The 114,184-nt window shown below is 63.9% G+C and carries 102 protein-coding genes, 1 tRNA gene and 1 other RNA gene (2 of these 104 running past the window's edge); 61 read left to right on the top strand and 43 right to left on the bottom strand.

The genetic code is table 11. From position 1 onward, the window contains the following. The 4 genes in view from LB516_RS01810 to LB516_RS01825 are tightly spaced (at most 48 nt apart) and all read right to left on the bottom strand, a layout consistent with a single transcriptional unit that may run on beyond the window. Nucleotides 1-1,454: the 5' portion of a di-heme oxidoredictase family protein gene (locus tag LB516_RS01810; RefSeq protein WP_224718807.1), read on the bottom strand. The gene continues 148 nt to the left of window position 1, outside the view; the window shows 1,454 of its 1,602 coding nt (coding positions 1-1,454); the start codon lies at nt 1,452-1,454; its stop codon lies beyond the left edge, outside the window. A gap of 12 nt (nt 1,455-1,466) precedes the next feature. Beyond that, a complete protein-coding gene (gene bfr, locus LB516_RS01815; RefSeq protein ID WP_224718808.1) occupies nt 1,467-1,952 on the bottom strand; it encodes a bacterioferritin in 486 nt (161 codons plus the stop codon). Next, on the bottom strand, nt 1,918-2,229 hold the full coding sequence (locus LB516_RS01820; protein ID WP_140614790.1) for a (2Fe-2S)-binding protein: 312 nt from the start codon (nt 2,227-2,229) through the stop codon (nt 1,918-1,920). Before LB516_RS01820 ends, bfr begins: the two co-directional genes overlap by 35 nt. 48 nt (nt 2,230-2,277) lie before the next feature. After that, entirely contained in the window at nt 2,278-3,567 is a 1,290-nt protein-coding gene (locus LB516_RS01825) for an imelysin family protein (RefSeq protein ID WP_224718809.1), read from the bottom strand. A 432-nt stretch (nt 3,568-3,999) separates the two neighbouring features. Here LB516_RS01825 and LB516_RS01830 point away from each other — a divergent pair, with 432 nt between their 5' ends. From LB516_RS01830 to LB516_RS01840, 3 genes are all read left to right on the top strand, one after another. Further along, the gene (locus LB516_RS01830; RefSeq protein ID WP_224718810.1) at nt 4,000-5,253 is read left to right on the top strand and encodes an NAD(P)/FAD-dependent oxidoreductase; all 1,254 of its coding nucleotides are present in this window, start codon (nt 4,000-4,002) and stop codon (nt 5,251-5,253) included. A 79-nt stretch (nt 5,254-5,332) separates the two neighbouring features. Next, a complete protein-coding gene (locus LB516_RS01835; protein ID WP_140787113.1) occupies nt 5,333-5,590 on the top strand; it encodes a type II toxin-antitoxin system ParD family antitoxin in 258 nt (85 codons plus the stop codon). Nucleotides 5,591-5,711: 121 nt separating this feature from the next. Continuing rightward, nucleotides 5,712-5,900: a type II toxin-antitoxin system RelE/ParE family toxin gene (locus LB516_RS01840; RefSeq protein ID WP_318011805.1), complete on the top strand. Its 189-nt coding sequence runs from the start codon at nt 5,712-5,714 to the stop codon at nt 5,898-5,900. A 23-nt stretch (nt 5,901-5,923) separates the two neighbouring features. Here LB516_RS01840 and LB516_RS01845 read toward each other — a convergent pair whose 3' ends face one another. Together LB516_RS01845 and LB516_RS01850 are read right to left on the bottom strand one after the other, a co-directional pair. After that, on the bottom strand, nt 5,924-7,201 hold the full coding sequence (locus tag LB516_RS01845) for a 4-aminobutyrate--2-oxoglutarate transaminase (protein ID WP_224718928.1): 1,278 nt from the start codon (nt 7,199-7,201) through the stop codon (nt 5,924-5,926). Between the two features lie 59 nt (nt 7,202-7,260). After that, nucleotides 7,261-7,584, bottom strand: coding sequence for a hypothetical protein (locus LB516_RS01850; protein WP_224718811.1), 324 nt, complete (start codon nt 7,582-7,584; stop codon nt 7,261-7,263). Here LB516_RS01850 and LB516_RS01855 point away from each other — a divergent pair. The 3 genes from LB516_RS01855 to LB516_RS01865 are packed head-to-tail and all read left to right on the top strand — an operon-like array spanning nt 7,487 to nt 12,719. After that, a complete protein-coding gene (locus LB516_RS01855; protein ID WP_411969377.1) occupies nt 7,487-8,566 on the top strand; it encodes an efflux RND transporter periplasmic adaptor subunit in 1,080 nt (359 codons plus the stop codon). The genes LB516_RS01850 and LB516_RS01855 overlap by 98 nt on opposite strands. After that, a complete protein-coding gene (locus LB516_RS01860) occupies nt 8,563-9,633 on the top strand; it encodes an efflux RND transporter periplasmic adaptor subunit (protein ID WP_140660632.1) in 1,071 nt (356 codons plus the stop codon). The genes LB516_RS01855 and LB516_RS01860 overlap by 4 nt, the downstream gene beginning before the upstream one ends. Further along, complete coding sequence (locus LB516_RS01865) at nt 9,630-12,719, top strand: efflux RND transporter permease subunit (protein WP_224718813.1); 3,090 nt, start codon at nt 9,630-9,632, stop codon at nt 12,717-12,719. Before LB516_RS01860 ends, LB516_RS01865 begins: the two co-directional genes overlap by 4 nt. A gap of 40 nt (nt 12,720-12,759) precedes the next feature. Here the strand turns inward: LB516_RS01865 and LB516_RS01870 are convergent, their stop codons facing one another. The 12 genes from LB516_RS01870 to ffs all read right to left on the bottom strand — a co-directional run bounded on the left by LB516_RS01870 (nt 12,760) and on the right by ffs (nt 24,772). Beyond that, on the bottom strand, nt 12,760-13,521 hold the full coding sequence (locus LB516_RS01870) for an ABC transporter ATP-binding protein (RefSeq protein WP_140787105.1): 762 nt from the start codon (nt 13,519-13,521) through the stop codon (nt 12,760-12,762). Beyond that, nucleotides 13,518-14,381: an ABC transporter ATP-binding protein gene (locus LB516_RS01875; protein ID WP_140614795.1), complete on the bottom strand. Its 864-nt coding sequence runs from the start codon at nt 14,379-14,381 to the stop codon at nt 13,518-13,520. Before LB516_RS01875 ends, LB516_RS01870 begins: the two co-directional genes overlap by 4 nt. Beyond that, nucleotides 14,378-15,304 (bottom strand): nickel transporter permease, encoded by a 927-nt coding sequence (gene nikC / locus LB516_RS01880; RefSeq protein WP_015314038.1) that lies wholly within the window; start codon nt 15,302-15,304, stop codon nt 14,378-14,380. The genes LB516_RS01875 and nikC overlap by 4 nt, the downstream gene beginning before the upstream one ends. 196 nt (nt 15,305-15,500) lie before the next feature. Beyond that, on the bottom strand, nt 15,501-16,562 hold the full coding sequence (locus LB516_RS01885) for an ABC transporter permease (RefSeq protein WP_224718814.1): 1,062 nt from the start codon (nt 16,560-16,562) through the stop codon (nt 15,501-15,503). Between the two features lie 19 nt (nt 16,563-16,581). Continuing rightward, a complete protein-coding gene (locus LB516_RS01890) occupies nt 16,582-18,225 on the bottom strand; it encodes an ABC transporter substrate-binding protein (RefSeq protein ID WP_224718815.1) in 1,644 nt (547 codons plus the stop codon). A gap of 260 nt (nt 18,226-18,485) precedes the next feature. After that, a complete protein-coding gene (locus LB516_RS01895; RefSeq protein ID WP_224718816.1) occupies nt 18,486-19,763 on the bottom strand; it encodes a lytic murein transglycosylase in 1,278 nt (425 codons plus the stop codon). Nucleotides 19,764-19,951: 188 nt separating this feature from the next. Then, nucleotides 19,952-20,557, bottom strand: a complete 606-nt coding sequence (gene recR / locus LB516_RS01900; RefSeq protein WP_015314042.1) for a recombination mediator RecR — start codon at nt 20,555-20,557, stop codon at nt 19,952-19,954. Nucleotides 20,558-20,635: 78 nt separating this feature from the next. After that, on the bottom strand, nt 20,636-21,640 hold the full coding sequence (locus LB516_RS01905; protein WP_224718817.1) for a cell wall hydrolase: 1,005 nt from the start codon (nt 21,638-21,640) through the stop codon (nt 20,636-20,638). Between the two features lie 251 nt (nt 21,641-21,891). Beyond that, nucleotides 21,892-22,299, bottom strand: coding sequence for a hypothetical protein (locus LB516_RS01910; RefSeq protein WP_140614800.1), 408 nt, complete (start codon nt 22,297-22,299; stop codon nt 21,892-21,894). Nucleotides 22,300-22,380: 81 nt separating this feature from the next. Beyond that, the gene (locus tag LB516_RS01915; protein ID WP_015314045.1) at nt 22,381-22,704 is read right to left on the bottom strand and encodes a YbaB/EbfC family nucleoid-associated protein; all 324 of its coding nucleotides are present in this window, start codon (nt 22,702-22,704) and stop codon (nt 22,381-22,383) included. 31 nt (nt 22,705-22,735) lie between these two features. Then, nucleotides 22,736-24,571 carry a DNA polymerase III subunit gamma/tau gene (locus LB516_RS01920; protein WP_224718818.1) on the bottom strand — a complete coding sequence of 612 codons (1,836 nt, stop codon included), beginning with the start codon at nt 24,569-24,571 and terminating at the stop codon, nt 22,736-22,738. A 104-nt stretch (nt 24,572-24,675) separates the two neighbouring features. Beyond that, nucleotides 24,676-24,772: signal recognition particle sRNA small type (gene ffs, locus LB516_RS01925), an RNA gene on the bottom strand. 144 nt (nt 24,773-24,916) lie between these two features. Between ffs and LB516_RS01930 the strand changes: the two genes are divergently transcribed. From LB516_RS01930 to LB516_RS01940, 3 genes are read left to right on the top strand one after another with little or no spacing between them, the layout of a single operon-like run. Further along, complete coding sequence (locus LB516_RS01930) at nt 24,917-25,336, top strand: HIT domain-containing protein (RefSeq protein ID WP_015314047.1); 420 nt, start codon at nt 24,917-24,919, stop codon at nt 25,334-25,336. Nucleotides 25,337-25,387: 51 nt separating this feature from the next. Continuing rightward, nucleotides 25,388-26,332 (top strand): NAD(+) diphosphatase, encoded by a 945-nt coding sequence (nudC, locus tag LB516_RS01935; protein ID WP_140878322.1) that lies wholly within the window; start codon nt 25,388-25,390, stop codon nt 26,330-26,332. Between the two features lie 29 nt (nt 26,333-26,361). After that, nucleotides 26,362-26,661, top strand: a complete 300-nt coding sequence (locus LB516_RS01940; RefSeq protein ID WP_140878324.1) for a Dabb family protein — start codon at nt 26,362-26,364, stop codon at nt 26,659-26,661. 1 nt (nt 26,662) lies between these two features. Here LB516_RS01940 and LB516_RS01945 read toward each other — a convergent pair whose 3' ends face one another. Both LB516_RS01945 and LB516_RS01950 read right to left on the bottom strand, forming a co-directional pair. Beyond that, the gene (locus LB516_RS01945; RefSeq protein WP_015314050.1) at nt 26,663-27,526 is read right to left on the bottom strand and encodes a prephenate dehydratase; all 864 of its coding nucleotides are present in this window, start codon (nt 27,524-27,526) and stop codon (nt 26,663-26,665) included. 9 nt (nt 27,527-27,535) lie between these two features. Next, nucleotides 27,536-28,264: a 3-deoxy-manno-octulosonate cytidylyltransferase gene (locus LB516_RS01950; RefSeq protein WP_015314051.1), complete on the bottom strand. Its 729-nt coding sequence runs from the start codon at nt 28,262-28,264 to the stop codon at nt 27,536-27,538. Between the two features lie 193 nt (nt 28,265-28,457). Here LB516_RS01950 and LB516_RS01955 point away from each other — a divergent pair, with 193 nt between their 5' ends. From LB516_RS01955 to LB516_RS01985, 7 genes are all read left to right on the top strand, one after another. Beyond that, nucleotides 28,458-29,153, top strand: a complete 696-nt coding sequence (locus LB516_RS01955; protein ID WP_015314052.1) for a c-type cytochrome — start codon at nt 28,458-28,460, stop codon at nt 29,151-29,153. Nucleotides 29,154-29,319: 166 nt separating this feature from the next. After that, complete coding sequence (locus tag LB516_RS01960; protein ID WP_224718819.1) at nt 29,320-31,197, top strand: extracellular solute-binding protein; 1,878 nt, start codon at nt 29,320-29,322, stop codon at nt 31,195-31,197. 14 nt (nt 31,198-31,211) lie between these two features. Next, nucleotides 31,212-33,080 (top strand): extracellular solute-binding protein, encoded by a 1,869-nt coding sequence (locus LB516_RS01965; RefSeq protein ID WP_224718820.1) that lies wholly within the window; start codon nt 31,212-31,214, stop codon nt 33,078-33,080. A gap of 279 nt (nt 33,081-33,359) precedes the next feature. Continuing rightward, nucleotides 33,360-34,454: a microcin C ABC transporter permease YejB gene (locus tag LB516_RS01970; protein ID WP_015314055.1), complete on the top strand. Its 1,095-nt coding sequence runs from the start codon at nt 33,360-33,362 to the stop codon at nt 34,452-34,454. Further along, nucleotides 34,454-35,599 (top strand): ABC transporter permease, encoded by a 1,146-nt coding sequence (locus LB516_RS01975; RefSeq protein WP_015314056.1) that lies wholly within the window; start codon nt 34,454-34,456, stop codon nt 35,597-35,599. Before LB516_RS01970 ends, LB516_RS01975 begins: the two co-directional genes overlap by 1 nt. After that, nucleotides 35,596-37,227, top strand: coding sequence for an ABC transporter ATP-binding protein (locus LB516_RS01980; RefSeq protein WP_015314057.1), 1,632 nt, complete (start codon nt 35,596-35,598; stop codon nt 37,225-37,227). The genes LB516_RS01975 and LB516_RS01980 overlap by 4 nt, the downstream gene beginning before the upstream one ends. Nucleotides 37,228-37,257: 30 nt before the next feature. Beyond that, entirely contained in the window at nt 37,258-38,199 is a 942-nt protein-coding gene (locus LB516_RS01985; RefSeq protein ID WP_015314058.1) for a 2-hydroxyacid dehydrogenase, read from the top strand. A 115-nt stretch (nt 38,200-38,314) separates the two neighbouring features. Here LB516_RS01985 and LB516_RS01990 read toward each other — a convergent pair whose 3' ends face one another. The 3 genes from LB516_RS01990 to LB516_RS02000 form a co-directional block, all read right to left on the bottom strand. Then, nucleotides 38,315-38,842 carry an AAA family ATPase gene (locus tag LB516_RS01990; protein ID WP_140660614.1) on the bottom strand — a complete coding sequence of 176 codons (528 nt, stop codon included), beginning with the start codon at nt 38,840-38,842 and terminating at the stop codon, nt 38,315-38,317. A 14-nt stretch (nt 38,843-38,856) separates the two neighbouring features. Continuing rightward, the gene (locus tag LB516_RS01995; RefSeq protein ID WP_015314060.1) at nt 38,857-39,216 is read right to left on the bottom strand and encodes a hypothetical protein; all 360 of its coding nucleotides are present in this window, start codon (nt 39,214-39,216) and stop codon (nt 38,857-38,859) included. 100 nt (nt 39,217-39,316) lie between these two features. Further along, nucleotides 39,317-40,237 (bottom strand): methyltransferase domain-containing protein, encoded by a 921-nt coding sequence (locus tag LB516_RS02000; RefSeq protein ID WP_015314061.1) that lies wholly within the window; start codon nt 40,235-40,237, stop codon nt 39,317-39,319. Nucleotides 40,238-40,387: 150 nt separating this feature from the next. On the opposite strand from LB516_RS02000, the gene LB516_RS02005 reads away from it, so the two are divergent. Together LB516_RS02005 and LB516_RS02010 are read left to right on the top strand one after the other, a co-directional pair. Further along, nucleotides 40,388-41,398 carry a ligase-associated DNA damage response exonuclease gene (locus tag LB516_RS02005; RefSeq protein WP_015314062.1) on the top strand — a complete coding sequence of 337 codons (1,011 nt, stop codon included), beginning with the start codon at nt 40,388-40,390 and terminating at the stop codon, nt 41,396-41,398. Between the two features lie 4 nt (nt 41,399-41,402). Next, a complete protein-coding gene (locus LB516_RS02010) occupies nt 41,403-43,004 on the top strand; it encodes a cisplatin damage response ATP-dependent DNA ligase (protein WP_224718929.1) in 1,602 nt (533 codons plus the stop codon). 34 nt (nt 43,005-43,038) lie between these two features. Here LB516_RS02010 and LB516_RS02015 read toward each other — a convergent pair whose 3' ends face one another. Beyond that, nucleotides 43,039-44,184: a hypothetical protein gene (locus LB516_RS02015; RefSeq protein ID WP_140714097.1), complete on the bottom strand. Its 1,146-nt coding sequence runs from the start codon at nt 44,182-44,184 to the stop codon at nt 43,039-43,041. Nucleotides 44,185-44,473: 289 nt separating this feature from the next. On the opposite strand from LB516_RS02015, the gene LB516_RS02020 reads away from it, so the two are divergent. From LB516_RS02020 to LB516_RS02065, 10 genes are all read left to right on the top strand, one after another. Next, a tRNA-Thr gene (locus LB516_RS02020) sits at nt 44,474-44,549 on the top strand. 288 nt (nt 44,550-44,837) lie between these two features. Then, nucleotides 44,838-45,065, top strand: a complete 228-nt coding sequence (locus tag LB516_RS02025) for a hypothetical protein (protein ID WP_083883127.1) — start codon at nt 44,838-44,840, stop codon at nt 45,063-45,065. Between the two features lie 148 nt (nt 45,066-45,213). Further along, nucleotides 45,214-45,402, top strand: a complete 189-nt coding sequence (locus tag LB516_RS02030; protein ID WP_015314066.1) for a YodC family protein — start codon at nt 45,214-45,216, stop codon at nt 45,400-45,402. A gap of 209 nt (nt 45,403-45,611) precedes the next feature. After that, nucleotides 45,612-46,034 (top strand): EF-hand domain-containing protein, encoded by a 423-nt coding sequence (locus tag LB516_RS02035; RefSeq protein ID WP_015314067.1) that lies wholly within the window; start codon nt 45,612-45,614, stop codon nt 46,032-46,034. A gap of 45 nt (nt 46,035-46,079) precedes the next feature. Beyond that, nucleotides 46,080-46,622, top strand: coding sequence for an RNA polymerase sigma factor (locus LB516_RS02040; protein ID WP_015314068.1), 543 nt, complete (start codon nt 46,080-46,082; stop codon nt 46,620-46,622). A 26-nt stretch (nt 46,623-46,648) separates the two neighbouring features. Next, the gene (locus LB516_RS02045; RefSeq protein WP_015314069.1) at nt 46,649-47,101 is read left to right on the top strand and encodes a hypothetical protein; all 453 of its coding nucleotides are present in this window, start codon (nt 46,649-46,651) and stop codon (nt 47,099-47,101) included. Continuing rightward, nucleotides 47,098-47,553, top strand: a complete 456-nt coding sequence (locus LB516_RS02050; RefSeq protein WP_015314070.1) for a periplasmic heavy metal sensor — start codon at nt 47,098-47,100, stop codon at nt 47,551-47,553. Before LB516_RS02045 ends, LB516_RS02050 begins: the two co-directional genes overlap by 4 nt. A 108-nt stretch (nt 47,554-47,661) precedes the next feature. Beyond that, nucleotides 47,662-47,943: a GCG_CRPN prefix-to-repeats domain-containing protein gene (locus LB516_RS02055; RefSeq protein WP_140787061.1), complete on the top strand. Its 282-nt coding sequence runs from the start codon at nt 47,662-47,664 to the stop codon at nt 47,941-47,943. Nucleotides 47,944-48,061: 118 nt separating this feature from the next. Next, nucleotides 48,062-49,591 (top strand): DUF1800 family protein, encoded by a 1,530-nt coding sequence (locus LB516_RS02060; RefSeq protein ID WP_224718821.1) that lies wholly within the window; start codon nt 48,062-48,064, stop codon nt 49,589-49,591. Nucleotides 49,592-49,637: 46 nt separating this feature from the next. Then, on the top strand, nt 49,638-50,876 hold the full coding sequence (locus LB516_RS02065; RefSeq protein ID WP_224718822.1) for a DUF1501 domain-containing protein: 1,239 nt from the start codon (nt 49,638-49,640) through the stop codon (nt 50,874-50,876). A 53-nt stretch (nt 50,877-50,929) separates the two neighbouring features. On the opposite strand, the gene LB516_RS02070 is transcribed toward LB516_RS02065, so the two are convergent. The 6 genes from LB516_RS02070 to LB516_RS02095 all read right to left on the bottom strand — a co-directional run bounded on the left by LB516_RS02070 (nt 50,930) and on the right by LB516_RS02095 (nt 61,452). Then, nucleotides 50,930-54,340 (bottom strand): acyl-[ACP]--phospholipid O-acyltransferase, encoded by a 3,411-nt coding sequence (locus tag LB516_RS02070; RefSeq protein ID WP_224718823.1) that lies wholly within the window; start codon nt 54,338-54,340, stop codon nt 50,930-50,932. A gap of 346 nt (nt 54,341-54,686) precedes the next feature. Further along, entirely contained in the window at nt 54,687-56,264 is a 1,578-nt protein-coding gene (locus tag LB516_RS02075) for an indolepyruvate oxidoreductase subunit beta family protein (RefSeq protein ID WP_224718824.1), read from the bottom strand. Then, on the bottom strand, nt 56,257-58,410 hold the full coding sequence (locus LB516_RS02080; protein ID WP_224718825.1) for an indolepyruvate ferredoxin oxidoreductase subunit alpha: 2,154 nt from the start codon (nt 58,408-58,410) through the stop codon (nt 56,257-56,259). Before LB516_RS02080 ends, LB516_RS02075 begins: the two co-directional genes overlap by 8 nt. 44 nt (nt 58,411-58,454) lie before the next feature. Then, the gene (locus tag LB516_RS02085; protein WP_140723061.1) at nt 58,455-58,937 is read right to left on the bottom strand and encodes a MarR family winged helix-turn-helix transcriptional regulator; all 483 of its coding nucleotides are present in this window, start codon (nt 58,935-58,937) and stop codon (nt 58,455-58,457) included. Next, complete coding sequence (locus tag LB516_RS02090; RefSeq protein ID WP_140723064.1) at nt 58,937-60,508, bottom strand: phytoene desaturase family protein; 1,572 nt, start codon at nt 60,506-60,508, stop codon at nt 58,937-58,939. The genes LB516_RS02085 and LB516_RS02090 overlap by 1 nt, the downstream gene beginning before the upstream one ends. A 152-nt stretch (nt 60,509-60,660) precedes the next feature. Then, nucleotides 60,661-61,452, bottom strand: a complete 792-nt coding sequence (locus LB516_RS02095) for a cyclase family protein (RefSeq protein ID WP_140723067.1) — start codon at nt 61,450-61,452, stop codon at nt 60,661-60,663. 118 nt (nt 61,453-61,570) lie between these two features. Here LB516_RS02095 and LB516_RS02100 point away from each other — a divergent pair, with 118 nt between their 5' ends. The 13 genes from LB516_RS02100 (at nt 61,571) to LB516_RS02160 (ending at nt 75,772) form a co-directional block, all read left to right on the top strand. Further along, a complete protein-coding gene (locus tag LB516_RS02100; protein ID WP_224718826.1) occupies nt 61,571-63,145 on the top strand; it encodes a phytoene desaturase family protein in 1,575 nt (524 codons plus the stop codon). Between the two features lie 112 nt (nt 63,146-63,257). Continuing rightward, a complete protein-coding gene (locus LB516_RS02105; RefSeq protein WP_224718827.1) occupies nt 63,258-64,787 on the top strand; it encodes an ABC transporter substrate-binding protein in 1,530 nt (509 codons plus the stop codon). 88 nt (nt 64,788-64,875) lie between these two features. Then, complete coding sequence (locus tag LB516_RS02110; RefSeq protein WP_224718828.1) at nt 64,876-65,883, top strand: ABC transporter permease; 1,008 nt, start codon at nt 64,876-64,878, stop codon at nt 65,881-65,883. Next, the gene (locus LB516_RS02115; protein WP_140614831.1) at nt 65,876-66,724 is read left to right on the top strand and encodes an ABC transporter permease; all 849 of its coding nucleotides are present in this window, start codon (nt 65,876-65,878) and stop codon (nt 66,722-66,724) included. Before LB516_RS02110 ends, LB516_RS02115 begins: the two co-directional genes overlap by 8 nt. Next, on the top strand, nt 66,721-67,599 hold the full coding sequence (locus LB516_RS02120) for an ABC transporter ATP-binding protein (RefSeq protein WP_224718829.1): 879 nt from the start codon (nt 66,721-66,723) through the stop codon (nt 67,597-67,599). The genes LB516_RS02115 and LB516_RS02120 overlap by 4 nt, the downstream gene beginning before the upstream one ends. Then, nucleotides 67,592-68,425: an ATP-binding cassette domain-containing protein gene (locus tag LB516_RS02125; protein WP_224718830.1), complete on the top strand. Its 834-nt coding sequence runs from the start codon at nt 67,592-67,594 to the stop codon at nt 68,423-68,425. The genes LB516_RS02120 and LB516_RS02125 overlap by 8 nt, the downstream gene beginning before the upstream one ends. Nucleotides 68,426-68,505: 80 nt before the next feature. Next, nucleotides 68,506-69,105, top strand: a complete 600-nt coding sequence (locus LB516_RS02130) for a VOC family protein (RefSeq protein ID WP_140723083.1) — start codon at nt 68,506-68,508, stop codon at nt 69,103-69,105. A 142-nt stretch (nt 69,106-69,247) separates the two neighbouring features. Then, complete coding sequence (locus LB516_RS02135; protein WP_224718831.1) at nt 69,248-71,542, top strand: bifunctional salicylyl-CoA 5-hydroxylase/oxidoreductase; 2,295 nt, start codon at nt 69,248-69,250, stop codon at nt 71,540-71,542. 370 nt (nt 71,543-71,912) lie between these two features. Then, complete coding sequence (locus LB516_RS02140) at nt 71,913-72,671, top strand: SDR family NAD(P)-dependent oxidoreductase (RefSeq protein WP_224718832.1); 759 nt, start codon at nt 71,913-71,915, stop codon at nt 72,669-72,671. Further along, nucleotides 72,665-73,135, top strand: a complete 471-nt coding sequence (locus LB516_RS02145) for a MarR family winged helix-turn-helix transcriptional regulator (RefSeq protein WP_015314089.1) — start codon at nt 72,665-72,667, stop codon at nt 73,133-73,135. Before LB516_RS02140 ends, LB516_RS02145 begins: the two co-directional genes overlap by 7 nt. Then, nucleotides 73,132-73,944, top strand: coding sequence for an enoyl-CoA hydratase family protein (locus LB516_RS02150; RefSeq protein WP_224718833.1), 813 nt, complete (start codon nt 73,132-73,134; stop codon nt 73,942-73,944). Before LB516_RS02145 ends, LB516_RS02150 begins: the two co-directional genes overlap by 4 nt. Before the next feature lie 207 nt (nt 73,945-74,151). Next, nucleotides 74,152-75,300, top strand: coding sequence for an acyl-CoA dehydrogenase family protein (locus LB516_RS02155; protein WP_224718834.1), 1,149 nt, complete (start codon nt 74,152-74,154; stop codon nt 75,298-75,300). A gap of 76 nt (nt 75,301-75,376) precedes the next feature. After that, nucleotides 75,377-75,772, top strand: coding sequence for a RidA family protein (locus LB516_RS02160; protein ID WP_135916832.1), 396 nt, complete (start codon nt 75,377-75,379; stop codon nt 75,770-75,772). Between the two features lie 242 nt (nt 75,773-76,014). Here LB516_RS02160 and LB516_RS02165 read toward each other — a convergent pair whose 3' ends face one another. Beyond that, nucleotides 76,015-77,106 carry an LLM class flavin-dependent oxidoreductase gene (locus LB516_RS02165; RefSeq protein WP_224718835.1) on the bottom strand — a complete coding sequence of 364 codons (1,092 nt, stop codon included), beginning with the start codon at nt 77,104-77,106 and terminating at the stop codon, nt 76,015-76,017. A gap of 121 nt (nt 77,107-77,227) precedes the next feature. On the opposite strand from LB516_RS02165, the gene LB516_RS02170 reads away from it, so the two are divergent. The 4 genes from LB516_RS02170 to LB516_RS02185 all read left to right on the top strand — a co-directional run bounded on the left by LB516_RS02170 (nt 77,228) and on the right by LB516_RS02185 (nt 81,366). Next, nucleotides 77,228-78,004: an HpcH/HpaI aldolase family protein gene (locus tag LB516_RS02170; RefSeq protein WP_224718836.1), complete on the top strand. Its 777-nt coding sequence runs from the start codon at nt 77,228-77,230 to the stop codon at nt 78,002-78,004. A 428-nt stretch (nt 78,005-78,432) separates the two neighbouring features. After that, nucleotides 78,433-79,230: an ABC transporter substrate-binding protein gene (locus LB516_RS02175; RefSeq protein ID WP_015314095.1), complete on the top strand. Its 798-nt coding sequence runs from the start codon at nt 78,433-78,435 to the stop codon at nt 79,228-79,230. A 160-nt stretch (nt 79,231-79,390) separates the two neighbouring features. Then, on the top strand, nt 79,391-80,065 hold the full coding sequence (locus LB516_RS02180; protein ID WP_140614842.1) for an amino acid ABC transporter permease: 675 nt from the start codon (nt 79,391-79,393) through the stop codon (nt 80,063-80,065). Between the two features lie 38 nt (nt 80,066-80,103). Beyond that, on the top strand, nt 80,104-81,366 hold the full coding sequence (locus LB516_RS02185) for a cysteine desulfurase-like protein (RefSeq protein WP_181166265.1): 1,263 nt from the start codon (nt 80,104-80,106) through the stop codon (nt 81,364-81,366). A gap of 252 nt (nt 81,367-81,618) precedes the next feature. Here LB516_RS02185 and LB516_RS02190 read toward each other — a convergent pair whose 3' ends face one another. From LB516_RS02190 to LB516_RS02210, 5 genes are all read right to left on the bottom strand, one after another. Then, entirely contained in the window at nt 81,619-82,449 is an 831-nt protein-coding gene (locus LB516_RS02190; protein WP_140714153.1) for a dipeptide ABC transporter ATP-binding protein, read from the bottom strand. After that, the gene (locus LB516_RS02195) at nt 82,446-83,303 is read right to left on the bottom strand and encodes an ABC transporter ATP-binding protein (RefSeq protein ID WP_015314099.1); all 858 of its coding nucleotides are present in this window, start codon (nt 83,301-83,303) and stop codon (nt 82,446-82,448) included. The genes LB516_RS02190 and LB516_RS02195 overlap by 4 nt, the downstream gene beginning before the upstream one ends. 2 nt (nt 83,304-83,305) lie before the next feature. After that, entirely contained in the window at nt 83,306-84,160 is an 855-nt protein-coding gene (locus LB516_RS02200) for an ABC transporter permease subunit (RefSeq protein WP_224718930.1), read from the bottom strand. 70 nt (nt 84,161-84,230) lie between these two features. Then, entirely contained in the window at nt 84,231-85,238 is a 1,008-nt protein-coding gene (locus LB516_RS02205) for an ABC transporter permease subunit (RefSeq protein WP_015314101.1), read from the bottom strand. A 50-nt stretch (nt 85,239-85,288) separates the two neighbouring features. After that, nucleotides 85,289-86,881 carry an ABC transporter substrate-binding protein gene (locus LB516_RS02210; RefSeq protein WP_015314102.1) on the bottom strand — a complete coding sequence of 531 codons (1,593 nt, stop codon included), beginning with the start codon at nt 86,879-86,881 and terminating at the stop codon, nt 85,289-85,291. Between the two features lie 466 nt (nt 86,882-87,347). Between LB516_RS02210 and LB516_RS02215 the strand changes: the two genes are divergently transcribed. Further along, nucleotides 87,348-89,372, top strand: a complete 2,025-nt coding sequence (locus LB516_RS02215; protein WP_140660585.1) for a long-chain fatty acid--CoA ligase — start codon at nt 87,348-87,350, stop codon at nt 89,370-89,372. Then, nucleotides 89,372-90,097: a class I SAM-dependent methyltransferase gene (locus tag LB516_RS02220; RefSeq protein ID WP_224718837.1), complete on the top strand. Its 726-nt coding sequence runs from the start codon at nt 89,372-89,374 to the stop codon at nt 90,095-90,097. The genes LB516_RS02215 and LB516_RS02220 overlap by 1 nt, the downstream gene beginning before the upstream one ends. On the opposite strand, the gene LB516_RS02225 is transcribed toward LB516_RS02220, so the two are convergent. Further along, entirely contained in the window at nt 90,081-90,803 is a 723-nt protein-coding gene (locus tag LB516_RS02225) for an HAD family hydrolase (protein WP_015314105.1), read from the bottom strand. The two genes, LB516_RS02220 and LB516_RS02225, sit on opposite strands and share 17 nt — an antisense overlap. A gap of 5 nt (nt 90,804-90,808) precedes the next feature. After that, nucleotides 90,809-92,452: a glucose-6-phosphate isomerase gene (gene pgi / locus LB516_RS02230; RefSeq protein WP_411969375.1), complete on the bottom strand. Its 1,644-nt coding sequence runs from the start codon at nt 92,450-92,452 to the stop codon at nt 90,809-90,811. Nucleotides 92,453-92,788: 336 nt separating this feature from the next. On the opposite strand from pgi, the gene LB516_RS02235 reads away from it, so the two are divergent. The 3 genes from LB516_RS02235 (at nt 92,789) to LB516_RS02245 (ending at nt 97,345) form a co-directional block, all read left to right on the top strand. Beyond that, nucleotides 92,789-94,282, top strand: a complete 1,494-nt coding sequence (locus LB516_RS02235) for a PLP-dependent aminotransferase family protein (RefSeq protein ID WP_015314107.1) — start codon at nt 92,789-92,791, stop codon at nt 94,280-94,282. 191 nt (nt 94,283-94,473) lie between these two features. Further along, nucleotides 94,474-96,057, top strand: coding sequence for a trimethylamine methyltransferase family protein (locus LB516_RS02240; protein WP_224718839.1), 1,584 nt, complete (start codon nt 94,474-94,476; stop codon nt 96,055-96,057). 58 nt (nt 96,058-96,115) lie between these two features. Next, nucleotides 96,116-97,345, top strand: a complete 1,230-nt coding sequence (locus LB516_RS02245) for an aromatic ring-hydroxylating oxygenase subunit alpha (protein ID WP_224718840.1) — start codon at nt 96,116-96,118, stop codon at nt 97,343-97,345. Between the two features lie 27 nt (nt 97,346-97,372). On the opposite strand, the gene LB516_RS02250 is transcribed toward LB516_RS02245, so the two are convergent. From LB516_RS02250 to LB516_RS02265, 4 genes are all read right to left on the bottom strand, one after another. Further along, nucleotides 97,373-97,771 carry a hypothetical protein gene (locus LB516_RS02250; RefSeq protein WP_015314110.1) on the bottom strand — a complete coding sequence of 133 codons (399 nt, stop codon included), beginning with the start codon at nt 97,769-97,771 and terminating at the stop codon, nt 97,373-97,375. 168 nt (nt 97,772-97,939) lie between these two features. Next, on the bottom strand, nt 97,940-99,331 hold the full coding sequence (gene chrA / locus LB516_RS02255; RefSeq protein WP_015314111.1) for a chromate efflux transporter: 1,392 nt from the start codon (nt 99,329-99,331) through the stop codon (nt 97,940-97,942). Then, nucleotides 99,328-100,146 (bottom strand): chromate resistance protein ChrB domain-containing protein, encoded by an 819-nt coding sequence (locus tag LB516_RS02260; protein ID WP_224718841.1) that lies wholly within the window; start codon nt 100,144-100,146, stop codon nt 99,328-99,330. Before LB516_RS02260 ends, chrA begins: the two co-directional genes overlap by 4 nt. Nucleotides 100,147-100,374: 228 nt before the next feature. Further along, complete coding sequence (locus LB516_RS02265; RefSeq protein ID WP_224718842.1) at nt 100,375-102,180, bottom strand: IlvD/Edd family dehydratase; 1,806 nt, start codon at nt 102,178-102,180, stop codon at nt 100,375-100,377. Between the two features lie 151 nt (nt 102,181-102,331). Here LB516_RS02265 and LB516_RS02270 point away from each other — a divergent pair, with 151 nt between their 5' ends. Next, nucleotides 102,332-102,781 (top strand): SRPBCC family protein, encoded by a 450-nt coding sequence (locus LB516_RS02270; RefSeq protein WP_140614856.1) that lies wholly within the window; start codon nt 102,332-102,334, stop codon nt 102,779-102,781. Nucleotides 102,782-102,799: 18 nt separating this feature from the next. Here LB516_RS02270 and LB516_RS02275 read toward each other — a convergent pair whose 3' ends face one another. Beyond that, on the bottom strand, nt 102,800-103,978 hold the full coding sequence (locus LB516_RS02275) for an Mrp/NBP35 family ATP-binding protein (RefSeq protein WP_140723125.1): 1,179 nt from the start codon (nt 103,976-103,978) through the stop codon (nt 102,800-102,802). Nucleotides 103,979-104,124: 146 nt separating this feature from the next. Between LB516_RS02275 and LB516_RS02280 the strand changes: the two genes are divergently transcribed. The 10 genes from LB516_RS02280 to LB516_RS02325 all read left to right on the top strand — a co-directional run. Beyond that, the gene (locus tag LB516_RS02280) at nt 104,125-104,502 is read left to right on the top strand and encodes a VOC family protein (RefSeq protein ID WP_224718843.1); all 378 of its coding nucleotides are present in this window, start codon (nt 104,125-104,127) and stop codon (nt 104,500-104,502) included. 146 nt (nt 104,503-104,648) lie between these two features. Then, on the top strand, nt 104,649-105,548 hold the full coding sequence (locus LB516_RS02285) for a LysR family transcriptional regulator (RefSeq protein ID WP_015314117.1): 900 nt from the start codon (nt 104,649-104,651) through the stop codon (nt 105,546-105,548). Nucleotides 105,549-105,682: 134 nt separating this feature from the next. Then, nucleotides 105,683-106,162, top strand: coding sequence for a formate dehydrogenase subunit gamma (locus LB516_RS02290; protein WP_224682923.1), 480 nt, complete (start codon nt 105,683-105,685; stop codon nt 106,160-106,162). Continuing rightward, on the top strand, nt 106,159-107,715 hold the full coding sequence (locus tag LB516_RS02295; RefSeq protein ID WP_224718844.1) for a formate dehydrogenase beta subunit: 1,557 nt from the start codon (nt 106,159-106,161) through the stop codon (nt 107,713-107,715). Before LB516_RS02290 ends, LB516_RS02295 begins: the two co-directional genes overlap by 4 nt. Before the next feature lie 10 nt (nt 107,716-107,725). Continuing rightward, nucleotides 107,726-110,638 (top strand): formate dehydrogenase subunit alpha, encoded by a 2,913-nt coding sequence (gene fdhF, locus LB516_RS02300; RefSeq protein WP_015314120.1) that lies wholly within the window; start codon nt 107,726-107,728, stop codon nt 110,636-110,638. 2 nt (nt 110,639-110,640) lie between these two features. After that, a complete protein-coding gene (fdhD, locus tag LB516_RS02305; protein ID WP_140875599.1) occupies nt 110,641-111,471 on the top strand; it encodes a formate dehydrogenase accessory sulfurtransferase FdhD in 831 nt (276 codons plus the stop codon). Then, nucleotides 111,461-111,772, top strand: coding sequence for a formate dehydrogenase subunit delta (locus LB516_RS02310; protein WP_015314122.1), 312 nt, complete (start codon nt 111,461-111,463; stop codon nt 111,770-111,772). The genes fdhD and LB516_RS02310 overlap by 11 nt, the downstream gene beginning before the upstream one ends. 110 nt (nt 111,773-111,882) lie before the next feature. Further along, nucleotides 111,883-113,436, top strand: a complete 1,554-nt coding sequence (locus LB516_RS02315; protein ID WP_140875601.1) for an alpha/beta fold hydrolase — start codon at nt 111,883-111,885, stop codon at nt 113,434-113,436. Nucleotides 113,437-113,545: 109 nt separating this feature from the next. Next, nucleotides 113,546-114,025 (top strand): carboxymuconolactone decarboxylase family protein, encoded by a 480-nt coding sequence (locus LB516_RS02320; RefSeq protein ID WP_224718845.1) that lies wholly within the window; start codon nt 113,546-113,548, stop codon nt 114,023-114,025. A gap of 82 nt (nt 114,026-114,107) precedes the next feature. Then, a protein-coding gene (locus tag LB516_RS02325; protein ID WP_224718846.1) for a nuclear transport factor 2 family protein crosses the window boundary here: on the top strand, nt 114,108-114,184 show its beginning. The gene runs 286 nt beyond the window's last position; the window shows 77 of its 363 coding nt (coding positions 1-77); the start codon lies at nt 114,108-114,110; its stop codon lies off the right edge, out of view.

A 114,184-nucleotide genomic window follows, 5' to 3' on the forward strand; every position in this document is an offset into this window, starting at 1 on the left:
TTGCCGTTGACCATTTCGGTGAGGCCGATGCCCCATAGCGGCGGCGTGCGCCACTCATTGCCGGTCGCATCGCCCACGGCCTGGCCGTCGGCAAGATCCGGCCCCATGTCGTGCAGCAGGAAATCGGAATAAGGCCAGATCAACTGGAACGCCTGCGGCTTGTCAGGTGCATCGCGACGGGTAACGAATTTCGACGTGTGACAGGCAACGCAGCCGATTTCATAAAAGACCTTCTTGCCGGCGAGCACCTCAGGCGAGGCGAGGTCGCGTCGCGCCGGCACCGCCAGGTTGCGCGAATAGAAGGTGACGAGATCCATCACCGGCGCCGGCGCCTCGACCGGGCCGAGGCGCGCCTGCACGCCGTTGGGCATGGCGAGGCACTTTTCCTGCGCGGCGGTGCAATCGCCCCAGTGTTTCGGCGCCTCCGGCGTCGAGATGCCGATATCGCCGGCAAAGGCATCCGCCGCTTGCTGGCGGATCGAGGCCGTCTGCGCCTTCCAGCCGAAACGGCCAAGCGTCAGCTCGCCGCTCAGGCCGTCACGCACGATGTTGGGCTTGCCGAAAATACCATCGCCATCCCTGTCGCCGGCGTCGGCATGGGCCAGAATGTCGGCCGGCGCGATCTGTTCGATCAGGCCGAGGCCGATCATCGGCGGCGTCAGGCGCGGCGACAGCGTGGTGCGCGGATCGAGCGGCCCGTAGCCGAGATCATCGATCGTATAGGCGGGTTCGCGCAGAAAAACCACGGCACCGTCCGGCAGTTCCACCTTCCGTTCCCGATAGTCGACACGCATCCTGCCCTCACCCTTGAGACCAGGCACGGCCAGTTCCTGCAACTGCGTGCCATAGACCGGGTCTGGAAGGTTGAGCAGCCTATGGTCGGCGAGCGCCGCCTTCTCTTCCGCGCTGCTGGCATCGCGCGCCAACCGCAGGAACATCGAGGTGGTGCCAACATCGGCTTGCGGCGGCCGTCCACGGCCATCCTTCAGATGGCAGTTCTGGCAGGCGCGTTCGTTGAACAAGGGTCCGAGCCCATCCGATGCCTGCGTCGAGGACGGCGACGAGACCCAGTTCTTGCGGAAAAGCGCATTGCCGAGCTTGAAGGTGCCTTCTTCCTCGAAGCTGATGTTGGCCGAAGATTGCGAGAAGGAATCACGGCTGACCTCCTTCCGCGAGGTGCCGGCGCCACCTTGCATCAGTTCGAAAGGCTCGGGCTTGGAGAAATCCGTGGTCGGCCTGGTAATGGCGGTGACGCGCGCCTGATCCTTGGCATTGAGGTCGGTGCGCGTGGTGGCGAGACCGGCAGGTAGAAGGTCGCCGGCGATGGCAGAAGTGGTCAGCGCCAGCATCAGAATAATGCCGTGCCTTCCAGCCGATATGGCTGGCGTTTTCCGGAGGCGCGGCGGACCCTTGGCCTGCCGCAAGCGGCGCAGGAAGTCTAAGAGGCGCCGCATTCCCGCATATCCTTAGTCCACCTCGTCCGCCGGTGCAGCGTTGAGCTGGCCGTACTTTTCCTCACCGATCGAGGCCAGCAGGTCGAGCTGCGTCTCGAGGAAGTCGATATGGCTTTCCTCGTCGGCGAGCAGTTCCTCGAACAGTTTCATCGTCACGTAGTCGCCCGCTTCCTCGCAGATTTCGCGCGAGCGCTTATAGGCAGTGCGCGCGTCATATTCACCGGCCAAGTCGGATTCGAGCACTTCCTTGACGTTCTGGCCGATGCGCAGCGGCGCCACGGACTGCAGGTTGGGATGGCCTTCAAGGAAGATGATGCGGGCGACGAGCTTGTCGGCGTGGTGCATCTCCTCGATCGATTCCGCCCGCTCCTTCTTGGCCAGCTTGGCGTATCCCCAATCCTCGAGCAGGCGGAAATGCACCCAATACTGGTTGACGGCGCCGAGCTCCAGAAAAAGAGCCTCGTTAAGCCGCTCGATGATCTGTGGTTCGCCTTTCATGGGTCCTGCTCCCGTATTGGACGCGCAGGCCTCTGACGCGATCCAGATGTGAAACGATGTCCACGCCGCTTGCCTGCGAGCGGGCGTGGTAGTTCTCGGTGACCCGAATGATCGTTTCGACCACATTTGGGAAGCAGCCGCAACAGCGACCCCGTTTGTGCATGGCGTGATAGACCTTTGCCGGCACGATGAGCTGCCAGGGATCCTGATCCAGCAGGCCGATGATCGTCTGCTCGATCTCCTTCTCGGTGATGATGTTGCAATGGCAGATCAGCATTTCGTCGCTCTGGCTGACGGCGCTCCGATGCGCCGTTTGGCTGGGGGCTTACTTGAACACCTTGTCGGGCGCGTCGAGACTGTCGGAGCCTTCGAAGGCGATGTTGTTCAGCTTCAAGGCGCCGACGGCGCGTTCGATCGACTTGGTCTGGTCGATCAATGCGTCGATTGCCGCCTGCACGGTGGCATTGCCCGCCGTATTGCCCTCGGCGATCTGCTGGTCATAGGCCTCGCCGGCCAATGCCCGTGCCTTGATGGCTTCCATCTTGGCGACCGAAACATCGAGCTTGTCGGACAGTTCCTTGTCGATTGCCGGATCCGCTGCCTTGACCATGTCGTGCACCGAGGGACCCGAAACGACGGTACCATCCAGCCTTGTGTAGCTGGCGTGATAGGCGGCGCGAATGCCGACTGCATCATAGAGATGAGAATTGTAGGTGTTGTCGGAGAAGCAGTCATGCTCCTCTTCGGGATCGTGCAGCAGCAGGCCGAGCTTCATGCGCTCGCCGGCCAGTTCGCCGTAGGAGAGCGAGCCCATGCCGGTGAAGATGATCGAGATCGCGGTGTTCGGCTCGCCATCGACGAGGTTCTTGCGCGCGGCGCCGTCTTCCTTCCAGTCGTTGACCATCTTCTGCAGGTCGGAGACCAGAAGGTCAGTTGCCGATTTCAGGTACTGTGCGCGGCGGTCGCAATTGCCGCCGGTGCAGTTCTTGAGGTCGTAATCCGTATAGGGACGCTCGCCGGCGCCTGGACCGGTGCCATGCAGATCCTGGCCCCAGAGCAGGAACTCGATGGCGTGATAGCCGGTAGCGACGTTGGCCTCGATACCGCCGGCTTGCTGCAGCGTACCGGAGAGGAATTCCGGCGAAAGCTTCGCGGCGTCGATCTTCTTGCCGTTGATCTCGATCTCCTTGTTGGCGATCACATTGGCGGTGTAGAGCGAATTCGCGTCCGATTCCGTGCCGTAGCTCTTGGCGACATAGTCGATCAGGCCTTCGTCCAGCGGCCAGGAATTCACCTCGCCCTCCCAGTCGTCGACGACCTTGTTGCCGAAGCGATAGACCTCGGTCTGCTGGTAGGGCACGCGCGCCGCCTTCCAGGCGTCGCGGGCGGCATTGAGCGTTTCCGCCGACGGGTTGGCCAGCAGCGCGTCGACCGCCTTGTCCAGCGCCCGCGCCGTGGTCAGCGAATCCTCGTACTTGGCAAGCGCGATGTCGGAATAGGTCTCGATCACCGCCTTCGCATCGGTTTGCGCCTTTGCGGGCAGCACGAACACCGCCGCCGTCAGCAGCGCCGTGGCGCCGATCGCCACAAGCCTGCCGCCATATCGTGCCGTCATCATCGCTCTCCAGTTTCTCGGGAATTCCGCAAACGGCGCGCGCGGCAACCGGCACCAGGCCGTGTGCATGCCACCGGCCGCAAGATATGCCGCGCTGCCGCGCGGCTCAGGGAAGAAAGACACCAAAATGCCTCCAATCGAACGGGTTCAAGGCCCAGACATCAAAGGGATGCGCCAATGCGCAAGCTTCCTTAAAACTTCGAGTTCGATGGAGTCAACGGAAATTGCTGAAAAACCCAATCGGAACAATAGTTTAGAATTATTCTAAACTACAACTGTCAACTTTACGCGTTTCGCTGCACCGGCTTTGCGGCCGAACTGTACGATTGACAGTCGCCATCCCGGGTGCGACCCGCAGACATTCTCTTGCGGCGGTGCCAGACACTTGCCGCTTGGCGAGACGTCCTAGGATCGAATCGGGATCGGAATGCGATGAAGAACGGCGTGGTCATTGTCGGTGCGGGTCATGCGGGCGTGCAGGCGGCCGCCAGTCTGCGCGAGGATGGCTATGATGGGCCGGTGATTCTGGTGGGCGACGAGAATGAACTGCCCTATCACAAGCCGCCGCTGTCGAAGACCTTCATCAAGGATGCCACGGCCAAACCGCAGCCCTTGCGCGGCGAAGCCTTCTACACCGGCAGCGCCATCGATTACCGGCCGGGCATCCGGATCGAGCGCATCGATGCCGGCCGCGGCAGTCTCGACATTGCTGGCGGTGGCGCACTTGCCTTCGACCATCTGATCCTGGCGACCGGATCGCGCCCGCGTGCCTTGCCATTACCCGGCGCGGAGCTGTTCGGCGTGGTGTCGCTGCGCTCGCTGGCCGATGCCCGGCTGATCCGGGACTTGAGCGCGCACAGCGAAGATGTCGTTATTCTCGGCGGCGGCTTCATCGGACTGGAAATCGCCGCGACGCTTCGGGCGGCGGGCCGCACCGTCACCGTTGTCGAGGCGGTCGACCGGCTGCTTGGCCGCGCCGTGGCGCCGGTGGTGGCCAGCCATGTCCGGCAAAGGCTGGAAGCGACAGGCGTGCGCATCCTGACCGGCACCTCGATTGCAAGGCTCGAAGGCGAAGACGGCCATGTCACCGCCGCGATCACCACCTCAGGCGAAAGGCTGCCGGCGCGCATGGTCGTGGTGGGCATCGGTGCCGTGCCGAATGTCGAACTGGCGCAGGAAGCCGGCCTCACCATCGCCAACGGCATCCGCGTCGATCACCAGATGCGCAGCTCGGTACCGGATATCCTCGCCATCGGCGACGCCGCCTCGTACAGGCACTGGTTCACCGGCGGCGACGTGCGGCTGGAATCGGTGCAAAACGCCACCGACCAGGCGCGGCTCGCCGCGCGCACCATAACAGGCCACGCCGACGCCTATTCGGCGGTGCCATGGTTCTGGTCCGACATCGGCGACATGAAATTGCAGATGGTCGGGCTGACATCAGGCGGCGACAGCCATGTCGTGCTCGGTGACCTGCCCGACAACAAATTCTCGATCTACCACTATGCGGGAGACCGGCTGCTCGGCATCGAATCCGTCAACCGCCCCGGCGACCACATGCTTGGCCGCAAGATGCTCGGCGCCGGCTTCTCGCCGACACCGCAGACGGTCGCCACGGGCCCCGAAGGGCTGAAGGCGGCATTGGCACAATTTCACCAGGACGAGCCTGCCCGGGTTACGGGCTAAAGCAGGCCGGGATCTTGCCAAAAAAATCAATGAGCTTATCATAAATTGATAATCTCGGATAAAATGGAAGGCCGTCCCCGTGCCTGCGAGCTACAGCATCGGACCTCGCTACGAAACGTTCGTGCGCGAACTGGTTGAAAGCGGCCGCTATGCCAGCGCCAGCGAAGTTGTGCGTGATAGCCTGCGCCTCTTGGAGGAACGCGAGGAGCAGCGACAAACGAAACTTGCGGCACTGCGTGAGGACATCCGCAAGGGTGTAGAAAGCGGACCGGGCATTCAGGCCAACAGCGTTTTTGACCGGCTGGAGAAAAAATACAGCGGTGGAACCCACAAGTAATGGCCCTCAGTTTTGCGCCTGCCGCGGTGCAGGACATCGAGGAGATCGGCGATTACATCCATGCTGAAATCCGCCCGCCGCTCACCGTTTTATAGCGGCGCTTCGCGGACGATGTGGCCGCATAGAGAATGCGCCACGCGGAGGCGCACCTCGTTCCGAGCTTTGGCCTGATCTGCGGTCCGTCGCGTTCCAAAAATATATAATTTTCTACACCGCCCAGGGCAACGACGTGCGCGTCGAGCGCATTTTGCACGGCGCGCGCGATATTGAGGGCATCTTCGAGGAAGAAAAGATGCCCAAAGACATGTGAATCGGAACGCTCGTCCTTGTCGATCAGGCGGCGCAGACTTCGCGGATCGAGCTTTCCAGAATGTCGAGCGCTTCGTTCATGACCTCGTCCTGGATGGTGATCGGCGCCAGGAAGCGGATGACGTTGCCGTAGACGCCGCAGGTCAACAGGATCAGACCCTTGTCGAGCGCCTTCAGCCGGATCGCGTTGGCGATCTCGGCCGACGGCAGGCCTTTTTTGACGTCGTTGAACTCGACCGCGTTCATGAAGCCCAGACCCCTGATGTCGACGATCTCGGGCAAGTCGTCACGGATCGACTGCAGACGCTGCTTCAGCCGCGCACCCAGCGTGTTGGCGCGGTCGCAGAGCTTTTCGTCCTCGATGACATCCAGGACGGCGTGTGCCGCGGCGACGCCGATCGGGCTGCCGCCATAGGTGCCGCCGAGCCCGCCGGGGCTGGGCGCATCCATGATCTCGGCGCGGCCGGTGACCGCCGACAGCGGAAAGCCGCCGGCCAGGCTCTTGGCCATGGTGGTGATGTCGGCCGCCACCTCGTGATGGTCCATGGCGAACATCCTGCCGGTGCGGGCAAAGCCGGTCTGCACTTCGTCCGCGATGAGCAGCATGCCGTGCTGGTCGCAGAGCTTGCGCAGCGCTGTCAGGAGTTCACGCGGCGCGTCGTAGAAGCCGCCCTCGCCCTGAACCGGCTCGATGATGATCGCTGCGACGCGGGCCGGATCGACATCCGCCTTGAACAGCTTGTCGAGTGCCGCCAGCGAATCGGCGACCGAGACGCCATGCAGTTGCACGGGGAACGGCACGTGGTAGACGTCGCCCGGCATGGCACCGAAGCCAACCTTGTAGGGCACGACCTTGCCGGTCAGTGCCATGCCCATGAAGGTGCGGCCGTGGAAGCCGCCGCCGAAGGCGATGACGGCTTGGCGGCCGGTGGCGTTGCGAGCGATCTTGATGGCATTCTCCACCGCCTCGGCGCCGGTGGTGACGAAGATCGTCTTCTTCTCGAACCTGCCGGGCAGCATGGCGTTCAGCCGTTCGGCCAGCCGCACATAGCTCTCATACGGCACGACCTGGTGGCAGGTGTGGGTGAAGCGGTCGAGTTGCGCCTTGACCGCCTCGATTACCCTGGGATGGCGATGGCCGGTGTTGACGACGGCTATGCCCGAGGAGAAGTCGATATAGCGGCGGCCCTCGACATCCCAGATCTCCGAATTCTCGGCCCGGTCGGCGTAGATTTGCGTGGTCATGCCGACGCCGCGCGAGATCGACTGGTTCTTGCGTTCGGAAATGGCGGAGTTCTTCATCATATCCCTCACCGGGCCGGCGCCCGTTCTGTTTGATGCCGTTGAGTTCCCTTCTGGGCTTATTTCAGGTTTTCCTCAAGCCGGCACCATCGCCGGGTCGATTGGGCCTGACTTAACCAGTCCGGCGATACGCCTACGAGACCGGTTTCCTTTTTTCCGGGATCGACTATCCTCCTGAGTTTCCGCGAGGGACCGCGATCAGCGACCCGCGCGCGGCCGAGGGGAGCCATGAGCAGGAACGTGACATCGTCCGTCTCGCCGCCATCCGCCAAAACTCCCAGCCTTTTGTCTTTTCCAGCCGCTTCAATTCTCGCCTGCACGGCCCTGGCGCTGCTCGCTGCTTGCCAAAAGCAAGCGGCGGCGGAAAAGAAGCTGCCGGTCATGGTGCGCACCGAAACGGTGGCGATGGCCGACTATGCGCCGAGAACCTCGCTGACCGGGGTGATCGCGGCGCGCACGCTGAACAATCTTTCGTTCCGGGTTGGCGGACGCGTCGCCGAGCGACTTGTCGATGTCGGCCAGCATGTCGATCAGGGGACAGTGCTTGCCCGCATCGATCCGCAGGAGCAGGAATTCGATCTGCGCTCGGCGCAGGCCGATCTCGATGCCGCGCAGGCGCAACTGACCCAGGCCGCGGCCACTTTCGAGCGGCAAAAGACGCTGCTTGCCCAGGGTTTCACCACCAGGCGCGATTATGACGCGGCCGACCAGGCACTGAAGGTGGCGCAAGGCAGCGTCGATGCTGCGCAGAGCGCGCTCGCCAACGCCCGGCAGAACATGTCTTTCACCGAACTCAAGGCCGGCGCCGCCGGCGTGATCACCGCCCGCCAGGTCGAAGCCGGCCAGGTTGTGCAGGCGGCGCAGACCGTCTTCACCATTGCCGAGGACGGCGATCGCGACGCCGTGTTCAATGTGCAAGAGACGCTGGTCGCCAGGACGCCGGCCTCGCCGGCGGTAACGATCACGCTGTTATACGATCCCCAGGTCAGAGCAACGGGCAAGGTGCGCGAGATCTCGCCGGCGGTCGACCCGGCCTCGGGCTCGATAAGGGTCAAGGTAGCCATTCCCGAGACGCCCGCCGGCATGCCGCTGGGGGCGTCCGTCATCGGCTCGGTCGGCGCCAAGCCGGCGAAGGCGATCCTGTTGCCTTGGCAAGCCCTGACATCCAGCGCCGGCAAGCCGGCGGTCTGGATCGTCGATCCCGCGACCAAGGCAGTCGCGACGACGCCGGTCGAGGTGCTGGCGTTCGATTCGGGTACCGTCGTCATTGCCAAGGGACTTAACGAAGGCCAGAGCGTCGTTACATCAGGCGGGCAATTGCTCAGCCCCGGCCAGACAGTCGAAATATCGGGAGCGGCGCAATGAAGCGGCTCCTGCTTGGCCTTGCCGCGCTTGGCACGCTCGCAGCCTGTTCGAAATCGGAGGAAAAGCCGCCGGAGATCGTGCGGCCGGTGCTGTCGGTCGTGGTCGAGCCGCGCACCACCCAGATCTTCGGTTTCGCCGGCTCGGTCGAACCGCAGGTCAGTGCCGATCTTGCCTTCCGACTGCTCGGTCGCGTCGTCTCGCGCGACGTCAAGGTCGGCGACATCGTCAGCAAGGGCACGACCATCGCGGCTCTCGATCCGACCGCGCTGGAGCTGGCCGTCCAGGCGGCCAGGGCCGAACTCTCCAATGCGCAGGCGCAGTTCGCCAATGCCGCCGCCAGCGAGGAGCGCCAGCGCCAGTTGCTCACCTCGGCCAATACGTCGCAGTCCGTCTTCGATGCCGCGCAGCAGGCACGCAAAGCCGCGGAAGCCAGCGTCGAGCGGGCCAAGGCTTCGCTGGCCAAGTCCCAGGAGCAGCTCGGCTACGCCAGGCTGTTCTCGGATTTCGACGGCGTCGTCACCGCCGTCGGAGCGGAGGTCGGCCAAACCGTCTCGCCGGGCCAGACGGTCGTCACCGTGGCACGCTCGGACCCGCGTGAAGCGGTCGTCGATATTCCCGACCAGTTGACCAGCGATCTCTCGGCCGGCACGCCCTTCCAGGTCATCTTGCAGTCGCTGCCGACAATCCAGACAGAGGCCAAGCTGCGCGAGATCGCGCCCCAGTCCGAGGGCTCGACCCGCACCCGGCGCGTCAAGCTGACGCTCACCAATCCGCCGCAAGCCTTCAGGCTCGGTTCGACGGTAACCGCGACCCGGATGACCAAGGTCGTACCAACGATCGAACTGCCCATCTCGGCGCTGCTCGAAAAAAACGGTTCTGAAAAAGTGTGGATCGTCGATCCAAAGACATCGAGCGTGAGCGCGCGCGATATCAAGGTCGCTTCGAAGTCTGGAGGCACCTTCACCGTGGCGGACGGGCTCGAGGCCGGCATGCGCGTCGTCACCGCCGGCGTTCACAGCCTCGTCGACGGCCAGAAGGTCAAAGTGCCCGCGGGAGGGGCCTCATGAAGGGCTTCAACCTCTCCGACTGGGCGCTCAACCACCGCTCGCTGGTCTGGTATTTCATGCTGGTCTTCGTGGTGGCCGGCGTATTTTCCTATCTCAATCTCGGCCGCGAGGAAGACCCCAACTTCACCATCAAGACCATGATCATCCAGGCTAACTGGCCGGGTGCCTCGGTCAAGGAGACGGTGCAGCAGGTGACCGATCGTATCGAGAAAAAGCTCGAGGAACTCGACAGCCTCGACTTCACCAGATCCGTCACCACCGCCGGCCAGACCGTCATCTTCGTCAACCTGAAGGACACCACCAAGGCACGCGACGTCGTGCCGAACTGGCTTCAGGTGCGCAACATGGTCAACGACATCAAGGCGCAGTTTCCGCAAGGCGTGCAGGGACCGTTCTTCAACGACCGCTTCGGCGATGTCTACGGCAACATCTATGCCTTCACATCAGACGGGCTGACGCCACGCCAGTTGCGCGACTATGTGGAGGATGTCAGGACCAAGATCCTGACCGTGCCCAATGCCGGCAAGGTCGATCTGGTCGGCGCGCAGGACGAGGCCATCTATCTCGAATTCTCGACGCGCCAGATAGCGGCGCTTGGCCTCAACCAGCAGCAAATCGTCGCCAGCCTGCAGGCCCAGAATGCGATCACCCCGTCCGGCGTCATTCAGTCCGGGCCGGAGCGCATCAGCGTGCGCGTCGGCGGCCAGTTCACCTCCGAGGAGAGCCTGCGCGCGATCAACCTGCGCGTCAACGATCGGTTCTTCCGGCTTAGCGACGTGGCGACGATCACGCGCGGTTATGCCGACCCGCCGACGGCCTTGTTCCGCTTCAACGGCCAGAACGCGATCGGGCTTGCCATCGGCATGAAGCCCAACGCCAATCTGCTCAAATTCGGCGAGGCGCTTCATGAGGAGATGAACAAGGTGCTGGCCGACCTGCCGGTCGGCGTCGGCGTGCATCTGGTAGCCGACCAGCCCGTCATCGTCGAGGAGGCGGTCTCAGGGTTCACGCGTGCGCTGTTCGAGGCGGTGGCGATCGTGCTTGCCGTCTCGTTCATCAGCCTTGGCATGCGCGCCGGCTTCGTGGTGGCGCTGTCGATCCCGCTGGTGCTGGCCATCACCTTCACGGTCATGGAGTATCTGGGGATATCGCTGCAGCGCATTTCGCTCGGCGCTCTGATCATCGCGCTCGGGCTGCTGGTCGACGACGCGATGATCGCGGTCGAAATGATGGTGGCGCGGCTGGAGGTCGGCGACAGCCTGCGCAAGGCGGCGACCTATGTCTACACCTCGACCGCCTTCCCGATGCTGACCGGCACGTTGGTGACGGTCGCGGGCTTCATCCCGATCGGGCTCAACTCGAGTGCTGCCGGCGAATACACCTTCACCTTGTTCGTTGTCATTGCGGTGTCGCTGCTGGTGTCATGGATCGTGGCGGTGCTGTTCGCGCCGCTGCTCGGCGTGACCATCCTGCCGGCGACGATGAAGACCAAGCATCATGACCAGCCAGGACGCTTCACGTCGCTGTTCCGGCGCGTCCTTGTCGGCTCGGTGCGCCATCACTGGCTGACGATCATCGTGACCATGCTTCTGTTCGCCGCCTCGATCGCCGGCTTCGGCCTGGTGCAGCAGCAGTTCTTCCCACCTTCCGACCGGCCGGAGCTGATCGTCGATTGGAACCTGCCACAGAACTCCTCGATTACCGAGACGCGCGACCAGATGGAGCGCTTCGAACAGCGGGCGCTGGTTGGCAATCCCGACATCGATCATTTTTCGTCCTATATCGGTCAGGGCGCCGTGCGCTTCGTGCTGGCCTATGACGTGCAGCCGGCCAATCCCTATTTCGGCCAGACGGTGATCGTCACCAAGAGCATCGAGGCGCGCAACCGGGTGAAGCCGGCGCTGGAGAAGCTGCTGCGCGCGGAGTTTGTCGGCACCGACGCTTTCGTCAAGCCGCTTGAACTCGGACCGCCGGTCGGGCGGCCTGTGCAGTACCGCGTCGGCGGCCCCGACATCCAGACGGTGCGAGAACTGGCGCAGCAATTCGCCGGCGTGATCTCGGTCAATCCGAAACTCGCGGCGCCGACTTTCGACTGGAACGAACCGCAGCGTGTGCTGAGGGTCGACGTGCTGCAGGACAAGGCGCGCCAACTCGGCATCACCTCGTCCGACATCGCCAGCACACTGAACAGCACGGTGGGCGGCGCGACGATCACGCAGGTGCGTGACGCGACGTACCTGATCAACGTCGTGGCTCGCTCGCGCGAGGCCGAACGCGGCTCGATCGAGACGCTGCAAAACATCCAATTGCCGACCGGAAATGGCGAGGCGATCCCACTCGCCGCGGTGGCCAATTTTCGCTACGATCTGGAGCAGCCCACCGTGTGGCGACGCGACCGCATCCCGACCATCACCGTGCGCGCCGGCTTGGTCGGCGACGTGCTGCCGGCGACCGTCGTCAACGAGTTGAAACCGTCGGTCGACGCCTTTATCGCCAAGCTGCCGGCCGGCTATTCGGTCGAGACCGCCGGCTCCGTCGAGGAAAGCGCCAAGAGCCAGGGGCCTATCGCGGCCGTGGTGCCGCTGATGCTGTTCGTCATGGCGACCATCCTGATGGTGCAGTTGCAGAGCTTCCAGCGCCTGTTCCTGGTGGTGGCGGTGGCGCCACTCGGGCTGATCGGCGTGGTCGCGGCCCTGGTGCCGAGCGGAGCGCCGCTCGGCTTCGTCGCCATTCTCGGCGTCTTGGCGCTGATCGGCATCCTGATCCGCAACTCGGTCATCCTGATCGTGCAGATCGAGGACCTTGTCGCCGAGGGCAGGGATCGCTGGGCCGCGGTCATCGAGGCAACGGAGCACCGCATGCGGCCGATCGCGCTGACGGCGGCCGCGGCCAGCCTGGCGCTCATCCCGATCGCGCGCGAAGTGTTCTGGGGGCCGATGGCGTATGCGATGATGGGCGGCATCATAGCGGGTACCGCGATCACGCTCTTGTTCCTGCCGGCGCTTTATGTGACGTGGTTCAGGATCAAGGAGCCGAAGCGGGAACAGGGCGGCGAAGTAGACCTCGCCGCCGTTGCGGAAACTTAAGGCGAGGTCGAGCTCCCTGGCGTGACGCGGAGAACTATCGTCAGATCTGCTTCGGAGCCGTCCTCACAAACCCGTCACTGGCCCGCAACAGGTTGCGCGTATAATCCTTCGTCACACGGCGCTCGACGAGATCGTTGGCCACCAGATTCTCCACCGCCTCGCCGCCCTGCATCACCATCAGCCGCTCGCACATATGGGTGATGATGGCGAGGTCGTGGCTGACCATCAGGAAGGTCAGCTTGCGCCGCCGGCGGACTTCCTCCAGCAGGTTGAGGACTTCCGCCTGCACCGAGGCGTCGAGGGCCGAGGTCGGCTCGTCGAGCAGCAGGATCGAGGGCTCGAGGATAAGCGCGCGCGCGATCGCCACGCGCTGGCGTTGACCGCCGGAAAGCTGGTGCGCGTAACGGAAACGAAAGCCGTTGCCGAGGCCGACCTCGTCGAGCGCGCGTTCGATCCGCTTTTCGCCATCGGCAAAACCATGGATGGCGAGCGGCTCCTGCAGCAGGCGGTCGACGGTCTGGCGCGGGTGCAGCGAGCCGTAAGGATCCTGAAAGACCATCTGCACTTCGCGGTAAAAGGCCTTGTCGCGGCGCGCGCCGAGCGTCTTGCCATTGACTGTGATGCTGCCCGAGGCGACCGGCGCGAGGCCGGCTATGGCCCGCAGCAATGTCGATTTGCCCGAGCCGGATTCGCCGACCAGGCCGAAGGATTCGCCCTGCTGCACGTCGAGGCTGACGCCCTTCAGCGCGCGGAAGCGGTCGAAGATCACCTCCAGCCTGTCGACGGCAATCGCAGAAGTCATGCCGCCCACTCCGGCTTGCGGTCGAGCACCGGCAGCGGGTGACGGTCGGCGCCGATTTTTGGCATGCAGTTGAGCAGCCCCCGCGTGTAGGGATGCTGGGCCTGACTCAATTCCGACGCCTTGAGCTGCTCGACGACCTTGCCGGCATACATGACGATGACGCGGTCGCAGAAGGACGAGACCAGGCGCAGATCGTGCGAAATGAAGATCAGCCCCATGCCGCGCTCCGCGACCAGCCTGTCGAGGATGCCGAGCACGTCGAGCTGCACCGTGACGTCGAGCGCCGAGGTCGGCTCGTCGGCGATCATCATTTCCGGTCCGGCGATCAGCATCATGGCGATCATGGCGCGCTGGCCCATGCCGCCCGACACTTCGTGCGGATGCAGGTCGAAGACGCGTTTGGGATCGCGGATCTGCACCGCCTCGAGCATGGCCAGCGCGCGCTCGCGCGCCTCGGCCTTGCCGACCTTTTCGTGGGTGCGCAGCGTCTCGACGATCTGGCGGCCGATGCTCATCACCGGATCGAGCGAATATTTCGGGTCCTGCAGGATCATGGCGATGCGGTTGCCCCGCAGCGCCCGGCGTTGGCGCGGCGAGATGCCGAGCAGGTCGATGCCGTCGAAAGTCAATCTATTGGCCGATATCCGGGCCTGCGGCGGTGTCAGGCCCATGATGGCGCGGCCCGTCTGCGACTTGCCGGAACCGGACTCGCCGACGATGCCGAGGCGTTCGCGGCCAAGCGAAAAGGAAACGCCGCGCACCGCCTCGATCATGCCGGTGCGGGTCGGAAAGGTGACGCGCAGATCCTCGACGTCGAGAAGCGTGCTCTTGGATCGCTGCTGATCAGGGGGGCCACTCATTGGTCACCGCTGCGGGGATCGAGTGCGTCGCGCAGGCCGTCGCCAAGCAGGTTGAAGCCGAGGCTGACGATGAGGATGGCGAAGCCCGGCGCACCAGCCACCCACCATTGGTCGAGGATGAAGCGGCGACCCGAAGCGATCATGGTGCCCCATTCCGGCAGCGGCGGCTGCGCGCCAAGGCCGAGGAAGCCGAGGCCCGCGGCCGTCAGGATGATGCCCGCCATGTCGAGCGTCACGCGGACGATCAGCGAGGAGATGCACAATGGCATGATGTGGCGAAGCACGATACGGAAAGGCGAGGCGCCCATCAATTGCACGGCCTTGATGTAGTCCGAGTTGCGCACGGTGAGCGTCTCGGCGCGGGCGATGCGCGCATAGGGCGGCCAGGAGGTGATGGCGATCGCCAGCACGGCGTTCTCGATGCCGGGGCCAAGGGCGGCGACGAAGGCCAGCGCCAGCACCAGCTTGGGGAAGGCAAGGAAGATGTCGGTGATGCGCATCAGTATGGCATCGGTCCAGCCGCCGGCATAGCCGGCGACGGTGCCGACCAGGAGACCGATGGGAGCGGCGATGATGGCGACCAGGACGACGACATAAAGCGTCCAGCGGGAGCCGTAGAGGATGCGCGAATAGATGTCGCGGCCGAGGTCGTCGGTGCCGAACCAGTGCTGCGCACTCGGCGCCAGCAGCCGCGCGTTCTTCAGGTCACCGAAGGTCGGCGAATACGGCGCCAGCATACCGGCAAGGACGGCGACGAGCAGCAGCGCGATGATGATCAGCAGGCCGACAAAGGCCAGCCGGTTGGCGGAAAAGCGCCGCCACGCGACATAGGCGCGGCCGAGCCTTGCCTGCAAGCGCGATGCCGGCCGCTCCGACAGCAACCATTCGCGACGGGAGAAGGTGCGGGCGTCGGAGGCGGTCATGACGATGCCTCTTTAAGCTGTCGACCCCCACTCCGGTCTGCTTCGCAGACCACCTCTCCCCCGTTCGACGGGGGAGAGGAAAGGCGCCAAGCCTGCGACCGCGTTTTCCTCTCCCCCGGGCAGGGGGAGAGGTGGCCCGAAGGGCCGGAGTGGGGGTGACTAGCGGCAGCCAAGCCCGAAAGTGCAATACCTCTACTCATCCTGTCTTCGTCCTCGGGTCGAGCACACGGTAGAGCAGGTCGGACAGAAGATTGATGGCGATGAACACCGAGCCGATGACGATGGTACCGCCGAGAACGGCGTTCATGTCGGCGTTCTGCAGCGAGTTGGTGATGTAGAGGCCGATGCCCGGCCAGGAGAAGACGGTCTCGGTCAGCACCGAGCCCTCGAGCAGCCCGGCATAGGACAACGCGATCAGGGTCACCATCGGCACGGCGGCATTGCGCAGCGCGTGGCCCCAGATGATGCGGGTTTCCGACAGGCCCTTGGCGCGCGCGGCGACGACATATTCCTGGGCGAGTTCGTTGAGCATGAACGAGCGCGTCATGCGGCTGATATAGGCCAGCGAGAAATAGCCGAGCAGCGAGGCCGGCAGGATGATGTGACGGAAGGCGTCGTAAAAGACGTCCCACTGTCCCTGCATCGCGGAGTCGAGCAGGTAGAAACCGGTGATCGGCGTGAAAGTGTATTCGTAGACGACGTCGAGCCGTGCAGGGAAGGCCACCCATTGCAGCTTCGCGTAGAACAGCACCAGGGCCAGCAGACCCAGCCAGAAGATAGGTACGGAATAGCCGATCAGGCCGATGATGCGCACGACCTGATCGACGAAGCTGCCGCGTTTGACCGCGGCCAGCACCCCGAGCGGCACACCGAACAGCGCGCCGATCAGTGTCCCGAATGTCGCCAGTTCCGTGGTTGCCGGAAGGGCGCGGCGGATATCGGTCATGACAGGGTTGGTGGTCAGCACCGAGGTGCCGAAATCGCCGCTCAGCGCATGTTTCACATAGATGTAGAACTGCTCGATCAACGGCAGGTCGAGGCCCATCTCGCGGCGCGTGCGCTCCACGACATTGGCGGGTGCCCGGTCGCCGAGAACGGCCAGCACCGGGTCGATCGGGATGACACGGCCAATGAAGAAGGTGACCGCGAGAAGACCAAGATAGGTCGTCACCGCAATGACCAGGAATCGGCCAAGCGAAGATGCAAGGGCTACGGCGCGGGCGCTGCCGCGCCCGCCTTCGTTTTCAATCGCGCTCATGCGGGCGTGTCCGCGAACGCTATTCCTTGGAGACCGGCCCGACGAAGTTGGTGTCGAAGCTCGGACCAAGCGCGAAGCCCTTGAGGTTCTTGCGCAGACCGGCGACTTCCAACTGCTGGTGGATGACGACGAAGGGGCTGGTGTCGAGGATCTTCTTTTCGAGATCCTTGTACATGTCGGCGCGCTTGCCAGAATCCTTCTCGAGCAGGGCTGCTTCCGTCTGCTTGGTCAGGTCCGGAATGTCCCAGGCATTGCGCCATGCCAGCGTCTTCGACTTGCCAGCATCCGAATTGTCCGGGTTCGAGGCAAAGGTCTGGGCATTGGAGTTCGGATCGAAATAGTCCTGGCCCCACTGGCCGATATAGATGTCGTGGTTGCGGGCACGGTATTTGGTCAGCGTCTGCTTGCCGTCGCCGGGGATGATCTCCAGCTTGATGCCGGCTTGGCCGAGCGTCTGCTGGATGGATTCCGCCATGCCGGTGGTCGGCTGGCCGGTGCGCACGTCCATGGTTACGCTGAAGCCGTCGGGCAGGCCGGCCTTGGCCAGCAGCTCCTTGGCCTTGGCGACATCGAGCTTGAACGGGTTCTCGTCCAGTTCGCCCAGAACGCCCTTGGGCAGGAACGTCTGGTGGATCTCGCCGATGCCCTTGAGGATGGTCGTGCTCAAGGCATCATAGTCGACCAGGTATTTGAAGGCCTGGCGGACCTCGGGCTTGGAGAGGTTCGGGTTCTTCTGGTTGAGGCTGATGTAGTAGACGGTGCCTTTCGGCGCGCTGGTGGTGGTGAGGTCGGCATTCTTGGCGATGGCGTCGAGGTCGTTCGGCTCGAGGTTGCGGGCAACGTCGATGTCGCCGGCTTCGAGCGCCAGGCGCTGCGCCGAGCTTTCCTTCATGTTGCGGTAGATGACGCGGGCGAGCTTGGCCTTTTCGCCGTAATAATTGTCGTTGCGCTCCATGACGACCGCCTCGTTGGCACGCCATTCACGCAGCTTGTAGACGCCCGAGCCGGCGTAGCCCGTCTTCAGCCAGGCGTTGCCGAAGTCGTTGTCCCATTTGTAGTCGGCGCTCGGCGTCACCGCCGCGACATGTTCCTTGACCAGCTTGGCGTCGACGACGGAAGCGACGGTGGCCGACAGGCAGTTCAGCACGAAACTTGGCGCATAGGCCTTGTCGACGGTGAACTGGAAGGTTGTGTCGTCGACCGCCTTGGCCTTCTCGGTGACGTTGTCGCCGCTGATGCCGAACTGATCGATGATGAAGGCCGGGCTCTTGTCCAGCTTGACGGCGCGCTCGAACGACCAGGCGACATCGGCGGCGGTGATCGGGTTGCCGGAGGCGAATTTCAGGCCCGGCTTGAGCTTGAACGTATAGGTCAGGCCATCGTCGGAGACGGTCCAGCTTTCGGCGAGATCGGGCTTGACCTTGGAAGTGTCGCTGAGGTCGAGGCGGACAAGAAGATCATAGGTGTTGCCGGTGACTTCGGCGGTCGACAGCTCGAACGCCTCGCCCGGATCCATCGAGATGATGTCGTCGATGGCAAAACCTTCGACAAGCGTATCGGCGGGGGTGACCGCGCCAGCCGGCGCTCCGGCCAGAAGCAGCGCCGACATGGCGGCGCCCGCAAGCAGGATACGGGATCGTAGAGCAAGCTTTTCCATCATCATGATGATTGTTCCCTGTTTTGTTGTTGGTTGACCTGAGTTCCCGGCTCAGGGTTACGGTGTTCTTTCAAGGCTCGACGAGAGCCTCTGCCCCACTAACGTCGTGGTTTTTGTCCAGTTGGTCAACAGCATATCCGGCGACCCAGCGGTGGGCAACGAGCATTTATGCGATGGTTCATTGGACCAGAATGGCGGGCGGGCGTGTCGACGCATACATCAGCCAATCGAGGCACCGATCGAGAAAAAATCTGCTAAATTAGAAGCTATTTCAGCGCCGCGACGAGGCCGGCATCGGGAAAACAGGTGGCGGCCTGGCCATTCTTTTCCTGCCATCTGCCGATCGAGCGGCGGGTCTTGAAGCCAGGCAGGCCGTCGGCGCTGCCGACATCGTAGCCCTTGGCTTCCAGGGCCCGCTGCAGGGCGGCAATGTCGGAGCGGTGGAGATCGCCGACGGGACCCCAGCCACCGGTAAAATTCTGATCGCCATGGGCGATGCGGTCGGCGCCATGGCCGATGAACAGCGCATAGAGGTCGCTGGTGTTGTATTGCTTCAGCACGTAGAAATTGGGGGTCGCGATGAAGGCCGGACCGCTGCGCCCGGCCGGCATCAGCAGGAAACCTTCCGCCTTCAGCTCGCTTGCCGGGAACGCCTTGCCGCCGACGCGCTCGACGCCCATGGCAGCCCATTGTGCAATCTTTTTGCCTTGGTCCGGGCCCTCCAGCGAACAGGAGACGCTCTGGGGCACCATCACCTCGAAACCCCAGCCGCGTCCCCTCACCCAGCCGTAGTGGACAAGATAATTGGCGATCGAGGCCAGCACATCGGGCGTCGAATTCCAGATGTCGACGCGGCCGTCGCCGTCGAAATCGACGGCATGCTTGAGCAACGAGGTCGGCATGAATTGCGGCTGGCCGAGCGCGCCGGCCCAGGACGATTTCATCGCGCCGACCGGCGCCAGCCCACGCTCGACGATTTCCAGCGCCGCCAGCAGTTCTGTGCGGAAGAAATCCTTTTTCGTCGACATGAACGCCTTGGTGCCCAGCACCTCGAAGGCGTCGTAGGGCATCTTCGCCGCGCCGAAGCCGGTTTCGCGGCCCCAGATCGCCAAGAGCACCTCTCCCGGCACGCCATAGCGCTTCTCGATCGCCGCGAGCGTCCTTGCATTGGCCGCCTCGCGCGTCCGCCCGCCCGATGTGACGGCGCGGATGGTCTTCTCGGCGAAATAGGCCCCCGGCGAGCCGAACTCGGCCTGGTGCTGCTTCTGCGGGGTTTTGGGTTTCTCGCCGGGCATGACAAGGTCCGGCAGCTTGAGATTGGGCTTCACGCCGTCGAAGGCGGCGTCGAAGGTGTTTTTGGAAATGCCTTTGGTTTTGGCTTCCGGCCAGAGGTCGTTTTGCAGCCAGGCGCGGAACTGGTCGTCAATGGGGGCGGCGTGGGTGGGGACGGTGAGGACCATCCCCACTAGAGCAGCCAGAAAAAATGCAAGGCTGAATTTGCGAAAGTCGCGTTCCGTCGCACCCCCCTCTGTCCTGCCGGACATCTCCCCCGCAAGGGGGGAGATCGGCTGTCGGCTCGGCTTTCGCCAATCACCAACGTTGAAAGGAGTTCGCCGACGCCGAAGCTGCCAATCTCCCCCCTTGCGGGGGAGATGTCCGGCAGGACAGAGGGGGGTGCCTGGCACAGACAGGTGAATGACGGCCATAGAATGCACCTTCCCCACCAATAACGTTAAAACGCCGTCCTGGACCGCAGCGCCGCGGCAAGCGTTCCCTCGTCGAGATAGTCGAGTTCGCCACCGACCGGCACGCCATGAGCCAGCCGTGTTATCTTCACCTCGAAACCGGACAATTGATCGGTCAGGTAATGCGCCGTGGTCTGGCCCTCGACCGTCGCGTTGACGGCGAGGATGATTTCCTTGATTTCGCCGCCGGCGACGCGATCGATCAGCGAGCGGATGTTGAGCTGGTCCGGGCCGATGCCGTCGAGCGGCGACAGCGTGCCGCCGAGCACATGGTAGCGCACGTTCATCGCCGCCGCCCGCTCCAGCGCCCAGAGATCAGAGACGTCCTCGACGATGATCAGGGTGGCGGCATCGCGGCGTGGGTCCGTGCAGATCATGCAGGGGTCCGAGGTGTCGACATTGCCGCAGGTCGAGCAGATGCGCACCTTGTCGGCGGCCTCGCCCATGGCGGCGGCCAGCGGCGAAAGCAGCTGTTCCTTCTTCTTGATCAGGTGCAGCGCGGCGCGCCTGGCCGAACGGGGGCCAAGCCCCGGCACCTTGGCCAGGAGCTGGATCAGGCGTTCGATCTCGGGACCGGCGATTCGCTTGGACATCGCTCTGATCTAGGATTTTTCAGAGCGCTTTGAAACATCCCCCGTCGACGCACGGTTCGCCATGCTGCCATGCGAGAATTAGTTTGTTTCGAGCGGGCGGCCCTGGCTGACAATCATCGCGCCTATGGCATCGGTGTTTTCAGGCGTCGACTGGAATCCCATCGAGGCTTCCTGTGGAGCGTCCTGGATCGAGGAGATGACCTGTTTGTTCGAGGTTCCGCTGTTCAGGGTTCCGCCAAAACGGGCGGCATCCGGCTCTTCCATCGGCTCCTGCATGGCAACTTCCACCGGCTTCGCCGAGACCCGCGTGGATTTTGCCGTCGGCGCCGCGGCCGCGGTCAGATAGGTCTGCTGCGCGGGGGCGGTACGGACGGGCTCCGGCTTGGCCGCCGGTTCCGCCGCGGCGGTCATGTAGACTTGCTGGGCTGGAGCGTTGCGAACTGATGCCTTGGCCGGGCGCACTGTCTCGATGGATGCCCGTGTCGCGGGTACCCCCGGCAACGCCGCCGGCTGCTCGGCCGAGGCAATCATCGGCTCATCCGGCAGCGGCTGCCAGTTGCGGCCGCGCTTCTCGTAGAAGGCATTGCCGCCGGCTACCATGGTGTAGTGCATGTTCTTGTAGGGGAAGCGCAGGCCGGCGGTGTGGAAATACATCGTGTTCTTGAGCTTGGTCTTGCGCTCGCCCTTGAGCACGGCGTCGGCGGCCTCTTCGACATCGGGCATTGCGCGCGAATTCATCGATCTGGTCATGACGCCCGGCGCGAACTGCCCCGGCTCACCGACCACTTGGCAGATGGTGTTGCCATGGTTGCCCGAGCGCAGCCGGTTCATCACCACCGTGCCGACCGCGATCATGCCGTCGCGGCTCGACCGGTTGGATTCGAAGAACATCGCCCGTTCCAGGCATTCCCTGTCCTTCGGCGTGTGACTGTAGGCGCGCGAACTCAGAAAGCTCGGCGTGATGGCGTCGGTCAGGCTGGCGACGGACATGCCGTGCGAGGTTGTCTGGCTGCAAGCGGCCAAGAAAAGGGGAGACGTAATGACGCCGAGCAACAGCGGCGTCTTCCATCGCATCGCGATCAACAGGTAACCCTCTCACTTCAACGCCCGCCCCCAGGCTGCGGCAAGAATGAGACACTTTCGGGCAAAATGATGGCCAAAACGTTATTAACGGCATACTGTTGCCGAATTGACACAAAATCGAGGCTTTCCAGATAGATCGAGCCATCGTTTCACACGGGTGGTGACCGTTCTCTCTTCGTTTTGCCGCAATTCCCTTGGGGAAACGCCAAGTGCTTTTCCCGGCAAGACCGCGCCATGCGTTCCAAAACGGCCTATTGCCCGGCGGCGATTGCTGCCGGCCGGCCGGGCTCGATCTCTTCGATCTTCTCTGAAAACAGGCCGCGCCTGAGAAACAGCGCCCGCGCCTCCCTGGCCGTCGGCGCGATCTTGCCCGGCCAGTCGCTGTCGATGAACTCGGCCTTGGTGAAATCAGGATTTGTTTCGGAGGCCGCCTCCAGGAATTCGGCGATTTCCAGCACGATCGCGCGTTCGTCCCTTGAAAGCGCCGACGTGCCGGCCTCGATCGACGGCCGATGCACGAAATCCTCGAACAGGTTGAAGTAGCCCTTGATGCCGACGAGATCGACACCGGCGTCGCAATCGGCGAGGATTTCCAGAATCTCGTAGATCCTGTTGCGGATACGCTGCTCGATCAGTCTTTCGGACGGCTCGTCGATCATGGGCGCCGGTCTCTGCTTCATGCATATCGTTGCCTGCGCACCCTCGGGTCGAGCCCGTGGGCATGCTTTGGGCGACGTGCATCAGAAAGGCAGTTTCATTCCCGGGGGAATGGGCAGGCCGGCGGTCAGCGCCTTGGTCTTTTCCTGCATGATCTGCTCGACCTTGGCCTTGGCGTCATTGTGCGCGGCAAGAATCAAATCCTCGAGGATTTCGACGTCGTCCTCCTTGAACAAGGACGGGTCGATCTTCAGCGACTTGATATCGAATTTTCCGCTCAGCGTGACGCTGACCAGGCCGCCGCCGGCCTGGCCGAGGGCTTCGACCGTCGCAATCTCATCCTGCATGGCCTGGAACTTGGCCTGCATTTCCTTCGCCTTGCCCATCAGGCCGAGAAGATCTTTCATGGTCCGATCCTTTGCGGATTAGTGCTGGATATCAGGGTTCGTCGTCATCGGCCGGCGGCTCGACCGGCATTTCGGCCTCGCTCGCGTCGGCGTCGGGCGTGTCGGGAATGCGCACATCGATGATCTTGGCGCCGGGAAAGCGGGCCAGGATGGAGGCCACGGTCGGGTCGTTCCTGGCATCGAGGAAAGCGTTTTCACGCTTCGTCGATTCCATCTCGGCCAGCGTCTGGCCGCCCTCCTCCTTCGACAGCGACACCAGCCAGTTGCGGCCGGTCCAGGCGCGTAGCTTCGTCGTCAGGTCGTTGAGCAGCATCTTGGGCGCATCGTCGGTCAGGCTTACGTCGATGCGGCCCGGTTCGATGCGCACGAGGCGGATGCAACTCTTGATCAGCACCTTGAAGGCAATGTCGCGTTTCGCATCGGCAAGGGCAACGATGTCGGCCAGCGATTTCAGCGGTACGGCTTGCGTCTCCGGCGCCGGCTGCGGGGGCGCGACGAATGCAGTCGGAGTAGGCGTGGCCTCGACCAGCCGCATGGTCTGCGCGCCGCCCGAGCCGCCAGGCATGCGCGCCTGCGCCACGGCGCCGGCGCCAGTGCCGCCATTGCCGGGATTCACGGGGCCGGGGCTCATCGGCGCGCCGTTCGGGCGCGGCGCGGCGCCAGTTGCCGAGGCGCCGCTCTCCAGCGATCTCAGCGCCTCGTCCAATGTCGGGAGGTCGGCGGCATGCGCCAGCCGGATCAACACCATTTCGGCGGCACTGACCGGCCTGTTGGAGGACTGCACCTCGGGAATGCCCTTGAGCAGCATCTGCCAGGTCCGCGACAGCACCCTGACCGACAACGCCCGGGCGAAATCGGCACCGCGCTGACGCTCGTCCTGCGACAGCGAGGCATCGTCCATCGCGGTCGGCACGAAGCGCAGTCTGGTGACGAGATGGTTGAACTCGGCAAGATCGGTGAGCACGGCGGCCGGATCGGCGCCGGTATCGTATTGCGCGCGAAACTCCCCAAGGGCTGCCGCCACATCGCCCTTCATCACATGTTCGAACAGATCGACGATGCGGGCGCGGTCGGCCAGCCCCAGCATGGCGCGCACGGCCTCGGCGCTGACCGAGCCGGCGCCATGGGCGATCGCCTGGTCGAGAATGGAGAGCGAATCGCGGGCGGAACCTTCCGCAGCGCGCGCGATCATCGCCAGCGCGTCGTCGTCGACCGAAATGCCTTCCTTGCCGGCGATCGAGGAGAGATGCGAGACGAGCGCGCCGGCGTCGATGCGCCTCAGGTCGAATCGCTGGCAGCGCGACAGGACGGTGATCGGAACCTTGCGGATCTCGGTGGTGGCGAAGATGAACTTGACGTGCGGCGGCGGCTCTTCCAGCGTCTTCAGCAGGCCATTGAAGGCCTGCGTCGACAGCATGTGCACTTCGTCGATGATGTAGACCTTGTAGCGGGCCGAGACCGGCGCGTAGCGCACGCGCTCGATGATGTCCCTGATGTCGTCGATGCCGGTGTGCGAAGCGGCGTCCATCTCGATGACGTCGACATGGCGGCCTTCCATGATCGCCTGGCAGTGCTCGCCAAGCACGGCGAGGTCGACCGAGGGCTGATCCGTGGTGGCGGTTTTATAATTCAGGGCACGCGCCAAAATGCGCGCGGTGGTGGTCTTGCCGACGCCGCGCACACCGGTCAGCATCCAGGCCTGGGCAATGCGGCCGGTGGCAAAGGCATTGGTGAGGGTGCGCACCATCGGCTCCTGGCCGACGAGTTCGGAAAAATTCGACGGACGGTATTTGCGCGCCAGCACGCGGTAGGCAGCGGCCTTGCCCGTCGCCAGACTATCGGCCCCCGAATTTCCGGCTTCGCTCATTCGCCCGTTAAGCTCCAAAATGCCGCGCCCACAGGCGCCGATTCCTGCGCATAGTCTCGCCCGCGCTGCAATGCGTCGTCAATGTCGCGAGGAGGGCCGATGAGGTGGGAGGCTGGAACAATGACCCGTTCCGGGCTCGTTAGGGCTGCTTCCTTCCGGACCTGACCCGGTTGGCGAGTGGATCGTCCACCACCAACCTCCCGCTGTCCATATCGGCAATTGCGCGACGAAATGCAAGTGCGCAGGCAAATCGGCACCGCGAACCACCAGATTCGCTTGCAGCACCGGTGCAGCCGCTTTAGCGTTCATGGTTTGAGGAAACCAAGAAAAGCAAGGGAAACGCCGATGCTGCCGGGCCTGAAGGCCGGATTCACGCTGGATGCCCGGCTGGAGGCCGACAGCGAGCAATTGATGTGGCTGGGGCTGTGCGAATTGCGGGTGATGAACGACCGCCGTTGGCCATGGCTGCTCCTGGTCCCGCAGCGGCCGGGTGCGGAGGAGATCCACGACATGACGCCGCTCGACCAGGCGATGCTGACCTTCGAGACCAATATGGTGGCGCAGGCGCTGAAGAAGGTGAGCGGCTGCACCAAGATCAACACCGGTGCGCTCGGCAACATCGTGCGCCAACTGCATGTCCACATCATCGCACGGTCCGAGGGCGATCCCGGCTGGCCCGGCCCAGTCTGGGGGCATGGCCTGCGCGAGCCCTATCAGCGTTCCGACCTGCGCCGGTTTGCCGAAACGATAAGGGCAGCGCTATAAGCCTTGCCGTGTCCATCCCAAGCGTGTCCATCCCAAAGCACCAGAGTCCACATGACCTTCCGCCTGTTTGACGCGCCCGTGCGCGAGCCGAGCCAGTTCGTCGGCTTTGCCGGCAACACGATCGACCGGCAATCCGAGAACCGCGCCGACGATTCGGTCGACAAGGCGCTGGCCGATCCGACGACGCGGCTGCTGTTGATGAATGGCGGCAGGCTCCTGCTGAAGCCCGGCGAGGGCGGCCGCCTCGACCCATGGTTCGGCATCGCCGAAAGCGAGCCCTTCAGCCCTTCTGTCGACCAGGGCGTGCTGCTCGGCTTTTCCGAACAGGGGCCGGTGCTGGCGGTGCTGGCAGGCGTCGATGCCGAACAGCTGCCCGAAACCGTCAAGGCGATCGATTACCGCTCGGTCTATATGCAAGGGCTGATCGACGAAGCGGCCGCCGGCGCGATGGCGCAGGGCGCCGCCCTGCTTGCCTGGCACGCCAGCCACCGCTTCTGCAGCAAATGCGGCACGCAATCGCAGATGCGGGCCGGCGGCTACAAGCGGCATTGCCCCAATTGCGGCACCGAGCATTTTCCGCGCACCGACCCGGTGGCGATCATGCTGACGACGACGCGGGAGAAATGCCTGCTCGGGCGCGGCCGGCATTTCGCGCCGGGCATGTATTCGGCGCTTGCCGGCTTCATCGAGCCGGGCGAGACGATCGAGGCGGCGGTGCGCCGCGAAACGCTGGAGGAGGCGGGCATCCGGCTCGGCCGCGTCGTCTACCACGCCAGCCAGCCCTGGCCGTTCCCCTATTCGCTGATGATCGGATGCTTCGGCGAGCCGCTCAACGAGGACATCCAGGCCGATCTCGACGAACTGGAGGACTGCCGCTGGTTTTTGCGCGACGAGGTGCGCCTGATGCTGGACCGAACGCACCCCGACAATCTGGTCACGCCGCCGAAAGGCGCCATCGCGCACCACCTCATCCGCGCCTGGGTCGACAGCGAATAACGATATCGAAGTCATTGCAGGAGAGACAAATGATCCGTCACACCGTCGTCTTCACGCTGAAGCACCCACCGCATTCGCTGGAGGAAAAGCGGTTCCTCGTCGACGCCAGGAAAATCCTGTCGGCGATCCGGGGCGTCACGCATTTCGAGCAATTGCGGCAGGTCAGCCCCAAGAACGACTATCAGTTCGGCTTCTCGATGGAGTTCGCCGACCAGGCCGCCTACACCAGGTACAACGAACATCCCGACCATGTCGCCTTCGTGCGCGATCGCTGGGTGCCGGAGGTCGAGACCTTCATGGAGATCGACTACGTGCCGTTGGGCTGGTAGCTCAATCCGCCACCTTCCACTGCTCGCGTGACTCGCTGGCTGGATAGACGCCGAGGATCCGCACTTCGCGCGAAAAGAACCGCAGCTCGTCGAGCGCCAGCTTGACCAGCGGATCGTCGGGGTGGCCCTCGATGTCGGCGTAGAACAGCGTCGCCGTGAAGGCACCGAGCTGGTAGCTTTCGAGCTTGGTCATGTTGATGCCGTTGGTGGCGAAGCCGCCCATGGCCTTGTAGAGCGCGGCCGGCACGTTACGGACGCGAAAGATGAAGGTCGTCATCATCTTGACGTCGGGTGACGGGCGCTCGGCCCATTGCTTGCTTTTGGTCAGGACGACGAAGCGGGTGACGTTGCTGTCGGTGTCCTCGACATTCTCCTCGATGATGTCGAGCCCGTAGAGCGTCGCTGCCAACGCCGGCGACAGCGCGGCCATGGTGCGGTCCTTGACCTCGGAGACCATCTTGGCGGCGCCCGCCGTGTCGCCGGCGACTACTCCCTTCCACCCGTTCTTGCGGATGTATTTGCGGCATTGGCCGAGGGCGTGGATGTGGGTGTGCACGGTCTTGATCTCGTCGCGCCTGACGCCCGGCAGCACCATCAGCTGGAAATGGATCGGCAGGAAATATTCGCCGACGATGTGCAGCTTCGATTCCGGCAGAAGGTGGTGGATGTCGGCGACGCGCCCGGCGATGGTGTTCTCGATCGGGATCATGGCAAGATCGGCCTTGCCGGTCTCCACGGCATTGAACGCGTCCTCGAAGGTCGGGCACGGCAACGGCTCCATAGAGGGATAGACGTTGCGGCTGGCGGTGTCGGAATTGGCGCCGGGCTCGCCCTGGAAGGATATTCTATTGGTCTTTTCAGGCATGCTGATATCTCAGTTGGAAAGGATTTGCCTGGCACGGTCCAGGTCTTCAGGGGTGTCGACACCAAGCGGCAGCGACTGCACGATCTCGGCGTCGATGCGCATGCCGGCTTCCAGGGCCCGCAGCTGCTCCAGCCGCTCGCGGCGCTCAAGCGGCGACGGCTTCAGCGCGACGAAACGCTCGAGTGCCGCGCGTCGATAGGCGTATAGGCCGACGTGGTGATAGAGCGGCCCCTCGCCCCAGGGTGCCGTGGCGCGGGTGAAGTAAAGCGCCCGCAACCGCGTGCCGGTGAGCGGCGACCCGACGATCTTGACGACGTTAGGATTGGTCTTTTCCCCCTCGCGGACGATCTCGACGCCGAGCGTGGCGATATCCACCGAAGGGTCGTCGAACGGCTTGAGCGAGGCTGCGATGATGCCGGGATCGATGGTCGGCAGGTCGCCCTGCACATTGACGATCGTTTCGACCTTGCCCAAGGGATCAAGAGCGATCAACGCCTCGTGGATGCGATCCGAACCCGACTCATGATCCATGCGCGTCATCACGGCCTCGAAACCATGCGCCCGCACCGCTTCGGCCACGCTTTGCGTGTCGGTCGCCACCACCACCCGGCCAAGCCCGGCCTCGGCCGCGCGGCGCGCCACATGAACGATCATCGGCGCGCCCGATATGTCGGCCAGCGGCTTGCCCGGCAGGCGTGTCGAGGCCATGCGGGCCGGGATCAGGATCAAGGTGGACATCGGTCTGGCAAGGCGTTCGAAAAGAGGAGGGGAAAAGTGGCAAAAGGTCTCACTGGAAGCGCCCTTATAGGTGTTGCAACGCCCGAGCAAAAGACCTAGTTTCCGCCCGATTTGACCGGCTCTGGAGGGCTGGTCTCGATACCGACGGACGGAGTGGACGGATCAGTCCGCCGGAAAAGGGAGCAAGGGGCGTATGGATTCCAACGAAGTCAACAAGCTGCTCGCCGGATTGCTCGGAACCGTTTTCGTCGTTTTCTCCGTCGGCCTGGTGTCTGACGCGCTGTTTGCCTCGCCCGCTCCGGAAAAACCAGGCTTCGCCATCGAGGCCGCCGAGCCGGCAGAGGGCGGCCCTGCAACGCCGGCCGCCGCGGCCAAGCCGATCGCCGATCTGCTGGCCACCGCCAATGTCGAGGCGGGTGCCGCCGTGTTCAAGAAGTGCCAGGCCTGCCATTCCGGCGAAAAGGGCGGCCCAAACAAGGTCGGCCCCGATCTGTGGGACCTCGTCGACCGCCCGGTCGCCGAGCATGAAGGCTTCGCCTATTCGGCCGGCATGAAGGAATTCTCCAAGGGCGGCACCGAGAAGTGGACCTATGACAACATCAACCACTTCATCACCTCGCCAAAGAAATTCGTGAAGGGAACGGCCATGGGCTTCGCCGGCCTGCCCAAGGACGAGGACCGTGCCAACGTCATCGCCTATTTGCGCACGCTGTCGGACAATCCCAAGCCGCTGCCGGCACCGGGCGCCGCCGCAGACGCCTCCGCGCCCGCCAAGCCGGCCGATGGAGCCGCCCCGGCGAAGCCGGCTGACGGCGCCGCACCGGCCAAGCCTGCGGCACCTGCCGCTCCGGCAGCACCAGCTCCTGCTGCACCGGCGCCCGCTAAATAACCTGATTATTATCGCGACGATCTTGAAAAAGCCGGGTTCAGCCCGGCTTTTTGTTGGGAAAATGCCTGATGCGGCGACAAAGCCGCGCATGGCGGTTTTCATGAGCGTCAAATCATCTAGGATCGCCCTTCTGGATGAGCTGGCACGCATAGCGAGAGGATAATGCATGACGGTTGGCCGAACGCTTCTGAGGTCGATGCTGGTCGTGGCCCTGCTGGCGGCGGGGTTGCAGGCGACCCGGGCTGACGAGTGGCGGACCACCTCATCGCTGATCGGCGACTCCAAATATGGCGACAATTTCCAGCACTACGACTACGTCAATCCGAATGCCCCCAAGGGCGGCACTCTCAATTCGGTACTGCTTGGCACCTACGACAGCTTCAATCCCTATGTCGTCCAGGGATCGCCGGCGGCGGGTCTTGTCGGCTTCGGCGGCGGCCTGCTCTACGACACGCTGATGGAGCAGGCGACCGATGAGGGTAGCGTCAGCCATCCTCTGATCGCCGACGCCTACAAATACCCGGCCGACTATTCCTCGGCGACTTACCGGCTCGACCCCCGCGCCAAATGGCATGATGGTCAGCCGATTACCGTCGACGACGTGATCTGGTCGTTCCAGGTGCTGAAGGCGAACAGCCCGCAGTACAGCCGATATTTCGAGAACGTCACCGATGCGGTGGCGATCTCCGACCGCGAGGTCGAGTTCCATTTCAACCAGAAGGGCAACCGCGAACTGCCGAAGATCCTTGGCGATCTCGCCGTGCTGCCTAAGCATTGGTGGGAAGGCACGGACGCCAACGGGAAGAAGCGCGACGTCACCAGGCCGACGCTGGAAGTTCCGCTCGGTTCGGCTGCCTACAAGATCGCCAGCTTCAAGCCGGGCTCGGAGATCGTCTGGCAGCGCGTGCCCGACTACTGGGCGGCCAAGCTGCCGGTGAAGATCGGCCGCGAGAATTTCAACACGCGCCGATACACCTACATTCTCGACGACAATGCCGCCTGGCTTGCCTTCACCAAGGGTGGGCTGGAAGACATCAACCGCGAATACAGCTCCCGCAAATGGGCTACAGCCTATAATTTCCCGGCCATTCAGGCTGGCGACGTCATCAAGAAGGACTTCCAGACCCGGTCGCCGCAGCCGATGCAGGGCTTTGTGCTAAATCAGAGGCGGCCGCTGTTCCAGGACCGACTGGTCCGCGAGGCATTGACCATACCCTTCGATTTCGAGAGCATGAATCGCACCTTGTTCTTCGGCTTCAACACACGCACATCGAGCTATTTCCAAGGTACCGAACTGGCGTCCAGCGGATTGCCGCAGGGCAAGGAACTGGAAATCCTGGAAAAGTATCGCGACAAGCTGCCGCCAGAACTCTTCTCTCAGGAGTTCAAGCTGCCCGTCTACGACTCGCCGCAAGCGGAACGAAAGTATCTGAAGCAGGCCGTCGATCTCTTCGCCAAGGCCGGATGGATCATCAAGGGCGGCAAGATGCTCAACGCCAAGACAGGCGCACCGTTCAAGTTCGAGATCCTCGGCTGGAACGAAACAGACCAGGTGATCGCCAGCCCCTATATCGCCAACCTGCGCAAGATCGGCGTCAACGCTACCCTGCGCATCATCGACCAGACGCAGTATATCAACCGCGTCAACAATTTCGATTTCGATGTCGTGACGGGTCTGTTCGGCCAGTCGGAGTCGCCCGGCAACGAGCAGCGCGATTTCTGGAGTTCCAAGGCCGCCGATGCGCCTGGTTCGCGCAACCTGATGGGTATCAAGGATCCAGTCGTCGACGCGCTGGTCGATCGCATCATCTACGCCACCGATCGCGATGATCTCGTCGCCGCCACCCACGCACTCGACCGCATCCTGCTGTGGAACTTCTACGTCGTGCCGCAATATTACCGTTCAGCGGTCTGGCTGGCCTATTGGAACAAGTTCAAGTTCCCCGACAAGCAGCCTGCCTATGTCGGCGCCGACATCGATTCCTGGTGGATCGACCCGGACAAGGAAAAAGCGCTGGCGGCCAAATACAAGGGCGGCAATTGATGGGGCGGCAATTGATGGCGGCCCTGCCCCGCCGCGATTTCCTGGCTTTGGGCGGCGCTGCCGCTGCCGCAGCGCTGATGCCGGGCAAAGCCTTTGCAAACGTTGCGACCGGCACCAAGCTGCACGGCCTTTCCGCCTTCGGCGACCTCAAATACAAGCCTGATTTCCCACATTTCGACTATGTCAAAGTCGACGCGCCCAAGGGCGGCATCTTCAATTTCTCGCCGCCGAATTGGGGTTACAACCAGGATACGCAGACTTTCAACACGCTGAACTCCTTCGCCAACAAGGGCGATGCGCCGCCACGCATGGAGATGTGTTTCGACGCGCTGATGGTGCGGGCGCTCGATGAACCTGACGCGGTCTATGGCCAGATCGCGGATGGCGTGACGCTCTCCGACGACCGCAATGGCTTCACCTTCTCGCTTCGACCCGAGGCGCGTTTCCATGACGGCACGCCGCTGACGGCGCAGGATGCTGCCTTCACCTTCAAGCTCTATAAGGAGAAGGGCCATCCCGAGCTATCGCTGTCGCTGACGCACATGGTCGATGCCGTTGCCGTCGATGACCGCACACTGCGGCTTACTTTTTCCGGCAAGCAATCCGCCCGGACCGTGCTCAACGTGGTGGAATTCCCGATCCTGTCCAAGGCCTTCTACACGGCAAATCCCTTCGATTCCTCGCAATTGAACCCGCCCCTCGGCTCCGGCGCCTACAAGGTCGGGCGTTTCTCGGCCGGCGCATGGATCGAGTACGATCGGGTGGCGGACTATTGGGGTCGTGACCTCGCGTTCAATCGCGGCCAGAACAATTTCGATCGTATCCGCATCGAGTTCTACCAGAACCGCAACGCCGGATTCGAAGCCTTCAAGAAGGGTGAGATCACTTATCGCGAGGAATTCGTGTCACGCGTTTGGGCCACCGCCTATGACTTCCCTGCAATGACCGCGGGCAAAGTGGCCAAGCATGAATTCCCGGCCGAAAAGCGACCCTCGATGCAGGCCACCGCGGTCAATCAGCGGCGAGAGCAGTTTCGCGACCCTAGGGTGAGGCGGGCGCTCGCGCTATGTTTCGATTTCGAGTGGACGCGCCGCAACTTTTTCTACGGCTCGTACGAGCGTTCGCAATCCTGCTTCGAGAAATCGGACTTTCGCGCCGAAGGGACACCGTCGCCGCAAGAACTGGCTCTGCTGGAGCCGCTGCGAAGCCAGTTGCCGGCAGAGGTCTTCGGCGAGGCAGTGACCCAGCCCGCATCCGACGGCTCCGGTCGCGACCGCAAGCTGCTTGGCCAAGCGGCAAAACTTCTGTCCGCCGCCGGGTGGAAGCGATCAAGCGACTTTGTCGTTAACGACAAGGGAGGCCGGCTTTCAGCCGAGTTCATGGTCGATGACGACACCTTCGTCCAGGTCTATTCGCCCTGGGTCGCCAACATGAAGGCGATCGGCATCGACGCCACGATACGGTTGGTGGATTCGGCGCAATACCAGTCCAGGCAGGCGAGTTTCGACTTCGACCTCTTGTCTGCTGCCTTTTCGTTCAGCGCGACGCCGACTCGGGATGATCTCGAAGTCTTCTTCCATTCGAGCACCGCCGGCGTCTCCGGCTCCCGCAACTTGCCGGGTATCTCCGATCCCGCTGTCGACACGCTGATCAATGCCGTGGGCGCGGCAAAGGACCGTGAAAACCTGACCGTGGCGATGCGGGCGCTCGACCGGGTCTTGCGTGCGCGATGCGATTGGATTCCTAGTTGGTTCCTGGCGAATCATCGCGTTGCCTATTGGGACATGTTCGGCTTTCCCGAGCAAAAGCCCGATTACGGCTTTCCGGTCGAGACGCTGTGGTGGTTCGATAAAGGCAAGGCGGCAAAAATTGGCAAAGGCTGAATTCCTTGGGGGTGTTGGCGCTGCCCCTCACCTGCCTGCCGGCATCCTCTCCCCGTATAGCGACGGGGCGAGGGGCGCTCTCACCAACGGTTTCGCCAACTACGAGAGTCGCATTAAGAACGCCGAGACTGCGGCCAGCCCCTTTCTCCCCGTCACTATACGGGGAGAAATGTCCGGCAGGACAATGAGGGGCGGCGCCCGGGTCGACATTTGGCCCGGAGCGATTGCCTTGCGGGTGCCGCAAGGCGCGGTGGCTCTCCTCGAGGAGGATAACACCTGATGGGCGCCTATATACTGCGCCGCATCCTTTTGATGATCCCGACCCTGTTCGGCATCATGGCGATATCGTTCGCCGTTATCCAGTTCGCGCCTGGCGGGCCGGTCGAGCAGGTCATCGCCAAACTGACCAACCAGGGCGGCAGCGACCGCCTCGGCGGTGGTGGCGGCGATGCAGGCGGCTCCAATTTCGATGTCGCCGGCGATGTCAGCTCGAAATATCGCGGCGCCCAAGGCCTCGATCCGGAATTCATCAAGAAGCTGGAGAAGCAGTTCGGTTTCGACAAGCCGCCGCTCGAGCGCTTCGGCATGATGCTGTGGAATTATGCCAGGTTCGATTTCGGCAACAGCTATTTCCGCGATATCTCGGTGCTCGACCTGATCCTGGAAAAGATGCCCGTATCGATTTCGATCGGGCTCTGGATCACCTTATTGTCCTATCTGATCTCGATACCGCTCGGCATTCGCAAGGCGGTGAAGGACGGCACGCCCTTCGACGTCTGGACCAGTGGCGTCGTCATCGTCGGCTATGCCATTCCAGGCTTCCTGTTCGGCATCCTTTTGATGGTGCTGTTCGCCGGCGGCTCGTTCTGGGACTGGTTCCCGTTGCGCGGCATCGTCTCGGACAATTGGGACCAATTGTCGTGGCCGGCCAAGATCGTCGATTATTTCTGGCACATGACGCTGCCGCTGACGGCGCTGGTGTTGTCGGCCTTCGCAACGACCACGCTTTTGACCAAGAACTCCTTCCTGGAGGAAATCCGCAAGCAGTATGTGGTGACGGCGCGCGCCAAGGGCCTGTCGGAACGGCAGGTGCTTTATGGGCACGTTTTCCGCAACGCCATGCTGATCGTCATCGCCGGCTTCCCGGGTGCCTTCATCTCGGCCTTCTTCACGGGATCGCTGCTGATCGAGAACATCTTTTCGCTCGACGGGCTCGGCCTGCTCGGCTTCCGGTCCGTGGTCGAGCGCGACTATCCGGTGGTGTTCGCCAACCTTTATATCTTCTCGCTGCTTGGCCTGTTCGTCGGGCTCCTGTCCGACCTGATGTACACCTGGGTCGATCCGCGCATCGATTTCGAGCGGAGAGACATCTGATGTCGGAGGCAAGCGTAACCGCCGGTGTCTTGCCGGAGCGGCTCCCACGGCCGTTCCTGTCGCCGCTCAACAAGCGCCGCCTGCAGAATTTCAAAGCCAACCGGCGCGGCTACTGGTCGCTGTGGATTTTCCTCGTCCTGTTCGTGCTGTCGCTGTTTGCCGAATTCATCGCCAACGACAAGCCGATCATCGCTTCCTACAAGGGCGAGATCCTTTTCCCGGTGATGGTCGCTTACCCCGAGGAAAAATTCGGCGGCTTCTATGCCGTCACCGATTACCGCGACCCGGTTATCCAGGACGAGATCAACGCCCATGGCTGGATGATCTGGCCGCCGATCCGCTATTCCTACCAGACCGTCAATAACGCCATTCCGGAAGCAGCGCCGGCCAAGCCATCATGGGAATATGACGCCAAGACGCGCTGCAACCAATATCCACGAGGAGCCGATGACCCGGCCTGCAATGTCGGCAACTGGAACTGGTTCGGCACCGACGACCAGGCGCGCGACGTGCTGGCGCGCGTCATTTACGGCTTCCGCATTTCGGTGCTGTTCGGCCTGATCCTGACCGCTGGTTCGGCGCTGATCGGCGTCGGCGCCGGTGCCTTGCAGGGCTATTTCGGCGGCTGGACGGATCTGCTGTTCCAGCGCTTCATCGAGATCTGGTCGGCCATTCCCGTGCTCTATCTGCTGCTCATCGTTGCGGCCATCCTGCCGCCGGGCTTTTTCATCCTGCTCGGCCTGATGCTGTTGTTTTCCTGGGTGGCGCTGGTCGGGGTGGTGCGGGCGGAGTTCCTGCGCGCCCGCAACTTCGAATATGTCAACGCGGCGCGCGCGCTCGGCGTGCCCAACCGCACCATCATGTTCCGGCACCTGCTGCCCAACGCCATGGTGGCGACATTGACCTTCCTGCCCTTTTTGCTGAGCGGCTCGATCTCGACGCTGACCTCGCTAGACTATCTCGGCTTCGGCCTGCCGCCCGGCTCCGCCTCGCTCGGTGAACTGCTCAAGCAGGCGCAGCGCAATCTCAACGCGCCTTGGCTCGGCATTTCCGGCTTCGTCGTCATCTCGCTGATGCTGTCGCTGCTGGTATTTGTCGGCGAGGCGACGCGCGACGCCTTCGATCCGCGCAAGACGTTCAAATGAGCGATGCTCCCTTGCTCAGCGTGCAGGACCTCAGCGTCGCCTTCAGCCAGGGCGGCGGCCAGTCAGTCGCCGTCGACCACATTTCGTTCGACATCGCCAGGGGCGAGACGGTGGCGCTGGTCGGCGAATCCGGCTCCGGCAAATCGGTCTCGGCGCTATCGGTGCTGAAGCTGCTGCCCTACCCCAGCGCCAGCCACCCCTCAGGCAAGATCCTGTTCCAGGGTGCCGACCTGCTCGCCATGAGCGAGAAGCAATTGCGCCAGGTGCGCGGCAACAAGATCACCATGATCTTCCAGGAGCCGATGACCTCGCTCAATCCGTTGCACACGATCGAGCACCAGATCGTCGAAATCCTGAAGCTGCATCAAGGCATGGGCGACCGTCCGGCCAAGGCGCGCACGTTGGCCCTGCTCAACGAGGTCGGCATCCGCGATCCGCAGAAGCGTCTGGACGCCTATCCGCATCAGCTGTCCGGCGGCCAGCGCCAGCGCGTCATGATCGCCATGGCGCTCGCCAACGAGCCGGAACTGTTAATCGCGGACGAGCCGACGACCGCGCTCGACGTCACGGTGCAGGCACAGATCCTCGAACTGCTCGCGGGCCTCAAAAGCCGCAAGGGCATGTCGATGCTGTTCATCACCCATGACCTCGGCATCGTGCGCAAGATCGCCGACCGGGTCTGCGTGATGACCAAGGGCAAGATCGTCGAGACCGGACCGACCAAGGACATCTTCGCCAACCCTCAGCACCCCTATACGCGCCATCTTCTGGCCGCCGAGCCGAAAGGCAAGCCGCCGGCCGCCAATGCCGACGCCAAGCCTGTCATGACCGGCAAGGACATCAAGGTCTGGTTTCCGATCAAGCAGGGGTTCTTCCGGCGCACGATCGATCATGTGAAGGCGGTCGACGGCATCGACGTCACCGTGCGCGCCGGCCAGACGCTGGGCGTGGTCGGCGAATCCGGTTCGGGCAAGACGACGCTCGGCCTGGCACTGGCGCGCATGATCTCGTCGACCGGGACGATCCAGTTCAACGGCCGAGACATCAACCAGCTCACCTTCAACGCCATGCGACCGCTCAGGCGCGAATTGCAGATCGTCTTCCAGGATCCGTTCGGCTCGCTCAGCCCGCGCATGTCGATCGCCGAGATCATCGAGGAAGGGCTTAAGATCCACGAGCCAAAGCTGTCGCCCGACGAGCGCGACGACAAGGTGGCCGCCGTGCTGAAGGAAGTCGGGCTCGATCCGGCGACCCGCAACCGCTATCCGCACGAGTTTTCCGGCGGCCAGCGCCAACGTGTCGCCATCGCCCGCGCCATGGTGCTCAACCCGCGCTTCGTCATGCTGGACGAGCCGACATCGGCGCTCGACATGAGCGTGCAGGCACAGGTCGTCGATCTCCTGCGCAATTTGCAGGCCAAGCACGACCTCGCCTATCTTTTCATCAGCCACGACCTCAAGGTCATCCGGGCGCTGGCCAATGACGTCATCGTCATGCGCAACGGCCAGATCGTCGAAGCCGGCCCTTCCGAACAGATTTTTGGAAATCCGCAAACCGACTATACTCGGGCTCTGATCTCGGCCGCTTTCAAGATCGAGACAGCGCCGACAGGCGTGGTCAGCGAGTGATCCGCACAAGGAAGGACTGAACGAACCGCGATGGAAAAAGGCCGCATCCTGCTTGCCGTCACCGGCTTTCATCCGCAGCGCTGGCGCGACCTGCTGTCGGCCGAGCGCGAGGTGGTGCTGGAACCGGACGGCCCCAAGGATCCCTCGATCACCTATGCGGTGGTGTGGAAGCAGAAGCCCAATTTGATGTCGTCGCTGCCCAATCTGCGCGCCATCTTCTCGATCGGCGCCGGCGTCGACCATATCTTCGCCGATCCCGGCCTGCCCGACGTGCCGATCGTCAAGGTCGTCGCCGACAACCTCACCCAGTACATGACCGAGTACGTCGTCTGGCGGGTGCTCGATCACCATCGCCAGGGCCTGCTCTACCGGTCGCAGCAGCCAAAGAAGATCTGGCACGAGCCACAGCAGAGGCCGGCCGGTGACATTTCCGTCGGCATCATGGGACTTGGCAGTCTCGGCCGCGCGGCAGCCTCGGCGCTGCTGTCGCTGGGCTTTGCGGTCAATGGCTGGTCGCGCACGGACCGGCCAATGGAAGCGGTGGCGACGTATGGCGGCGAAGCCGGGCTGATCCCATTCCTCAACGCCACCGACATTCTGGTCGTGCTTCTGCCGCTGACGCCGGACACGCAAGGCATCGTCAACTACGGCGTGCTGAAGGAATTGAGGAAACGCAACGGCCTCGGCGGCTCGGTGCTGATCAATGCCGGACGCGGCCGCCTGCAGAAGGACGCCGACATCGTGCGCGCGCTGGATGACGGCACGCTGAAGGAGGCGAGCCTCGACGTGTTCGAGGTGGAACCACTGCCGAAGACCAGCCCGTTGTGGAACCACCCGAAGGTGTTCGTGACGCCGCATGCCGCGGCGACTTCCGATCCAGCCCATCTGGCGCCGCTCATGCTGCGCCAGATGGACGCTTTCGAACGCGGCGAAAGGCTCGACAATCTGGTGGACCGCAAAGCAGGATACTAGAGCGGTTCAGCGTTTTATGGAATCGCCGACCCGCTCTAATTCTTTGTTTTTACGCAATTCCGGACGGAAAACCGCTACGCACTTTTCCTGGAATTGCTCTAGCCAGACGTCCTCGTCACCTGGCCAAATCCCAGTCCTGAAAACATTTCTTGATCGCCCGGACCGACGACAGTTGCAGCTTCGGCAGGTTGACTTGGTCGAACGTCGCCCGGTATCTTGAGCGGTTTTTCGGCGTGGTCACGGCAATGTGGTGGATCATGTCCCATTTGATGCTGTCGCGCCCACCCTCCAAGGCTCCGCGTCTCTCCTTCTCGAACAAGGTACGCCTGAAATAGCGCAGCAGACTTGCCGGGGTGGAAATGTCCAGCAGGATCAATCCGGTCGCGCGCTGGAAGCGTTGCGGCATGCAAACCGAGTAATTTCCGTCCATCACCCACCGTTCGCTGGCGATCGCTGCGTCATGCAAGGCAATGAATTCGTCCCTCGGACGCTGCAGCCAATCCGTGTTGGGCAGGTGAAAGAGCAGATCAAGATGAATGGGTGTCAGGCCACGCTTGCGCGCGATCGCGTCGGCAAGCGTCGACTTGCCGCTGTTCGACGGGCCCAGGATACAGATGCGGTCGCCGAAGTCCGAGAGCTTCATTTGGGCAACACGCATCAGCCAGGCAGCGCGAACTTCTTCTGCTTGTCCGGTTTGCCGCAGTCGCGGCGATCGATCGACCGGTTCATGGCATCGATTTCGCCTGACGCCTTGTCGCTGTCGCGTTGAGCCTTGGAACGCATGTCGGGCGTGAACGGGCCAAAACCCATGGCAGGATTGGAAAAAGTCGGCTTGGCGGTCGTGGGGAGACTATATTGCTGCGCCAATCCGTTGCGCCGCGACAGCAACTGATCGCATGGCACGCTGTCATATTGCAGCGAGGACTCGACGTTGGCGTCCTGCCGCTCGGACGCTGAATTGCCCACGCAGCCGGTGGTTACGAGGCAAGACGCCAAAATCATCACGTTCCAGCGCATAGAAGTGCTCCTCCTGATATCCCGCCCTGATGCGACCAGATCGCAAATATCAGTCGCGCACGCAAATCGGACTTTTTCGCAGCAGCGCAAAGAGTTGCCCTCACAGGGGACCGGCTTTCCATGCCACGACGGCCAGGCCTTTGACAGGCTCGCGGCGATCCCAGCGGATGGTTGTCGGCTCCAGCGCGAGGACCGAGAGGCCGTTGGCCTCGAGGGTCCGTACGACATAGCCATCCGAATGGGCGTAGCGCCGGGAGGGCTGCAGCGCGAACTCGCCACCGCCTTCCGCCAGGCTCTCGACTGAAAAGGCAAACAGGCCACCGTCGGCGAGCAGGCCGGCGACCACTCCCACCAGACCTTCGAGGCCGCCGATGTAGATCAGCACGTCGGCTGACGTCACCAGATCGGCCCTGTCGCCCGAATAGGAAAAATCCTGCAAATCCGCTTTCGTCAGCGCGTCGTAGATGCCTTTTGCCCGCGCCTTCTTCAGCATCCTTGCCGAGATGTCGAACCCCTCCAGCCGGTCGACGATCGGCCTCAGCTTCTCGCCCATCAGCCCAGTGCCGCAACCCAGGTCGAGCGCCAGGCGGAGGCGGCCCGGCCTTGCCTTGCGGATGGCCGCGTCGAGCACCTCGGGCAGCCGGTAGTCGAGCTTGCCTACCAGCATGTCCTCGAATGTCTCGGCATAGTGGTCGAACAGCGTTTCGACAAAGGCGCTGGGCGGCGTCATGGAGACCGGACCTTTGCCGATCAGCTGCAATTTGAGAGCCGCGCCCTGGCGATCGGCCGGATCCAGTTTCAACGCCGTCGTCCAGGCCTGCGCCGCCAGGTCGAGCCTGCCCGATGCCTCCTGCATCTCGCCCAGGCGAAACCAGCCCATTGCCCATTGCGGCGCCAGTTCCAGGCCGCCGAGCAGCAACTCGGCGGCAGCGGCATGATCGCCGGAGGCAACGAGCATTTCGGCATAGTCCGCACGGCGATCGGCGTTCGGGTCGCCCGACGAGGTCTGAAGCGGTTTCATGATGATGGTTTCCACCTGCAGGGAGCCGGCCGCCCATATCTGTAGAGCAAAGAATGCCGAAGCTGAACTGAATTGGACAGGCTTTGCCCGGGAGTCAGCAGTCTCGGCCAACAGGCTTCCCGCGGCGGAATTATATCCTATCTTGGCACCATGCGCGCCAGCGACCTGCTTCATCCCCGGCCCGAAGGCCTCTACTGCCCGCCGGGCGATTTCTTCATCGACCCGGTGCGGCCGGTGAACCGGGCGCTGATCACGCACGGCCATTCCGACCATGCGCGTTCCGGCCACGGCTCGGTGCTTGCGACACAGCAGACGCTCGACATCATGGGACTTCGCTACGGCGAGGATTTCGCGGGGACGACGCAGACAGCCAGGCTCGGCGAGACGATTGCCCTCAACGGCGTCGATGTCAGCTTTCATCCGGCCGGCCATGTGCTGGGTTCGGCGCAGATATCGGTCGAGCACCAGGGCAGGCGCATCGTCGCCTCCGGCGACTACAAGCGGCAGAAGGATGCGACCTGCGCGCCCTTCGAGCCGATCCGCTGCGACATCTTCATCACCGAGGCGACTTTCGGCCTGCCGGTGTTTCGCCATCCGCCAGACACGGAAGAGATCGCCCGGCTGCTGAAATCGGCGGCGCAATTCCCGGAGCGCTCGCACTTGGTCGGAGCTTACGCGCTGGGCAAGGCGCAACGCGTGATGCGGCTGTTGCGCGACGCCGGTTACGACAAGCCGCTCTACATCCATGGCGCGCTGGCCAAGCTCAGCGCGTATTACCAGAGCCAGGGCATCGATCTCGGCGATCTCGAGCCGGCGACCGTGGAGAGCGGGGCCAAGCAAGATTTCGCCGGCGCCATCGTGGTCGGCCCGCCATCGGCCTTCGCCGACCGCTGGGCGCGGCGCTTTCCCGATCCGATCTCGTGCTTCGCGTCGGGCTGGATGCGCATCCGCCAGCGCGCCAAGCAAGGCGGCGTCGAACTGCCGCTGATCATCTCGGATCATGCCGACTGGGACGAACTCACCGCCACCATCAAGGAGACCGGAGCCGCCGAAATCTGGGTCACGCACGGCCGCGAGGAAGCGCTGGTGCGCTGGTGCGAACTGGAAGGCATCGCCGCCCGCCCGCTGCATCTGGTGGGCTATGAGGATGAGGGCGATTGACGGCATGAACCGCTTCGCCGAGCTTCTCGACCGCCTGGTGCTGACGCCGTCGCGCAACGGCAAGCTGACCCTTTTGATCGACTATTTCCGCTGCGTCGAGGATCCCGATCGCGGCCTGGCGCTGGCGGCCATCACCGGCGATCTCAGGATTGCCGCGGTCAAGCCGGCCATGCTGCGCACGCTGGTCACCGAACGCATGGACCCGGTGCTGTTCGGCTATTCCTACGATTATGTCGGCGACCTCGCCGAGACGGTGTCGCTGGTCTGGCCGCAAACGCCTGGCAGGATCGCCAACCGCGAGCCGACGCTTGGCGAGGTGGTGGCCAAGCTGCAGGCGGCAAGCCGCTCCGATGGACCGAAAGTGCTGACGGGGCTGCTCGACAGCGCCGGCATCTCGGCACGCTTTGCCATCATCAAGCTGGTCACCGGCGGCCTGCGCATCGGCGTCTCGGCGCGGCTGGCCAAACAGGCGCTGGCCGATTTCGGCAAGGTCGACGTCGCCGAGATCGAGGAACTCTGGCATGGGCTATCGCCGCCCTACACGGCGCTTTTCGCCTGGCTGGAAGGCAAGGCCGAAAAACCGCGCAACACGGCGATGGCGCTGTTTCGCCCAGTCATGCTGTCGAACCCGGTCGGTGACGGCGACCTCGAAAAGCTCGATCCCGCCGACTACGCGGCGGAATGGAAATGGGACGGGATCCGGGTCCAGGCGGTAGCCGAAGGCGGCATCCGCCGGCTCTATTCGCGCACCGGCGACGACGTCTCAGGGGCCTTTCCAGACCTCGCCGACGCCATGCGTTTTTCCGCTGCGCTCGATGGCGAATTGCTTGTCGGCGATCCGCGAGAAGCGACGGGAACCTTCTCGGACCTGCAGCAGCGGCTGAACCGCAAGATGGTGACGCCGAAGATGCAGCAGCAATATCCAGCCTTCATGCGCTGTTACGACGTGCTGCAGATCGGCACGGAGGATCTGCGCGGACTGTCCTTCCGCGAGCGACGCGGCCGGCTCGAAGCCTTCATCGGGACGCTCGACCCGAGCCGCTTCGATCTCTCCCCCTTCGTCGCGTTCACGGATTGGCAGTCGCTCGAGGACCTGCGCCGCGCGCCGCCGCATCCGATCATCGAAGGCGTGATGCTGAAGCGCTGGGATTCGCCCTATGTCGCCGGCCGGCCGAAGGGTCCATGGTTCAAATGGAAGCGCGATCCGCACACGGTGGACGCGGTGCTGATGTATGCCCAGCGGGGCCACGGCAAGCGCTCGAGCTTCTATTCCGACTACACGTTCGGCGTCTGGTCCGGAGCCGAGGGCGAGGAGGAACTTGTGCCGGTCGGCAAGGCCTATTTCGGATTCACCGATGAAGAGCTGAAGCAGATCGACAAATATGTCCGTGACAACACCGTCGAGCGTTTTGGACCGGTGCGCTCGGTGCGCGCCGACCGCGACAATGGCCTGGTGCTGGAAGTCGCCTTCGAGGGACTCAATCGTTCGACCCGGCACAAATCGGGTGTGGCCATGCGTTTCCCCAGGATTTCACGATTGCGCTGGGACAAGCCGGCCAACGAGGCCGATCGCATAGAAACCCTGCAGGCGCTGCTCGACCGCTAGGGACCGTCAATGTGTCAGTCGCAACGAATTCAGTTCAGGGTTCGACCGAGACACGGATCTCGTAGACGTCGACCGCCTTGCCCTGCTTGTCGAAATCGGAATTGATGGCGATGGTTCCGGCCGAGCCCGGATGCTTGTCGGGAAACTTCACGTCGAACAGATATTCGTTCTTCTGCTGGCCGACCGCGTAACGCTTGCGGCCGCAATCGCCGAGTTCGCCAAAATTGCAGTCGACGGATATCTGCGTGTCCTTGCCGTCCTCGGCCCGGGCGATGATGTCGAACACGGCGTGCTTGCCGGCGAGTTTTTCCAGCACGCCCTGTCCGACATCGAAGGCGATCGCCGAGCCGGAGGCGCCGGACTGGATGCGCAGGAACGGCCCGCTGTCGTCCTTCATCACCTCGGCCTTGGCGTCGGACGGAGCGGCGACATGCGTCGGGTCGGACGGTGAAAACACATTGATCCAGTCGCGCGACAGGTCCGCGGCACCGGGCTTTGCCGGCGCGTTGGCGCCATCGGCCGGGGTGAAATCGTCGTCCTCGACGGTCGGCGGCGCTTCCGGCGGCGCGGTATTGAGCTGCGCGGCGGTCTTGAACACACCGGTTTGCATGGCAAAGTACAGTCCGATGCCAATCGCCGCGAGCAGCGTCACCGTGAAGAAAATGGCGGTCAGCGGCAGCCGCCGGCCTCGAATGCGCCGCTCATCGCGATCGGGCGCGACTTCCGTGGCGGCACCGGAAGAGGCTGGAACCGACATGTCGATGGCTGGCGCACCGGGCAGGGTCGCATCCGGCATGATGTCGGGAACCACCGGCAGCACGCGCGAACGCGGTGCGTCGGAAGCGGGCTGCCCGGGACCGTCGACGGTCACAGCGGGCGATGACGCCCTTGGGCCCGCCTCGACCGCGGGCGCCGCGCCGGCCGCGGCCTCGACCGCCGGCGCGTCGATCTGCGGGGCAACACCGGGCACCGCCGGCAGGTACTCGGATTCGATTTCGGTGATTTTTGCCTGGATTGCCTTGCGGCGCTTGATGGCGACTTCCACGGTCACGCCGGGATTGGCCTGGAGCGCGCGGTCGAGCGCGGCGAAGGCCGAACGATAGACCCTCTCGCGGAACGCACGGTCCTCGGCATTGCCCTTTTCCAGGGCGTTCCGGATCGCTTTTTCGATCGCGTCCAAGCGAGATCCCTCTGCAAATTGTCCCAAGCTTTCATGATGGTTAGCCGCAGGCGACCAATCAATCAACGGGCGGGCAGCCGCATTCTGCCTCGACAGACCGTCCAAAGTCTATTTTCACGATGTTCCGGCAAACAAAATCGGAACATGTCGGCGATTCCGGGCATGCAGGGACGCCAGAACGCCGGTTTCGATCGGGGCGCGGCTCTTGCATGATTTGCCAAGTCGCATCTTGAATTCGCGGCCGGTTGAGTCTATCACCCTGCCCATCTTGGAGGCCTTGGCCTCCCGGGCCGCTTTAGCTCAGTTGGTAGAGCACATCATTCGTAATGATGGGGTCAGGTGTTCGAGTCACCTAAGCGGCACCAGTTTTTCAAACCGATGGTCGAAGCTGCCTGGACGCGCGGAAGAGGCCCGAATCCCGGCCGTTTGCGTTTGCCATGGATGCAAGGATCTGCCCGTCGATCGACAACAACTCGGGAGCGGTGCAGATCTGGCCGAAGACCCGCGAGGCAAGTCGCGACTTGCTCCGGGCTTGGAAAACTCGCGAAAGCGAGCAATCCGGGATTTTCAAATCTCAATAACAAATGATGGACCGCGCATTTCTATTTTTTTGGAACAGACACTTGGGTTGCACATTTCCTGCCGACAGTTCCATGACAGGAGGTTTTGAATTGCCAAGGCGTGTCGACAAGGAAAAGCTGGCAAGAGCGGACCGCGAGGCGAGGCTGGTGCTGGATGCCGAGCGTCACGCAAGGGACGCCAAGACAACCCGCCTGAGGGAGCAGAGACTGCAGCAGGAGGCATTGGCGGACAAGGCCCCGCCTGCGCGCCGACGGGAGCCGACTGGGAAGCCGGCCAGGCGTGTGATCGAGGTGGACTGACCTGTTGGGGGGTTGCCCGGTTCGCCCCGATGGCGCGTCAGCGATGTCTCCGCGTTGCCGCATAAGACAGTAGCCCAGAAGACCCATATGCCATTGTCGGGACCCCCGTTTTGGTATGAAATGTCGGGTGTCAGCATGGGAGGTCCAAATGCCCAACACTTTCAAGACCGGAGACGTCGTCAAGCTGAGGTCGGGAGGCCCGAAGATGACGGTCAGCGACGGCGCCGCTTCCGGCATGTATCTGTGCCACTGGTTCAACAAAGACGGCGACGTGTGGACCCCCCAGCATGCCGGCTTCAAATCGGATCAGTTGATAGCCGCCGACCAATCGACGTAATTCCCGCCTTCGCCAACGAGCCGGCCCGGCGCAATTCAGATGCGCCGGACGAGGTGTTCTGCCGTACCCTGGGCCGCCAAGGTCCATCATCGCCGGCAAGCGGCGTGATAGGCATGGCGACCGACGGATTTCTGCGATCACGACGTTTAACGGTTGAAGCATGACCATGGCATCGGGCCATGGCAATGCGCCAACCGGAGACGTGAAGCATGATACGCCGTCCGATCCTTGCCGCTGCCCTGAGCCTGCTGACCACCGCGGCTCTGGCCCAGACAGGGACACAGCCACCGGCCGCCACACCGCCCGCCGCGACTTCGTCGGCCGCCAAGTCCGACATCACGCTGGCCAAGTTCCAGAAACGGCGAGAGAAGGCGATCATGGCCGCCGACACGGACGGCGACGGCAAGATCAGCCTGCTGGAATGGGAGGCCTTTCAGGCCAAGCGCAACGTCAAGGGCGATCCCGCCAAATCCTTCGCGCGCATTGATTCCAACCATGACGGCTTCATCGACCGGGCCGAGCTCGATGCGTTCTTCGCCAAGCGCTTTGCCAGGCTGGACAAGAATGGCGACGGCATTCTGACGGGCGACGAGATGCCGGGCCACAAATCCGCTCCCAAGCCGGAGCAATGACCAAGAGGCTATGACGCATGATGGACATTGGGTGTGCGCCAACCCATGAGCCCCGACCCGGACGAGGAGCTGGTTCGCCGGGTCGGCACCGGCGACCCCGCGGCGGTGCGGACGCTCGTCGCGCGCAAGCTGCCGCGCATCCTTTCGCTGGCCGCGCGCATGCTCGGCGATGCGGCGGAGGCCGAGGACGTCGCGCAGGAAACCTTTATGCGCATCTGGCGTCACGCATCGGGCTGGCGGCGCGGCAACGCACGCTTCGACAGCTGGATCCACCGGGTGACGCTAAACCTTTGTTACGACCGGCTGCGCCGGCGCCGCGAGCTGGTGACCGACGAGCTGCCGGACATTGTCGATCCCGCCCCGCTTCCCGATGCCCATCCCGGCAAGGAGGCGCATCGGGTCGAGCAGGCCTTGCAGGCAATCGCGCCGCGCCAGCGCGAGGCGATCCTCCTGGTCTACTATCAGGAGATGTCCAACATAGAGGCGGCCGCGATCCTGGAGATCAGCGTCGATGCCCTGGAAAGCCTGCTTTCGCGCGGCCGGCGGGCGCTGCAGGTGATCCTGGCCAAGGATAGTGTCGATGAATGAGAAAGCCGCGATCAAAGGACAGACCGATGTCTGATGGGTCCAGGAACGAACCGGCAATGGATGCCGAGCGCTTTGCGGCTCTGGCGGCGGCCTATGGCGGCGACTTGCGGCGGTGGCCGCAGGCCAACCGCACGACCGGCGCGACGTTCGCAAGGACCGAGATGGGCGCGGCCATATTGGGGCAGGCAGGCAAACTCGACGCCTTGCTCGACAGCTATGACGTCATGGCGCCTGGCGCGGCACTGCACGGCGGCATCCTGCGAATGGCCGACCGGCTGCTCGTCCAGCGCCGGCGCCGACGGGCCTGGTGGCTGGGTCTTGGACTCGCCGGCATCGGCATGGCCGGCGCCATCGCCGGATTGGCCCTGGTGAGCGTCGTCACGCCAGAGTTTCAGCCCGACCGCTATGTGCTCGATGCCAATGCGACGGCGTTCGGCGATGCCGGGTCCGATGGCGAGACGATCGAGGAGGACCTATGAGCACGCGCCGCAACCTCGTGATCGCATCCGTGGCGCTGAATGTCTTCCTGGCCGGCGCGCTTGCGGGCGGAGCCGTCTGGATAAGAAGCGGCAAGCCCGGCCAGGGTTATTCGCTGGAAGCCGCCGGGAGCCGGCTTCCCCACCAGGAACGCGTGCTGTTTCGAAAGGCGCTGCGCGACGTGCGGCGCGAATCCCGCCAGGTCATCCTCGATGGCCAGCAGGCCAGGCGCGAGGCAGCCGACCTGCTGCGCCAGCCGGTCCTCGACACGACGGCCCTGTCGGCCGCGCTGGAAAGGGCGCGCAATGCCGATATCACCGTGCGCACACGGCTTGAGCAGCGCATCGTCGAGTTCGCGACGGCGGGTTCGGCCGCGGATCGCGCCGTGCTCGCGGACGGGCTGGCCAGGCGGGCCGGGCCGCCACCGACGGCAGAGCCAAAAAAATCGCCGTGACCGCCGACGGAAAACGACCGCAAGGCCGTTTAACCAGAGGAAGGGCAGCCTGCCGGACCAATCGGTACGCACAGGTTTTCATTCTCGGAGAACATTCGGAGTAACGTCATGAACCGTCTGACACAGTATGCGGCGGCAGCCGTCCTCGCCTTCACCGGAACCGCCGCGACCGTCGCGACCTCCGCCGCCATGCCGATGGTGGCGCAGCCGGCCGCCCCGGCGCTGATCGAGCACGTGGCCTGGGGTTGCGGGCCTGGATGGCATCCCAATCACTGGGGGCGCTGCGTTCCCAACCGTGTCGTGGTGTATCCGCGCTACCGCTATTGGCACCGCCCGGCCTACTACGGCTGGCATCCGCACCGCCACTGGCACCGCTGGCACCGCTGGTAAGCGCGCGGGAGGGCCGGGCGGCATCCGCCTGCCCGGCCGCCTATCCCCGGTTTGCGCTGGGGAAACAGCCGATCGGGCGTCGCGCGCCTCGCGTGAGATCCAACGATGGAGCGTTGACATGGCTGTCGCGACCAAAGTGCCCATGACGCCAGATCCCGCCTTGCCAGATCCCGCTTTGCCAGATCCCGCTTTGATAGTCTTCAATCGCTTCGGCCTTGGAGCCCGGCCGGGTGATCGCGAAAGACTGGCCGGCGACCCTCGCGGTTATCTCAAGGCGGAGCTGCGGCGGCCCGACGTCGCCATGATATCGCTCGACGATCCCGCCTATGCCGACCTCAAGGGGAGCACGCCGGCCATCCAGGCCAGCATGGCGGCAAATCTCCAGCGCAAGCGGGACCGGCAGCGGATGGCGACGGAGCAGCCGCCAGCGGCCACGTCGGCCGCGGCTTCGGTCATGCCTCCACCCGCCGCACCGGTCATGTCGCCGCCCGTCGCCCCGGCCGCGGCCGCGGCCAAACCCGCCGCTGTGCCGCCTGTCGAGGTTATGTTGTTCCGGGCCGAGGCACAGGCGCGCTTCGACAAGGCAATGCAGGCAGAGGCCGGCTTCGTCGAGCGCCTGGTCTATTTCTGGTCGAACCATTTCTGCGTCTCCGTCGCCAAGGACAACATCGTGCGCGCCAGCGCCGGGGCGTTCGAACGGGAGGCCATCCGGCCTTTCGTGCTCGGGCGCTTCGCCGACATGCTCATGGCGGTGGAGCGGCATCCGGCCATGCTGTTCTATCTCGACAACCAGCAGTCGATCGGCCCGGACTCCCGCGCCGGCAAGAACCGCCAGCGCGGCCTCAACGAGAACCTCGCCCGCGAAATCCTGGAACTGCACACGCTCGGTGTCGGCAGCGGCTACAGCCAAGCCGACGTGACCAGCTTCGCGCGCATCCTGACCGGCTGGATGATGGCCGGACGGGAAGGACGGCTGGGCGAACCCGGCAGTTCCGTTTTCAACGCCAATGCGCATGAGCCGGGTGACGCGGTGCTGCTCGGCAAGACCTATCCGGCTGGCGGCATGGGCCAGGCCCAGGCCGCGCTCAATGACATCGCCCGTCATCCGGCGACCGCGCAACACATCGCCACGCAACTTGCCCGCCATTTCATAGCCGACGACCCGCCGTCGGCGGCGGTCGCCCGCCTCGCCAAGGTGTTCACCAGGAGCGACGGCAATCTCAGGGCACTGGCGGCGGCGCTCGTCGACATGCCGGAAGCGTGGTCGACGCCATTGGCCAAGATGCGCTCGCCGTTCGACTATATCGCGGCCATCCGCCGAGCGGCCGGCCCTGGTCCGACGAACGACCCTGGCCAGTCGCTCAACTGGCTCAACGCGCTGGGCGAGCCGCTCTGGCGGCCGCCGGGACCGAACGGCTTTTCCGACCAGGCGGACAGCTGGGCATCGGCGGAAGGCATGAAGACCCGCCTCGACATCGCATGGCAGGCCGCCTGGCAAGTGAAGGACGTCGGCAACCCCAACGGCATGCTCGACGCGGTCATCGGTCCCTCCGCCTCGCCCGAAACACGCCAAGCGATCGCCCGCGCCGAGTCCAAACAGCAAGGCCTGGCGCTTCTGCTGATGGCGCCCGAATTCCAGCGACGATAGATCGAACGATAGGTCCGGCGTCGACAACTCCCATGGAGACGAAGTCATGAGCCTGCTGTGCGAAACCCCTCACCCTTCCCGCCGCGCCGTGCTGACGACCGGCGGCGCGCTGTTTGCCTTGTCCTATCTGCCGCGCTTCGCCCGTGCCGCCGACAACCGCGACCCGCGCCTGATCGTCATCGTGCTGCGCGGTGCGCTGGACGGCCTGTCGACCGTCGGTCCGGTCGGCGATCCCGACTATGCCGGCCTGCATGGCGACATCGCCCTGTCGCTCACCGGCCCGCACGCGGCACTGCCGCTCGATGCTTTCTTCGCGGTCAATCCGGCGATGCCGGTGTTTGCGCGGCTGTTCAAGAACAAGCAGGCGGCTGTCGTGCACGCCGCCGCGACCGGCTATCGCGAGCGCTCGCATTTCGATGGCCAGGATGTGCTGGAAAGCGGCTTTGCCGGCCCCGGCCATGTCGCCACCGGCTGGCTCAATCGGGCGCTGGAGAACCTGCCGGCGGGCGACCGCGTGGCGACGCTCGGCGGCCTGGCCGTCGGACCGTCGACGCCGCTGGTGATCCGTGGCGCGGCTCCCGTGCTCGGCTGGGCGCCGCAATCGCTGCCGGCGCCGGCCGGCGACCTCGCGGCGCGCGTTCTCGATCTCTACCAGCATCGCGATCCGGTTCTGGCCGTCGCGCTGCAAAAAGGTCTCGACGCCGATCGCATGGCGCTTGACGACCAGATGGGCGCCAAGACGATGAAGCCGAAAGGCGGCCTCGACAGCGCCGCCGGCATGCGGCAGGCCGCGCAAGGCGCCGCCAGGCTGATCGCCGCCGATGACGGGCCGCGTGTCGCGGCACTCGCCTTCGATGGCTGGGACACGCATGTCAACGAAGGCGGCGCGACCGGCCGCCTCGCCAGCCTGCTCGGCGGCCTCGACGGTGCCTTCGAGGAATTCAAAAAAGGTCTCGGCGAGCGCTGGAAGGATACGGCAATCGTCACCATCACCGAATTCGGCCGCACCGCGCGGGTCAACGGCACGGTCGGCACCGACCACGGCACCGGCACCGTGGTGCTGCTCGCCGGAGGCGCCATCAAGGGCGGCCGCGTCATCGCCGACTGGCCGGGGCTGAAGCCCGCGCAACTTTACCAGCAGCGCGACCTTGCGCCGACCAGCGACGTGAGGGCGGTGCTGAAAGGCCTGCTCGCCGACCAGTTCGGACTTTCGGCCTCGGTGCTCGGCGAGAAAGTGTTTCCGGACTCAGGTGCGGTGAAGCCGATGATGAACCTGATCGCCTGAAGGCTGGCGGCGCCGCGTCTCCTACCGCGGCGCCGTCTCGCTGTCGCCGGCGATCAGGCGGCCTCGACCTTGGCTGCCTGCAAGGCTTCGCCGCGTACCAGCCTGGTCACGCCGACGAAGTCGATCTTGCCCGAGCCAAGCACCGGTACATGCGTCACGACGCGCACTTCAGCCGGCACCATCAGGTCCATGGCGCCGTTTGCCTTGGCGAACGCCAGAAACTCGGCGCGCGTCGCTTTCTCGGCCTCGGTGATGAGAACGAGTTTTTCACCCTTGCGCGGGTCCGGTACGGTCGCGACCGCCGAGAGCGAACCTTTCCACAGCTCGCCCGCCAGCGCTTCCACCGCAGCCAGCGAAATCATCTCGCCGCCGATCTTGGCGAAGCGCTTGGCGCGGCCGCGAATGCTGACGAAACCGGCATCGTCGATGCTGACGATGTCGCCGGTGTCGTGCCAGCCATCTTGCAGCGGTTCGAGCACACCCGGCTTTTCGGCCCTGAGATAGCCCGCCATGACGTTGGGGCCGCGCACGAACAGCCGGCCACCGCCCTCGACGCCGATCACCGGTTCCAGACGATATTCCATGCCGGGCATGATTTTTCCGACCGTGCCCGATTTGTTGTACATCGGCGTGTTGATGGAGATCACCGGCGCCGTCTCGGTAACGCCGTAGCCTTCGAGAATGCGCAGGCCGAACTTCTCCATGTAGGTTTCGCGGGTCGAGGCCTTGATCGGCTCCGCACCGGAAAAGCAATAGCGCACCGAGCGGAAATCATAGGGATGCGCTGTACGCGCATAGCCGCTGAGGAAGGTGTCGGTGCCGAAGATGATTGTCGCATTCGAGGCATAGACCAGTTCCGGCACGATGCGGTAGTGCAGCGGCGACGGGTAGAAATAGACCGGGACGCCGGACACCAGCGGCAGCACCGTGCCCGCCGTCAGGCCGAAGGAATGGAAGATCGGCAGAACGTTGAACACCTTGTCGCCCGAATGGAAATCGATGCGCGAGGCGGCTTGCGCGGCGTTGGCCAGGATGTTGCGGTGGGTGAGCACGACGCCCTTCGGCGTCCCTTCGGAGCCCGAGGTGAACAGGATCACGGCCGGGTCGGTGGCCTTGCGGGCAACCCTGGGCGTACTTTTGCGCAGCAGGCCGAGCAGCTTGTCCTTGAGGCCGATGGTCGCGCGCAAATCATCGAGCCAGACAATGTTGAGCGAGCGGCCGATCTCCTCGACGATCGCGCCAAGCTTGGCCTGTTCGACAAAGGCCCGCGAGGTCAGAATGGTGGTTACCTGCGCCGCCTTGCAAGCGGACAGGATGTTGGCGGCACCGGCGGTGAAGTTGATCATCGCGGGGACCTTGCCGGCGGAGATGACGCCGAGCAGCGCGGCACAGGCGCCATTGGCGTTGGGCAGCATGATGCCGAGCGTGTCCTGTCCGGCATAGAGCGTCTCGAACTTCTCGCCGAGCACGGCGACAGCCGTGAGCAGCTTGCCGTAGCTCAGCGAACCGGCGACCGGATCCTGCACGGCAAGTTGCTTCATGCCGCGCTCGGTCGCCGTCTCGATGATCCTTTCGAGCACGGTCTTGTCGATATGCTGGGTGCGGAAGACGAGGTCGGACATCACCTGGTAGAGCGCGGCGCCGGCGGCGGCGCGCCGCTTGCGTCCCTTCAGCTCGTCGTCGACCTTGAGCCTGACCGGCGGCAGTATGGTCACCTTGACCTTCGGGAACAGGCGGCGGCGCACGTGCTGTGCCGTCAGCCGCGAGAAGGGGCTTTTCTCCAGCCCCTCGATGCGGATCGGCACCACCATCGAGCCGGTCTTGTCGGCCACCATGGCGGCACCGTCATAGACCTTCATCAGCCCGCCCGTGACGGTGATGCGGCCCTCGGGGAAGATGACCAGCGGGTCGCCGTTCTGCACGATCTTGATCAGCGTGCGTGTCGACATCGGCTTGGACGGATTGAGCGGCAGCGCGCGGGTCAGCTTTAAAAACGGCTTCATCCACCAGGCCTGCGCAATGGTGTAGTCGATGGCGAAGACCGGCTCCTCATTGGTCAGCGTCAGAGCCAGCGGTCCATCGAGAAAGCTGACATGGTTCAGTGCTAGGATGGGTGCCGGGCCCGCGGCCTTGAGATTGTCCAGGCCTTCGACTTCCAGCCGATGGAAGGCGCGGAAAAGAATGGAGACAAAATCGCGGAAGGCATTGGTCGGCAGGTATTTCAGCATCAGCCAGGCGGCGACGGCATTGGCCAGGGCGAGGCCGAACAGGATGCCTCCCGTCGAGACGCCGGCTGCCTGGATGATGGCGACGAGCAAGCCGCCGACGGTCATGAAGCCGGCGTTGACGATACTGACCGCGGCGACGACCCGGGCGCGGCGCGCCTCCGGCGACCAGGCCTGCACGGCGGCAAAGGTCGGCACTACAAGGAAGGCGCTGGAAATGGCCATGCCGGCGAGGTCGATCGCAACACGGATCGTGTTTGGCCCGGCGAAGAAGAGGCCAAGGGTTTCGGATCTGGGCGAAGGCTGCATGCTCCAGATGGTCCATGCGAGCTCGAGGCCGAACAGCGCCAGCAGCGCCGTGCCGACCGGTGCGGGCAAGAGCACGATGCGTCCCTGCGACATCCACGCGGCGATTGCCGAGCCAATGGCGATCGAGATAGCGAACACCGCGAGATAGGCGGTGACCGCGATCTCGCCACCGCCGAGCTGATCCTTGACCAGCGTCGGCAGGATCGAAAGCACAATGGCGCCGATCAGCCAGAACCAGGACGTCATCAGGCCGGCGCGCCAGATCCGTGAGTCCGTGCGCAATTCGCTGACCTGGCGCCAGGTCGAGCGAAAGACATTCCTGTCGATGACGAGGTCGGGCGCCGCGGACCCGGTTGAAGGGATGTAGCAGCTGACGAACCAGCAGCCGACGGCGAGGATCATCATGATCGGCCCGAAGACCGAGACGCCGATGCCATCGGCCGAGACCACGCCCCCGGCGATGGTGCCGCCGAGGATGGCGGCGAAAGTCGCCGACTCGATCCAGGCGTTGGCGCCCGGCAATTCCTTGCGTTCGAGGTGATCGGGCAGGATGCCGTATTTGATCGGCCCGAACAGCGCCGAGATGATGCCGAACATCAACAGCGCGGTCATCAGCACGGGGATGGAGGACAGCGCGATGCCGACGACCGCCACGGCAGCGGCGCCGATCTCGGCAAATTTCAGCCGGCGTGCGATGAGCGCCTTGTCGAAGCGATCGGCGATCTCGCCGCCCAGCGCCGACAGGAGCAGGAATGGAGCCATGAACACGGCGCCGGCCAAAGTGACCAGCGAGGCCGCCTGATCGGCGGCAAGTGTGAAGAGGATCAGGAACACCAGCGTGTTCTTGAGGAAATTGTCGTTGAAGGCGGACAGGAACTGCGTCCAGAAAAGTGGCGCGAAGCGCCGCGAAAGCATGAGATGCGTGTTCATGGCGATTTCCATTTGACGGAACCCTTCGACAGTGTGCCGATAGGCCCTGCGGGTTGCAGGCGCTGTTCAGTTTCAGTGATAGTCCTGAGCTGGTTAAACTTCCTTGCTGCGCTGTTGCCCATCCGCGGCTTTCGACCGCTGCGAAATGAACGTCGTTCACAATCGCACTCTATCACGCCTTGAACGTCGTTCAAGGGGAAAAATGAACAGCGTTCACCAACCGGTTGGTGGTCCGAATGTCGAAACCAGCCCTCGCAGGACCGAGGGCGCCACGGGGTGACCCTCCGAGGCTTCGAGCATACCAACGGGGCCGGTGCCCCGGTGAAGTCTGTCGGGACGTGCCGGCTCAGTTGCCCGTTGCCGGACCCAAGGTCGCCACGGTCTTCAGCGCGCCGTCGAGCATGTCGCCCTTCTCGTCCTTCAGCGCCGCCTCGCGCAGGCGGCGGATCCAGTCGGCGGCGTCGTCCCTGCCCTCGAGCAGATCAAGCGCCGACAGCACGCGGTCGAATTTCGAGTGGGCGCGCACATGCGTGTCGCTGTAGCCCTTGATCAGCCGGCGGCAATTGAGGATTTCGACGGCAAGCGCGTAATCCGCCGGCACGTAACCAAGCGCGAGCGTGTACCATTGGTCAAGATGCGCGGTCTCGACCTTGTGGCGCAGCAGGCGGCGGCGCCAGCGGCGCAGGCCGCCGATGAACCACAAAGCGGCGAAGCCGGCAAAGCTGTCGGTGCGGATGCGGCGGCCCCGGTTGATGCGGCGGTCGAGGAAGGCTGCCAATTTCGGCCGGTCCTCGATGTAGCTGCCCAGCCTCGCCGGCAGCGTGCCGCAGAACTCCTCGATGCGCGGATGGAAGTACTCGGTCACTTGCAGGACCGAACCATCCTTGACGCCGACCTCCTTGCGCACCCGCCTGTCGCGGGTCGAGCGCGTCTTCAAATCGGCGACGCGGATCATGTCGTCATAACACATGGCGTTGGCCAGATGCTTGGCGGCCGTGATTGACAGCGTATGGGTTGGATCCACGCTGTCAATCACGACGGCCTTGTCCAGCCGGTCGAGATATTCGCGCCCATAGGCGATGTCCTGATAGTCGACGACCTTTCTCAGGCCCCTGAGCGCCATGTCGCGCACCGCCACCGGCAGCAGGTCGATGCGAGCGGCAAGCGCCTGCCATCCCTGCAGCAGGTTTCGCGGGCCACTCACATGTCCCGCACCCAAGGCAGATTCGACAATCGCCGTCTCCGCCAGGTTCGCCGTCGGCGCCGCCGTGCCGCGCGCACGATCATACGCGGCCGCGAAAGCGGCGAGGCTGGCCTTGACGCCACGGCCGCCGGTGCCAATCGCCTGCTCGTAGCTTTCACGGGTAAACGGCAGCGCGTCGGAGCCGGCCAGCGCGCCAAGCAGGCTGGCCGAGATCATCGAGCCGTTGTCGGCGGCGATCTTTTCCATGTCGAAAGCGATGAAGCGCTTCGATGCGGCCTCGGCCGTGGCGTGGACTTTGGACGACGAAGCGCGGCCATCACCCGGTTCGATCTTTTCCGACACGGCGGCGATGCGGTGCGAGGAAGCGATCAGCGTCGTGCGGTTGGGGGTGACGAAGCCCCTGATGATGGCTCGGCCGGCTTCCATCAATTCGGCGGCGATCAGGATATCGACATCGCCCTGCGAGGGCGACAGCGCGAAGACCGGCAGGCGGCCGGTGTCGCGGGCCATTTCGATATAGTAGATGGTGGCGCCGGTGCGCTGCGCGACGCCGGCGACCGAGGTCGATTGCGCGACAAAGCCATTGCGCTCGGCGACGTCGGTGATCCAGTCGGCGAGCACGCCTCCGCCCTGGCCGCCGACGGCTAGAACGGCGAGCTTGATCACCGGCTCATCGGCAGCACCGGACCGGGGGCGCGAGGAAGGAATGGGATCAAGCATCGGCGAATATCAGGCGCCGGCCTTCGCGCCGCCTCTGCAGGAAACCGATCGTCGCGCGGCGCGCCGTCTCCAGGAAACGGTCCCAGCGGCTTGGATTGTGCACGACGTCGGCGCGGTAGAAGGACGGGCACAGCACCGCCGCATCGGCGACCTCGCCGCAATTGCCGCAGCCGACGCAGTTCTGGTCGATCGACGCGACCGGATCGTCGCGCAGCGGATCGTCGAGCGACTTGACCGACAGCGATGGGCAGCCGGAGAGCCGCATGCAAGCATGGTCGCCGGTGCAGATGTCCTCGTCGACGCCAAATTTCGGCTTGACGACACGCTCGCCGCCTTTGATCGCCTTGTCGACCAGCGGCTTTTCGCGGCGCTGGCGATTGAGCATGCATTCCGACGAAGCAACGATGACTTTTGGCCCCTTCTCGTCCGTTGTCAGCGCCTCGCGCAGCGTGTCCTGCACCTTGCCGACATCGTAGGTGCGGTCGACATGGCGCAGCCATTTTACGCCCATGCCTTTCACCGCTTCGGTGATCGGATGCTTGGTCGACTTGGTCTTGTTGCCGGCGCGCGACGACAGGATATCCTGCCCGCCAGTGGCGGCCGAGTAAAAATTATCGACGATGACGATGACGCCATCATTCTTGTTGAACACCGCATTGCCGATCGATGAGGTCAGGCCGTTGTGCCAGAAGCCGCCGTCGCCGACGAAGGAGATAGAGCGGCGCTTGGCATCGGGCGCGTTGAACGCCGAGGCCGAGGCTGGTCCGAGCCCGTAGCCCATGGTGGTGGCGCCGAGTTCGAAGGGCGGCATGATCGAGAACAGATGGCAGCCGATATCGGAAGCGATGTGGTGCTTGCCGAGCTCCTGCTCGACCAGCTTGGTCGCGGCGAAGATCGGCCGCTCCGGGCAGCCGATGCAGAAACCGGGCGGTCGTCCTGGAACGACATTGATCAGGTCCGCCGTGTCGACGCCGTCGCCGACCTTGTTGGGTGCGCGCACTTCGCCCGGCAGCAGATGCGGGGCCTCGGCGCGCAGGAAGGCGCCGATGCCGTCGAGCATGACCTGGCCGGTATATTCACCGGCCATCGGCAGATGCTCCTTGCCCACCAGACGGGTGCCACGCCCGGCCTTGTGCAGCATGGCGGCGAAAGCCTGTTCGATGTAGTTGGGCTGGCCTTCCTCGACGACCAGCACCGACTGCTTGCCCTCGCAGAACGACAGGAACTCATCGTCGATCAGGGGATAGACGGCGTTCAGCACGTAGAGTGGCACGTCGGTCTCGCCATAGGTGTCGGCAAGGCCGAGACGCTGCAGCGCACGGATGACCGAATTGTACATGCCGCCCTGCATGACAATGCCGATCGAGCCGTGATCCGAGCCGAAGATCTCGTTGATCTTGCGGCTCTTGATGAAATCGACCGCGGCCGGCCAGCGCTTGGCGACCTTCTCCTTCTCATGCAGGAAAGAAGCCGGCGGCAGAACGATACGGCCGGTGTCGCGGCGCGGCGCTTCGAGCGCAGCGGCGACCGTCATCGGCGGACGCTTGTTGTCCTTGGCGATGAAATGGCCATGCACGTGGCAGCAGCGGATGCGCACCTGCAGCATGACCGGCGTGTTGGAGATTTCCGACAGTTCGAAACCATCCTCCACCGCCTTGACGATCGACGGCAGGTTCGGACGCGGGTCGAGCAGCCAGACCTGGCTCTTCATCGCGAAGGCATGGCTGCGCTCCTGCATGATCGAGGAGCCCTCGCCATAATCCTCGCCGACGATGATCAGCGCGCCGCCGGTGACGCCACCGGAAGCGAGGTTGGCCAGCGCGTCTGAAGCCACATTGGTGCCGACGGTCGACTTGAACGTCGCCGCGCCCCGGATCGGGTAATGCACCGAAGCGGCGAGCATGGCGGTGGCGGTGGCTTCCGAGGCGCTCGCCTCGAAATGCACGCCGAGTTCGCCCAGAATGTCCTGCGCGTCGGCCAGCACGTCCATCAGATGGCTGATCGGCGCGCCCTGATAGCCGCCGACATAGCCGACGCCGCACTGCAGCAGCGCCTTGGTGATGGCGAGGATGCCCTCGCCGGCGAATTCCTCGCCGGCGCCGAGCCTGAGTTTTTCGACTTCCTTGGCAAAAGACCGTTCGGCCATGTCTGCCTCCTTCCGTTGCCGCCGACAGCTGGCGGCGCCTATATCTAGATGTCGTGCTTGCGAATGTTTTTGAGCATCTTCAAAAGCGTTGCGATGAGTGCTGCATATTCGGCGTCGTCGATATCGTCGAACATCGCCTCGAAGGCGTCATGCATGGCCGGCCAGGCGCGGGTGAACTCGGCGCGGCCGTCGTCGGTCAGGAACACGTGGCGGATGCGGCTGTCGGTGACGCCTTGCTCGCGCCGCACGAAGCCTTGCCCCTCTAGCGTGTCCAGCGTGCGGCTCAGGGTCGATTGCTCGATGACAGTATAGACCGAGAGGTCGTTGACGGTGACGCCGTCGGTGACCGACAGCACCGCCAGCGTGCGCACCTGCGAAATGGTCAGGCCCTGCTTGCGGAAGTCGTCGCGCAAGGTAGCGTTGTAGCGGCCCATGATGCGGTTCATCAGATAGGGAGCGAATTGCTGCAGGCCGATCTGGCCGAGGGTGGAAATGCGCTGGCGTTTTTCGGCGACCTTCTGTTCCATCAGAGCTTCCCTGCCAGCAGGAAGCCGGAGCCACCGCCGAGGCCCGCACCGGGATGGGTCGAGGCGCCGATATGGTAGAGGCCCTTGACGCCGGTCTGATGGTTGCGGCTGGTCTTGAACGGCCGCCACAGGAACGACTGGTCGACAACAGAGGAGCCGCCGTAAGGGTCGCCGCCGACGAGGTTGATATTCATCGCCTCGAGATCGGCCGGCGAATAGGCGCGGCGCGCGATCACGCTGTCCTTGAAGCCGTCGATATGGCCGGCGAGTATCGCTTCAGCGCGATCGGCATAGGCCTCGCGCAGCGCCTCGGTCCATTGTCCGTCGGCAGGCGCATCGAGCTTCCCGGCGGCGTCGCCCTTGATGTGGCGGGGCGCCTCGGGGAGTTGCAGCCACAGGATCGCCTGGCCCTCCGGACAGCGTGATGGATCGAGCGCGTGCGGCTGGCCGACGCAGATGGTCGGCACCTCCGGCAGCATGCCGCGCGCCGCCTCGTTGCAGGCTTTCGAAACGCCGTCCAGTCCGGGCGTCAGATGCAGCAGCGCCACCTTGTCGAGGCCCTCGCCGCGCCAGGACGGCGGCTTGGTCAGCGCGTAATGGATCTGAAAATTGCCCTTGCCATAGCGGTATTTCCGCGTCGCTTCGACGTCGTCCTTCGAAGCGTCCTTGCCGAGCAGACGGCCGTAAAGCTGCGTCGGCGTGACCGAGCAGATGACGCTCTTGTTCGCTGTGATCGTTTCGCCCGACGCCAGCCGCACACCGGCTGCGCGGCCACCCGCCTGGACGACCGAAGCGACGTCGGCGCCGGTGCGGATGTCGCCGCCGCGTTCCCTGATCAGCGCTTCGAAGGCGGCAAGCAGGTTCTTCGCCCCGCCCTTGACGATCGGCGCACCGGCAGCCTCCAGCGCGAAGGCGATCACCTTGGCGATCTGGCCGGAAAACGCATCTTCCGGGCCAAGCCCGGCATGCAGCACCCAGGGCGCCCAGAGCGCCCGAATGGTTTCGGACTGGTAGCTGCTTTCCAGCCAGCCGCGCGCCGGCACCAGCGCTTCGCCAAGAAAGGCGGCTAGGCCGCGCGGACCACGCCGCCAGGTATCGCCGGCCAGCAGCTTCGCCGTCGGGTACGACCAAAGCGCGCCGCCGAGCAGACCGAACAGCAGGCCGGCATTGCGCTCGATGCCGCCGACATCTTCCGCATGCCGGTCACCGTCGCCGGCCGCGATCGCGTTCAGCGCAGCGACATTGGCCGCGCGGCCGGTGCTGAGCACGGCATGGCTGCCGTCAGGCATGAGCACGCCGGTCGGCGTGCCGGTGTGGCAGAACTCCAGCCCGTGCCGGGCGAGGTCGCCGCCCAATGCTGCAAAGGCCGGCGAGGTGATGAACAGCACGAAGGTGGTCGCCATCACGTCGTGGACGAAGCCCGGCGCAGTGATCTCCTCGGTGCGCATGCAACCGCCGATACGGTCGTTGCGCTCCAGAACGAGCACCTTGGCGCCCTTGCCGCCGAGCATCGCCGCGCAGACCAGCGCGTTGATGCCGCTGCCGACGATGATGTGATCGGGGGCGGTCATCGAGGGGTGCTCCCCCGCTTTGGTGGATGATGTTCAATTGCGCGCGGTAGCGTTCCTTGGCGTAGAGCGGCAACCTCACCAGGTCGCCGCGCCCACTTCGTCATCGCGGTACCATTTGCAGCCATGATCTTCTCCCGAAGACCGCCCTCGCTTTATTTCCCCGCCACCAGCGCCAGCGCGCGGATCGGGCTGCCGGTGCCGTGCTCGATCTTGAGCGGCGCCGCGATCAGGATGGCGCCTTTCGGCGGCAGCTGGTCGAGATTGCAGAGGCTGGCGAGGCCATAGCGGTTGGCCTTGTGCATCAGCGTGTGCGCCGGGAATGGCGGCTCCATGCCGCCGGCCTTGCCGGCATCGGTGCCGATCGTCTCCGAGCCCCAGCCCTTGATGTCCTTGCCGATCAGGAACTGGATGGCTTCCGCCGTCGGGCCGGGTGTGTGCGGGCCGGTCTCGTTAGCGTTGAGGAACTCGGCTTCCGAGCCGTTGCGCTTGTACCAGTCGGTGCGCATCACCACCCACTCGCCGGCATTGATCGCGCCATGCTTGGCCTCCCAGGCCTTGATGTGGTCGACGGTGAGCAGGAAATCGTGATCGGCGGCCGCCTCTTTCGAACAGTCGATGACATTGACCGGCCCGATGAAATTCTGCGCCGGAATGGTATCGGTGGCGCCGTCCGGATAATCCTTGCCGCTGATCCAATGCTGCGGCGCGTCGAAATGCGTGCCGGAATGCTCGCCGAGCTTCAGCCAGTTCCACGCCCACCATGGACCGTTCTTGTCATAGCGGGAGATCGAGTGGATCTCGACCTTCGGCGTGTCGACGGCAAGCTCCGGCGGCAGCTTGATCAGCGGTGTGTCGGGCCCGAGCGGCGCCGTCAGGTCGACCACCTTGATGGCGCCGGAAAGGAGCTGGCCGGCAACTTCGCCGAGGAGTTTCTGGGTATCCATGGTCTCTGTTCCCTCTTGTCTGACATGATCAAGGCTCGTCTCGGCCCTTAATATCCTACTAGACGAAAACATATGCATCTGCAATTATCTTTAAGCATAAAGGAAATGGGAACGGGGCGTGAGCGAGTTCGACGCCATCTTTGTCGGGGCGGGCCACAACACTCTGGCATGCGCCGCGCATCTGGCGCTCAAGGGCTGGAAAACCGGGGTTTTCGAGCGCAATACAACAATCGGTGGAGCCGTCCAGACCCGCGAATTCACGCTTCCGGGCTTCCGCCACGATTTCGGCGCGATGAATCTGAGCCTGTTCGCCGGCTCCGCCTTCCACCGGAAATATGCAAATGAATTGAAAGCGCAGGGGCTGGAATTCGCGCCGGTCGCCGATTGTTTCGCCAGCGCGTTCCCGGATGGACGCTGGTTCGGTGTCAGCAACGACCTGGAAAAGACCGCCGGACGCATGGCTGCCTTTTCAGCCGCCGATGCCGCGACGTGGCGCAGGCTGATTGCCGCTTTCCCAGCCGAGGCCGAGCATCTGTTCAAGCTGCTGGGCTCGCCGATGAGCGCCCGGGCGCTTGCAAGCACCGCCTGGAACCTGTGGCGCAAAAAAGGTGTTTCCGGCGCGCTCGACACCGGCCGGCTGTTGCTGTCGTCGCCGCGTGCCTGGCTGGAGGAAAATTTCGAGTCTCCACACATCAGGGCGACGCTCGCCACCTGGGGCATGCATCTCGACTTCGCGCCCGACATCGCCGGCGGCGCGGTGTTCCCCTATCTGGAATCGATGGCCAACCAGAGTTTTGGCATGGTGCTGGGCAAGGGTGGCGCCGACACGATCATCCGGGCGCTGGCCGGCATTGTCACATCGGCCGGCGGCAGGATCGTCACCGGCGCCGATGTCGCCGAGATAACCGTCTCCGGTGGCAAGGCGACCGGTGTGCGGCTTGCTTCCGGCGAGACGCATACGGCCACCAAGGCGGTGATTGCCGGCGTCACGCCCAAGGCGCTGGCCGGCAAGTTGCTGCCGGTCGGTTCGGGCGACGCCGGCTTCGACATGGCGATGCAAAAATTCCGCCATGCGCCGGGCACGATGATGATCCACCTGGCGCTGGACGACCTGCCGGACTGGCGCGCCGGGGCAGAGCTTCGACAGTTCGCCTATGTGCATCTGGCGCCATCGCTCGAGCAGATGTCGCGCACCTATCAGCAGGCGATGGCGGGCGTGCTGCCGGACGAGCCGGTGCTGGTCGTCGGCCAACCGACGGCGGTCGATCCGTCGCGCGCGCCTCAAGGCAAACATGTTCTGTGGGTGCAGGTGCGCATGCTGCCCGCCGAAATCGCGGGCGACGCCTCGGCCAGGATCGCACCAGCGCATTGGGACCAGGTCAAGGAGGCCTATGCCGACCGCGTGCTCGACATCATCGAGACCTACGCACCTGGGCTGCGTGCGAAGATCCTCGGCCGCGCCGTGTTTTCGCCGATCGACCTCGAGCGCGAGAACCCGAACCTCGTCGGCGGCGACCAGGTCTGCGGCAGCCATCATCTGGCGCAGAACTTCTTGTTCCGTCCGGCGCGCGGCTATGCCGGCTGGGACACGCCGATCAGCAATCTGCATCTCACCGGCGCCGCGACATGGCCCGGTGCCGGCACGGGTGCCGCCTCGGGCTTCATGCTCGCGCAACAGCTTGGCGGGAGGTAGGCCAGACGATTTCATGAAGGCAACGAGAGGCAAGCGCTGCTGCCGACGAAGCCCGAACCAATGACCGGACGAAGCCGCGCAAAAGACAAATAAACCAACAAGGGGAACGACCATGACAATCAACAGACGCGAATTACTGGGATACAGTGCCGCGGCACTTGGTGTGGCCGCTGTCGGCCTGCCCAAGATGGCCAATGCCGCCGCCGGCGAGTTGACCATCGCCTATAATGTCAACCTGCCGTCCTGGGACCCGACCACCGGACCGTCGGCTGTCAACCCGACCATCCAGGGCCTCTACCAGTCGGTGTTCGACCAGTTCATCCCGCAGAAGCCGGACCTGTCCTTCGCGCCGGGCCTGCTCACCGAATGGGGCTGGAACGAGGACCGCACCAAGATCATGATGACGGTGCGCGAGGGTGTAACCTGGCATGACGGCTCGCCGTTCACGCCCGAGGACGTGGTCTGGTCGTTGCAGCGGGCGGGCGATGAAAAGACCGGCAACCCGATCCAGTTCGTGTGGAAGAACGTCAACAATTTCAAGATCGACGGCAACAAGATCACGGGCGATGTCGTGCAGTTCGACCCGGTCTATTTCAAATGGATGTCGTTCCTCACCGGCTACATCATGCCGAAGGCCTATTACGAGAAGGTCGGTGCCGAAGGTTTCGAGAAGGCTCCGATCGGAACCGGCCCCTACATGGTCGAGAAGTTCGAACGCAACGCCTTCCTGCGGCTCAAGGCCAATCCGAAATACTGGGGCGGCAAGCCGGCATTCGAGAACGTGACGATCAAATTCGTCACCGACGCGGCGAGCCGTGTCGCCGAGATCGAATCCGGTTCCTCGCAGGTGACGCTCGAAATCCCCTATGAAGAGTACGACCGGCTGATCGCCAAGGACGGGCTTGCCGGGTCGATCAAGAATGTTTCCGATATCGGCATGATCTTCTTCAACGACATCGAAGCGATGCTGGACAAGAACGTGCGCCAGGCAGCCGTCATGGCGGTCGACAAGGAGCTTCTGGTCAAGCGGCTGCTGCGCGGCTACGGCCAGCCGCTCGCCACGCTGGAAACGCCGGAATACGCGGCCTACGATGCCTCGATCAAGGTCGAGCACAATCCGGAAAAGGCCAAGGAGCTGCTGGCGGCCTCGGGCTATTCGCTGGAAAAGCCGGTCAAGTTCACCATCCAGACGACCAAGGGCTTCAAGCCCAAGGACTATGAGATGATCCAGGCGATCGTCGGCATGTGGCGCAAGGTCGGCATCGAGGCGACGATCGAGGTCTACGAGATCGCCAAGCACTACGAACTGCGCGCCGCCGACAAGCTCGCGCCGGCGGCCTTCTACAATTGGGGCAACGCCATTGGCGACCCGACCACGTCGACCGGCTTTGCCATGTATGGGCCGAGCCCGCATTCGGTCTGGGACAGCCAGGACCTGATCGACATGATCAACCCACTGTGGGGAGAGAAGGACGAGGCCAAGCGCATCGCCGGGTGGAAGGCGGTCGATAAATACATCGCCGAGCAGGCCTACGTGCTGCCGCTTATGCAGTATGCGCAACCGATCGTGCATGCCAAGGGCGTCAACGTCGTGCAGCATATTTCCGGCGCGCTGCTGCCGGCCCTGATGACCCCGGCCTGATATCAGCCTGGGCTTACCGCGCGCCGTCCATAGCGACGGCGCGCATTTCTACAGGCATATGAGCCTGCGAGCTCCTGCAAAGATTTACATGCTCCTGCAACGATTCCTGATCCGTCTGCTGACGATGCTGATCACGCTGTTCGGCGTGGCCGTCGTCGTATTCGTGGTCATCCGCGTCGCGCCCGGCGATCCGATCGCCATGATGCTGCCGCCCGGTGCCACCAATGATGACATCGCCCGTCTGCGTGCGCTCTATGGGCTCGACAAGACGATCGTGCAGCAGTTCTTCATCTGGCTGTCCGGTGTCGCCAGGGGCGATTTCGGCACCTCGATCTCGCTGCGGCAGGACGTGCTTGGCCTCGTCTTCAGCCGGCTGCCGGCTACGCTGGAGCTTGCCATCGTCGCGCTCATCATGGCAGTGGCGATCGGCGGCACGACGGCGATCCTGGGCGCGCGCGAGCGCGGCACGGCGGTCGAGGCCGGCATCGACATCGCCAGCGGTGCCGCGCTTTCCATCCCCGATTTTCTCTGGGGCCTGGTGCTGATCCTGCTGTTCGGCGTGCTGGTGCCGATCTTCGACATTTCCGGCCGCGTGTCGCCGCAGCTAGACCTGCCCTTCGTCAGCCAGTTCTATCTGTTCGAAAGCTTGCTTCGGCTGCGCCTCGATCTCACCTGGGACCTCTTGAAGCACATGCTGATGCCAGCCGTGGCGCTGGCGCTGCCGCTCGCGGCCATCATCGCGCAGCTACTGAAGCAGTCGCTGAAGGAAGTGCTCGACCTCGACTATGTCGTGCTGGCGCGGGTCAAGGGGTTTTCGGAAACGCAGGTCATCTTGCGCGAGGCGCTGAAGAACGCCGCCTTGCCGACACTGACGCTCATCGGCGTGCAGTTCACCTTCCTCATCGGCGGCACCGTCATCGTCGAGCGGCTGTTCTCCTATGAGGGCCTCGGCAACATGGCGATCGACGCCGTCATCAACCGCGACCTGCCGCTGATCCAGGGCATCGTGCTGGTCTTCGCGCTGCTGTTCGTGCTGATCAATCTCGCGGTGGACATGATGTACGCGCTGCTCAATCCGAGGCTGCGCCATGGATGAGGCACGCATCATCAGGCACGGATCGAGCCCGAGGCTGTGGCTCGCCGGCGGTTGGCTGCTGCTGGCGCTGCTGGCCGCGATCTTGGCGCCGCTGGTGGCGCCGCAGGATCCGCTGGCGCAGGATTTGATGCTGGAGCGTCTGCCGCCGTTCTGGCTCGATGGCGCCGAGCCCGGCTATTGGCTGGGCACCGACAGTCTCGGCCGCGACCTGCTCTCCCGGCTGATTTTCGGCGGCCGCATCGCCTTCATCGTTGCTTTCGCGGCGGCCATCGCCGCCTGCGTGGTCGGCTCCACATTAGGGCTGGTCGCGGGCTATTTCGGCGGCTGGGCGGACCGCATCATCTCGCGCATCGTCGACATCTGGATGGCCTTCCCGCCGGTGCTGTTCGCCATCCTCCTGGTCGCCGTGCTCGGCACCGGCTTGAGCTCCGTCATCCTCGCCATCGCCATCATCGACTGGACGCGTTTTTGCCGGGTCATTCGCGCCGAGGCAATGGGCCAGTCACGCATGGACTATGTCGAGAATGCCCGTATCGCCGGCTATGGCCGCTTCGGCATCATGCTGCGCGAAGTGCTGCCCAATGTGGTGCCGTCGATCGTGGCGCTGCTGTCGCTGGAGATGGGCATCGCCGTCATCGTCGAGGCGATCCTGTCCTTCGTCAATCTGTCGATCTCGACCGACGATCCGACCTGGGGCGGCATCATCGCCGAGGGCCGGCTGTCGATCCATCAGGCCTGGTGGGTGCTGGTCTTCCCGCTGATCACGCTGATCCTCACCGTGCTCTCTTTCAGCCAGTTCGGCGAAGCGCTGAAGACGCGTTTCGATCCGGTGCTGCGATGAGCGCCTGTCTCGACATAACCGATCTGAGCGCCGTGCTGGCCAACGGCCAGCGCGTGCTGCGCTCTGTTTCGCTCTCGGTACAACCCGGTGAAGTGCGCGCGCTTGTCGGCGAAAGCGGCGCCGGCAAGACAATGATCGGCAAGGCGGTGCTTGGTGTGTTGCCGTCGAGCGTGCGCATCGTCGAAGGCGATATGAGACTCGAGGGCGAAGACCTCGGCAAACTCCCGCCAAAAGCGCGGCGCACGCTGATCGGCGCGCGCACGGCGCTGATCCCGCAGGATCCGCTGACCGCACTCAACCCCTCGCGCCGCATCGGCCCCCAGATGACCGACCGTCTGGTGCGCATTCTCGGCTGGAGCGGAGACAAGGCCGATCGGCGTATCCGGCAGTTGCTTGATGAGGTGCAGATCCGCGACCCCGACCGCGTGCTGAAGAGCTATCCGCACGAATTGTCCGGCGGCATGCGCCAGCGCGTGCTGATTGCCGCCGCCTTCGCAGCCGAGCCACGCCTGATCGTCGCCGACGAGCCGACCACGGCCCTCGACGTCACCGTGCAGAAGCAGATCCTGCGGCTCATCGCTGCGTTGCAGCGCGAACATGGCACCGCGATCCTGTTCGTCACCCACGATCTCGGCGTCGTCGCCAAGATCAGCCAGAAAGTCTCGGTGCTCTATGCCGGCAAGGTGGTGGAAGAGGCAGAGACCGCGGCGCTTTTCGCGGCACCTCGGCATCCGTACACCCGAGCGCTGATGGCGGCGACGCCGCGCTATACCGATCCATATGCTTCGCTGAAGCCGGTGGACGAGGCGGTACTGGCCGGGCTCGCCGCCGAGATTGCTGCCGCCGACCAGGCCTGGAGGCGGCCGCATGGCTGAGCCGCTGTTCTCCGTGCGCGGGCTGAAGGTCGCCTTGCCCGACATGACGCGCAAGCCGCTCATCGGCCGCGCACCGCTGGCCGAAATTCTCAGAGGTTTCGACTTCGATCTGTCGAGAGGTTCGGTGACCGGCATCGTCGGCGAATCCGGATCCGGCAAATCGACGCTTGGCCGTGCGCTGGTGCGGCTGCTGGAGCCGAGCGCCGGCGAGATCCGTTTCGAAGGCCGCGACATCACCCATCTGCCGGAAGCGGAACTGCGGCCACTGCGCCGCGACCTGCAGATGATCTTCCAGGATCCGATGTCGTCGCTCAATCCGCGCCGCACCATCGCCAGCATCATCGCCGCGCCGCTCAAGCAAAATGGACTTGGCGACAATCTCAGGGATCGCGTCGCCGAGGCGCTGCAGCGGGTTGGGTTGCCGCAAAGCTTCGCCAGCCGCTATCGCCACGAACTGTCGGGCGGCCAACGCCAGCGCGTCGGCATAGCGCGCGCGCTGGCGCTGTCGCCGAAATTCGTGCTGGCCGACGAGATCGTCTCCGGGCTCGACGTCTCGACGCAGGCCCAGATCCTCACCCTTCTGGAGAGACTGGCGGCGGAGATGGGGCTGACGGTCGCCTTTATCAGTCACGATCTGTCGGTCATCCGGCGGCTGTGCCGGCAGGTGATCGTCATGCGCGAAGGCAGCATCGTCGAAGCGAGCGCCACCGACGCCTTGTTCGACAATCCGCGGCAGAGCTACACGCGCGACCTGCTCGCCGCCATTCCGCTGCCGGAAATCGATCCGGACTGGCTGAACATCCCAACGGCAAGGGTCCCGACATGAAAACAACCGCACGCCGAAAAACGGGCTTCGGACGTGCGATCGAAGGCTAACCAAGTCCCGCCAAACGGAGGAGAACAAACATGAAGATGATAATCCGAAGTGCGACGCTCGCGGCCGCTATCCTCGGCAGCGCCGGCATGGCCTCGGCGAGCTCGATCCCCGGCATGCGCGGGCACGACCATACCGGCATCACGGTTCCCGACATGAAGCAGGCGGTCGACTTCTTCACCGAGGTCGTCGGCTGCAAGAAGGCGATGTCGTTCGGCCCGTTTGCCGACGACAAGGGCACCTTCATGCAGGACCTGCTCGGCGTCGATCCGAAGGCTGTCATCGAGCAGGTCACCATGGTGCGTTGCGGCTATGGATCAAACATCGAGCTGTTCAAATATACCGCGCCCGACCAGAAGGATCTGACACCGAAAAACAGCGACATTGGCGGCTTTCACATCGCCTTCTATGTCGACGATGTCGCCGCGGCCAAGGCCTATCTCGATGGCAAGGGTGTCAAGACCAGGATGGGGCCGCTGCCGGTCAAGGAAGGACCCGCCGCCGGCCAGACCATCCTCTATTTCCAGGCGCCGTGGGGGCTGCAACTCGAGGCGATCAGCTATCCCTCGGGCATGGCTTATGAGAAGGGTGCCGAGACCGTGCTGTGGAGCCCGAAGAATCCGGAGAAATGATCTCTCGCGGCGCGCTTGCAGGATGTCCCGGCAAGCGCGGCACCCACGCTCGCATAATCATTTCGATATAAAACTTTAAGCTTGAAATATCCTACCTCCGGCGCGATACTGAGGCATAGCAAGCGAAGAGGAGATCGCACAGATGAAGGTTGCGGTTCTCGGCGGCGGACCAGCCGGCCTCTACTTTGCCATTTCGATGAAGCTGAGGGACGCCGCGCACGACGTGACGGTTTTCGAGCGCAACCGCGCCGACGACACGTTCGGCTGGGGCGTGGTCCTGTCGGCCGAGACGCTCGACAATCTTGCTGAGAATGATCCGGTCAGCGCCGTCTGGATCAAGAAGCATTTTGCCTATTGGGACGACATCGCCGTCATCCATGACGGCGTGCGCACGGTCTCGTCGGGGCACGGCTTCTGCGGCATCGGCCGCAAGCGGCTGCTGGTCCTCTTGCAGCGCCGCGCGCGCGAACTCGGCGTCAAGCTGATGTTCGAAACCGACATCGCCGATCCCCGCCCTTATATGGAGACGCATGACCTGGTCGTCGCCGCCGACGGACTGAACTCAAGGGCGCGCAACACGTTCGTCGATATCTTCAAGCCCGACATCGACACCCGCAAATGCAAATTCGTCTGGCTCGGTACCAACCAGAAATTCGACGACGCCTTCACCTTCATCTTCGAGAAGACTGAGCATGGCTGGGTGTGGGCGCACGCCTACCAGTTCGACAGCGAGACCGCGACCTTCATCGTCGAATGCAGCGAACAGACCTGGGCCGCCTTCGGCTTCGGCGCGATGTCGCAGCAGGAGTCCATCGCGGTGTGCGAGCGCATCTTTGCCAAGCATCTTGGCGGCCACGCGCTGATGACCAACGCCAACCATATCCGTGGCTCGGCCTGGATCAATTTCCCGCGCGTGCTGTGCGAGCGCTGGTCCTGCAAGAATCTGGCGCTGATGGGCGACGCGGCGGCCTCGGCGCATTTCTCGATCGGCTCCGGCACCAAACTGGCGCTGGAAAGCGCGGTGGCGCTGGCCGATTATGTCGAGACCGAACCGGACCTCGAGGCCGCCTTCCGTAAATATGAGGACGCCCGCCGCACCGAGGTGCTGAAGCTGCAGTCGGCGGCGCGCAATTCGCTGGAATGGTTCGAGGAGGTCGAGCGCTATCTCGGCCTCGATCCGGTGCAGTTCAACTATTCGCTTTTGACCCGCTCGCAACGCATCAGCCACGAGAATCTGCGGCTGCGCGATGCCGAATGGCTGGGCGGCGCCGAAGAATGGTTCCAGCGCCAGGCGGGTGCCGGTGGCAACAGGCTGCGCCGGGCGCCGATGTTCGCGCCGTTCAAGCTGCGCGACATGCGGCTGCTAAACCGCGTCGTTGTCTCGCCGATGGCGCAGTACAAGGCTGTCGACGGGTGCCCGACGGACTGGCATTTCACCCACTATGCCGAGCGTGCCAAGGGCGGCGCCGGGCTCATCTATATCGAGATGACTTGCGTCAGTCCGGAAGGGCGCATCACGCCCGGCTGCCCGGGCTTCTACGCGCCTGAACATGAGGCGGCTTGGAAACGGCTGGTCGGCTTCGTCCATACCGAGACCGAAGCGAAGATCTGCGCGCAGATCGGCCATTCCGGCGCCAAGGGTTCGACCCGGCTCGGCTGGGAAGGAACAGACGTACCGCTGGCATCAGGCAACTGGCCAGTCATGGCGGCATCCGCCGTGGCGTGGTCGCCGCAGAATCAGGTGCCGAAGGCGATGGACCGCGCCGACATGGACAGAGTGCGCGACGAGTTCGTGGCTTCGGCGCAGATGGCCGATCGCTGCGGCTTCGACATGTTGGAGATCCACGCCGCCCATGGCTATCTCCTGTCGTCCTTCATCACGCCGGTCACCAACCGCCGCACGGACGCCTATGGCGGTTCGCTGGAAAACCGCATGCGCTATCCCCTCGAGGTTTTCCACGCGGTGCGCGCCGCCTGGCCGGCGCACAAGCCGATCTCGATGCGTATTTCTGCCAATGACTGGGTCGGCATCGAAGGCGTGACACCCGCCGACGCGGTCGAGATCGCGCGGCTGTTGCATGAGGCCGGCGTCGACATTTGCGACGTCTCGGCAGGACAAACTTCGGTGCTGGCAAAGCCGGTCTATGGCCGCATGTTCCAGACGCCGTTTTCCGACCGCATCCGCAACGAGGTCGGCATGGCGACGATGGCGGTCGGCAACATCTACGAGCCGGACCATGTCAATTCGATCCTGATGGCCGGCCGCGCCGACCTTGTGGCACTGGCGAGGCCGCATCTCGCCGATCCGTACTGGACATTGCACGCGGCCGTCACGCTCGGCGACCGCGGAGTCAAATGGCCGGATCCCTATCTGCCCGGCCGCGACCAGCTCTACCGGCTGGCCGAGCGCGATGCGGCAGCGGGGCTGAAAGTATGAGTATTTTTCGTTCGCCACGCTGCCCCTCATCCGCCTGCCGGCACCTTCCCGCAGCATGCAGGGGGGCGTCGCGCATGCATGGTCTTGCACTGCGCTGGTCGACCCCCACTCCGTCTCGGCTTCGCCGATCCACCTCTCCCCCGATCGACGGGGGAGAGGAACGGCGCGACCCCTCTGCCGCCGATGCTCGTCTCATGAGGCTCCCTTCCTTTCCCTCCGGAGGGGGGAAAGGTGGCGTTGCGAAGCAACGCCGGATTGGGGGAACCACCTGGCAACCAAGCATCGGGCCAATCGCCAGTCCCAGAATGTCTGTGCATGTCATGGCTTCGATCTGGCGCAAGAGGCAGCGCCGACCTTCGAGGATTGCCACATGATCGCGGGCAAGCACGCACTGGTCACCGGCGGCGGCTCCGGCGTCGGCCGGGCAATCGCCCTGGCACTGGCCGGCGCCGGCGTTGATGTGACCATCTGCGGCCGGCGGGAAACGGAGCTCGCAAAGGTCGCGGGTCAAAGCGGCCGCATCTTCGGCATTGCCGCCGATGTCACGAGCGAGACCGAAACGGCGGCGCTCTACGCGCAGGCTGAAGCCGCGCGCGGGCCGTTCGATATCATCGTCGCCAATGCCGGCATGGCCGGCAGCACGCCGGCGCACAAGATCCCGCTGGCCGACTGGCAGCGGACGCTCGACGTCAATCTGACCGGCGCCTTCCTGACGGTGAAACCGGCGCTGGCCGGCATGGCCGCGCGCAAGGCGGGCCGCATCATCTTCATCGCCTCCACGGCAGGTCTGAAAGGCTACGCCTATGTCGCACCCTACGTCGCGGCCAAACATGGCGTCGTCGGCCTGATGCGGGCGCTGGCCGCCGAGACGGCGAAATCCGGTGTCACCGTCAACGCCGTGTGCCCGGGCTTCGTCGAGACCGACATGCTGGAGGAATCCATCCAGCGCATCGTCGAAAAGACCGGCCGCTCGTCAGAACAGGCGCGGGCCGGTCTTGCCTCGACCAATCCGCAAGGCCGTTTCATCCAGCCGCGGGAAATTGCCGAAGCCGTGCTTTGGCTGTGTGGCGACGCGGCGCAATCGATCACCGGACAGGCGATTTCGATCTCGGGAGGCGAAACATGGTAGCCGGCCCCCTGCCCCTGCCGTCGGGACCCGGCAAGGACCGGCTGCGCCTGTGGATCAGGCTGCTGCGCGCGTCGCGCACGATCGAGGCCGAACTGCGCGAGCGCCTGAAGAAGGAATTCGACACGACGTTGCCGCGTTTCGACGTCATGGCAGCACTTTACCGCGCGCCGGAGGGCATGCTGATGAGCGACCTGTCGCGCTTCCTGCTGGTGTCCAACGGCAATGTCACCGGTATTGTCGACCGGCTGGTTTCGGAAGGGCTGGTGGCGCGCGCGCGCCGCAATGGCGACCGCCGCACCTCGATGGTTCGGCTGACCGAGGAAGGTACGAAGTCCTTTGCCATCATCGCCGCCGCGCATGAGGGCTGGATCGGCGAATTGCTGGGCAAGGTCAGCGAGGAGGATGCGCGCCGGCTGACCGGCATGCTGACCTCGTTCCGCAGCAACTGGGAGGGACGCGAATGACCGCAATGGCCGGCCTCAAGCCGACGCATTTCCTGTGGGAGGTCGAGGGCAGGATCGCTAAGGTCCGGCTTGACCGGCCGGAGCGCAAGAACCCGCTGACCTTCGACAGCTATGCCGAGCTGCGCGACACGTTCCGCGATCTCGTCTATGCCAACGACGTCGACGCCGTGGTGTTCCTCTCCAATGGCGGCAATTTCTGCTCCGGCGGCGATGTCCACGACATTATCGGTCCGCTGGTCAAGATGGACATTAAGCAGCTCTTGGCCTTCACCCGCATGACCGGCGATTTCGTCAAGGCGATGCTGAATTGCGGCAAGCCGATCATCGCCGCGGTCGACGGCGTGGCGGTCGGCGCCGGCGCCATCATCGCCATGAGTTCGGATATCCGCATCGCCACGCCGGAAGCCAAGACGGCGTTTCTGTTCACCCGGGTCGGCCTTGCCGGCTGCGACATGGGCGCCTGCGCGATCCTGCCGCGCATCATCGGCCAGGGCCGCGCCGCCGAACTGCTCTACACCGGCCGAACCATGACAGCGACGGAAGGCGAGCGCTGGGGGTTCTATAACAGGCTGGTAGCGGCAGACGTACTTGAGGCCGACGCGCTCGACATGGCCGCCCGCATCGTCTCCGGCCCGACCTTCGCCCACGGCATCACCAAGACGCAGCTCAACCAGGAATGGTCGATGGGCCTCGACCAGGCGATCGAGGCGGAAGCACAGGCGCAGGCGATCTGCATGCAGACGCGCGATTTCGAACGGGCGTATCGGGCTTTCGTGGCCAAGGAAAAGCCGGTGTTCGAGGGGAATTGAAGATGGCTTGTTGCCTAGGCACCCCCCTCTGGCCTGCCGGCCATCTCCCCCGCAAGGGGGGGGATCAGATGTCACTCTGGCTTTCGCCAATTACCAGCTCTGAGGAAGGGGCGGCATCGGTGAAACCGCTAATCTCCCCCCTTGCGGGGGAGATGGCCGGCAGGCCAGAGGGGGGTGTGACGGAACGAGGCGTAACGGGAGATATCCATGCCTGACCGCTCCTTCCTCAACTGGCCCTTCTTCGAAGACCGCCATCGTGAACTGGCCGGGCACCTGGACGCCTGGTGCGCGAAAAACCTGCCGGTCGACCACCATGACGTCGACGCCGCCTGCCGCGAGCTGGTCGCGAAACTGGGCAGGGACGGCTGGCTGAAGCCGACGGCGCTCGATACGGACAACCCCGCACCACTCGACGTGCGCGCCCTGTGCATCACGCGCGAGACGCTGGCCCGCCACGATGGCCTCGCCGATTTCGCTTTCGCCATGCAAGGTCTCGGCACCGGCGCGCTCAGCCTGTTCGGCACGTCGGAGCAGCAGCAATGGCTTGCGAGGACACGCGCCGGCAAGGCGATATCAGCCTTCGCCCTATCGGAACCGCGTTCGGGATCTGATGTCGCCAACATGGAGATGGCGGCGACCCGTGACGGCGACAGCTATGTTCTCACCGGCGAAAAAACCTGGATATCGAATGGCGGCATTGCGGACATCTATGTCGTCTTCGCCCGCACCGGCGAGGCGCCCGGAGCCAAGGGGCTCTCTGCCTTCCTGGTGCCGGGCGATGCAAAGGGGCTCGGTATCGCCGAACGCCTGGAAGTGATCGCGCCGCATCCACTGGCGCGCTTGTCTTTCGACGGGGTGCGGTTGCCCGCCTCGGCCCTGATCGGCAAGCCTGGCGACGGTTTCCGCATCGCCATGTCGGTGCTCGACGTGTTCCGCTCGACCGTCGGCGCGGCGGCACTCGGCTTTGCCCGACGCGCGCTCGATGAAAGCATCAAGCGGGTGGCCGAGCGCAAACTGTTCGGCGCGCCGATGGCCGAACTGCAGATGGTGCAGGGCCACATCGCCGACATGGCGCTCGACGTCGATGCGGCGGCGCTTTTGGTCTATCGCGCCGCATGGACCAAGGACATGGGTGCGGCGCGGGTGACGCGCGAGGCGGCGATGGCCAAACTGTTCGCCACCGACAAGGCGCAGGAGGTGATCGACAAAGCGGTGCAGCTGCATGGCGGCGATGGTGTCCGCAAGGGCCATATCGTCGAGAGCCTGTATCGCGAGATCCGCGCGCTGCGAATCTACGAGGGCGCATCGGACGTGCAGAAGGTTGTGATCGCACGGCAAGTAATGGGCGCGGCCTGAACAGGTCGTGACCACGGACTGAAATGTTTTCGAGACGGATATTGCGGACCCGATATTGGACAGGCGGAGAGACGACATGCACGAGATCCTGCAGCCGGAAGGCTGGGCAAAACCGGTCGGCTACGCCAATGGCGTGGCCGCGCGCGGCAGGCTCGTCTTCGTCGGCGGACAGGTCGGCTGGAACGGGCAATGCCAGTTCGAGACCGACGATTTCGCCGGCCAGGTGCGGCAGACGCTTCAGAACATCGTCGCGGTGCTGGCCGAGGCCGGCGCGGAGCCACGGCACATCACCTCGATGACCTGGTATTTTACCGACAAGGCCGAATATCTCGGCAACCTCAAGGGGATCGGCGAGGCCTATCGCGAGGTGATCGGCCGGCATTTTCCAGCGATGGCCGCCATGCAGGTGGTGGCGCTGGTCGAGGACCGCGCCAAGGTGGAGATCCAGGCGACCGCCGTTATTCCGGAATAAACGCCCATCGCTTCGTCATCCTGGGGCGAAGCAAGGAGCGCAGCGACGCGGCGCAGACCCCAGGATCCATGCCGTGAAATCAAAGCGTTGCAGCGGTCCGGAATTCTGCTCCGCCGCACTCCGTCGCTAAGATCGCGGCATGGATCCCAGGGTCTCCGCGACGGAGCTTCGCTCCTGCTCCGCCCAGGGATGACGACGTTGAAATCCTGGCTAGGCCACCGATCATCCCCTTGGCATCGCTGCTACCCGCGAAGGCCAGCCTGCCTGAGCAACGGCAGCACGTGATCGCAGAAATAGGGCAGCTCCTGCGTGTAATTGACGAAGGAGAGCGCGATACCCTGATAGCCGTGTGCGGCAATGGCGGCCATGTCGGCGGCGATCGTCTGCGGCGTTCCAACCAGCGGATAGGTGCCGGCGCCGCCGGCGAAACGCTGCCGGTAGCGGTCATAGGCATGCGGGTCGTGCGACTGCGAGAATTCCTTCTTGCCGGCCATATGCGCATCGACCGCCTCGTGATCGGCCAGATCGACGGCATATCTGTTGTAATAGGCCTGCGCCTCTTCCATGGTCGGACGGCAGACGACATGGGCCACGGTGTAGACGCCGACCTGCCGGCCAACCTTGTCGGCTCGCTCGCTGATGTCGGCGACATGCTTGCCGGCATCGGCCATCTCGGAAAAGGTCGTGAACAGGTAGTCGCAATGGGCCGCGGCGAAATCGCGGCCGGGGCCGCCGAAAGCGGCGTTCATGGTCACGGGGCGCGGAACCTGCAGGCTGGCCGGCCGGCTGACCGCCTCCTTGAGGTGATAATAGGTGCCTTCGTAGTCCAGCGGCTCCGCCGATGCATAGAGCTTCTCGAGGATCTCGATCCATTCGGCCGCCTGGTCGTAGCCCTTCTCGACCAGCGGCGTGCCGAACATGCCGAATTCCTTCGGGTTCCAGCCGCAGACGATGTTCAGGCCGGCCCGGCCTTGGCTGATGTGATCGACCGTCGCCAGCGCCTTGGCGGCATAGAGCGGATGGACCAGCGGCACGTGCACGGTCATGAACAGGCCGATCCTGTCGGTGGCCATGCTGAGTGCCGCCGCCCAGGTGAAGGTCTCGAAGGACCGCTCGCGCACCTTGTTGCGGCCGCCAAAGCCACGCCAGCGCGCGATCGGCAACATGAACTCCAGCCCGGCGCGATCGGCGATCCGGGCGGCCGTTAGATTGTCCTGCCAGCTCGCCGTCCAGCGTTCCGGCACATCCGATATGGCAAGGCCGCCATCGGCGTTGGTCGAGAAAACGCCAAGCTTCAGTTTGTTGGAGCCGTGCAGCGGATGTGCTTTGTTCATGTCGCGACCTCCCGGCGAAGATCGCACGCTACGGCTCCGCGAAAATATTTCAAGCATGAAATAGCTTCGCCCTGCCCCGGTTTGCCGATATGAGTTTGGCGGGATGAGAAAAGGACTAGGCATGAGCGAGTTCCGCCAGAATTGCATCGGCAAGGCCAACCTCGTCGGCTCCTTCGCTGCCATTCCTCACCCCGTCGCGGTCGAAGTGATGGCGCTGTCCGGCCTCGACTTCCTCTGCATCGACTGGGAGCATGCCCAGATCTCACGCGACATCATCGAGACCATGGTGCGCGCCGCCGATGTCCACCGCGTGCCGGCGATGGTGCGCATTCCTGGCCACGCGCCCGAAGCCATCCAGGCGGCGCTGGACAGCGGCGCGCAAGGCGTGCTGGTGCCACGCGTCTCGACACCGGCACAGGCGGCAATGGCCGTGAAAGCATCCCGCTATCCGCCACGGGGCGAGCGCGGCGTCGGACCCGGCCGCGCCGCCGGTTATGGCTATCGCATTCCCGAATATCTGGCCGGCGCCAATGACCGGATCGTCGTGGCGGTCCAGGTCGAGACCGCCGAGGGATTGGCCAACATCGAGGCGATCGCTGATGTCGACGGCGTCGACGTGATCTTCGTTGGCCCCGGTGATCTCTCCGTGTCGATCGATGCGATCGGACCGAAGGGCGCCGACAAGCTCACGGATGCGATCCGCAGGATCATCGGCGTGGCGATCGCGCACGACAAGACCTCCGGCATATTCTGCGGCAGCCCGCAGGCCATCGGCCAATGGGCGGCAATCGGCGTCAGCTTCTTCGTCCTGGCCAGCGACACGATGTACCTGGGTGCGGGCGCCGCGGCCAATTATGCCGCCGCCCGGGCCGAACTGGCGCGGGAGGACCCGCGCTAGCGCCCGGTTGCGCAAGCGATCAAGCCAGGAAACTTTTTAAGCTTAAAACTTTTGCCTTGAAAAGCGCCGCGCTTTGGATAAGCATTCAGGATGGATGGCGACTGTCGGCCTGGAGGGCTTTACGGGCAGTCATCATGGTGCTCCGGGTGGGAGGGGTTTCAGTCCTTGTCGTTTGTGCAGCCCCAATCATCGACCAGCGCGCGCTACGCTTTCGATGGTGCGCGCGCTCAGCTCCACGACCTGCGTACCGAGACCATCGCCAACCTTTCGCGCGTGAATGCGTATGCGACCGCGACAAAATCGCGGCTGCGCTCGAGCGCAGGGCCGCCGTCATGAATTGACGCCCCGCTGGGAGGCGGGACGGCAAGAACCGTGCGGGCCAGCCCGCCCGATCAACAACCAGAGGGAACACCCCAGAGGGACCACCAATGAAGCTCAACCGTCGCAATCTCATCCTTGTCGCCGCGGCAATCGGCATCGCGGCCGGACCGGCAACCGCCTATGCCGCCGATGTGCTCAATGTCGGCGCCTACCCGACCAATCCGCCCTTTGAATACAAGAACGAGAGCGGCACGTTCGAGGGTTTCGAAGTCGACATCGTCAACGAGGCGGCCAAGCGCGCCGGCATGACCACCGACATCGCCGATCTCGGCTTTCAGGCACTGTTCGCCGCGACCACTTCGAAGCGCATCGACGTCGCCATCTCCTCGATCACGATCACGCCGGAGCGGCTGAAGTCGCAGTCGTTCACCCAGCCCTATTATGATTCCGACATGGGTATCGCGACCAAGACCGACAGCGCGGTCAACGCCGAGGCGGACCTCAAGGGCAAGATCGTCGGCGTGCTCTCGGGCTCGACCGGCGAGACCTGGGTCAAGGCGCATCAGGAAGCCGACGGCTTCAGCGATGTGAAGGGCTATGACACGCAGCAGAACCTTTTGCTCGACCTCAGCGCCGGCCGTGTCGACGCCGCCGTCAGCGACATTCCCGGCATGGAATATTCCTTCACCAAGATGAAGGACCTGAAGGTCAAGCAGCGCATCAAGACCGGCGAGCAGTACGGCCTGATGATGACCAAGGATCATCCGCTGCTCGGCAAACTCAACGACGCGCTGACGGCGATGAAGAAGGACGGCACGTTGGCCGCGATCCACAAAAAGTGGTTCGGCAGCGACGCGCCGGCCGATTCCTCGACCGTCAAGGAAATGCCTATGCCCAAGGCCTGAGCGGCGGCCAGACGGAATGCGTGCCGGCCCCAAGGGGTCGGCACGTCCCGTTTTTCACGCATGACCTTCCCGGGACTGGCATCCGTTCGGCAAAGCCGATCTTGATGTTCCGGGTCGGGATCTGGCGTCAGATGACGCAACACCGTTCGGGAATGCCTCGATGTCGCTGATCGACACTTTCTTCAACGCCGACGTCATCGCGTCGAGCCTGCCGGCGTTGCTGCGCGGCTTCCTGAACACGCTGCTGCTCGGTCTGCTCAGCATCGGCATCGGCATTCCCATCGGCCTGGTGATCAGCCTGTTGCGGCTCTATGCGCCGAAGCCGCTGCGCTGGCTGGCGGTCGGTTACACCGACATTTTCCGCGCCTTGCCGGTCCTCGTCGTGCTGATCCTGATCTATTACGCGCTGCCTTTCCTCGGCATACGCCTGTCGTCCTGGGCGTCGGCGGTGACCGCGTTCGCCATCATCATGTCGGCCTATTCGGCCGAAGTGTTCCGCTCCGGCATAGAGAGCATTCCGCGCGGCCAGTTCGAGGCGGCGCAGGCGCTTGGCCTGCCGTTCCTTTTGACCTTGCGCAAGGTGGTGCTGCCGCAGGCGGTGCGCGTCGTCATCCCGCCGATGACCAGCAACTGCGTCTCGATGTTCAAGGACACGTCGCTGGCCTCCACCGTGGCGCTGCCGGAACTGCTCAAGGAAGCGACCAATGCACAGTCGCTCTACGCCAATCCCTCGCCGCTGATCGGCGCGGCGCTGGTCTATCTCATCTTCCTTTGGCCGATGGTTCGTCTCGTCAGCCTCCTTGAAGCCCGCTTCAAGGACGAGAAGGCCCGCTGACCATTCACCACCCCGCAAGCACTTCGCAGGAGATATCCTTGAGCAACTCCCAGGTCACCGGCGGCTTTCCCGTCGACACCATCCGCGCCATGTTTCCCGCCCTGCAGCGGGCTGGCGATTTCATCTTCATGGACAACGCCGCCGGGGCGCAGATTCCGCAAAGCGTGCTCGACGCGGTGACCAACCACCTGGTCTCGCACAATGTGCAGCGCGGCGGCCGCTATGGCCGCAGCGTCACCGTCGACCAGTCGGTCGCCGATGCGCGGACAAGCGTCGCACTGTTGATCAATGCTTACAGCCCGGCGGAAATCTGCTTCGGCATGAACGCCACCTCCTTCATCCGCCTGGTCAGCCTCGGCATCGGCCAGATGCTTGGAGAACGCGACGAGATCGTCATCACCGACATGGACCACGACGCCAACATCGCCACCTGGCTGGCGCTGGAATCGGCCGGCGCCAAATTCAAGTGGTGGCGCATGCGTGAGGATGGCAATCTGCATGTCGACGATCTCAAGCCGCTGGTTTCGGACCGCACTCGGCTGGTCGCCTGCACGGTGACGGCGCACTCGATCGGTTCGATCGTCGATGTCGCGTCGGTGGCGCAAATCGCCCACGCCGCCGGCGCCGAAGTGTTCCTCGACTGCGTGCATTACGGGCCGCATGGGCTGATCGACGTGCAGGCCTGGGGCTGCGACTATCTCGTCTGCTCCGGATACAAGAATTTCTCGCCGCATATGGGCTTCCTGTGGGGCCGCTTCGAGACGCTGAAGCGGCTGCCGACCTTCCGCGAGGATTTCATTCCGGACGAGCCGCCATACAAGGTCGAGGCGGGCACCTTCATCTACGAGAACGTGTCGGGCATGGATGCCGCCGTGCAGTATCTGGAACTGATCGGCCGCAATCTGGCGCCCTCCAACAACCGCTCGCGACGCGAAAACATCGTCGCCGGCATGGGCGCTATCCGCGATTATGAGCTGGTGCTGGCGCGCGAGATGATGGGCGTACTGAAGGATTGCGGCGCGACCATCTACGGGGTCGCCGACGAGGCGCGCATCAACGAGCGCGTGCCGACCTTCTGCTTCAATATCGGCAAGCTGTCGCCGCAGCGGATCGTCGAGGAAATGGCCGAGATGCAGATCGGCATCCGCGACGGCCACATGTACGCGCCGCGGCTGATGAAGCGCCTCAACCTGTCGATGGACAGCGGCGCCATCCGCGCCTCGCTGGTGCACTACAATACGATCGAGGAGGTGCAAAAATTCGGCGAGGCTTTGCGCGCCATCATCGCCAAGCTGTCGTAATGAGTCAGGCTCGCGGCAATCGCACCGATCGATCCGGGCCGTCGCGCTGCCCCTCATCCGCCTGCCGGCACCTTCTCCCCGTATAGTGACGGGGAGAAGAGGCTGGCCGCACCCTCGGCACCCTGCTCGCAATCTTGGTGGTGGCGAAACCGGCCGTGAGAGCGTTTTTCTCCCGGTCACTATACGGGGAGAAATGTCCGGCAGGACAATGAGGGGCGGCGCTGACGTCGGCCATTTGCATGGCTTGCGACCTTAGGCGGCCTTCTTCTTCGCCAGCCTCGCCTTGATGCTCGCCACGTCGGCGCGCGGTGTCGCGGCGAACAGCGTCCTGGTGTAGCTGTGCTTGGGGTCGGCGAAGACCTCGTCGCGCGGGCCGTATTCGACCGCCTCGCCGAAATACATCACCATCACGTCGTCGGCGATGTAGCGCACCACCGACAAATCGTGGCTGATGAAGACATAGGTCAGCTGGAATTCGTCCTGCAGGTCGGCGAGCAGGTTGAGCACCTGCGCCTGCACCGAGAGATCGAGCGCCGAAACCGGCTCGTCGAGCACCAGCAGGCTTGGGTTGAGCATCAGCGCACGGGCAATGGCGATGCGCTGGCGCTGGCCGCCCGAGAACATGTGCGGGTAGCGGTTATAGTGCTCGTGACCGAGGCCGACCTTCTTCAGCATCTTCATGGCGAGGTCACGCCGTTCGGCGGCTGGCTTGTCGGTGTTGATGAGCAGCGGCTCGCCCAGCACATCGCCGATCTTCTGGCGCGGATTGAGCGATCCGTAAGGGTTCTGGAAGACGATCTGCACCTTGCGGCGCATCTCCTTCGTCAATCCGCCTTTGGCGATATCGACCTTGTTGCCGTCGATGAAGAGCTCGCCCGACGTCGCGGGATCGATCAAGGTGATGATGCGGGCGAGCGTGGACTTGCCGCAGCCGCTTTCGCCGACGATGGCCAGCGTCTTGCCCTTGTCCACCGTGAAGGAGACGCCCTTGACGGCATGCACGGTGCGCGGCCCGGAGAACAGGCCGCCGCCGATATGGTAGTCGCGAACGATGTTCTTGCCTTCAAGGACGGTGGTGCTCATGCCGAGGCTCCCGCTGCCGAAGGGGCAGGCTCGAACAGCATGTCGGACACAGTCGGCAGCCGGTCGCCGACGGCGTTTTCCGGCAGCGCCGACAGAAGCGCGCGCGTGTAATTGCTTTTCGGCGATTCAAACAGCGACAGCACGTCGGCCTCTTCCATCTTGCGGCCCTTGTACTGGACGATGACGCGATCGGCGGTCTCGGCCACCACGCCCATATTGTGGGTGATCATGATCAGGCCCATGCCGTATTTGGCCTGCAGCGAGACCAGGAGATCGAGGATCTGCTTCTGGATGGTGACGTCGAGCGCGGTCGTCGGCTCGTCGGCGATCAAGAGCTTCGGATTGCAGGCGATGGCAATCGCGATCATGACGCGCTGGCACTGGCCGCCCGACATCTGGTGCGGAAAAGAGCTCAGCCGTTCTTCCGGATCGGCAATGCCGACCAGCTTCATCAGCTCGATGGCACGCGCCCGGCGCTGGGCGCGATCCATGCCCATGTGAAAGCGCAACACTTCCTCGATCTGGAAGCCGACGGTGAAGCATGGGTTGAGGCTGGCGATCGGCTCCTGGAAGATCATCGAGATGTCCTTGCCGACGATCTTGCGGCGTTCGGATGGGCTGAGCTTCAACAGGTCGACGCCATCGAAAGCCATGCGGTCGGCCTTGACCGTCGCGGTGTTGGGCAACAGCCCCATCACCGCCAGCATCGAGACTGACTTGCCGGAGCCGGACTCGCCGACGATCGCCAGCACCTCACGCGGCTCGACCGAAAGGTCGATGCCTTGCACGGCCATGAACGGTCCGGCGGCGGTGTCGAAGGAAACGGTGAGGTTCTTGATCTCGAGCAGGGACATGCTCACGACCTCTTCAGCTTGGGGTCAAGCGCGTCGCGCAGGCCGTCGCCGATCAGGTTGATGGCAAAGACGGTGATGAGGATGGCAAGGCCCGGGAAGGTCACAACCCACCAGGCGCGCAGGATGAACTCGCGCGCTTCGGCAAGCATGGTGCCCCATTCCGGCGTCGGCGGCTGCGCCCCCATGCCGAGGAAGCCGAGGGCGGCCGCCTCGAGGATGGCGTTGGAGAAGGACAGCGTCGCCTGCACGATCAGCGGGGCGATGCAGTTGGGCAGGATGGTGACCAGCATCAGCCTGAGATGGCTGGCCCCGGCGACCTTGGCCGAGACTACATATTCGCGGGTCTTCTCCGCCATCACGGCGGCGCGGGTGAGCCGGGCGAAGTGCGGCTGCAGCACGAAGGCGATGGCGATCATGGCATTGACGAGGCCAGGGCCGAGCACCGCGACCAGCACCAAGGCCAGCAGCAGCGACGGGAAAGCCAGGATGATGTCCATGATGCGCATGATCAGCGTGTCGACCCAGCCACGGCAGTAGCCGGCGAGCAGGCCGAGGATGACGCCGGAGATCAGTGCCGTGGTGACGACGACGAAGCCGATGGCGAGCGAGAATCGCGAGCCGTAGATCAGGCGCGAAAGCATATCGCGGCCGACGGCGTCGGTGCCGAGCAGGAACTGTGCGTTGCCGCCCGCCTGCCAGGCCGGCGGCGTCAGGAAGAAATCACGGAACTGATCGTCCGGCGAATGCGGGGCGAGCACCGGCGCGAAGATGGCGATCAGGATCAGCAGGGCGAAGACGAAGAGGCCGATCACCGCGCCCTTGTTGATCGAGAAATAGTGCCAGAATTCGGCGAACATCTGCAGCCGCGCATCCTGCGGCTTGACGACGGTCGCCGCTTCGATGGTGGCTGGGCCTTCATTGGTCATGTCAATTCGCCCGGATGCGCGGGTTTATGACGGCATAGAGCACGTCGACGATAAGGTTCACCGACATGACGATCAGCGCGATCAAAAGCAACCCGCCCTGCACGGTGAAATAGTCGCGCTTGGAAATGGCATCGATCATCCACTTGCCGATGCCCGGCCACGAAAAGATGCTCTCGGTCAGGATGGCGCCGGTCAACAGCGTGCCGACCTGCAGGCCGATCGTGGTGACGACCGGGATCAGCGCGTTGCGAAAGGCATGCAGGCCGATGACGCGCCGCGGCGCCAGGCCCTTGGCGCGCGCGGTGCGCACATAATCCTCGCCCAGCACTTCGAGCATGGCCGAGCGGGTCTGCCTGGCGATGACCGCCAGCGGAATGGTGCCGAGCACGATGGTGGGCAAGATGAGGTGCGACACCGCCGAGCGGAAGGCGCCCTTCTGGCCCGAGATGAGGGAATCGATGGTCATGAAGCCGGTCACCGGCTTGAAGAAATAGAGAAGGTCGATGCGGCCCGAGACCGGCGTCCAGTGCAGCGTGCCGGAAAACACGATGATCAGCAGCAGCCCCCACCAGAAAATTGGCATGGAATAGCCGGCGAGCGCGGTGCCCATGGTCAGCTGGTCGAACCAGGAGCCGCGGCGGATGGCAGCAAAAATGCCGAAGGCAACACCGAAGATGACGGCGAAGATCATGGCGAAGATGGCGAGTTCGACCGTGGCCGGGAACCGCACCAGGAAATCCTTGAGCACCGGCGTCTTGGTTGAAAACGAGGTGCCGAAATCGCCGCCGAGGATATTGGTCAGATAGGTCAGATACTGTTGCCAGATCGGCAGGTCGAACCCGAACTGGTGCATCAGCGCCGTATGACGTTCGGGCGACAGGCCACGTTCGCCCGCAAGCACCAGCACCGGATCACCGGGCAGGATGCGCACGAAGCCGAAAGCGAGGATGGTTATCCCGATGAAGGTCGGGATGATGAGGGCGAGCTTGCCGAGGATATAACGCAGCATGGCGGGCGAGGTGGGGCGGCGCCTTGTGGCGCCGCCCCGTTTCGCGAACCTTATTCGGCGATATCGACGCCGTCAAAGCGATGGATACCGAGCGGATCCATCGCAAAGCCGGAGACGGTTTTCTGCATCGGCATGAACACCTTGGAGTGGGCGAGCGTCGCCCACGGTGCCTGCTCCTTGAAGATGACCTGTGCCTGTTCGTAGAGCTTGGTGCGCTCGGCCTGGTCGGAAACCGTCTTGGCCTTGTTGATGAGCGCATCGAAGTCCTTGTTGCACCATTCCGCGCGGTTGTTCGAACCGACGGAAGCGCAGCTCAGGAGCACGCCGAGGAAGTTGTCCGGATCGCCATTATCGCCGGTCCAGCCGACGATGACGGCGCCGTCGTGATCGACCGCGGAAGCGCGCTTGAGGTATTCACCCCAATCGTAGCTGACGATGTTGACCGTGACGCCGACCTTTGCGAAGTCCGCCTGGATCAGTTCGGCGGTGCGGCGCGCGTTCGGCATGTACGGACGCGAGACGGGCATCGCCCAGACGTTCATCTTGAGGTCCTTGACGCCGGCCTCTTCAAGCATCTTCTTGGCCGCGTCCGGATCGTACGGATCGTCCTTCACGTCCTTGTTGTAGGACCACATGGTCGGCGGGATCGGGTTGATCGCCACCTGGCCGGCACCCTGGAACACCGCGTCGATGATGGCCTTCTTGTTGATGGCCATGTTGAGCGCCTTGCGGACACGCACGTCGTCGAACGGTTTCTGCTGGGTGTTGTACATCAGCGCGCCGACGTTGAGGCCTTCCTGCTCCGCGACCGTCAGGTTCGCATCAGCCTGCAGGCCGGCAATGTCGGCCGGTGCCGGGTAGGACATGATGTTGCATTCGCCGGCCTTCAGCTTTTGCGCGCGCACCGCCGGATCGGTGGTGATGGCGAAGACCAGATCGTCGATCTTCTGCTTGCCGCCCCAATAGTCCGGGTTGGCCTTGTAGCGGATGGCGGCATCGGTCTGGTAGTCGACGAAGATGAACGGCCCAGTGCCGACCGGCTTCTGGTTGAACAGTTCAGGCGTCTTGTCGGCCTGCAGCTTGTCGGCATATTCCTTCGAGACGATCGAGGCGAAATCCATGCCCAGGGTCGGAATGAAGGTGATTGCCGGTTCCTTGAGGGTGAACTTCACCGTCAGGTCGTCGACCTTCTCGACCTTGGTGATGTTGTCGCCGAACTGATCATTGTAATACTGGTAGGCGATGCCCGGTATGTACTGGAACCAGGGGCCATTCTTGTCGACCTGGCGCTCGAACGAGAACACCACGTCGTCGGCGTTCAGGTCGCGGGTCGGGGTGAAGTAGTCGGTGGGCGCGAACTTGACGCCCTTGCGCAGCTTGAAGGTATATTCCTTGCCGTCGTCGGAAATGGTCCAGCTGTCCGCCAGGCCGGGCGAAACCGAGGTCTTGCCGTGATCGAATTCGACAAGGCGATTGAACACGGTGCGCGAGGACGCGTCGAATGTCTGGCCCGCGGTATACGGCGCCGGGTCGAAACCCTCCGGCGACGCTTCAGCGCAATAGACCAGAGTTTTCGCGTTGGCCACGCCGCCCAGGACGCTTGCAGCCAGCAACGCGGCTGCAAAAGTCAATTTCTTCTTCATTGAGCACTCCCTGATGTTCTTCCAAGCCCCTCTATCAGGCTCGCGAAGCGCGCATATAAGCACCGTTTTTCCGGGTTTGGAACACCCCGTTTGCTTACCCCGCGGGAAGCAGGAAAAAAATCCGCAATTTCGCTAAATGGCAGAAAAAATTAGCACTTTTTTCTATTCACGATATTATTAACGACCGCATTTTTTTATTGATCAGACGTCCGGCGACAAGGGTGCCGCGCCCTGTATTCATCCGCCGCCGGTGCGGAAAGATGCCGTTCCAGCCGTGGCCGGCGGGAAAGGTTTTCGGCGGCAAATCTTTCGGCATCCTGCCGCTAGGGCAAGACTTGCACCGCCGCCGATAGAGGCAATACATAGATAGACAGCTGGCCGCAGCGGAGGGACGTCTCCATCAATCTGGAGGCGGCGCGGTAGGGCCCAGCGAGAACAGGCGACCAGGGTTGTCGAGGAGGAACGGGTGGCAAAAGCATCGAAGGCCCCGGTGAAAGCGTCCGTTAAGGCGAGGCCTAGACCAGCCGCAGGCGACGACGGGCAAGGCAAGGCCGCGGGCAAGGCCGCGACCGCGAAGGCGGCGGCCGGCAAGAAAGCACCCGCGGCAAAAACCGTGGCCACCGCCAGGACCGCCGCGAAGCCGGCGTCGAAGGCCGCGCCGACAAAGGCACCCGCGACCAAGCCCGGATCGGGCAAGGCCGGAACGGGCAAAACCGCGACGACGAAGAGTTCGCCACCGGCGAAGACTGCACCGGTCTCCAAGCCAGCGACAGCGGCCAGCCAACGGCTGCCGAAGGCGCTCACCGAACTCGCCGCCGGCCTGCCGCAAAAGCCATGGCTCAACAGCTATCCCAAGAACATGCCGGCCGAGATCGGCGCCCTTCCCTACGGTTCCATCGGCGACTTCCTCGTTGGCGCCTGCAAGCAGTTCGCCGGCCAGCCGGCTTTCACGTGCATGGGCAAGTCCATCACCTACGCGCAGCTCGAACAGTCTTCGGCGGCCTTCGGAGCCTACCTGCAGTCCACAGGATTGCAGAAGGGCGCGCGTGTCGCCCTGATGATGCCGAACGTGCTGCAGTATCCCATAGCGATGATGGCGGTCGCCCGCGCCGGCTTTACGGTGGTGAACGTCAATCCGCTCTACACGCCGCGCGAACTGGAGCATCAGCTCAAGGATTCCGGGGCGCAGGCCATCGTCATCCTCGAAAACTTCGCCAACACCCTGCAGGCGGTCGTCGCCAGGACCTCGGTCAAGCACATCGTCGTCGCGGCCATGGGCGACCTGCTCGGCGGCCTGAAGGGCTCGATCGTCAATCTGGTCGTGCGCCGCGTCAAGAAGATGGTGCCGGCCTGGTCATTGCCTGGCCATGTCAAGTTCAACGCGGCCCTCAAGGCTGGCCGCGGCATGGCTTTCAAGCCGGCCACGGTGGCCGCCAGCGATGTCGCCTTTCTGCAATATACCGGCGGCACCACCGGAATCTCGAAAGGCGCGACCCTCTCGCACAGCAATGTGCTGGCCAATGTCGCGCAGAATGCGCTGTGGCTGCAGGACGCCTACACCGTCAAGCCAAAGCCGGCGCATCTCAACCTCGTCTGCGCACTGCCGCTCTACCATATCTTCGCGCTGACGGTGAATGCGCTGATGGGCATGCAGATGGGCGGCCAGAACATACTGATCCCCAATCCGCGCGACATTCCCGGCTTCGTCAAGGAAATGGGCAAGTATCCGATCCATATCTTTCCGGGCCTCAACACGCTGTTCAACGCGCTGCTCAACAATGAGGACTTTCGCAAGCTCGACTTCAAGCCGCTGCTCTTGACGCTTGGCGGCGGCATGGCGGTACAGAAGGGTGTCGCCGAGCGCTGGAAGGCGCTGACCGGTTGCCCCATCAGCGAAGGCTACGGTCTTTCGGAGACCTCGCCGGTGGCGACGGCCAACAAGTTCAGCTCCGGCGAATTCACCGGCACCATCGGCCTGCCGCTGCCCTCGACCGAAATCGCCATTCGCGACGACGACGGCAACAATGTACCGCTTGGCGAGGTCGGTGAGATCTGCATCAGAGGACCGCAGGTGATGGCCGGTTACTGGAACCGGTCGGACGAGACCGCCAGGGTGATGACCAAGGACGGCTTCTTCAAGTCCGGCGACATGGGCTTCATGGACGATCGCGGCTACACCAAAATCGTCGACCGCAAGAAGGACATGATCCTCGTCTCCGGCTTCAACGTCTATCCGACCGAACTCGAGGAGGTCGTGGCGGCGCATCCCGGCGTGCTCGAAGTGGCGGCGATCGGCGTGCCGGACGAGCATTCGGGCGAAGTGCCGAAACTGTTCATCGTCAAGAAAGACCCGGCCCTGACCGCCGAGGCCATCACAGCCTTTTGCCGCGAGAACCTGACCGGCTACAAGCGGCCCAGATACATCGAGTTCAGGACCGAACTGCCGAAGACGCCGGTCGGCAAAATCCTGCGGCGGGCGCTGCGCGAATAGTGGGTCTCGCCAAGGACGATACGCCGGACCGGCGCCCGCGCCTCGACCCGGCGGAATTCATCAAGGCGAACATGCGCCTGACATCGGTGCCGGCGCTTCCCGAAATCTGGCTTTATACCGCCCACCCGAGCAGCGGGCTGAGGCGCCTTGTCGAAGGCGATGACGCCGATTCGCAGGAGCCGCAACCGCCCTATTGGGCCTATGCGTGGGCAGGCGGCGCCGTGCTGGCGCGCTATGTGCTGGACCATCCGGAGATCGTGGCGAGCCGCCGCGTGCTCGACCTTGGAGCAGGCTCCGGCATTGTCGGCATTGCCGCGGGAAAGGCCGGCGCGTGTGAGGTGATGGCCACCGAGGTCGATCGGAACGGCGTTGCCGCGCTGGCGCTGAATGCAGCGGCCAATGGCGTCACGATCACGATAATGGGGAACGACATCACCACCGGGCCACCGCCCGCCGTGGACCTGGTGCTCGCCGGCGACGTGTTCTACGGGCAAGGTGTCGCCTTGGGGATGATGCCTTTCCTCGACCGCTGCGTCGCCGCCGGCATCGAGGTGCTGGTCGGCGATCCGGGCCGGGCCTATCTGCCGCGCTCGCGGCTGCGGCTGCTTGCCGAATACAAGGTGCCGGATTTCGGCGAGGCGAAAGACGCCGCGCTGAAGCCGAGCGCTGTCTTTCGCCTCCAGCCCGAACAGTACGCCGCCCTGCCGATCAGACCGTCTCCTTGACCCGCGTCGAAAGGAAATCCGGCAGATCGGCAACCGAATCCAGGATGACATCGGCGATCTCGGCCAGCGATTCGCGCGTGCCGGTGCCGGAGAGCACGCCCACCGCCAGGCCGCAGCCGCCGGCACGCGCCATTTCGAGATCGTGCCTGTTGTCGCCGACCATGGCGATCTCAGACGGCTTGAGCCCCGTAAGATCGCAAAAGGCCTGGATGGTGTCGGGAGCGGGCTTGGGGTTGGCCACCGCGTCATAGCCATAGGCGGCTTCGAACAGTTGCGCGACACCCAGCGTGACAAGCGTCTTTTCCGCGCCGCTGGTCGAATCGTTGGTGGCGACGCCAAGCCGGTAGGATCGCCTGTGCAGCAGAGCCAGCGTGTCGGCGATGCCTGGCAGCGCCACCGCCATCGTCGAGCCCTGCACCGAGGTGATCTCGTTGAAACGGGCAACGGCCAGCATCTGGTCTTCGTTGGACAGGCGCGGGAACCACAGTTCGACAACGTCGAGATTGGTGCCGGAGGCAAAGATGGAGTCGGGCTTGAAGCGCCGGTTGGCGAAATCGAAGCCCGCGGCCGCGAGCAGCCTGTCGGCTTTCCAGCGGTCGCCGTCGGCCGCGTCCATGGCCATGAAGTCGGCGACGCCGAGCCAGGTCGCGTTGAAGTCGACAAGCGTTCCGTCCTTGTCGAACAATATCCCCTTGATGTCAGCCAAGCGCTTCACTCCGAACCACGCAATTGGTGGATGCGTTCCACAAGGCCCCTGGTCGAGGCATCCCGGTTTGCGGCGCTTTCCTTACCTTCCACGACAGGCAGGAGCCCGGTGGCCAATTCCTTGCCGAGTTCGACGCCCCACTGGTCGAAGGAGTTGATGTTGAACAGCGTGCCCTCGACGAAGACGCGGTGCTCGTAAAGCGCGATCAGCCGGCCGAAGGTGCGCGGGTCGAGCTTGCGGTAGAGGATGGTCACCGAGGGCCGGTTGCCGGAGAAGACACGATGCGGCGCGATACGGTCGACATCCGCCGGCTTCATGCCCTTGGCCAGCATCTGCGCGCGCGCCTCTTCCAGCGTACGGCCCTTCATCAGCGCTTCCGACTGCGCCAGGCAGTTGGCGAGCAGCAGGTCATGCTGATGCTTGAGATCAGGCTCGTGGCCGACGGCGGCGGCCAGGAACTCGACGGGGATCAAATCGGTGCCCTGGTGCAGCAGCTGGAAGAAGGCGTGCTGGCCGTTGGTGCCTGGCTCGCCCCAGACCAGCGGCCCGGTCGGCGTCGTCACCGGAGTACCGTCAAGGGTAACGCTCTTGCCGTTCGATTCCATGTCGAGCTGCTGCAGATAGGCCGGCAGCCTGGACAGGCGCTGATCGTAGGGGATGACCGCACGGGCCGGATAGCCGCAGACCACGCGGTGCCACCAGCCGACCAGCCCGAGGAGCGCCGGCAGGTTTTTCTGGAGCGGCGCAGTGCGGAAGTGTTCGTCCATTTCGTGCGCGCCGTCGAGGAAAGCGCGAAAGTCCCTTGGGCCGATGGCGATCATGACCGGCAGGCCGATCGCGCCCCACAGCGAATAGCGGCCGCCGACCCAGTCCCAGAAGCCGAAGACACGATCCGGCTCGATGCCGAACTTGGCCACCAGGTCGAGCGCGGTCGAGACGGCGGCGAAATGCTTGCCCACGGCCTCCTTGCCGAGCGCCTTCTGCACCCAGTCGCGTGCCGTCTGCGCATTGGTCATCGTCTCGACCGTGGTGAAGGTCTTGGAGGCGATGATGAACAGCGTGGTTTCGGCGGACAGCCCCTTGAGCGTGTCGTGGATGTGAGCGCCGTCAATGTTGGAGACATAGTGGGCGCGCGGGCCGTCATGATAGGGGGCGAGCGCCAGCGTCGCCATGGCCGGACCAAGGTCGGAGCCGCCAATGCCGATGTTGACGATATCGGTAATCTTCTTGCCGGTGGCGCCTGTTGCCTTGCCGGAGCGAATGGCATCGGCGAAGGCGCCCATGGCGTCGAGCACGGATATGACATCCGCCTTGACGTCCTGGCCGTCAACCGTGACGCCCTTGCCGCTCAGGTTGCGCAGCGCCGTGTGCAGGACGGCGCGGTCTTCGGTGATGTTGATCTTCTTGCCGGCGAACATGGCGGCGCGACGGCCTTCGAGATCGGCTGCGGCGGCGAGCTTCTCAAGGAGATCCATGGTCGTCGCGTCGACGGCGCATTTCGACCAGTCGAGCAGGAGGTCGCCGTCAGCGGCGGAGAATGTCTTGAAGCGCTGCGGATCGGCGGCAAAGGCCTGGCGCATGTCGCCCGGGGCCGCGGCGCGATGGTCGCGCAGGGCGGCAAGCTGTTTCTGGAAGGCTGACTGATCCACTGGCGGGGACTCCTGGCTTTTTCGACGCACCATATCAGACCGGATGTTTCCGGCGCGTGTCGTCGCGCCCCAACTATTGAGCCGAAATCCATCCGGTCAATACGCGGCGATGACGCAGCACATCACGATGCGAAGACACAATGTATCGAGCAAAGAGGTGGGTATCGAGGAGCGAGGTGGTGTCGAGAGCGAGGGCCGCGCCTTATTTCGAGCTTGAAGGATCACTGGCATAAATCCCAAAGATCAGAAAAATTGATTGGCGCAACCCCTTGTGCCACGGTTACGTTCGGCTGGTCCAGCCAAGCGAAAAAAGCTGGCCATCGAGGAACATCTTCCATGCCACAGAGAAACGACACGGCGATATGGTCCGGCCTGTTCCGGATTTCGGCCGAATCCGGCCAGACCCTGCAGGCGCAGATCCGCCAAGCCATCGTGGCCGCGATTCTCGACCGCCAGATCGCCGCTTCGATGCCGCTGCCTTCCTGCCGTATCCTGGCCGAAAAACTCGGCGTCGCACGCGGAACGGTGGTGCTGGCATTCCAGCAGCTCGTCGACCAGGGTTTCCTGGTGGCGCGCGAGCGGCGCGGCCATTTCGTCAATCCGGACGTGCTGGCGACACCCGCCAAGCCGCACCAGAAAGCACCCGACCAGGCCAACGAGATCGACTGGAAGGCGCGCCGGCAGATCGCGGCAAGCGACATGCCGCCGCCCGCCAAGCACGAGAACTGGATCAAGTCCTCCTACCCCTTCGTGTACGGCCAGTTCGACCCGGCGCTGTTCCCGACCGCCGAGTGGCGCGAGTGCAACCGCATGGCGCTGGCCGTGCTGGAGATCCGCAACTGGGCGTCCGACATGGTCGACCGCGACGATCCGCTGCTGATCGAGCAAATCCAGGCACGGCTGCTGCCCCGGCGCGGCATCTTCGCCAATCCCGACGAGATCATCGTCACGCTGGGCGCCCAGAACGCGCTCTATATGCTGGCCTCGCTGCTGATGACCAAGGGCTCGAAAGTGGCGATGGAGGATCCAGGCTATCCCGACGCACGCTCGATCTTCCGGCTCGCGGGCGCCGACATCGAGCCGGTGCCAGTGGACCAGTCCGGTATCGTAACCTCTTCTATTCCCAATGATTCCGGCTTCGTCTTCGTCACCCCCAGTCATCATTGCCCGACCATGGTGCCGTTGTCGGCGGAGCGGCGGCAGGATCTTCTGGCGCGCGCCAACCGGCACAACCAGATCATCATCGAAGACGGCTATGACAGCCAGCTTCTCGACGAGGCGCCGCAGCAGGCATTGAAGAGCCTCGACCGTTCCGGCCGCGTCGTCTATGTCGGCTCGATGTCGAAGACGCTGGCCCCGGGGCTGCGGCTTGGCTACATCGTGGCTTCCGCTGGACTGATCGCCGAACTCAGGGCGCTGCGCCGCTTCATGCTGCGCCATCCGCCGGCCAACAATCAGCGCGCCGTGGCGCTCTTCCTGTCGCTCGGCCATCACGAAGCGCTGGTGCGGCGGCTGTCGAGCGCCTTCGACGAGCGGCGCAAGCGGCTGGTCCATGCGATTTCGGCCTTCCTGCCGGAATGGCGCTCGACCGACTCGGCCGGCGGCACGTCGCTGTGGCTGGAAGGGCCTCGCGGCACCGATTCCCGCGGTTTGGCCGAAGCAGCGGCCTCGCGCAGCGTCATCATCGAGCCCGGCGACCGCTTCTTCGACCGCACCGAGAAGCCTTCGCGTTTCATGCGGTTGGGCATTTCCTCTATCGCTCTGCAGCACATCGAGCCCGGCATCCGCGAGTTGGCCACCGCAGCCGGACGCAGGCCGGCCGCCGCCTGATCCATCAATCCGATTTCTTCAACGGAGCCGCTTCTCAGCGGCTCCGGTTTGTTTTAGGTCTGGCACATGTAGCTGGGCCAGCTGGCTCATAGGATGGGCCAGTGCCGGCGGCATAGTCGGCGTCAGAGAAGAAGCAGGTTGATGGTGGACCAACCGCCACGAGCTCCTGCCGGTAGAGGTGGAGTGCTTCCATGCCAGTGGCTGTCGAAAAGCAGGACATGCCGGCGAACCGTCGTCCACAACACTCCGGCGATCGCGAAACAGGACAGGCGGGCAAACCAGCCATTCCACCAAATGGGCCACTACACCAAGCCATGGAAGGCGGCAGTTACGGGCCATTGCGCGGAAACGACTGCGAGCGCATTCATGAGGGCGTGCTGACGCTTCTGGAAACGGTCGGCTTCGCCAACGCCATCCCGTCCTGCATAAAAGTCCTGACCAAGGCTGGCGCCATCCATGGCGACGATGGCCGCATCCGTTTCCCCCGTGCGCTCATACTCGACACCATCAAGCGAGCCGCGCGGCATTTCACACTGCATGGCCAGGACCCCAAGCACGACATGGTGATCCAAGGCAAGCGTGTCCACTACGGCACGGCGGGTATCGCCGTGCATCTGGTGGATCTCGAAAAGCGCGAGTATCGCGAATCCAAGCTGCAGGACATCTATGACGCCGCCCGCATCGTCGATGGACTGAGCAACATCCATTTTTTCCAGCGGCCGATGGTGGCGCGCGACATCGCCGACCCGCTCGATATGGATTTCAACACGCTCTACGCCTGCGTGATGGGGACATCGAAGCATGTCGGCACGTCCTTCACCGTGCGCGAGAATGTGAAGCCGGCGCTCGAAATGCTCTATGCCATCGCCGGTGGCGAGGAGAATTTCCGCGCCCGGCCATTCGTTTCCAACTCCAACTCCTTCGTCGTGCCACCGATGAAGTTCGCCGAGGATGCCTGCGGCGTGCTCGAGGCCTGTGTCGAAGGCGGCATCCCCATCCTGCTCCTCTCCACCGGCCAGTCCGGAACAACCGCTCCGGCGGCGATGGCCGGCGCGGTCGCGCAGGCAGTGGCCGAAGTGCTGGCTGGCCTGGTGTATGTCAACGCACTCAAGCCGGGACATCCGGCGATCTTCGGCGCCTGGCCGTTCATGTCGGACCTGCGCACCAACACCATGGCCGGGGGCTCAGCCGAACAGGCGGTGGTAACGGCGGCCTGCGCGCAGATGGCGCAATTCTACGACCTGCCCGGCGGCTCGGCCGCCGGCATGACAGACTCGAAACTGCCCGATATCCAGTCCGGCTACGAGAAAGGCATCACCAATGTGATGGCCGGCCTCTCGGGCCTCAACCTCGTCTATGAATCGGCCGGCATGCATGCCTCGCTGCTCGGCTTCTGCCTGGAAAGCCTGATCATCGACAATGACATGCTTGGCCATTGCTTGCGCTGCGCACGCGGCATCGAAGTGACGGACGAAGCGCTGTCGATCGACACCATCGCCGATGTCTGCCTCAAGGGTCCGGGCCATTATCTTGACAACGAGCAAACGCTCAAGTCGGCCCGGGCAGAGCGTTTTTATCCCGCCTTCGGCGACCGTTCCTCACCGAAGGAATGGAACGAAAAAGGCCGCCCTGATATATTGGCCCGGGCGATCGACGAAAAGAAGCGCATCCTTGCGGAACGATTTCCGCGGCACGTGCCCAAGCTGGTCGACGACAGATTGCGCGCCCGCTTCGGCAACCTGATCCACTTGCCGCGCGCGAGCATGGACGGCTAGCCAGAAGACCGACATACAGATAGCCACCGACAGAACCAACCATTGGGCAGAACGACAAATGAGCGTCTATCCTATCCAGCAAGCCGCAAATACCGAAGATGCCATCGATCGGCTGGTGGCCTCGCACCGGCCAGGCTACGGCCTGACGCGCCCATTCTACCACGACCAGGATATTTTCGAGCGGGACATGGAACGTCTGTTCCGCCGCCATTGGCACTGCCTGGCGCATGCCAGCGTCATTCCCAACCCCGGCGACTTCGAACTGTTCAAGCTCGGTGACGAGGCGGTCATCCTGTCGCGTGGCATGGATGGCACCGTGCATGCCATGCTCAATGTCTGCCGCCATCGCGGCGCCGAGGTCTGCACCAAAGAGAAGGGCAACGCGAAAGTGTTCGTCTGCCCGTACCATGCATGGACCTATTCCAATGACGGCTCGCTGCGCGCCGCCAGGCTGATGCCGAAGGATTTCGACCGCACCGCGCACGGGCTGAAGAAGCTCCATGTCCGCGTCGCGACCGGCCTTGTCTTCATCTCCTTCGCCGAGACGCCACTCGATTTCGATCCGATCGAGCAATCTTTGCGCACGAGTTGCGGACAATATGGGTGGGGCGATGCCAAGGTGGCGTATCGCCAAAGCTACCCGCTCGAGGCGAACTGGAAGCTCGCCGTCGAAAATTATGTCGAATGCTACCATTGCGGACCGGCGCATCCCGAATATTCGCAGACGCACGCGCTGGAAAAGCCCGCGGAGATGATCGAGCAGCTCAATGCCGCGATGGAACAGCGGACCTGCGCTCTCGGCATCGAGATCGGCAGCGGCGATCGCTGGCAGAATTCGGCCGCCGGCCAGGAGGCGATCCACACATTCCGCTATGCGCTCTATGACGGCGTTTCGAGCGGCAGCCGGGACGGCTCCCCCGTCGCGCCACTGATGGGCCGCTTCACCGACTATGACGGCGGCGTCACCTCCATCCATCTTGGCGGCACGACTTTCCTCGTCTGCTACCCCGACCACGGGATGATCTACCGATTCATCCCGAAAACGGCTCAGACCTGCGAGATGGAACTGATCTGGCTGGTGTGCGGCGACGCTGTCGAAGGCCAGGACTACGATCTGGAGAAACTGACCTGGCTGTGGAAGGTCACCACGGACGAGGACAAGAAGATCATCGAGCATACGGCGCGCGGCGTACGCTCGCACTATTTCGTGCCCGGACCGATCGCGCCGATGGAGTACAACGAGCTGCGTTATATCGGCTGGTATCTCCAGGAGATAAGCCGGGCTTAGAGCGGTTTCAGCGTTTCACGAAAGCGCTCAGTCGGCGCCCAGCCCGAAGCGCTCAACCACCTCGGCGTTGATCAGCTTGGCGTGCAGTGCCATCAGCACGATCTGGGCATCGAGATCGTCGCCGGTTTCGAGAGCGGCCTCGATCCGGCGCTCCGCGTCGAGCCGCTGCTGTGGGCCTTGCGCACGCTCGAAGGTTTCCGGTCCGGCGATGCAGTAGCTGAACAGGTTCGCTACCCGCGGATAGGCCTGCGGCGGCGGCTCCTCGGGCCAGTGGTCCTTCATCAGATTGACGATGGTTAGTTTCACCCCTTCGGGCACGAGGGCGGGATGCAGGTCGGCACCACGCAAGGCGGCATCGAGCTGCCGCAAATCACCCGAGCGGCCGAACATGCCGAGAAAGCCGAGGGAAGAGCGTCGTCCCGCCATTGCTGGTCCAATCCGTTTTCCACCAGTTAGGTGGTTCGGAAGCGGAATACAAAGGAGCCGGAAAATCTAAACCGCGTCGCGTCGAAACGGATCCATGCGACGCGCCTTAGATCTTGTTTCGATGCAGGGCGTTGTCCCGGAACCGAAGACACTCTCGGGCGACATGCATTAGCCGCCCGCGGCGAGCAGCAACACGCCGGCAACAGCGCATCCCGCAAGCGTCGGCAGCACACCGGTTTTCAACTTCAGGATGGCGACCATGGCGGCCACCGAAAGCAGCGCGGCTCGCCAGTCGATCGACGAAAGCACCGGCACATTCATGCCAAGGCCCGTCATGCGCACTTCGCGGAAGACGACGTGCAAGGCGAACCACAGAGCAAGGTTCATGACGACGCCGACCACGGCGGCGGTGATCGCGCCCAGCGCGGCCGACAGGGCCTTGTTGCCGCGCAGGGCCTCGATGTAGGGCGCGCCGAGGAATATCCAGAAGAAGCAGGGTGTGAACGTAACCCACAGCGTCAGCAGCGCTCCAAGCGATCCGCCAAGCAGTGCGTCCAGCGAGCCGGCGTGGCGAAACGCGGCGATGAAGCCGACGAATTGCAACACCAGGATGAGTGGACCCGGCGTGGTCTCGGCAAGGCCAAGACCATCGACCATTTCACCAGGGGCGAGCCAGCCGAAGGACTGCACGGCTGCCTGCGCGACATAGGCAAGAACCGCGTAGGCGCCGCCGAAGGTGACCACCGCCATGAGGCTGAAGAAGCCGCCAATCTGCGTCCACACGCTGCTCCTTCCGGTGAGCGCCCACAGCAACAGAACTGGCCCGAGCCAAATCGGCAGCCAGATCGCGATGGTGCGCGGCGCATGCCATCGTGTCGGCCTGGTATGGGCCAGTTCGCCGCGTTCGAACATCAGGTCGACCGCGCCCCTGATATCGGGAGCGTCGTTCTTGCCGTGCGCCGCGCCGGAAAACAGGGCTGGCGCGACACGGTTTCCCACCCATCCCACCGATCCCGCAATCAGGACGATGAGCGGGAACGGGATGGCGAGCACATAGATGCCGAGAAAAGCGCAAAGCGCGATCGCCACCATCAACCGGTTCTTCAAGGCGCGGCGGCCGATGCGGATCACCGCCTCGACCACGACCGCGAGCACGGCGGCCTTGACCCCGAAGAACAGCGCCGCGACCAGCGGGACATCACCATAGAGCACATAGAGAATGCTCAGGGTGAGCATGACCAGTGCGCCGGGCACCACGAACAGGACACCGGCGACAAGGCCGCCGATCGTCCTGTGCAGCAGCCAGCCGATATAGATGGCGAGTTGCTGGGCCTCGGGACCGGGCAGCAGCATGCAGTAGTTCAGCGCATGCAGGAAACGCTGTTCGCCGATCCAGCGCCGGTCCTCGACCAATTCCTTGTGCATGAGCGCGATCTGCCCCGCCGGCCCGCCGAAGCTCAGCAATCCGATCTTCGCCCAGAGTTTCGTGGCTTCGCGGAAGCTCGGGACCGCCGGCGCCTCGACGAGGTCGGCATCATTGCCCGAAATGAGGCTGCTCATGACGGCTTTGCCCCGCCCGGCCAGTTGTGCGTCTCGTCAGTGGCGTCGCGACACCAGCGGAAGAACGCGTCATAGAGTATCGTGCCGGCCTCCAGCTGCTCCAGATCGTCGCGGAACATGCGTGACAGGCCAAGCGAGGCGGCCAGAAATCCGGCTGCCTGAGGAACCAGATCCAGGCGTGCGGTGTCGGCCGCGCGCACGATCGTGGCAAGCCGATCGAGTGCCTGGGATTCCAGCCCGAACTCCTCGATCATCATGTCGAAGGTGCAGCGCTCGCCGCGATGACTCCAGAACACATTGTCGATGTCGAAAGGCACGGCCTGAAAGCGGTCTGCGACAGCCGGAACTTCAGCGGGTTCGACGAAGAGAAACACCGCGTCGGGATCGATGAAGCGCCGGATCAGCCATGGGCAAGCGATGCGATCGACCTTGGGGCGAGCCCGCGTCACCCAGACGGTGCGGCCCTTTTCATCGCGGGAAGGTATCTTGTCGGCGCGGACCAGAAGCCCGCCGGCATCGCGCCAGGCTTCGAAGCCGCCTTCGAGGGATTCGGCGGCAATGCCTTCATGCCGCAGCCACGCGGCAACCCCTTGCGAAAGCTTTTGCCCCTTCTGGCAAAGGACGGCCACTTGGCTGCCGGCAAGGTCGTTTGCCCAAGCCGAGACCGTTTTGAAATTGCGCCGGTGAGAGGCCGGCAGCAGGCGCGGGTCGGCGTCGTAGTCTTCATCGATACGGACATCGACGATCACAGGCGCGCCCGGCAGACCAATCAGACGGGATAGTTGCTGTACGGTGATAGCGGTTGTTGACGGCATGGCGTCCACCTCCTGAAGAAGCCTGGACGCGAACATTGGGCTGACGCCTCACGGGGTCGTCGCGATACACCCCTTGCGATGATGGTGGAATTGTTGGGCTGGCTTGTCAAGGACAGAGCGTTTCCCGGCCCGTGGCTGTGACACGGCGGCCTGATCGAAGGCCGCCGGTCGTCGTCATCCATCATCGCTGATCAGCCAGGAATAATCGATGACTATTCCCGGGGATAATCAATGATTGTCGCGAGGCACCCCCATCGTGTGGGCGACATCCTGATATTTCACCGCCGGCTTCAGCACCATGCCGGCCGAGAACTGGTCGACCATGCCGCGCTGGATCTCCTGCCACGGCGTCTGGTGCTGGGGATAATGATAGCCGCCATCCTTCTGCAGCTCGGCGCGTCGCCGTGCGATCTCGTCATCGCTGACGAGGATGTTCGCCGTGCCCTTCCGCAGGTCGATGCGGACGCGGTCGCCGGTCTTGAGCAGCGCCAGGCCGCCGCCGACCGCGGCTTCCGGCGAGGCGTTCAGGATCGACGGTGAGCCCGACGTGCCGGATTGGCGGCCGTCGCCGATGCAGGCCAGCGCGTGGATACCCTTCTTGATGAGGTAGGCCGGCGGCTGCATGTTGACGACCTCGGCGCCGCCGGGATAGCCGACGGGACCGGCGCCGCGCATAAACAGGATGGTATGCTCGTCTATGCCTTGCGCCGGATCGTCAATGCGGGCGTGGTAGTCCTCGGGCCCGTCGAAGACCATGGCGTTGCCTTCGAAGGCTTCCGGGTCGTTCGGGTTCGACAGATAGCGCTCGCGGAATTCCGGCGAAATGCCGCTCATCTTCATGATCGCCGAATCGAACAGGTTGCCCTTGAAGTTGATAAAGCCGGCATTGGCCTTCAGCGGCTCGGCCACCGTGCGGATGACGTCGGTATTCTCGTTGGCGACGCCATCGCAATTGGCGCCGATCGACTTGCCATTGACGGTCAAGGCATTGGGATGCGGCAGCATTCCGGCCTTCATCAGTTCGGCGACCACGGCAGGCACGCCACCGGCGTGGTGATAGTCTTCGCCCAGATATTCACCTGACGGCTGCAGATTGACGATGAGCGGCACTTTGAGGCCGATGGTCTGCCAGTCGTCATTGTCGAGCGGCACGCCGAGATGGCGGGCGATGGCGTTGAGATGGATCGGCGCGTTGGTCGAGCCGCCGATCGCCGAATTGACGACGATGGCGTTTTCGAAAGCCGCGCGGGTCATGATATCGGACGGTTTCAGGTCTTCGTGCACCATGTCGACGATGCGCTTGCCGGTTTCGTAGGCGATCTGGCCGCGCTCGCGGTAGGGCGCCGGAATGGCGGCCGAACCGGGCAGTTGCATGCCGAGCGCCTCGGCCAGCGAATTCATCGTGGTGGCCGTGCCCATCGTGTTGCAGTAGCCGGTGGACGGCGCCGAGGACGCGACGATGTCCATGAACTCGTCATAGCCGATCTCGCCGGCCGACAGGCGCTGGCGCGATTCCCAGACGATGGTGCCCGAGCCGGTACGCTTGCCCTTATGCCAGCCATTGAGCATCGGGCCGACCGACAGCGCGATGGCCGGGATGTTGACGGTCGCCGCCGCCATCAGCAAGGCAGGCGTGGTCTTGTCGCAGCCGATGGTGAGCACGACGCCGTCGAGCGGATAGCCGTAGAGCACCTCGACAAGGCTGAGATAGGCGAGGTTGCGGTCAAGGGCGGCGGTCGGCCGCTTGCCGGTCTCCTGGATCGGGTGACAGGGGAATTCGAAAGGAATGCCGCCCATCGAGACGATGCCTTCGCGCACGCGCTTGGCAAGTTCGATATGGTGCCGGTTGCAAGGCGAAAGGTCAGAGCCCGTCTGCGCGATGCCGATCAGCGGTTTGCCAGACATCAGCTCGGCGCGTGTCAGCCCGTAATTCAGGTAGCGCTCGAGATAAAGCGCCGTCATTCCCGGATTGTCGGGATTGTCGAACCACTCCTGCGAGCGGAACTTTTTCTTTTTCGTGGGGGCGCCGGCCATCATGGTCTCCGTATTTGTATGACAAATCGATATGACAACGCGCGGATGCAGGCAAGGGGCACGCGTGATCTGAATCCGGACTTTGGTGCGATAGACAGCTATCGAGCCGCACGCTACGACCAATCCGACATCGGCGATGCGGGAGGTTTAGATGGCTTTGGTGATCGAGGGCGAGGAACGTATCGCCGCACCCGTGCAGAAAGTGTGGGAAGCGCTGAACGACCCAGCCGTCCTGAGGGGCGCCATCCCAGGCTGCCAGAGCCTGGAAATGAAATCGGCGACCGAGATGGCGGCAACGGTGGTGCTGAAGATCGGGCCGATCAAGGCCACCTTCAACGGCGAAGTGACGCTCAGGAATCTCAAGCCGCCGCATGCCTACACCATCCAGGGCGAAGGCAAGGGCGGCATCGCCGGCTTCGCCAAGGGCGGCGCCGACGTCACGCTCACCGCCGACGGGCCGGACGCGACGGTCCTCAAATATGCGGCCAAGGCAGAAGTCGGCGGCAAGATCGCGCAGCTTGGCAGCCGGCTGATCGAATCGACGTCGAAGAAACTGGCCGGACAGTTCTTTTCGGCTTTCGGCGAGAAAGTGGGCGGCTGACGCACTCCCCGTGAGGGTTCACTCAAAGACGATACTCGGCACGGCCGCTTCGGCCGCGCCGCGTTCCTCGTTGACCCTGTCCCAGACCTTGGAGGCGATATCGCGGTAGATTCTCGCCTCGGCGCCATCCGGCTTCGAGACGACCACCGGCGTGCCGGCGTCAGAGCTCTCGCGGATCCCCATTTCAAGCGGCACCTCGCCGAGGAAGGTGACGCCCAGCCTCTCCGCCTCGCGGCGCGCGCCGCCATGGCCGAAGATGTCGTAACGCTTGCCGGTATCCGGGGCGATGAAGTAGCTCATGTTCTCGACGATGCCGAGCAGCGGCACATCGACTTTCCTGAACATATTGAGGCCCTTGCGGGCATCGATCAGTGCCAGGTCCTGCGGCGTCGAGACGATGACGGCACCCGCCAACGGCACCTGCTGGGCCATGGTCAGTTGCGCATCGCCCGTGCCGGGCGGCATATCGACGACGAGCACGTCGAGCCGCCCCCATTCAACCTCGCGCAGCATCTGCGTCAGCGCCGACATCACCATCGGCCCGCGCCAGATCATCGGCGTCTCCTCATCGACGAGGAAACCCATCGACATCACCTTGAGGCCGTAGTTCTCCATCGGTTTCAGGATCTTGCCGTCGACCGTCTGCGGCCGGCCATGGATGTTAAGCAGCCTGGGCATCGACGGGCCATAGATGTCGGCATCCAGCACACCGACCCGCAAGCCATTGGCGGCAAGGCCGAGCGCCAGGTTGACGGCCGTGGTCGACTTGCCGACGCCACCCTTGCCTGAAGCAACCGCTATGATCGCCTCGATGCCGGGCACGCCGCGCTTGCCCTGGCTCTGCGAAGCGGGAGCATGCGGAGCCGCCCGTGGTGCCGCAGCGACCGGAGCCGTCGGCGCCGGCCTGGGTGCGGGACGCGATGGAACCGACGCCTCCATGCCGCCGCCTTTCTTTTCAGCCGTCAGCGCGACGACCGCACCGGCGACGCCGGGAATGGCCTTCACCACCCGCTCGGCGGCGGCGCGCAACGGCTCCATCTCCTGAGCGCGCGCGGCGGGAACGGTGATCGAGAAGAACACTTTCGAATCGGCGATGAAAATCTCCGAAACCATGCCGAGGTCGACGATGTTGCCGGTAAAGTCCGGCCCGTTCACCGTCTTCAGGCGCTCGGTGACGATTTCCTTGGTGATGGACATGGCTGTTGTTCCCTGGCGTTCGGCTGCAGCTCACATAGTGCAGATCGCGGACCGCTCCAAGCGCCAGGCATGATGGCGGTCGTCAAGCGGCCTGGGCGACCTATTTCCATGACCAGAGGGAATGACAACCAGGGAAGGAGACGATCATGCTTGCAAACAGCAACGCATCGGCAAACCTCGCCGTGAAGGATCTGGCAAGGGCCAAGGCCTTCTATGAGAGAACACTCGGCCTGGAACAGGTGCACGATGAGGGCGGCGAATTGATCGTCTACAAAAGCGGCGATACCACGATCAATGTCTATCGCTCCGAATTCGCAGGGACCAACAAGGCGACGGCGGTAACCTGGATGGTCGGCGACGCCATCGCCGATGTCGTCGACGCCCTCAAGTCGAAGGGTGTCGTCTTCGAGCATTACGAGATGCCCGGCCTAACGATGGAGGGTGACCTGCATGTCGGCGGCGGCATGAAAGTCGCATGGTTCAAGGATCCGGACGGCAACATCCTCAATCTCGTGGATCGGTAGATCCCGGCGATCGAGGCAGCGCTGCGCGAACGCTTTTTTATGCATGTCGTTGTCCCAAAACCGAAGTCACTTTCGGGCGACATGCATTGGAGGATTGAGCGCGACACCATCTGGCGCGACGCCACCGCGCCGGATAGCTTCCCCCAATGATCGACAAGCTGGAATTCTTCATCGCGCTGGCCAAGGAAGAGCACTTCGGCCGGGCGGCCGAGGCGTGCGGGGTCACGCAGCCGACCTTGTCGGCCGGCATCAAGCAGCTCGAGGGCCAGCTCGGCGTCATGTTGGTCAATCGCGGGTCGCGGTTCCAGGGGCTGACCCCGGAGGGCAAGCAAGTGTTGGTCTGGGCGCGCCGCATCGTCGGCGACTCCAGGACCATGCGCGAGGAGATGCGCGCCGCCCGGTATGGCCTTTCCGGCCGCATCCGGATTGCAGCAATCCCGACGGCATTGGCGATGGTCGCGAGATTGACGACGCCCTTTCGAGACAAGCACCCAGGCGTCACCTTTTCGGTGCTGTCGCGGACCTCGATCGAAGTGCTGTCGCTGCTTGGCAATTTCGATGTCGATGCGGGCATCACCTATCTCGACAACGAACCGCTGGGACGGGTGACCAGCGTGCCCCTCTATGACGAGCGCTACCAATTGATCACCGCAATCGGCAATCCCTATTCCGACCGCGACAAAGTGACATGGTCCGAGATCAGCCAGTTGCCGCTGTGCCTTCTGACGCCGGACATGCAGAACCGCCGCATCATCGACCAGCACCTGGCGGAAGCCGGCGTGCAGGTGCGGCCGACGCTGGAATCGAATTCGATGATCGTGCTGTTCTCGCACATCCGGACCGGCAAATGGTCATCGATCATGCCACTCAACCTTGCGGAAACATTCGGTTTTTCCGAACCGATCCGGGCCATTCCGATCGTCGAGCCCGATGCCAGCCACACAGTCGGGCTGGTCGCCGCGCCGCGCGAGCCGCACACGCCGCTGGTGCAGGCGCTGCTGGACGAGGCGATGGCGCTGGCAGACGATTTCCGCGCCCACCGCTAGGCTAGACAATGCTGAGCGCAGCTCGTCGATAGAAGATTTCTATCGAGCAACGAAACAGCTTTATTGATTTCGCGGGTTTCCTCTGATTTTGTAAAGACTTAGCGATAAAAGCTATCGACCAGGGAGGGCGCTGCATGACGATGCAGCCTGCAAGTACCGAGATCGCATCGCGCACGGCGGCGATTATCCAGGAGTTGAAGGACCTCGAAGGTCCGCTGCTGCCGATCCTCCACGGCATCCAGGAAGAATTCGGCCACGTCCCGCAGGATGCCGTCCCCGTCATTGCCGACGGCCTGAACCTGTCCAGGGCCGAGGTGCATGGTGTCGTGACTTTCTATCATGATTTCCGCGCGCGCCCGGCCGGGCGGCACGTGCTCAAGCTCTGCCAGGCGGAAGCCTGCCAGTCGATGGGTTCGGACGCGGTCGCCGCCAAGGTCAAGCAGTTGCTCGGCATCGACTTCCATGAGACCACGCGTGACGGATCGGTTACGCTGGAACCGGTCTATTGCCTCGGGCTGTGCGCCTGCTCGCCATCTGCGATGCTGGATGGCGAGGTGATCGGTCGGTTGGATGACGACAGGATCGACGAGATCGTCGCCGAGGTGCGCTCATGACCCCCCGTATCTATATTCCCGGCGATTCCGGCGCACTGGCGCTGGGCGCGGAAAAGGTCGCGAAGGCCGTCGCCAAGGAACTCGCGGAGCGCGGCATCGAGGCCAAGATTGTGCGCAACGGCTCGCGCGGCGCCTATTTCCTCGAACCGATGGTCGAAGTGGCGACGGCCAATGGCCGTGTCGCCTACGGGCCGGTGAAACCGTCGGACGTGAAGAGCCTGTTCGACAGCGGTTTTCTCACCGGCGGCCATCACAAGCGCTGGCTCGGCGCACCGGACAAGATTCCGTTCCTGGCCAAACAAACTCGCTTGACGTTTGCACGTTGTGGCATCAACGACCCGCTGTCGCTCGATGCCTACAAATCGCTCGGCGGACTGAGCGGCCTGCGGAACGCGGTGGCCATGACGCCCGCCGACGTCGTCAAGCAGGTCACCGACTCCGGCCTGCGCGGCCGCGGCGGCGCAGGCTTCCCGACCGGCATCAAATGGAAGACGGTGCTCGATACGACATCGGAGCGCAAATACATCGTCTGCAACGCCGATGAAGGCGACAGCGCCACCTTCGCCGATCGCATGATCATGGAGGGCGACCCCTTCGTGCTCATCGAAGGCATGACCATCGCCGGCATCGCCACCGGCGCGACCAAGGGTTTCGTCTATATCCGCTCGGAATATCCGCACGCGGTGGCTGTCATGAACAAGGCCGTCGAGATCGCCCGCAAGGCCGGTGTGCTCGGCGTCAATGTGCTGGGTTCGCCTAACGCCTTCGACATGGAAATCCGCGTCGGTGCCGGCGCCTATGTCTGCGGCGAGGAAACCTCGCTCTTGAACAGCCTGGAAGGCAAGCGCGGCGTGGTGCGCGCCAAGCCGCCGCTGCCCGCGATACAGGGTTTGTTCGGCAAGCCGACGGTGATCAACAACGTCATTTCGCTCGCTTCCGTACCCATCATCATGGACAAGGGCGCCACCTTCTACAAGGATTTCGGCATGGGCCGCTCGCGCGGCACGATCCCGATCCAGATCGCCGGCAACGTCAAGCAAGGCGGCCTGTTCGAAACCGCTTTCGGCCTGACGCTGGGCGAGATCGTCGACGAGATCGGTTGCGGCACGTCCACCGGGCGTCCGGTGAAGGCGGTGCAGGTCGGCGGCCCGCTCGGCGCCTACTTCCCGCGCGCACTGTTCGACACGCCGTTCGACTACGAAGAATTCGCCAAGCGCGATGGACTGATCGGTCACGCCGGCATCACGGTTTTCGACGATACCGCCGACATGCTGAAGCAGGCACGCTTCGCCATGGAATTCTGCGCCATCGAAAGCTGCGGCAAGTGCACGCCTTGCCGCATCGGCTCGACGCGGGGCGTGGAAACCATCGACAGGCTCGCCGCCGGTATCGAACCGGAGAAGAACCTCGCTCTGGTCACCGACCTCTGCAACACGATGAAGTTCGGTTCGCTCTGCGCGCTGGGCGGCTTCACGCCCTACCCGGTGATGAGCTCGATCACCCATTTCCCCGAGGATTTCAAGCCCGCGCCAGCGCGCGTGGCTGCTGAATAGGAGCTGGCAGATGAACATCAAGGCCGACTTCCCAATACTGATCGAAGAGATTGACTACGGAACTCCGGAGTCGAAGGCGCAAAAACAGGTCACGCTGACCGTCGATGGCCGCAGCATCAGCGTGCCGGAAGGCACCTCGATCATGCGGGCGGCGATGGAAGGCGGGGTGGAGATCCCCAAACTCTGCGCCACAGACATGCTGGACTCGTTCGGTTCCTGCCGCGTCTGCCTCGTCGAGATCGACGGGCGCGGCGGTACGCCGGCTTCCTGCACGACGCCTGTCGGCGAAGGCATGGTGGTGCGCACGCAGTCGGACAGGCTCGACGCCATCCGCCGGGGCGTCATGGAACTCTACGTCTCCGACCATCCGACCGGCTGGCACGAGAAGGCCGGAACTGGCGCCAGCGAGTTCGATGTGGTGGCGAAGTCCGTCGGCCTGACCGAAAATCGCTACGGCGTTGAGGGCCGCAACCACGTCAAGGAAGAAAATGGCGTCGCGCCGGGCCATGGCTCGCTCGCGGTCGACTACATCGCCCGTGATGAGTCCAACCCCTATTTCACCTATGATCCGGCGCAGTGCATCGTCTGCTCGCGCTGCGTGCGCGCCTGCGAGGAGGTGCAAGGCACTTTCGCGCTGACCATCGAGGGCCGCGGCTTCGAATCGCGCATGGTCGCCGGCATGCACGAGGACTTCATTGCCTCCGAATGCGTGTCCTGCGGCGCCTGCGTGCAGGCCTGCCCGACCGATGCGCTGCGCGAGAAGACCGTGCTCGAAAAGGGCCTGCCGGAGCGCTCGGCCGTCACCACCTGCGCCTATTGCGGCGTCGGCTGCTCGTTCAAGGCCGAAGTGAAGGGCGACGAGGTCATCCGCATGATGCCCTACAAGGAGGGCATGGCCAACCATGGCCATTCCTGCGTGAAGGGCCGCTTCGCTTACGGTTATGCCACCCACAAGGACCGCATCCTGTCGCCGATGATCCGCGAAAAGGTCAGCGATCCGTGGCGCGAAGTGAGCTGGGAAGAGGCGATCGCCCATACGGCCAAGGAATTCCGCCGCATCCAGTACCAGTACGGCCGCACCGCGATCGGCGGCATCACCTCCTCGCGCTGCACGAATGAGGAGACCTACCTCGTCCAGAAGCTGGTTCGCCAAGGCTTCCGCAACAATAATGTCGACACCTGCGCACGTGTCTGCCATTCGCCGACCGGCTATGGGCTCGGCCAGACCTACGGCACCTCGGCCGGCACGCAGGACTTCGATTCCGTCGAATTCACCGACGTCGCGGTTATCATCGGCGCCAATCCGGCTTCCGCGCACCCGGTGTTCGCCTCGCGGCTGAAGAAGCGGCTGCGCCAGGGCGCCAAGCTGATCGTGCTCGATCCGCGCCGCACCGAAATGGTCAAGTCGGCCCACGTCGAAGCCGACTACCATTTGCCGCTGAAGCCCGGCACCAATGTCGCCGTGCTGACCTCGCTGGCGCACGTCATCGTCACCGAGGGCCTTTTCGACGAAGCCTTCATCCGCGAGCGCTGCGACTGGGCGGAATTCCAGGACTGGGCGTCCTTCGTCGCCCTGCCGGAAAACAGCCCCGAAATCGTCGGCAAGCTGTCCGGCGTCGATCCGGAGTTGATCCGCGGTGCCGCCCGTCTCTACGCCAAGGGCGGCAATGGCGCGATCTATTACGGCCTCGGCGTCACCGAGCACAGCCAGGGCTCGACCACGGTGATGGCGATCGCCAACCTCGCCATGGCCACCGGCAATATCGGCCGGCCTGGCGTCGGCGTGAATCCGCTGCGCGGCCAGAACAATGTGCAGGGCTCCTGCGACATGGGCTCGTTCCCGCATGAGTTGCCGGGCTACCGGCACATTTCGGGTGACGCGGTGCGCGACATCTACGAAAGCCTCTGGGGCGTGAAGCTCGACGACGAACCCGGCCTGCGCATTCCCAACATGCTGGATGCCGCCGTCGACGGCTCGTTCAAGGGCATCTACATCCAGGGCGAGGACATCCTGCAGTCCGATCCCGACACCAAGCATGTCGCCGCCGGCTTGGCCGCGATGGAATGCGTGGTGGTGCACGACCTCTTCCTCAACGAGACGGCGAACTACGCGCATGTCTTCCTGCCGGGCTCGACCTTCCTCGAGAAGGACGGCACCTTCACCAATGCCGAACGCCGCATCAATATGGTGCGCAAGGTGCTGGAACCGAAGGCGCGCTACGCCGATTGGGAGGCGACGCAGGAACTCGCCCGTGCGATCGGCCTCGACTGGAACTATACCCATCCGTCCGAAATCATGGACGAGATCGCCAAGACGACGCCAAGCTTCGCCAACGTCTCCTTCGACCTGCTCGACCGGGTCGGCTCCGTGCAATGGCCCTGCAACGACAAGGCGCCGCTTGGCACGCCGATCATGCATGTCGACGGCTTCGTGCGCGGCAAGGGCAAGTTCATCCGCACCGAATATGTGGCGACGGACGAAAGAACCGGACCGCGCTTCCCGCTGCTGCTGACCACCGGCCGTATCCTGTCGCAGTACAATGTCGGCGCGCAGACGCGGCGCACCGAAAATGTCATGTGGCACTCCGAGGACAGGCTGGAAATCCATCCGCACGACGCAGAAAACCGCGGCTTGCGCGATGGCGACTGGGTCCGGCTGACCAGCCGTTCGGGCGAGACGACGCTGCGCGCGCTGATCACCGACCGGGTATCGCCGGGCGTGGTCTACACCACCTTCCACCATCCCGACACGCAGGCCAACGTCATTACCACCGACTTCTCCGACTGGGCGACCAACTGCCCGGAATACAAGGTGACGGCAGTGCAGGTCGGCGCTTCCAACGGCCCGTCGGAATGGCAGCGCGACTATGACGAGCAGGCCAAGCAGAGCCGTCGCATCGCACCGCTGCAGGCGGCGGAGTAGTCTTGGCCGCGCGCCGCAAAGCGACGACGCAGATATCGCGACTGGCGCACCGCGCCAGCGGCACGGCTGCGGCCAACCGCATGGTGCCGGAGGAGACGCCAGTGGCGTTCTCCTTCGCCGGCACCACGCATGCGGTGATGATGGCGAGCCCCGCCGATTTCGAGGATTTCGCGCTCGGCTTCTCGCTCACCGAAGGCATCATCGCTGCGCCTGATGAGATCGAAGCCATCGAGGTCGAAGATCATGGCGCCGGCATCGACATCCAGATCCGGCTGAAGGACCAGGCCAATACGCGCTTCGAGGCTCGCCGGCGGCGGCTTGCCGGGCCGGTGGGCTGCGGGCTCTGCGGCATCGAATCCATCGAGGAGGCGATGCGCTCGGTCGATCCGGTCGGTGCGTCGAAACTTACGCTTGAGGCCGACGATATCATCCGCTCGGTCAAGCTGCTGTCGAAGGTGCAGCCGCTGCATACCGAGACTGGCGCCGTGCACGCCGCCGGCTTCTATGTCCCTGGCAAGGGCGTCGTCATGGCGCGCGAGGATGTCGGCCGACACAATGCGCTGGACAAGCTGGCCGGCGCGCTGGCCAAGGCCAATATCGATGGCGCATCGGGCGCCGTCGTGGTGACCAGCCGTGTTTCGGTCGAGATGGTGCAGAAGACGGCGGCGATCGGTTCAGCCTTCATCATCGCCGTCTCGGCGCCGACGGCCCTTGCCATCCGCACCGCGGAAGAGGCCGGCATGACGCTGGTGGCGCTGGTGCGTGGCGACGATTTCGATGTTTTTACCCACCCCGACCGGGTGATTTCGGGAGTTGCCCAGCATGTCGCATGACGAAGAGCACATCATGAGCACGGGGGAAAAGCTGGTGCGCATGGCCAACCAGATCGCCGCCTTTTTCCACTCCAGGCCACGCGAGGAAGGCGTTGCCGGCGTCGCCGAGCATATCAACAAGTTCTGGGAGCCGAGAATGCGGCGCCAGTTCTTCGAGATGCTGGACAGCGGCGGTGAAGGCTTCGACGAACTGGTCGTGGTCGCTTCGGCCAGGATCAAACGGCCGATCACGCCGGCGGAGGCCGATCTCAAGCTCGGCCTCGCGGCCTCGCCTGGCGACGTCGCCGCGTCGCAAAAGTAACCGCGTCGGCCGCCGGCTACATTCATTTCCGCTAAAATATAAGCTGCCGCAACCGGCGCGGCTCTGCTATGGTTGGTGATCAGAAATCGTCAGGCCGGGCGGACACCCTCGTGAGGCCGATCGAGACCCGATACGCCCTTAGCGGCGAGGTGCGGATCGCCTATCAGGTGGTCGGCCAGGGGTCGTTCGACCTCGTCTTCGTCCCCGGCTTCATCTCCAACCTCGACCTGCACTGGGAAGACGAGGGCTATACCAGGCTCCTGAGGCGGCTTTCGGCCTTCTCACGGCTGATCCTGTTCGACAAGCGCGGCACGGGTCTTTCCGACCGCGTCGATGTCCATCACCTGCCCAGCCTCGAGACCCGCATGGATGATGTGCGCGCGGTGATGGATGCGGTCGGCAGCGGCCGCGCGTCGATCCTTGGCGCTTCGGAAGGCGCGCCGCTGGCGATGCTGTTCGCCGCCACCTATCCAGAGCGGACGCGGGCACTGGCGCTCTATGGTGGCTACGCGCATTTCCACAAATGGGTGATGCCGCCGGAGCGTCTGGAAGCCTTCATCGCGACGGCCGAGACGGCCTGGGGCACAGGCGCCACCTTGCCCAATTTCGCACCGGGCAGGGTCGACGATACCCGCTTTTCAACCTGGTGGGCGCGCTTCGAGCGGCTGTCGGCAAGCCCTACCGCGGCGGCGACGCTGGCGCGGATGAACGCGGGGATCGATGTACGCGGCGTCCTGGCGGCAATCGGCGCGCCGACGCTGCTGATCCATCGTCGCAACGATGTGCGGGTCGACCCCGACGCCAGCCGCTTTCTGGCCAGGAAGATCCCCAACGCGCGGCTGGTCGAAATCCCGGGGCGCGACCACCCGATCTGGACCGGTGATGTCGACCGGGTCGCCGACCTGATCGAGGAGTTCCTGACCGGCGAGCGCGCCGTGGTGGAAGCCGAACGCGTTCTGGCTGCGCTTCTCGTGACTCGGATCTACGACACGGCCCGCCTCGGAGACCGGATGTGGAGCGAACGCAGCCAGCATTTCCATGAGACATGGCGGACCCTTGTGACGCGCCATGGCGGGCGCTGCGCGGACATGCACTCCGAGATGATGATTTCGCGCTTCGACGGCCCTGGACGTGCCTTGCGTTGCGCGGCGGCGTTGCGGGACGCGGCGCAGCAAATCGGGGTGGCAAGCGCGCAAGGGGCGCATGTCGGCGAGATCGAGTCGCGCGGCCCTCCTGCAGGATTGACGGGCCGCGTGACGATACAACTCGCCGCTCACGCCGGGCGCGGCGAGATATTGGCGTCGAGGCTGGTCGCCGATCTGGCCGTCGGCTCGGGTCTTCATTTCGTCGATCGCGGGCGTGTGGGCATCGACGAGCTGGACGAGCCGCTGGCGTTTGTGCTTGCGATGTCCGAACAGCACCTGGAGCCGGCCTGCCGGCCCAAGACCAAAGCGGCCGAACCGGCTTGCCTGACCGCGCGCGAGAGCGAAGTCGTGAATTTGATCGCCGACGGCAAGAGCAATGCGGCAATCGCCGCCGAACTCAGGCTGAGCGAGCACACGGTCAAGCGCCACGTCGCCAACATACTGCTGAAGCTCGACCTGCCGTCGCGAGCGGCCGCGGCGGCATTTTCCGCCAGGCAGACTGGCCCGGACGGGCCATGAGAGCCATGGCGCTTTCGGGCGAAGCAGGCACACTGCCATAGGCGCTATCAATTCCCCCATGCAGGCCAAGGCGGATATCGCCGGAAAGGCGCTGCGAACGGAGGATGAAATGCCCAAGTCAAAACTGAATGTCAGGTCACTCGTGATCGCGGCGGGCATTGGCGCGCTGTTCACGATCACTCCGGCGAAAGCCGAGGATGCGTCGGCGGCGACAGCCTACAAGGACATCGAGGCGACGCTCGGCTCGGTGCCGGATATGTTCAAGACACTGCCTGACGTCGCCATCGCCGGCGCCTGGGCCGAGATCAAGGGCGTCCAGCTCAATCCCAAGACCGCGCTCGACGGCAAGACCAAGGAGCTGATGGGGCTGGCGGTCGCGTCGCAGATCCCGTGCCGGTATTGCATCTATTTCCACACCGAGGCGGCCAAGCTCAACGGCGCATCGGACGAAGAGATCAAGGAGACGATCGCGATGGCCGCGATCGTGCGCCACTGGTCGACGATCCTCAACGGCAGCCAGGTCGATCTGGCCACCTTCAAGAAGCAGACCGACGGCGTGTTTGCGGCAGTTAAGGCCAAGTCACAGTGAAAGACACCGCCCGTCGGCGAGCGCCGGGCGACACCTCAAACGTCAAACGCCCGATCTTGAAGACGGGCATAGGGAGGATAAAATGCTGACCAAGACCCAAGCCGTGGATGGCGCGGCGATCAAGAAAGCGATCGAAGGCCGTCACGGCAAGATGCTGTC

Source organism: Mesorhizobium sp. CO1-1-7 (assembly GCF_020164885.1).
Classification (GTDB): Bacteria; Pseudomonadota; Alphaproteobacteria; order Rhizobiales; family Rhizobiaceae; genus Mesorhizobium; species Mesorhizobium australicum.

What these genes read in the sequence shown, in the direction of transcription:
- bfr (WP_224718808.1), bottom strand. Translation starts at nt 1,952, where the DNA reads ATGAAAGGCGAACCACAGATCATCGAGCGGCTTAACGAGGCTCTTTTT.
- LB516_RS01820 (WP_140614790.1), bottom strand. Translation starts at nt 2,229, where the DNA reads ATGCTGATCTGCCATTGCAACATCATCACCGAGAAGGAGATCGAGCAG.
- LB516_RS01825 (WP_224718809.1), bottom strand. Translation starts at nt 3,567, where the DNA reads ATGACGGCACGATATGGCGGCAGGCTTGTGGCGATCGGCGCCACGGCG.
- LB516_RS01830 (WP_224718810.1), top strand. Translation starts at nt 4,000, where the DNA reads ATGAAGAACGGCGTGGTCATTGTCGGTGCGGGTCATGCGGGCGTGCAG.
- LB516_RS01845 (WP_224718928.1), bottom strand. Translation starts at nt 7,201, where the DNA reads ATGAAGAACTCCGCCATTTCCGAACGCAAGAACCAGTCGATCTCGCGC.
- LB516_RS01850 (WP_224718811.1), bottom strand. Translation starts at nt 7,584, where the DNA reads ATGACCGGCAGCTTCTTTTCCGCCGCCGCTTGCTTTTGGCAAGCAGCG.
- LB516_RS01860 (WP_140660632.1), top strand. Translation starts at nt 8,563, where the DNA reads ATGAAGCGGCTCCTGCTTGGCCTTGCCGCGCTTGGCACGCTCGCAGCC.
- LB516_RS01865 (WP_224718813.1), top strand. Translation starts at nt 9,630, where the DNA reads ATGAAGGGCTTCAACCTCTCCGACTGGGCGCTCAACCACCGCTCGCTG.
- LB516_RS01870 (WP_140787105.1), bottom strand. Translation starts at nt 13,521, where the DNA reads ATGACTTCTGCGATTGCCGTCGACAGGCTGGAGGTGATCTTCGACCGC.
- LB516_RS01875 (WP_140614795.1), bottom strand. Translation starts at nt 14,381, where the DNA reads ATGAGTGGCCCCCCTGATCAGCAGCGATCCAAGAGCACGCTTCTCGAC.
- nikC (WP_015314038.1), bottom strand. Translation starts at nt 15,304, where the DNA reads ATGACCGCCTCCGACGCCCGCACCTTCTCCCGTCGCGAATGGTTGCTG.
- LB516_RS01885 (WP_224718814.1), bottom strand. Translation starts at nt 16,562, where the DNA reads ATGAGCGCGATTGAAAACGAAGGCGGGCGCGGCAGCGCCCGCGCCGTA.
- LB516_RS01890 (WP_224718815.1), bottom strand. Translation starts at nt 18,225, where the DNA reads ATGATGATGGAAAAGCTTGCTCTACGATCCCGTATCCTGCTTGCGGGC.
- LB516_RS01895 (WP_224718816.1), bottom strand. Translation starts at nt 19,763, where the DNA reads ATGTCCGGCAGGACAGAGGGGGGTGCGACGGAACGCGACTTTCGCAAA.
- recR (WP_015314042.1), bottom strand. Translation starts at nt 20,557, where the DNA reads ATGTCCAAGCGAATCGCCGGTCCCGAGATCGAACGCCTGATCCAGCTC.
- LB516_RS01910 (WP_140614800.1), bottom strand. Translation starts at nt 22,299, where the DNA reads ATGATCGACGAGCCGTCCGAAAGACTGATCGAGCAGCGTATCCGCAAC.
- LB516_RS01915 (WP_015314045.1), bottom strand. Translation starts at nt 22,704, where the DNA reads ATGAAAGATCTTCTCGGCCTGATGGGCAAGGCGAAGGAAATGCAGGCC.
- LB516_RS01920 (WP_224718818.1), bottom strand. Translation starts at nt 24,571, where the DNA reads ATGAGCGAAGCCGGAAATTCGGGGGCCGATAGTCTGGCGACGGGCAAG.
- LB516_RS01930 (WP_015314047.1), top strand. Translation starts at nt 24,917, where the DNA reads ATGCTGCCGGGCCTGAAGGCCGGATTCACGCTGGATGCCCGGCTGGAG.
- nudC (WP_140878322.1), top strand. Translation starts at nt 25,388, where the DNA reads ATGACCTTCCGCCTGTTTGACGCGCCCGTGCGCGAGCCGAGCCAGTTC.
- LB516_RS01940 (WP_140878324.1), top strand. Translation starts at nt 26,362, where the DNA reads ATGATCCGTCACACCGTCGTCTTCACGCTGAAGCACCCACCGCATTCG.
- LB516_RS01945 (WP_015314050.1), bottom strand. Translation starts at nt 27,526, where the DNA reads ATGCCTGAAAAGACCAATAGAATATCCTTCCAGGGCGAGCCCGGCGCC.
- LB516_RS01950 (WP_015314051.1), bottom strand. Translation starts at nt 28,264, where the DNA reads ATGTCCACCTTGATCCTGATCCCGGCCCGCATGGCCTCGACACGCCTG.
- LB516_RS01955 (WP_015314052.1), top strand. Translation starts at nt 28,458, where the DNA reads ATGGATTCCAACGAAGTCAACAAGCTGCTCGCCGGATTGCTCGGAACC.
- LB516_RS01960 (WP_224718819.1), top strand. Translation starts at nt 29,320, where the DNA reads ATGACGGTTGGCCGAACGCTTCTGAGGTCGATGCTGGTCGTGGCCCTG.
- LB516_RS01965 (WP_224718820.1), top strand. Translation starts at nt 31,212, where the DNA reads ATGGCGGCCCTGCCCCGCCGCGATTTCCTGGCTTTGGGCGGCGCTGCC.
- LB516_RS01970 (WP_015314055.1), top strand. Translation starts at nt 33,360, where the DNA reads ATGGGCGCCTATATACTGCGCCGCATCCTTTTGATGATCCCGACCCTG.
- LB516_RS01975 (WP_015314056.1), top strand. Translation starts at nt 34,454, where the DNA reads ATGTCGGAGGCAAGCGTAACCGCCGGTGTCTTGCCGGAGCGGCTCCCA.
- LB516_RS01980 (WP_015314057.1), top strand. Translation starts at nt 35,596, where the DNA reads ATGAGCGATGCTCCCTTGCTCAGCGTGCAGGACCTCAGCGTCGCCTTC.
- LB516_RS01985 (WP_015314058.1), top strand. Translation starts at nt 37,258, where the DNA reads ATGGAAAAAGGCCGCATCCTGCTTGCCGTCACCGGCTTTCATCCGCAG.
- LB516_RS01990 (WP_140660614.1), bottom strand. Translation starts at nt 38,842, where the DNA reads ATGAAGCTCTCGGACTTCGGCGACCGCATCTGTATCCTGGGCCCGTCG.
- LB516_RS01995 (WP_015314060.1), bottom strand. Translation starts at nt 39,216, where the DNA reads ATGCGCTGGAACGTGATGATTTTGGCGTCTTGCCTCGTAACCACCGGC.
- LB516_RS02000 (WP_015314061.1), bottom strand. Translation starts at nt 40,237, where the DNA reads ATGAAACCGCTTCAGACCTCGTCGGGCGACCCGAACGCCGATCGCCGT.
- LB516_RS02005 (WP_015314062.1), top strand. Translation starts at nt 40,388, where the DNA reads ATGCGCGCCAGCGACCTGCTTCATCCCCGGCCCGAAGGCCTCTACTGC.
- LB516_RS02010 (WP_224718929.1), top strand. Translation starts at nt 41,403, where the DNA reads ATGAACCGCTTCGCCGAGCTTCTCGACCGCCTGGTGCTGACGCCGTCG.
- LB516_RS02025 (WP_083883127.1), top strand. Translation starts at nt 44,838, where the DNA reads ATGACAGGAGGTTTTGAATTGCCAAGGCGTGTCGACAAGGAAAAGCTG.
- LB516_RS02030 (WP_015314066.1), top strand. Translation starts at nt 45,214, where the DNA reads ATGCCCAACACTTTCAAGACCGGAGACGTCGTCAAGCTGAGGTCGGGA.
- LB516_RS02035 (WP_015314067.1), top strand. Translation starts at nt 45,612, where the DNA reads ATGATACGCCGTCCGATCCTTGCCGCTGCCCTGAGCCTGCTGACCACC.
- LB516_RS02040 (WP_015314068.1), top strand. Translation starts at nt 46,080, where the DNA reads ATGAGCCCCGACCCGGACGAGGAGCTGGTTCGCCGGGTCGGCACCGGC.
- LB516_RS02045 (WP_015314069.1), top strand. Translation starts at nt 46,649, where the DNA reads ATGTCTGATGGGTCCAGGAACGAACCGGCAATGGATGCCGAGCGCTTT.
- LB516_RS02050 (WP_015314070.1), top strand. Translation starts at nt 47,098, where the DNA reads ATGAGCACGCGCCGCAACCTCGTGATCGCATCCGTGGCGCTGAATGTC.
- LB516_RS02055 (WP_140787061.1), top strand. Translation starts at nt 47,662, where the DNA reads ATGAACCGTCTGACACAGTATGCGGCGGCAGCCGTCCTCGCCTTCACC.
- LB516_RS02060 (WP_224718821.1), top strand. Translation starts at nt 48,062, where the DNA reads ATGGCTGTCGCGACCAAAGTGCCCATGACGCCAGATCCCGCCTTGCCA.
- LB516_RS02065 (WP_224718822.1), top strand. Translation starts at nt 49,638, where the DNA reads ATGAGCCTGCTGTGCGAAACCCCTCACCCTTCCCGCCGCGCCGTGCTG.
- LB516_RS02070 (WP_224718823.1), bottom strand. Translation starts at nt 54,340, where the DNA reads ATGAACACGCATCTCATGCTTTCGCGGCGCTTCGCGCCACTTTTCTGG.
- LB516_RS02075 (WP_224718824.1), bottom strand. Translation starts at nt 56,264, where the DNA reads ATGCTTGATCCCATTCCTTCCTCGCGCCCCCGGTCCGGTGCTGCCGAT.
- LB516_RS02080 (WP_224718825.1), bottom strand. Translation starts at nt 58,410, where the DNA reads ATGGCCGAACGGTCTTTTGCCAAGGAAGTCGAAAAACTCAGGCTCGGC.
- LB516_RS02085 (WP_140723061.1), bottom strand. Translation starts at nt 58,937, where the DNA reads ATGGAACAGAAGGTCGCCGAAAAACGCCAGCGCATTTCCACCCTCGGC.
- LB516_RS02090 (WP_140723064.1), bottom strand. Translation starts at nt 60,508, where the DNA reads ATGACCGCCCCCGATCACATCATCGTCGGCAGCGGCATCAACGCGCTG.
- LB516_RS02095 (WP_140723067.1), bottom strand. Translation starts at nt 61,452, where the DNA reads ATGGATACCCAGAAACTCCTCGGCGAAGTTGCCGGCCAGCTCCTTTCC.
- LB516_RS02105 (WP_224718827.1), top strand. Translation starts at nt 63,258, where the DNA reads ATGACAATCAACAGACGCGAATTACTGGGATACAGTGCCGCGGCACTT.
- LB516_RS02110 (WP_224718828.1), top strand. Translation starts at nt 64,876, where the DNA reads ATGCTCCTGCAACGATTCCTGATCCGTCTGCTGACGATGCTGATCACG.
- LB516_RS02115 (WP_140614831.1), top strand. Translation starts at nt 65,876, where the DNA reads ATGGATGAGGCACGCATCATCAGGCACGGATCGAGCCCGAGGCTGTGG.
- LB516_RS02120 (WP_224718829.1), top strand. Translation starts at nt 66,721, where the DNA reads ATGAGCGCCTGTCTCGACATAACCGATCTGAGCGCCGTGCTGGCCAAC.
- LB516_RS02125 (WP_224718830.1), top strand. Translation starts at nt 67,592, where the DNA reads ATGGCTGAGCCGCTGTTCTCCGTGCGCGGGCTGAAGGTCGCCTTGCCC.
- LB516_RS02130 (WP_140723083.1), top strand. Translation starts at nt 68,506, where the DNA reads ATGAAGATGATAATCCGAAGTGCGACGCTCGCGGCCGCTATCCTCGGC.
- LB516_RS02135 (WP_224718831.1), top strand. Translation starts at nt 69,248, where the DNA reads ATGAAGGTTGCGGTTCTCGGCGGCGGACCAGCCGGCCTCTACTTTGCC.
- LB516_RS02140 (WP_224718832.1), top strand. Translation starts at nt 71,913, where the DNA reads ATGATCGCGGGCAAGCACGCACTGGTCACCGGCGGCGGCTCCGGCGTC.
- LB516_RS02145 (WP_015314089.1), top strand. Translation starts at nt 72,665, where the DNA reads ATGGTAGCCGGCCCCCTGCCCCTGCCGTCGGGACCCGGCAAGGACCGG.
- LB516_RS02150 (WP_224718833.1), top strand. Translation starts at nt 73,132, where the DNA reads ATGACCGCAATGGCCGGCCTCAAGCCGACGCATTTCCTGTGGGAGGTC.
- LB516_RS02155 (WP_224718834.1), top strand. Translation starts at nt 74,152, where the DNA reads ATGCCTGACCGCTCCTTCCTCAACTGGCCCTTCTTCGAAGACCGCCAT.
- LB516_RS02160 (WP_135916832.1), top strand. Translation starts at nt 75,377, where the DNA reads ATGCACGAGATCCTGCAGCCGGAAGGCTGGGCAAAACCGGTCGGCTAC.
- LB516_RS02165 (WP_224718835.1), bottom strand. Translation starts at nt 77,106, where the DNA reads ATGAACAAAGCACATCCGCTGCACGGCTCCAACAAACTGAAGCTTGGC.
- LB516_RS02170 (WP_224718836.1), top strand. Translation starts at nt 77,228, where the DNA reads ATGAGCGAGTTCCGCCAGAATTGCATCGGCAAGGCCAACCTCGTCGGC.
- LB516_RS02175 (WP_015314095.1), top strand. Translation starts at nt 78,433, where the DNA reads ATGAAGCTCAACCGTCGCAATCTCATCCTTGTCGCCGCGGCAATCGGC.
- LB516_RS02180 (WP_140614842.1), top strand. Translation starts at nt 79,391, where the DNA reads ATGTCGCTGATCGACACTTTCTTCAACGCCGACGTCATCGCGTCGAGC.
- LB516_RS02190 (WP_140714153.1), bottom strand. Translation starts at nt 82,449, where the DNA reads ATGAGCACCACCGTCCTTGAAGGCAAGAACATCGTTCGCGACTACCAT.
- LB516_RS02195 (WP_015314099.1), bottom strand. Translation starts at nt 83,303, where the DNA reads ATGTCCCTGCTCGAGATCAAGAACCTCACCGTTTCCTTCGACACCGCC.
- LB516_RS02200 (WP_224718930.1), bottom strand. Translation starts at nt 84,160, where the DNA reads ATGTTCGCCGAATTCTGGCACTATTTCTCGATCAACAAGGGCGCGGTG.
- LB516_RS02205 (WP_015314101.1), bottom strand. Translation starts at nt 85,238, where the DNA reads ATGCTGCGTTATATCCTCGGCAAGCTCGCCCTCATCATCCCGACCTTC.
- LB516_RS02210 (WP_015314102.1), bottom strand. Translation starts at nt 86,881, where the DNA reads ATGAAGAAGAAATTGACTTTTGCAGCCGCGTTGCTGGCTGCAAGCGTC.
- LB516_RS02235 (WP_015314107.1), top strand. Translation starts at nt 92,789, where the DNA reads ATGCCACAGAGAAACGACACGGCGATATGGTCCGGCCTGTTCCGGATT.
- LB516_RS02240 (WP_224718839.1), top strand. Translation starts at nt 94,474, where the DNA reads ATGCCAGTGGCTGTCGAAAAGCAGGACATGCCGGCGAACCGTCGTCCA.
- LB516_RS02245 (WP_224718840.1), top strand. Translation starts at nt 96,116, where the DNA reads ATGAGCGTCTATCCTATCCAGCAAGCCGCAAATACCGAAGATGCCATC.
- LB516_RS02250 (WP_015314110.1), bottom strand. Translation starts at nt 97,771, where the DNA reads ATGGCGGGACGACGCTCTTCCCTCGGCTTTCTCGGCATGTTCGGCCGC.
- chrA (WP_015314111.1), bottom strand. Translation starts at nt 99,331, where the DNA reads ATGAGCAGCCTCATTTCGGGCAATGATGCCGACCTCGTCGAGGCGCCG.
- LB516_RS02260 (WP_224718841.1), bottom strand. Translation starts at nt 100,146, where the DNA reads ATGCCGTCAACAACCGCTATCACCGTACAGCAACTATCCCGTCTGATT.
- LB516_RS02265 (WP_224718842.1), bottom strand. Translation starts at nt 102,180, where the DNA reads ATGGCCGGCGCCCCCACGAAAAAGAAAAAGTTCCGCTCGCAGGAGTGG.
- LB516_RS02270 (WP_140614856.1), top strand. Translation starts at nt 102,332, where the DNA reads ATGGCTTTGGTGATCGAGGGCGAGGAACGTATCGCCGCACCCGTGCAG.
- LB516_RS02275 (WP_140723125.1), bottom strand. Translation starts at nt 103,978, where the DNA reads ATGTCCATCACCAAGGAAATCGTCACCGAGCGCCTGAAGACGGTGAAC.
- LB516_RS02280 (WP_224718843.1), top strand. Translation starts at nt 104,125, where the DNA reads ATGCTTGCAAACAGCAACGCATCGGCAAACCTCGCCGTGAAGGATCTG.
- LB516_RS02285 (WP_015314117.1), top strand. Translation starts at nt 104,649, where the DNA reads ATGATCGACAAGCTGGAATTCTTCATCGCGCTGGCCAAGGAAGAGCAC.
- LB516_RS02290 (WP_224682923.1), top strand. Translation starts at nt 105,683, where the DNA reads ATGACGATGCAGCCTGCAAGTACCGAGATCGCATCGCGCACGGCGGCG.
- LB516_RS02295 (WP_224718844.1), top strand. Translation starts at nt 106,159, where the DNA reads ATGACCCCCCGTATCTATATTCCCGGCGATTCCGGCGCACTGGCGCTG.
- fdhF (WP_015314120.1), top strand. Translation starts at nt 107,726, where the DNA reads ATGAACATCAAGGCCGACTTCCCAATACTGATCGAAGAGATTGACTAC.
- LB516_RS02310 (WP_015314122.1), top strand. Translation starts at nt 111,461, where the DNA reads ATGTCGCATGACGAAGAGCACATCATGAGCACGGGGGAAAAGCTGGTG.
- LB516_RS02320 (WP_224718845.1), top strand. Translation starts at nt 113,546, where the DNA reads ATGCCCAAGTCAAAACTGAATGTCAGGTCACTCGTGATCGCGGCGGGC.